Consider the following 109,568-nt stretch of genomic DNA (forward strand, 5'->3'; position numbering starts at 1 on the left):
AGCGTGGCGCCCTTCGGGGCGGCGGTGCTCAACCTGCGCGCCGGCGACAGCGCCTGCGACGAGGTCTGCGAGCGGGCCTACAAGGCGCTGACGGCGGCGGGCGTGGACCCGCTCTACGACGACCGGGACGACCGCCCGGGGGCGAAGTTCGCCGCGACCGATCTGGTGGGCATCCCGTGGCAGCTGATCGTGGGGCCGAAGGGCGTCGCGGACGGCGTCGTGGAGCTGAAGCGCCGGGCGACCGGCGAGCGGCAGACCCTGCCGCTGGACGCCGCGCTCCAGGCCATCACGGCGTGACCGACGCCCGCGGGGTCACCGGCGCGCGGGCAGCGCCCTTCGGGCCCTGGGAGCGGATGATCGCCGCGCGCTACCTGCGTGCGCGCCGCAGCCAGGGCGGCGTGTCCCTGATCTCCATCATCTCGTTCCTGGGCATCATGCTCGCCGTCGCGGGCCTGATCGCGATCATGTCGATCATGAACGGGTTCCGGTCCGAGCTGCTGAACCGCATCCTCGGGTTCCAGGGCCATCTGTTCGTGACCGGCGGCGTGCTCGACGGCCCCGAGCGCGACCGGGCGGTGGCGCGCATCGTCAAGGTGCCCGGCGTGGTCCAGGCCGCGCCGATCATCGAGGCCCAGGCCATCGCCATCGGCCCCAGCCAGATCACCGGAACCCTGGTGCGTGGCATCAGCCTGGCGGACCTGCAGGCGACGAAGCTGGTCTCGGGCCAGCTGACGGCCGGCTCGCTGCGCGAGTTCGGGAAGGGTGAGTACGGCGGCGACGTGATCGTGGTCGGCGCCCGGCTCGCTCAGTCGCTGGGCGTCGCGCCTGGCGACACCCTGACGCTCATTTCGCCGACCGGCGGGGCGACCGCGTTCGGCGGGACGCCGCTCCAGAAGCCCTACACGGTGGGGGCCACCTTCAGCGTCGGCATGAGCCAGTACGACCAGGCCTACATCTACATGCCGCTCGCCCAGGCTCAGCTGTTCTTCGGCCGCGAGGACACGGCGGACGCCATCGAGATCAAGGTGACCGACCCGGACCACGCGTCCCGCATGCGGGGGCCGATCACCAAGGCGGCGGGGCCGGCGGCCATCGTCAACGACTGGACGCAACGGGACGTGGCGTTCTGGGGCGCGCTGGCGGTCGAGCGGACGGCGATGCGCATCATCCTCGGCGTGGTGATCGCCATCGTGGCCCTGAACATCATCTCGGGCCTCGTCATGCTGGCGAAGAACAAGACCCGCGACGTGGCCATCCTGCGCACCGTGGGGGCGGGCCGCGGTTCGGTCCTGCGGATCTTCTTCATGATCGGCGCCAGCATCGGCGCGGCCGGCACGGTCGCGGGCGTCGCGCTGGGCGTGCTCTTCTCCCTGAACATCGGCCCGATCCAGTCGCTGGTGGAGTGGGCCACGGGCGCCCAGGTGTTCGCCTCGGACGTCTACTACTTGTCGCGCCTGCCCGCGAAGGTGGACTGGCTGGAGGTGTTCTGGATCTCGGTCTTCTCCCTGAGCATGGCGTGTCTCTGGAGCCTCATCCCCGCGTGGCGGGCGTCCAAGCTCGATCCCGTCGAGGCCCTTCGCTATGAATGACGTGGTCCTGTCGATCCGCGGCCTGGAGCGGACCTACGTCACCGGCGCGGGGTCCCTGCCGGTCCTGAAGGGCGTCGACCTCGATCTCCGGGCGGGCGAGATCGTGGGGCTGGTCGGGCCGTCAGGCTCGGGCAAGTCCAGCCTTCTCCACGCAGCGGGCCTGCTGGAGCGCCCGGACGCCGGGCGCATCGCCGTGCTGGGCGCGGACTGCTCGAACCTGAACGAGCGCGAGCGCACGCGCGTGCGGCTGGCCACCATCGGCTTCGTCTACCAGTTCCACCACCTGCTCCCCGAGTTCTCGGCCGAGGACAACGTGGCGATCCCGATGATGATCGCGGGCGCGCCCAAGCGGGTCGCGCGGGAGAGGGCCCGCGTGCTGCTCGCGGACCTCGGCCTCGGCGACCGCACCCATCACCAGCCCGCGCAGCTTTCCGGCGGCGAACAGCAGCGCGTGGCGGTCGCCCGGGCGCTCGCCAACGCGCCGCGCCTGCTGCTGGCGGACGAGCCGACCGGAAACCTGGACCCGACGACCTCGACGGCGGTCTTCGACAGCCTCTACGCCCTGGCCCGGAGCCAGGGCGTGGCCGCCCTGGTCGCCACGCACAACTTCGAGCTCGCCCGCCACATGGACCGGGTGTTCGCCCTGCGCGACGGGCATCTGGAACCCTGGTCGGCGGAATAGAAGCGCGGTCCGGCGCGTCTCCTCGCCAGCCGCGCTCGATGCGGCGAAGCGATGGAGGACATTCATGTCCGTTCTCAAGAGGCTGGCGCTCGCCGCCGTGGCCGGGCTTGCTCTGACGGCCTCGGCCCAGGCGCAGACGGCGACGTCCGGTTCCGGCTCGACCGCCGACGCCGGTGGTCGGGTCACGACCGTGCGGCCCACCGCCGTAAGCCCCGGGCGCCCGATGCCCGTGGACCGACGGGAAGTCAGGCCTGGTCGTGGCGACGGCGCAGACCGCGGCGGCGACCACTTCCGCGACCGGCTGCGAAATGCGTGCTTCAACGACCCGAACCCGCCAATCTCGCTGTGCCGGCGGGTGTTCGGCGACGAGGCCGGCGGCGGACGCGGCGGCTAGACCGCGGTAGGCGGGCGGCCCTCGATCAGCCCGCTCCCGGCCGGGCCGTCCGCCGATCTCTATTCCCGGGACGCGACGTAGCCGTGCCCGAACACGGGGTCGCGGCCGGGATCGCCCAGGTCGCGAGCGCGGTGCGCCAGCGACGCCGGCGTCACGCCCGGCCGAAGCAGCAGGCCCGTCACGACCGGGGCGGCCAGCGAGGTGCCGGTCCACTCGCCGCCCGCCGCCCGGATCTTCACGCCAGGCGCGGCGAAGTCCACATGTGACCCCTGGGTCGCCCGCCGCCAGATCCGAAGGCGCGAGTCCACGGCGGTCACCCCGAGCACCTCGGGCAGGGCTGCCGGGAACGGCGCCGTGGCGCGAGGACCCCCGTTGCCCGCGGCGGCCACGATCACGACGCCCCGCGCGGCGATCCGTCGGACCACGGCCGCGATCGCGGCGTTCGGCGGTCCCGCGAGGCTGATGTTGATCACCTGGACCCGATAGCTGGCCGTCCAGTCGAGCGCCTGGGCGATCGCCGTGGCGCTCGCGCCGGGCAGGGGGCCCGGCTCGGACACATCCGCCGCGAGCAGGACAAGCCCGTCCCGGCCCGCAGTGTCGGCCAGCACCGCCGCGACGGCCAGGGCGTGGTCGCTGGGCCGACCGACCCCGGGCCCGAACCTGCGGGCGCGAAGCGCGACTCCGGCAAGCGCTGGAGCGCCCTCGGGAAGCGCTGTGTCGATGACCGCGGCGAGCCGGCCGGCCGCGCCTGCGCCGGGATCGGCGTGGACCAGCGGGTGGACATGAGATGTCCGGACCGCCTGGAAGACGTAGACGAAGTTGAGGTCGACGGCGTCGTCCGGACGGGCCGCCTTCAACGCCAGGAAGGCGGCCTCGGTCTTCATGCCGGCGGGCGCGGCGAACGTGTGCAGCGTGAGCCCGGCCGCCGGCAGGACCTCGCGCCGAATCTCCTTCAGGCCAAGCTTCTGCGCCGCTTCCGCGGCGCCTGGCTGATCGGCGGCGACGACGATCTCCCCGCGGCGATGCCATCGGCCGGAGAGGTCGCGCTCGTAGGTCGCCGCGATGACTGCCCGTTCCTGCCGCAGGACCTCCCGGGTCTGCAGCGCTGCCGCCTCGGCCGCGGCCGCCGCTTCCCGGCGGACCGCCTGGCGGCGAAGCGTCTCGATAGAATCCGTCGCGCTCGGCCGCATCGGCGTCGGCGCCGGCAACGGGCGCATCGGCGCGGCCGGCCGTGAGGCAGGGCCTCGCTGGCCCGTCGCCGGCGCCGCCGCCAGAACGATCGCCGCGATCGCCGGTACCATCCGCCAGCGCATGCTTCGTCCCTCATGTCGGCCGGTGGGAATAACCACGCCCGCGAAGACGTCTGCGGGTCGAACTCTATTCCGGAGGTAACCTGTGGCCGACGGCCGAGCATGGAGCGAGTCGGGTGGGGCGTGACGACATCGACGCCCGGATCGCCGCGGTGATTCCGCGGCTGCATCGCTTCGCCTGGGCCCTGACGGGGTGCCAGGCCGACGCCGACGACCTGACGCAGGCCGCGTTGGAGCGCGCGCTGGCCAACAAGCCGAAACTGGCTGTGCAGCGGAGCGTGGAGGCATGGATCATCCGCGTGGCGCGCAACCTGTGGCTCGACCAGCTCCGGCGCCGCCGGGTGCGTGACGTCGCCGTGGATCCGTCTCTGCTCGCGAGCGCCACAGAAGATGCGGCGCATGTCCGTCTCGAGGCCGAGGAGGCGCTGCGGGCGCTCCGGGCGCTGCCGCCGGGACAGCGCGAGGTGGCGGCGCTGATCCTTGTGGAGGGCTACTCCTACCAGGAGGCGGCCGACGCGCTGCAGGCGCCGATCGGGACCGTCATGAGCCGGCTCTCCCGTGCGCGGGCGGCGCTGGCGAACCTGTTGCTGGGGCGTGGGGACGCACAAGTGCAAGGAGCGGCGCCGTGACCCTCGACGATGAAACCCTGATGGCCTTCGCCGACGGGGAGTTGCCGCCGGACCGCGCGGCGGCCGTGGAAGCCGCCCTCACCACGGAGCCCGATGCGGTCGCGCGGCTGCAGCGCATTCGCGCGGTGCGCCAGAGGCTCGCCGGCGCGCTGGACGCCATCGCGCCGCCCGTCGACGTCATGGACCGGGCCAAGGCTGCAGTTGCGGCCCGCCGTGGGCCGGGCGGTTGGCCGATGATGGCCGTAGCCGGCGTGGCGGGGCTCGCTGTGGGCGCGTTGCTGACGGCGCCGTTCATGGCCGGTCGGAGCGCGCTCGCCCCCGACTTGACTGCGGGCCCCGCGCTGAAGGCCGCGCTGAACGCGACACCCAGTGGGGCGGTCTCGAGGCGGGGCGGCCGGGCGATCGCGGTTCTCTACTCCGTCATCGGCGCGGACGGACGCCCCTGCCGCGGCTTCCGGATCAGGCGCGGCGAAACGGTGCTGGAGGGTGCGGCCTGCCGGTCCGCGGAGACGTGGCAGGTGCTCGTGCTGGCGCCGGCAGGTCCCGAGCCGGCCGGATTCGGTCAGGCGTCGGGTGGGGAACCGGCGGCCGTGGCCGCCGCCGTCGATGCGCTGCAGCCGGGGCCCCCGCTGGATGCCGCGGCCGAGGCTCGGCTGATCCGGAGAGGCTGGTCGGAATAGACCGGGCGGGCGCCGCGTCTTCCGGCCAGGATCAACTGTCCTGGAGGACGTCATGGCCCCCGTCGCGCTGGTCATGGCCGCGGCGCTCGCGGTCCCCGACCTCGACCTATCGGCCGGTCTGGAGTGGCAGGCGGGTGACTACGGTCTCGGCGAAACGACTACGGCGACCTTTGCGCCGGTGAACCTTTCTGCGGATTTCGGCGCGTGGGCGCTGGGACTGTCGACCGCCTGGGCCAGGATCGATGGACCGGCTGACGTCGCGTTGCTCGACCCCTCCGCCCTGCGGCGTCGCGGCCAGGCGGGCGCGGACGAGCCGCGCAGCGGCTTCACCGACGTCGCAATCTCGGCAGAGTACCGGCCGCCGCCCGCGGCCGCGGCGTGGTGGGCGCTCATCGGCGGGGCCACCCTTCCGACCGGCGATGGCGAGAAGGGCCTCTCCTCGGGATCGATGGACGTCTTCGTCATCGGCGAGGCGGGCTACGACGCCGAGCCCTTCGCCGTGGCGTTGTCCGTCGGCTACCGCATCACCGGCGAGCCGGGCTGGAAGGACCCCTTCAGCCTGGCGTTTTCCCTCCGTCGGCGCTTGGGGGCGGACGCGCTGGCCGGCGTAACGATGGACTACACTCAGCCGCTTGCGGACGGCTTCGGGCCGCAGGCCACTGTCTCGCTCTTCGCGGGGCGCGCGTTCGGCCCGCGCCTCCAGGCGGATGTGCGGGTCTGGAAGGGCCTCAGCCGCGAGAGCGGTGACTTTGGGGGCGGCCTGACGCTGCGCCATGCGCTCGGCGCGGCGGCGCCCTAGCGCGAGGGCCTGTGGCAGCCGGGCTTGACGTCTGGAACAAAAGGAGAATAAGAACGAACCCGGAACGCACCCACAGGTTCTCCACAGGCGCCACACAGGAAGGATGCGGATGATGGTTCGTCTGGCCCGGGAATCGCTGGCCTTTGCGTCGGTGGCGAGCTTTGTGTGGCTGGTCTGCTCGGTGGCCGGCCTGGTGAGCTGACCGCCATGCGAATGGGGGAGTTGGCCTTGGGGGAGAGCGGCGGCGCAGGGTTCGTCCACCTCCGGGTCCGGTCCGCCTATTCGCTCCTCGAGGGGGCCATCAAGGCCGACAAGATCGGCGCGCTCGCCAAGGCCGACGGCATGCCCGCGGTGGCGCTGTGCGACCGGGCCAACCTCTTCGGCGCCCTGGAGTTCTCGGTCGCCACGAAGGGCGAGGGGGTTCAGCCCATCATCGCCTGCGCGCTCCCGGTCCGCGGCGTGGGCGAGGCGCCGGCGGAGCGCTGGGCCAAGGCGCCGACGGTCGTCCTGATCGCCCAGAACGAGACCGGCTACCTGAACCTCTGCGAGCTTTCGTCCAAGGCGTACCTGGACATCGACGCCAGCGACGAGCCGCACGTGCCCTGGGCCGAGGTCCGGCGGCACGCGGAGGGCCTGATCCTCCTGTCGGGCGGCCCCGACGGCCCGGTGGACCACCTCTTCGCGTCGGGGAAGGTCAAGGAGGGACGCGCGGCGCTGAGCGAGATGCACGAGGCGTTCGGCGACCGCTTCTACGTCGAGCTCCAGCGGCACGGGACGCCGGCCGAGGCCGCCGCGGAGCCCGAGCTGGTGGCCTTCGCGTACGACGAGGACGCGCCGCTCGTCGCCACGAACGACGTCTACTTCAAGAACGCTCAGGCCTACGCGGCGCACGACGTGCTGCTCTGCATCGCCGACGGCAGCTTCGTCGGGCAGGACGAGCGCCGGCGCGTGACGCCCGAGCACGGGTTCAAGTCGGCGGCCGAGATGCGCACGCTCTTCGCCGACCTGCCCGAGGCCTGCGACAACACGGTGGATATCGCGCGCCGCTGCGCCTTCATGGTCAACAAGCGCGACCCGCTGCTGCCGCGGTTCACGGGCGGGGAGGTCTCCGAGGCCGATGAGCTGGCCCGGCAGGCGCGCGAGGGCCTGAAGCTCCGCATGGCGGCGGGCCGCGCCAACGTGCGGCCGCCCGAGGAGTACGAGGCCCGCCTGGAACGGGAGATCCAGGTGATCACCCAGATGGGCTTCCCGGGCTACTTCCTGATCGTTTCGGACTTCATCAAGTGGGCGAAGGCGCGCGGGATCCCCGTGGGGCCCGGCCGCGGCTCGGGCGCGGGTTCGCTGGTGGCCTATTCGCTGACGATCACCGACCTGGATCCCCTCCAGTACGGGCTGCTGTTCGAGCGCTTCCTGAACCCCGAGCGGGTGTCGATGCCGGACTTCGACATCGACTTCTGCCAGGAGCGGCGCGAGGAGGTGATCGCCTACGTCCAGCAGCGCTACGGGCGCGACAAGGTCGCCCAGATCATCACCTTCGGAACCTTGCAGGCGCGCGCCGTGCTGCGCGACGTGGGCCGGGTGCTGCAGCTGCCGCTGGGCCAGGTCGACCGCCTGGCCAAGATGGTGCCGGCGAACCCCGCCAATCCGGTCACGCTGGCGCAGGCCATCGAGATCGAGCCGCGGCTTCAGGAGGAGCGACGGCGCGACGAGGCCGTGGCCCGCCTGCTGGAGATAGCGCTGCAGCTCGAGGGGCTCTACCGGAACGCCTCGACGCACGCCGCCGGGGTGGTCATCGGCGACCGGCCGCTGACCCAGCTGACCCCGCTCTACCGCGACCCAAGGTCCGAACTGCCGGCCACGCAGTTCAACATGAAGTGGGTCGAGAGCGCCGGCCTCGTGAAGTTCGACTTCCTGGGGCTGAAGACGCTCACGGTGATCGACCGGGCGCTCAGGTACCTCGAGAAACGCGGCGCGGCCGTCGACATGGCGAAGCTGCCGCTCGACGACGAGAAGACCTACGAGCTGATGAGCAACGCCCAGACGGTGGGGGTCTTCCAGCTGGAAGGGCAGGGCATGCGCGACACCCTGCGCCAGCTGCGGCCCAACTGCATCGAGGACGTGACCGCCGTGGGCGCGCTCTATCGCCCCGGCCCCATGGACAACATCCCGGCCTTCATCGACTGCAAGTTCGGCCGGCGCGAGATCGACTTCCTCCACCCGACGCTCGAGGGGGTGCTGAAGGAGACCTACGGCATCATCGTCTACCAGGAACAGGTGATGCAGATCGCCCAGATCCTGGCCGGCTACAGCCTCGGCGAAGCCGATCTGCTGCGCCGCGCGATGGGCAAGAAGAAGAAGGAGGAGATGGAGGCGCAGCGTGCGCGCTTCATCTCGGGGGCCGAGGCCAAGGGCATCCCGGCGGCGCAGTCCGGGGCGATCTTCGACCTCGTGGACAAGTTCGCGGGCTACGGCTTCAACAAGTCGCACGCGGCCGCCTATGCGGTGGTCAGCTATCAGACGGCCTGGCTGAAGGCGAACGCGCCGGTCGAGTTCTTCGCGGCTTCGATGAGCCTCGACATCGCCAACACGGACAAGCTCTCGGTGTTCTACCAGGACGCCAAGCGCTTCGGCGTGAAGATCCGGCCGCCTTGCGTGAACACGTCGGCCGCCGACTACGAGGTCGAGGGCGGCGAGGTGCTGTACGCACTGGGCGCGATCCGCAACGTGGGTCTGCAGGCCATGGAGCACGTGGCCCAGGTGCGCCGCGAGGGCGGCCCGTTCCGCGACATCTTCGACTTCGTCGAGCGGGTCGATCCCAAGCAGGTGAACAAGCGCACGTTCGAGACGCTTGCCCGCGCCGGCGCCTTCGATGCGATCCATCCGAACCGGGCGCAGCTCGTGGAAGCCGCCGACACCCTGATCGGCTACGCGCAGAGCGTCGCCGCCGACCGGGAGTCGGCCCAGGCCTCGCTGTTCGGCGGCGATCAGGCCGAGGCCCAGCGGCCCAGGCTGTCGAAGGCCGAGCCCTGGACGCCGACGGAGCGCCTGGATCAGGAACTGGCGGCGGTCGGCTTCTACCTCTCGGGCCATCCGCTGGACGACATGGTGGAGGCCCTGCGCCGCAAGCGCACCGACCTGCTCACCGATGCGGTCGCAAAGGCCGTGGCCGGCGCCGAGGCCCTGCGCATGGCCGGCGTGGTCCGCCGCAAGCAGGAGCGGCCCTCGCGCAGCGGGGAGAAGTTCGCCTTCGTCACCTTCTCCGACCCCACCGGCGAGTACGAGGTGCTGTTCCCGCCCGAGAGCCTGCGCAAGTGCCGCGATCTGCTGGAGCCCGGCAAGGCCGTGTCCATCCGGGTGCGGGCCAAGGCCAGCGACGGCGAAGTCCGCTTCTTCGGCGACGATGTGGAGCCGGTGGAGAAGGCCGTGGAGAACGTGGTGGCGGGCCTGCGGGTGCACATCACCCCCCACAGCGCCGAGATCGAAGCGATCAAGAAGCGGCTGGGCGTCTCGAACGGTCGCGGCGGCGAAGTGGTCCTGACGGCGCGGCTGGAGGGAAACCGCGAGGTGGAGCTCCGGCTGCCGGGCCGCTTCACCCTGGACGGCGCCGTCCGCGGCGCCCTGAAGACGGCCCCCGGCGTGGTGTTCGTCGAGGATCTCTGAACCCGAGGCCGGCGAGCGGCTGCGACGACCTGCGGCTCGGCGCGGTCCGGGCGGCGTCGCCTCGCCGCAGGGTCATGGCGACCTGGGCCTGAGGGCAGGCGCGTTCATACTGTTGGGTCCGTTGCCCGCCCCAGCCGCGGCTGCTTCTCTTCAGACGACGGGGAGGCGTCATCCGATGAAGCGGCAATCTGCGATCATCCTCGCGGCGGCGTTGATCGCCGGCCCGGCGGCGGCCCAGGGAACGTTCTCGCCTGGCCAACGCCCGGGGGCGACGTTCGGCTCGCCGGGGTCGTACGAGACGTACAAGCCGAAGAGCTACCTGCCGCAACAGCCTGCGCCGTCGTCGACCTCGCCCAGGCGCTACGGCGCGCCTGAGTCGCCGCAGACGCCGGGTTTCGAACCGTACAGGCCCTTCAGCGGGCGCTCGGTCTACAGCACGCCCTATGGAGCGTCGCGCTCGGAGCCTTGCGAGATCAGCGTCTACGTGAACGCCTGCGGCCGTCGGTAACCGCCGCGCGGTCGGTCGGACAGCGTCAGGCCGCCCCGGCTTGCATTTCTGCCGGTTTCCAACTACATGCGCCGCTCCAATCCACACGCGGGTGTGCGGGCCAGGCGGGGAGACATCCCGTCCTGTCCGTTCCGGTCTCTCCCAGGAGAGGTTGCCCGCGGCGGTCCAACCGGAAGAAAGACGAGTTACAGACGATGGCTCTGCCTGAATTCTCCATGCGCCAGCTGCTCGAGGCCGGCGCCCACTTCGGCCACCAGACGCACCGCTGGAACCCGAAGATGGACAAGTACATCTTCGGTTCGCGCTCCAACATCCACATCATCGACCTGTCGCAGTCGATCCCGCTGCTGCACCAGGCGCTGGTGAAGGTGCGCGAAGTCGCCGCCGGCGGCGGCCGCATCCTGTTCGTGGGCACGAAGCGCCAGGCTTCGGAGCCGATCGCGACGGCGGCCAAGCGCTGCGCCCAGTACTACGTGAACCACCGCTGGCTGGGCGGCACGCTCACCAACTGGCGCACCGTGTCGGGTTCGATCGCGCGCCTGCGCGAGACCGACGCGCTGGTGTCGGGCGAGGGCCAGGGCCGTTCGAAGAAGGAACTGCTGCAGCTGACGCGCGAGCGCGACAAGCTCGAGCTGAGCCTGGGCGGCATCAAGGACATGGGCGGCATTCCCGACCTGATGTTCGTGATCGACACCAACAAGGAAGCGATCGCGATCCAGGAAGCCCGGAAGCTGAACATCCCGGTGATCGCCATCCTGGACACCAACTGCAATCCGGACGGCATCACCTATCCGATCCCGGGCAACGACGACGCGGCCCGCGCCATCCAGCTGTACTGCGACCTGATGGCCGACGCGATCCTGGACGGCCTGGCGGCCGGGCAGGCGGCGTCGGGCGTCGACCTGGGCGCTTCGGAAGCCCCGATCGAGCCTGCGCTCTCGCGCGCGGCCCCGAAGCCGGCGGCCGAGCCTGAGGTCGCCCCGGCCGAAGCGGCGGCGCTGGAAGCGGAGATGTCGGGCGAGCCCGATACCACCGCCGCGGCGGCCGAGACGGCTGAAGGCGGCGCCGGCGCGGCGAGCGAAGAACAAGCCGGCTGACGCGTTCGCGCGCCAGCCCCACCCGAATTGACGTGCGGCGGCCTCCACCTGGGGCCGCCGGTCCCTGAACTTATGAGGAGCTGACCATGGCGGAAATCACCGCTGCGCTGGTCAAGGACCTGCGCGAGAAATCCGGCGCCGGCATGATGGACTGCAAGAAGGCGCTGCAGGAGAACAACGGCGACATCGAAGCGTCGATGGACTGGCTGCGCACCAAGGGCCTGGCCAAGGCGGCCAAGAAGGCTGACCGCGCGGCCGCCGAGGGCCTGGTGGCGGGCAAGATCAGCGCCGACGGCAAGACCGGCGTGCTGGTCGAGTTCAACGCCGAGACCGACTTCGTGTCGAAGAACGACAAGTTCCAGGACGCGGCCCGCGACTTCGCGGACGTGGCCCTGACCGTCGACGGCGACGTGGACGCGATCCGCAACGCCAAGGCGGCCAACGGCGAAGTCGTGCAGGACACGATCACGAACCTGATCGCGACCATCGGCGAGAACATGCAGCTGCGCCGTTCGGCCAAGCTGTCGGTCTCGCAGGGGGCCGTCGCGCTCTACCTGCACAACGTGCAGGGCGACGGCGTCGCCCGCATGGGCGTGCTCGTGGCCATGGAAGGCGCCGGCGACGCTGCGAAGCTGCAGGACGTCGGCCGCAAGATCGCCATGCACGTGGCGGCCACGGCTCCGCTCGCCCTCTCGTCCGACGAACTCGACCCCGAGGTCGTGGCCAAGGAGCGTGAGATCCAGACCCAGACCGCGATGGAGTCGGGCAAGCCCCGCGAGATCGCCGAGAAGATGGTCGAGGGCCGGATCCGCAAGTGGCAGGAGGAGGTCGTCCTCCTGAAGCAACCCTTCGTCATGAACCCCGACCAGACGGTCGAGCAGCTCGTGGCGGAAACCGCGAAGGAAACCGGTTCGCCGGTGGCCCTGAAGGCCTTCGTGCGCTTCGCCCTCGGTGAGGGCGTGGAGAAGAAGGCAGATGATTTCGCGGCCGAGGTCGCGTCGATGAGCGCCGGCGCCTAACGGCGTCGGATCATCGAGACTCCCAGGGGCGCGGTGCGGTCGACGCGCCGCGCCCTTGCTGTATGTTCGCCCAGCTTTCCGAGGATTCTCCGCCGATGGCCTTTGCCAAGCCGCGCTACAAACGCATCCTCCTGAAGCTCTCCGGGGAGGCCGGCGTCGGCGGCGACAGCTTCGGGATCGACCCGAAGACGCTGGGCGCCGTGGCCGAGGAAATCGCCCAGGTGGCGCGCGCCGGCGTGGAGGTGTGCGTCGTGGTGGGCGGCGGGAACATCTTCCGCGGCGCGGCCCTGGCGGAGGCCGGCATGGAGCGGGCCAGCGCCGACTACATGGGCATGCTGGCCACCGTGATGAACGCCCTGGCGGTTCAGGCCGCGCTCGAGAAGATCGGCGTCTTCACCCGCGTCCAGTCGGCGATCCCGATGGAGGCGGTCTGCGAACCCTACATCCGGCGCCGCGCGCTGAGGCACCTGGAGAAGGGCCGTGTGGTGATCTTCGCCGCCGGCGTCGGCGCGCCGTTCTTCACCACCGACTCGGGCGCGGCGCTGCGCGCCGCCGAGATGGGCTGCGAGGCGCTGTTCAAGGGCACCAGCGTGGACGGCGTGTACACGGCCGATCCCAAGAAGGATCCCAAGGCCGAACGCTACCAGACCCTCAGCTACACCGACGTACTGGCCAAGGACCTCAAGGTCATGGACGCCTCGGCGGTGTCGCTGATGCGGGACAACAAGATTCCGATCGTGGTGTTCAACATCCGCGAACGCGGGAACCTGCTGAAAGTCCTCAACGGCGAAGGCGTCTTCACGACCATCGCCTAGCCGCTAAAGTCGGCCCCAAGACCCGAATACGGAGACGCCTAGATGGCCACCGCCGAAAAGCCTGTGCTTTCCAACTACAAGGCCCGCATGGACAAGGCTGTCGCGGCCCTCAAGGACGAGTTCGGGTCGCTTCGCACCGGCCGCGCGTCGGCGAGCCTGCTGGATCAGATCCACGTCGAGGCCTACGGCTCGAACGTGCCGCTCAACCAGGTCGGCGCGATCAGCGTGCCCGAGCCGCGGATGATCACCATCAACGTGTGGGACCGCGGCCTGGTCGTCTCGGTGGAGAAGGCGATCCGCGCCTCCGACCTGGGCCTCAACCCGGTGGTGGACGGCCAGACGCTGCGCCTGCCGATCCCGCCGCTCACGGAGGAGCGGCGCAAGGACCTCGCCAAGATCGCGGGCAAGTACGCCGAGCAGCAGCGCATCGCCGTCCGCAACGTGCGCCGCGACGCCAACGAGGACTGCCGGAAGGCCCAGAAGGACGGCGTCATCAGCCAGGACGAGGAGAAGCGCTTCGAGACCGAGGTCCAGAAGATCACCGACGAGGCGATCAAGCGCATCGACGAAGCCTTGAAAACAAAAGAACAGGAGATCATGCACGTCTGACCCGCGTGCAGGATAGCGTCCACCCCATGGCTGCCGCCGAGATCTCTTCGAACGCGGGCGTTCCCCAGGACGGGGCGCGGCCCCTGCACGTGGCGGTCGTCATGGACGGCAACGGCCGCTGGGCCAAGCAGCGCGGCCTGCCGCGGCCGCTCGGCCATCGCGCGGGCGTGGAGGCGCTTCGCCGCACCGTGTCGGCCGCCCCGAAGCTCGGCATCGGCTGGCTGACGGTCTTCGGCTTTTCCACCGAGAACTGGAGCCGACCCGCGGCCGAGGTCGCCGAACTGATGGCGTTGCCCAAGCGCTACTTCGAGAGCGATCTCGCCCGGCTCGAGCGCGAGGGCGTGAGGGTCCGCGTCATCGGGCGGCGCGAAGGCCTGTCGGACGAACTGGTGCGCCTGCTCGAGGACGCCCAGGCGCGGACCGCCCACAACACCGTCTTCAACCTCAACATCGCCTTCAACTACGGCAGCCAGACCGACATCGCCGACGCCGCGCGCCGGTTCGCGGAGGACGTCGCCGCGGGCCGCCGGCAACCCTCGGAGATGAACGAGGCGGTCTTCGCCGGCCTGCTGGCGACCGCCGACTCGCCGCCGCCGGACCTGATCGTGCGGCCGTCGGGCGAGCAGCGGCTCTCCAACTTCCTGCTCTGGGAAGCGGCCTACGCGGAACTCGTGTTCCAGGACGTGCTTTGGCCCGACTATGGGCAGGAGCATCTTGAGGCGGCGCTCGCGGAATTCGCGGCCCGGGATCGGCGCTATGGCGCAATCGCATCCGATGACGTCCTCGCCGCCGGCTAAGCGGTTCGACTGGTCGAACCTCGGCCTGCGCGCGGCGTCGGCCGTGGTGCTGGCGCCTGCCGTGGTCGCGGCCGTCTGGTTCGGCGGCTGGCCCTATCTGGTGATGATCGCCATCGGGGTCGCGCTGCTGGCCATCGAGTGGGGCGGTATGAGCGCGCCGGTGTCGCCCACCCGCGTGGCCGCGGTCGTGGCCGCGGCTGTTCTCATCAGTGTTTTCGTGGGTTACCGCGGGGACTTCGCGTGGGCCTGGGGCGCGATCCTGCTCACCGCCGCGGGCGCGGCCGTCGTGGCCCGGGGGGTCGCAGAGCGGCCGGCGGACGCCGCCTACGGGGTCCTCTACATCGCGCCCGCCGCCCTGTGCCTCGTCTGGCTGCGTCAGACCGATCAGGGACACTGGTGGGTGATGATGCTGTTCGCCGCCACCTGGGCCGCCGACATCGGGGCGTTCCTCGTGGGCAGCGCGCTCAAGGGGCCGAAGCTCTGGCCGCGCTTCTCGCCGAACAAGACGTGGTCCGGCTTCGTGGGCGGCCTGCTGGCGGCCACGGCGGTCGGCGCCATGATGGCGGCCTTGCCGGCCTTCCGTCTGAACCTGCTCGCGGCCGCCTTCGTGGGCCTCGCCGTGGGGCTGGCCACCATGGCCGGGGACCTCTGGGAGTCGGCGATCAAGCGGCGCTTCGGCGTGAAGGACTCGGGCGACCTCATCCCGGGCCACGGCGGCCTTTTGGATCGCGTCGACGGCCTGATGTTCGCCGTGGTGGTCATGGCGCTGGCCCGGCTCGCCAACCAGTGGGGGTGGCATTGAGCCTGCCGCGCAAGGTCAGCATCCTGGGATCCACAGGCTCGATCGGCCTCTCGACGCTGGACCTGTTCGAGCAGGCGCAGGTCGAGGTCGAGATGGTCGCCCTGGCCGCGGGCCGCAACGCCACGCGGCTGGCGGAGCAGGCGCTTCGCTGGCGGCCGCGCATCGCGGTCATCGAGGACGAGGGCGCGCTGCCCGAACTGCGCGAGCGGCTGAAGGGCTCCGGGATCGAGACCGCCGGCGGCGCCGCGGCCGTCCGGGACGCCGCCGCGGCCGACGCCCAGTGGGTGATGTCCGCCATCGTCGGGTTCGCCGGGCTCGCGCCCACGCTGGCCGCCGCGAAGGCCGGGGCGGTGATCGCGCTGGCCAACAAGGAGAGCCTGGTCTGCGCCGGGCCGTCCCTGCTGCGCACCGCGAAGCTGGCGGGCGGGGCCGTCGTTCCGGTGGATTCCGAGCACTCGGCGATCTTCCAGGTTCTGGACCCGGCCGTCGCGGCCCAGGTCTCGCGCCTGATCCTGACCTCGTCGGGCGGACCGTTCCGGAACGCGACCCGCGAGGAGATGGCCGCCGCGACGCCCGAACGGGCCATCGCCCACCCGAACTTCTCGATGGGCGCCAAGATCTCGGTCGACTCGGCCACAATGATGAACAAGGGGCTGGAGGTGATCGAGGCGGCGTACCTGTTCTCGATGCCGGCCGAACGCATCGAGGTCCTGGTGCATCCGGAACAGATCATCCACTCACTGGTGGAGTACGCGGACGGCTCGACCCTGGCGCAGCTCGGCCCGCCCGACATGCGCCCGCCGATCGCCTGCGCCTTCGCCTGGCCCGACCGTCTGCCGTGGCCGGCCCCCAAGCTGGACCTCGTCACGGCGGGCCCGCTGACCTTCCAGCATCCGGACCCGGACAAATTTCCGGCGCTTTCCATCGCCAAGCAGGCGCTGGCGACGGGCGGCCAGGCGCCGGCCGCGATGAATGCGGCCAACGAACGCGCGGTGTCGGCTTTCCTTGACCGACGCATCGCCTTTCTGGATATCCCGAACGTCGTTGCGGAAACGCTGGAGCGCATGGACCGAACCAACGACTTCTCCGCCCTGAACGACGCGGTGGAGAGCGCGCGCGAAACCGATGCGGCCGCCCGCCGCGTGGCGGATGAGGTCGTCCACGACCTCGCCGCGGCCTGAGGAGCCTTCATGCAGATCCTGCAGAGCGTCCTGCTGACCGTCGTTCCCTTCCTGCTGGTGCTGGGCGTGGTGGTGACGGTTCACGAGCTCGGGCACTACCTGGCCGCCAAGTGGCTGGGCACCAAGATCGACCGCTTCTCCATCGGCTTCGGATCGGCCATCGCGCACTGGAAGGACAAGGACGGCGTCGACTGGCGTATCGGCTGGCTGCCGATCGGGGGCTACGTCCGCTTCTCGGGTGACGACAACGCCGCCTCGATCCCCGACGCGGACGACCTCGCCTCGATGCGGCGCGAACTGGTCGAAGCCGGGCGCGGCGCCGAGATCGACCGATACTTCCACTTCAAGCCGATCTGGCAGCGCGCGGTGATCGTCGCTGCAGGTCCCACGGCGAACTTCCTGCTCGCCATCGCCATCTTCGCCACGATCCTGGCCAGCCTCGGCGACATGGTCCTGCCGTTCCGGGCCGAGACCATCGCCCCCGGCAGTCCGGCGGCGGCGGCGGGCTTCCGGCCGGGCGACCGCATCGTGGCCGTCAACGGCCGCGAGATGACGAGCTTCAGCCAGATCGTCCAGGCGATCGAGGTCCGCGGCGGCGTGCCGACCACCTTCGGCGTCATGCGCGGCGAGGAGCGGCTGGTGCTCACCGCGACGCCCCGTTGGCAGGTGAAGGAAGACCGGATCTCGGGCGAGCGCCGGGTCGGCGCCATCGGCATCACGCCGGCCCAGGGCGCCGACGACTACGTGCGCGTGCGCTACGGGCCGATCGAGGCGATCGGCGCGGGCGTGGCCAAGACCTGGGGGGTGCTCGAGACCACGGTCTACTATCTCGGACGCATGATCACCGGCCAGGTGAGCGCGGACGAACTGCGCGGCCCCCTGGGAATCGCCGACGTCACCAAGAAGGTCACCTCCGTGAGCGCGGAAGGGCACACCGACATCGGCGCGATGGTCGCGGCCGCCGCATTCGGTCTCGTCCAGCTGGTGGCGCTGATCTCCGTCAGCATCGGGTTCATGAACCTGCTGCCCGTGCCGGTGCTCGACGGGGGCCATCTCCTGTTCTACGCCTACGAGGCGATCGCGCGGCGCCCTCTTGCCGCCAAGGTTCAGGCTGCAGGATACCGTGTGGGTCTTGCACTGGTTCTCGGTTTGATGTTGTTCGCCACCTGGAACGACTTGCAGCGCCTGCGTGTGTTCAATCTGTTCGGCGGGCTATTCTCCTGAGCCCGATCGTCCCCTCAAACGGCTGATTCGATGCATCAAAACCGCGTACCTTGCGCCGCGCTCGCCACGAGCCTTGCCTTGCTCATGGGGACAGCGGCCGTCGTTGCGCCCGGCGTCGCCGCCGCGCAGCAGCAGCAGGGCGGCGTCGTCCAGCGGATCCTGGTGCAGGGCAACGAGCGGATCGAGCAGTCGACCGTCGTCTCCTACCTCCCGGTGCAGCCGGGTGAGATGGTCGATTCGGCGAAGATGGACCTGGCGCTGAAGGCGCTGTTCCGCACCGACCTGTTCGCCGACGTGAAGGTCGATTTCCAGAACGGCGACCTGATCGTCACCGTCGTCGAGAACCCGATCATCAACCGCGTGATCTTCGAAGGGAACAAGGGGCTCAAGGAAGACAAGCTCCGCGACGAGGTGACCGTCCGCCCGCGGGGGATCTTCACGCGCGCCAAGGCGCAGGGGGACGTCCAGCGGATCGTCGAACTCTATCGCCGCTCGGGCCGCATCTCGGCCACGGTCGAGCCGCAGATCATCGAGCTGCCGCAGAAGCGGGTCGACCTGATCTTCAAGATCGACGAAGGCCCGAAGAGCGGCATCCTCTCGGTCAACTTCCTGGGCAACAAGGCCTTCAGCGACAACGACCTGCGCGACGTGGTCGTGACCGAGGAGAGCCGCTGGTACAAGTTCTTCTCGAACAACGCGAACTACGATCCGGACCGGCTCGAGTACGACAAGGAGCAGCTGCGCAAGCACTACCGCAACCGCGGCTACTACGACTTCCGGGTGTCGTCGGCCGTCGCCGAGCTCGCGCCGGACAAGAACGGCTTCGTGGTGACCTACACGGTCGACGAAGGCCCCCGCTACCGGTTCGGCAAGCTGCAGGTGCAGACCACGCTGCAGAAGCTGGACAAGACCGTGCTCGAGGCCCTGGTGCCGATACGGTCGGGCACGACCTACCAGGACGAGGCGATCGAGCAAGCGACCGACGCGCTGACCTTCGCCGCCGGCGCCGCCGGCTTCGCCTTCGTGGACGTGCGTCCGCGCTACACCCCCGACCGCGCCAAGGGCGTCGTCGACGTCACCTTCGAGGTGAACGAGGGCCCGCGGGTCTACGTCGACCGCATTGACATCGTCGGCAACACCCAGACGCTGGACTACGTCATCCGGCGCGAGATGAGCGTGGTGGAGGGCGACGCCTACAACCGCGCCCTGGTCGACCGCTCGAAGCGGCAGATCCGCGCCCTGGGCTTCTTCAAGGAAGTGGACATCACCGAGGTCCCGGGCTCGGCCCCCGACCGCACGGCGATCCAGGTGAAGGTCGAGGAGCAGCCGACCGGCGAGCTCTCGTTCTCCGCGGGCTACTCGTCCGTGGACCAGCTCGTGCTGGACCTCGGCGTGACACAGCGCAACTTCCGCGGCCGCGGGCAGGACGTGCGGGCGCGCATTTCGGTGGGCTCCCTCCGCCAGCAGATCGACCTCGGCTTCACCGAGCCCCGGTTCCTGGGACGCGACCTGGCGGCGGGCGTGGACCTCTACGCCTACCGCCTCGATTACTCGGACTTCTCGGCCTACAAGACGTCGACCGTCGGCTTCACCCTGCGCGGCAACTTCCCGCTCAGCATCGATAGCCGCGGGGCCGTCCGCTACGTACTGCGGCAGGAAGACATCGACCTCGACGGCTTCTTCTGCGACCCGACGCAGGGACAGGTGCTCTCGACCGCGCTCTGCAGCCAGATCGGCAAGCGCCTGACCTCGCTGGTGGGCTATGGGGCCCGCCTCGATCGTCGCAACGACTACCTGAACCCGACGCGCGGCTTCTACATCGACTTCAACCAGGACCTCGCGGGCCTGGGCGGCGACGTGAACTACGTGCGCACCGACATCGAGGCGGCCTGGTTCCACGGCTTCACCAAGGACTTCATCTTCTCGGTGACCGGATCGGCGGGCTATGTGCTGGGCTGGGCCGGCGACGACGTGCGCATCAACGACCGCTACTACAAGGGCGGCCTGACGTTCCGCGGCTTCGAGACCGCCGGCATCGGCCCGCGGGACATCTCGCTCCAGAGGGCGGACGCGCTCGGCGGCAAGGCCTATGCGATCGGCACCTTCGAGCTGACCGTCCCCACCTTCCTGCCCGAGCAGTACGGGATCAAGGCGGCCCTGTTCACCGACGTCGGCACGCTGGGCAAGCTCGACAAGCGCGACAAGACCTACCAGCCGGGCGACCTCGACTGCCTGCAGCCGAGCATCCCCGATCCGGCGGACCCGACCAAGTTCATCAACAACCCCGCGGTGCCGGGCACGCGCAACGTCTGTATCCGCGACGACCTGTCGCTTCGCGCCTCCGCGGGCGTGAGCGTCTTCTGGAAGTCGCCCATGGGCCCGATCCGCTTCGACTTCAGCCGAATTTTGGCCAAGGAAGACTACGACAGGAAGGAACTCTTCCGGTTCTCCACTTCAACCAGGTTCTAGGAAATCATGACCTTCAAGACCTTCGCCGTGACGAGCGCCGCTGCGGCTCTCGCGATCACGGCATCCTCGGCTGCGGCCCAGCAACAGCCCGCCCGTCCGGCCACGCCGGCTCCGGCGGCTGCGGCCCCGCAGGTGACCCACGGCGCGGCGCCCGCCGGCCTCTGCGTCGTCTCGCCGGAAGGCGTGCTCGCCAACTCGACGGTCGGCAAGTACGTGCAGACGCGCATGCAGCAGCTGGCCGCCCAGGTGAACGCCGAGCTGCAGTCGGAAGGCACGGCCATCGACAACGAGGCCAAGCAGATCGACGCCCAGCGCGCCTCGATCGACCAGAACACCTTCGAGCAGCGCGCCGCCGCCGTGCAGGTGAAGGCCAACGCCTTCGCGCGCAAGCGCCAGCAGCGTGAGAACGAGCTGCAGCTCACCCAGCAGAAGGCCATCAACCGCGTGGGCGAGGAGATGGAGCCGCTGATCCGCCAGGCCTACCAGGCCAAGGGCTGCGGCATGCTCTTCAACCGCCAGGTGATCGTGCTGGCCAACCCGACGACCGACATCACCCCGCAGGTGGTGACCGCGCTGAACGGGAAGATCACCCAGTTCACCTTCGATCGCGAGCGGCTTGACCAGCAAGCGACCCCGGGCGCCGCGCGTCCAGCGGCCGCGCCGGCGCGATAGCAGACGCGCGGGTCGAACTGGCCTATAGCGGCGAAATGCCCGACCCGCGCTTCTTCGAGGACCTGGGACCCGTCCGGCTGGGCGAACTGGCCGCGCTTGCGGGGGCCGAGCTTGCCGATCCGGCCGACGGCGAGCGCATGATCGCGCGGGTGGCGGTGCTGTCCCACGCGGGGCCCGACACGATCACCTTCCTGTCCGATCGGCGCTATGCCGCGGAGCTGGCGCGCGCGCGTCCGGCCGCCTGCGTGCTGCCCAAGGGCGCGGAAGCGCTGGCGCCCGCCGGCTGCGCCGTGCTGACCGCGCCGAACCCGCAGGGCGCCTACGCCCTCGCGGCGGCCAGGCTGCACCGGGCCAGGGGCGGGGGCGCGCAGACGATCGCACCGGACGCCCTGGTCGAGCGCGACGTCGTGCTGGGTCCGGGGGTCGTGGTCGGGCCGGCGGCCCAGATCGGCCGCGGGACGCGCATCGGGGCCAACACCGTCATCGGCCCGGGGGTCGCCATCGGCCGCGACTGCGACATCGGTCCGAACGTCACCATCGGCTTCGCGCTCGTCGGCGACCGGGTGAAGATCCTCGCCGGGGCGACGATCGGCGAGCCCGGCTTCGGCGCGACGGCAGGCCCCAAGGGGCTGATCGACATCCCGCAGCTGGGGCGCGTCATCATCCAGGACGGCGTCTCGATCGGCGCCAACAGCACCATCGATCGGGGCGCCTACGACGACACGGTCATCGGCGAGAACACCAAGATCGACAACCTGGTTCAGATTGCTCACAACGTGCGCGTGGGTCGCAACTGCGTGATGGCGGCCCACACGGGAATCTCGGGCAGTGTCACCATCGGGGACGGAGCCCAGTTCGGCGGCCGCGCCGGTGTGGCCGACCACGTGGTCATCGGGACCGGCGCCCGCGTCGGCGCGGCGGCGGGCGTGATGAAGGACATTCCGGCCGGCGAAACCTGGGGCGGCATGCCGGCGCGCCCGATCCGGCACTGGCTGAAGGAGACGGCCTGGTTGGCCCGGATGGCCAGCCGAGGGGGGAGGGGACCACAATGACGCGCAAGGCGCCCGCGGGCAGCGACCCGACGAAGATCGACATCACCGAGGTGCTGGAGCGGATACCCCACCGGTTCCCGTTCCTGCTCGTCGACCGGTGCGAGGAGTACAAGCAGAACGAGAGCATCGTCGGCATCAAGTGCGTGACGGTGAACGAGCCCTTCTTCCAGGGCCACTTCCCCGACTATCCGGTGATGCCCGGCGTGCTGCTGATCGAGGCCATGGCGCAGACCGGCGCGGTGCTGATGTCCAAGTCGCTCGAGGTCGACACCGAGGGCAAGGCCATCTTCTTCATGAGCGCCGACAACTGCCGCTTCCGGGCGCCCGTCCGGCCGGGCGACGTCGTGCGGATGCACGTGCGCGTGGTCCGGCACCGGGGCGACGTCTTCAAGTTCGCCGGCGAGGCCAAGGTCGACGGCAGGGTCGCCGCCGAGGCCGAGTTCGCCGCCATGGTGGTGGAGACCTGACCGCTTGGCCGTAGAGATCCATCCGACCGCCATCGTCGCCGCAGGCGCCGAACTGGCCGACGGCGTCACCGTCGGCCCCTATTCGATCGTGGGCGAGCACGTCCGCGTGGGACCGCGCACCCAGATCCTGGCCCATGTGGTGATCGAGAACCGCACCACGATCGGCGCGGACTGCTCGGTCCGCAACTTCGCCAACCTCGGCGGGCCGCCGCACCACACGGGCTACAAGGGCGAGCCCACGGAACTGGTCATCGGTGACCGGAACCGCATCTGGGAACACGTCACGATGCACATCGGGGCGCCCGGCGGGGACGGCGTGACGCGCGTCGGCGACGACGGCTTCTTCATGGCCACCAGCCACATCGGCCACGACTGCGTGGTCGGCGACAATGTGGTGCTGGCGCACGGCGCGACGCTGGGCGGGCACACGATCGTGGGCGACTTCGTCACGGTGAGCGGGCTGGCGGCGGTGCACCAGTTCTGCCGCGTGGGACGCTACGCCTTCGTCGGCGGGCTTGCGGCGGTGACCAAGGACGTGATCCCGTACGGCATGGTGTGGGGCAACCACGCCCACCTCGAAGGCCTCAACCTCGTGGGGCTGAAGCGGCGCAACTTCGACCGCGACACCGTGAGCACCCTGCGCTCGGCCTACCGGCTGCTGTTCGCCGAGGAAGGGACCTTCCAGGAGCGGATCGACGACACCGCCGCCGCCTTCGGGCATTCGCCGCCGGTGATGGAGATCATCGACTTCATCCGCGCCGACGCGAACCGGCCGCTCTGCCTGCCGGAGCGGGAACTCTAGGTGCAGAAGCTCGGCCTCATCGCCGGCGGCGGAGGCCTGCCGGTGGAGATCGCCCAGCACTGCGAACGTTCCGGACGTCCGTTCTTCGTCGTCCGCCTGAAGGGCTTCGCCGGCGGGGACCTGGCGGACTACGCCGGGGCCGAGGTTGGGCTGGCCGAGCTGGGCAAGTGCCTGAAGGCCCTGAAGCGCGCGGGCTGTGAGTCGGTCTGCCTGGCGGGAAACGTGGCCCGGCCGGACTTCGCGAGCCTCGTGCCGGACCTGCGCGGCCTCATGCTGCTGCCGCGCGCGGTCGCCGCCGCGCGCAAGGGCGACGACGCGCTGCTGCGCCTCCTGGTGGGCGAGTTCGAGCGGGAAGGCTTCCGTGTCGAGGGCGCCCACGAGGTCATGGACGACCTGACCCTGCCGGCCGGCTACCTGGGCCGGGTGACGGCCGGCGAGGCCGACCTGGCCGATGCGCAACGCGCTGTCGAGGTGGCCCGGGCCGTCGGGCGGCTCGATGTCGGCCAGGCCGCCGTGGTGGCCCACGGGCTCGTGCTCGCCGTCGAGGCGCAGGAGGGAACCGACGCCATGCTCGCCCGCGTGGCGGACCTGCCGGCGCACCTCAGGGGCCGGCCGGGCGCCGGGGCGGGCGTCCTCGCCAAGGCGCCGAAGCCGATCCAGGAGACGCGGGTCGACCTGCCCACGATCGGGCTCGCCACCATTCACGGCGTCGCGCGCGCAGGCCTGGCGGGGATCGTGGGCGAGGCGGGCCGGCTGCTGGTCCTGGACCGCGAGCAGGTGATCGCGCTCGCCGACGACCTGGGCGTCTTCATCCTGGGCGTGGAGCCGGCGCAGGCGCCATGACCGCGCGGCCGCTCACGATCATGCTGGTGGCGGCCGAGGCGTCGGGCGACGACCGCGCCGCGGGGCTCATGCGGGCGCTGAAGCGCCGGCTGGACGGCGCGGTCCGGTTCGTGGGCGTGGGCGGGCAGAGGATGGCCGCCGAGGGGCTGGACAGTCCCTTCGACATCTCCGAACTGTCGATCTTCGGCCTGACGGAGGGCCTCCTGGCCTATCCGAGGGTGGTGCGTCGCGCCGACGAGACCGCCGCCCTGGCGGTGCGGGAGCGGCCGGATGTCGCGGTGCTGGTGGACTCCTGGGGCTTCACCCTGCGCGTGGCCCAGCGCCTGCGCCGCCAGCAGCCGGGACTCCCCCTCGTGAAGTACGTGGCTCCGCAGGTGTGGGCCTCGCGCCCTGGCCGGGCGAGGACCGCGGCGCAGTGGTTCGACCTCCTGCTGACCATCCACACGTTCGACGCGCCGGCCTTCGAGCGCGAGGGCCTGAGGACGGTGTTCGTGGGTGACTCGACCCTGGCCATCGCGTTTTCCGCCGCCGATCCGTCGCGGCTGCGGAACGCGATCGGCGCCGTGCCGGACGATCCGATCCTGCTGGTGCTCCCGGGCAGCCGTCCGTCCGAGATCGAGCGGGTGATGCCGGCGTTCGAGGACGCCGTGGCCCGGCTGCTGGCCGAGCGGCCCGACCTGCACGTCGTCGTCCCGGCCGCGCCGACGGTCGCGGACGCGGTGAAGGCCCGTGTCGCCCTCTGGCCTGGCCGCGCGCACGTGGTCGAGGGCGAGGCCGCCAAGCGGGACGCCATGAAGGCCGCGACGGTGGCGCTGGCCTGCTCGGGCACGGTCACGACGGAACTGGCGTTGGCGGGCTGCCCGATGGTGGTGGCCTATCGCCTGGCGCCGCTGACCTACGCCATCCTGAAGCGTCTCATCCGCACGAATTACGTCACCCTCTTCAACATCGCGGCGCAGGATTTCGTCGCCCCGGAAATGATCCAGGCGGACTGCAACGGCCCGGCCCTGGCGGCGGAGGTCGCGCGACGGCTCGACGATCCCGCCCTGCGCAGGATGCAGGTCGAGCGGCAGAATGCGGCGCTGCTGAAGATGGGGCGGGGCGGGCCGGACCCCAGCGACGCCGCCGCCGACGCGGTCCTGAGCCTGCTGGGCTGACCCGGACGAAGCTGACCCAGATGAAGCCGACCCAGACGAAAGGGGCCGGCCCCTTCCGGGACCGGCCCCCTCGCGATTCCGATGAGCTTGGGCTCAGCGCTTGTCGATCGGCGCGTAGCTGCGCTGCGGAGCGCCCGTGTAGATCTGCCGCGGACGGCCGATCTTCTGGGAGGGATCCTCGATCATCTCCTTCCACTGCGCGATCCAGCCCACAGTGCGGGCCAGGGCGAACAGCACGGTGAACATCTCGGGCGGGAAGCCCAGGGCGCGCAGCGTGATGCCGGAGTAGAAGTCGACGTTCGGGTAGAGCTTGCGCTGGATGAAGAACTCGTCGTTCAGCGCGATCTTCTCGAGCTCCATGGCGACCTGCAGCAGCGGGTCGTTCTCGGCGCCCACCTCCTTCAGGACCTGGTGGCAGGCTTGCTGCATCACCTTCGCGCGCGGGTCGTAGTTCTTGTAGACCCGGTGGCCGAAGCCCATGAGCAGGTAGCGCCGGTCCTTCACGCCCTGGACGAACTCGGGGATCCGGTCGACGGTCCCGATCTCCTTCAGCATGTTGAGCGCTTCTTCGTTCGCGCCGCCGTGCTTGGGGCCCCACAGCGAGGCGATGCCCGCGGCGATGCAGGCGAACGGGTTGGCGCCCGAGGACCCCGCGAGGCGGACGGTCGAGGTCGACGCGTTCTGCTCGTGGTCGGCGTGCAGGATGAAGATGCGGTCCATGGCCGCCGTCAGGACCGGATTGGGCTTCCAGTCCTCGGCCGGCACCGAGAAGCACATGCGCAGGAAGTTCTCCGCATAGGAGAGCTCGTTGCGCGGATACACGAACGGCTGGCCGCGCGAGTACTTGAAGGCGCGCGCCGCGATGGTCGGCATCTTGGCGATCAGCCGGTGCGCGGAGATCATCCGCTGCTCGGGATCGTTGATGTCGGTGCTGTCGTGGTAGAAGGCCGACATGGCGCCCACGGCGCCCGTCATGATGGCCATCGGGTGAGCGTCCCGACGGAAGCCGTTGAAGAAGCGGTCGAACTGCTCGTGGACCATGGTGTGGTACACGATGTTCTTCTCGAACTGGGCGAACTCGCCCGCGTTCGGAAGCTCGCCGTGGAGCAGCAGGTAGCAGACCTCGAGGAAGCTGGACTTCTCGGCCAGCTCGTCGATGGGATAGCCGCGGTGCAGCAGCACGCCCTTGTCGCCGTCGATGAAGGTGATCTTGCTCTCGCAAGAGGCGGTCGACGTGAAGCCCGGGTCATAGGTGAAGACGTCAGCGTCGCCGTAGAGCTTGCGGATGTCGATCACCGCGGGCCCGTCCGTGCCCCGCAGCACTGGCAACTCGACTGTCTTGCCGTCGATTTGGACCTTCGCCGTTTCGCCCATGAGACCCCCTTCGCGGCTGCGAGATGAAACACTCGTTCGAGGGCTTATACCTCTTTACGCGAGGAGCGAAAGCGCATCGTCGATGCGCCCTAGGCTCTCCTCGCGGCCGAGCGCGGTCATGGCCCCGGCAAGGTCCGGAGCCGGCGCGCCGCCGGACAGGACAGAGCGGAGCTGCGGGCCGAACTTGCCGAGCCCGATCCCCTGCGATTCCGCGAAGTTGCGCAGGCATCCTTCGAGCGTGGGGACGTCCCAGGCCGGCGATGCGGCGAGCGCGGCCCGCAATGCCTGAAAGCGCGCCGCCATCTCGGGCTCGGCGAGCTGGCTCCGGGTCTTCTCCGGCAGTTCGAGAGGCCGCGCCTTGAGGGCGAACACGACCGCGTCGGCGAGGTCGAGGGTGGTCTTGGCGCCGTCCCGCACGAACGGAATGGTCTGGGCGATCAGCGTGTCGTCCCCGGCCCGCAGTCGCACGTCCCGGCTCTCCAGGACCTTGCGCACGAGGCCGGCCAGGCGAACCGGGTCGGCCTGACGGATGTAGTGGTTGTTGAGGTGGTTCAGCTTGTCCCAGTCCAGGCGGGCGGGCGCGCTGACGACGTCCTTGATGTCGAACCACGCGGCGGCCTCGGCGTCCGAGAAGATCTCGTCGTCGCCATGCCCCCAGCCCAGCTTGGCCAGGTAGTTCCGCATGGCTTCCGGCAGGTAGCCCATGTCGTCGAACTCGCTCACGGCCTGCGAGCCGTGGCGCTTGGAGAGCTTCTTGCCGTCCGGGCCGTTGATCATCGGCAGGTGCGCCCAGGCCGGAACCTCCCAGCCGAGGCCCTGGTAGATCAGCGTCTGTCGCGCGGCGTTGTTGAGATGGTCGTCGCCCCGGATCACGTGCGTGATCCCCATGTCGTGGTCGTCCACCACGACGGCGAGGTTGTAGGTCGGCGTGCCGTCGGTGCGCAGGAGGATGAGGTCGTCCAGCGTGCGGTTCTCGAACCGGATCAGGCCCTTCACCTGATCGTCCACCACGGTCTCGCCGTCCTGCGGCGCCTTCAGGCGCACGACGAACGGGCGGTCGGGGGCGTCGTTGGGCGACAGGTCCCGCCAGGGGGAGCGGATCACGCGCCCTTCGGCCCGCGCCACCTCGCGCTCGGCCTCCAGCTCCTCGGGCGTCATGTAGTCGCGATAGGCGGCGCCGCGGGAGAGCATCTCGTCCACGACCGCCCGATGCCGGTCGGCGCGCGCGAACTGGAACACCGGGGTCTCGTCCGGCTCCAGCCCGAGCCACGTCAGGCCGTCGAAGATCACCTGGACGGCGGCGTCGGTGGAACGCTCGCGGTCCGTGTCCTCGATGCGCAGCAGGAACTTCCCGCCCGTGTGACGGGCATACAGCCAGTTGAAAAGCGCCACCCTGGCCGTGCCAATGTGCATCATGCCGGTAGGCGAAGGGGCGATCCTGGTGCGGACGGGACGGTCTGACATCGAACTCGAGGGGATAGGGGAGGGGCTGGCCTCGACGGCGGCGGCGCCTCTTAACACGCGCGTTCCGCGGCTTCCTAGCCTGGGACGCATCCGGGCCTGGGTCGCCACGCAGGTGGAGCAGCAGGCCGATCGGTGGACTCTGTGGGCGCCGGTGGCCTTCGGACTCGGCTGCAGCCTCTATTTCGCACTGATGCGCGAGCCGCAGGCGTGGGTCGCCTGGCTCCTGTTGCTCGTGTCGGCGCTGCTGCTGGGCGCGACGCGCTGGAGCTACTGGCGCGCCGCGACCATGGCGCTGGTCCTGAGCGCCGGCGTGGCGGGGGGCTTCGCCGTGGCCAAGCTGCGGGCGGAGGCCGTCAAGGCCCCTGTCGCCCAAGCTGGCGCTCGGCCCCAATGGGTGGACGCCTGGGTTGTCGATGTGGCCGCGCCGGGCGAGGGCGGACAGCGTCTCCTGCTGGCGCCGACGCGCGTCGGCGGCTGGGACGCCGAGGCGACGCCGATCCGCGTCCGGGTGACGCCGAAGCCCGGCGCGGCGTTGCCGGCGCCCGGGGAGTCGGTGCGGCTGCTGGCGATCCTCAATCCGCCTCCGCCGCCGGCAAGCCCGGGCGCCTACGACTTCGCCCGCGACGCCTACTTCGAGAGCGTCGGCGCGGTCGGCCTCGCGCTGCGCGCCCCCGAGGCCACGACGCCTCCGGCCGAGCCGCCCTGGCGGCTTGCCCTGGCGATGCGGGTCAACGCCGTGCGCTGGGATCTCACCCGCCGGATCGTGGAGGCGCTCGGGCCCGAGACCGGGGGGCTCGCCGCGGCGATGACGACGGGCCACGAGGCCTTCATTCCGAAGGAGCAGGTGGAGAACCTGCGGGCCGCCGGGCTTGCGCACATCGTCTCGATCAGCGGCCTGCACATGGCCATCGTCGGCGGCTTCGCCTTCGGGCTCGCGCGGCTGCTGATCGCCGCTTGGCCGTGGCTGGCGCTGCGCGTGCACGGCAAGAAGGCGGCCGCGCTGTTCGGCCTCGCGGCCGTCGCCGGATACCTGGTGCTCTCCGGAGCGCCGCCGCCCGCCGAACGGGCCGCCATCACCGCCGCGGTGGCGTTCGCGGCGATCCTGGCCGACCGTCAGGCGATCAGCCTCCACGCCCTGGCGCTGGCCGCCCTGGGCGTCCTGCTGCTCCAGCCGGAAGCGGTGACCGAGCCCGGCTTCCAGATGTCGTTCGCGGCCACCGCGGCCCTGGTGGCCCTGGCCGAGATCTGGCCGCGGCCGGTGAAGGAGATCCAGGCGCCCTGGGCGATCCGGGCGTTTCAGGCCGCGGTCACCTGGACCGCCGCGAGCATCGCCGTGAGCTTCGTCGCGGGACTGGCCACGGGCCCGTTCGCGATCCAGCACTTCAATCGGGTCTCGACATGGGGCCTCTTCGCCAATCTCGCCGTGGCGCCGATCTCCTCGTTCCTGATGATGCCCGGCCTGGCGCTGGGGGCGGCCCTGACGCCCCTGGGACTGGGTCAGGCGCCCCTGGAACTGGCCGGCTGGTCCATCGGGCTGATGAACCAGGTGGCCGCCTGGGCGGCCCGCGCCCCGGCGGCGGAGATCCTCGTCCCGAGCGCGCCGGCCTGGGTGCTGCCGGCCAGCTTCCTGGGCCTGCTGTTCACATGCCTGTGGCGGGGTTCGCTGCGATGGATCGGCGTTCCGCTGGCCATGGCGGTGCTCTGGGCCCCCCGACCCGCGGCGCCCGACGTCTGGGTCGCCGCGGACGGCGCCGCCGTCGCCGTGCGGGACGGGCGCCAGGCCGTCCTGCTCCGGCCCGACGCGAAGCTGTTCGGCGCCGAGTTCTGGGCGCGCCGGCGTGGACTGGCCGCCGTGATCAGCGAGGACGAGCGCGACCGCCGCTTCGCGTGCGATCGCTGGAGCTGCGCGCCCGCGGCGGGGGCGCCGATACGCCTGGCCGCCGCCTGGAACCTGCGCCGCCCGCTGAAGGCCGGCCGACTGGAGGCGCTCTGCGCCGCCGCCGACATCGTCGTCCTGCGCAACGATTTCCGGCCTCAGGACTGCGCCGCGCCGCTCGTGCTCACGGGCAGGGACTTCGCGAAGGGCGGGTCGGCCGAGATCTACCGGGAGCGGAACGGCTGGCGCGTGGCGTGGGCCCAGGACCTGCGCGGCCGGCGGCCCTGGACCTGGGGGTTCGACCCGCGATGATGTTCGCCAGGCCGCTTCGCGCCCGGATCCGGGCGGGGGAGATCACCTCCAGCGTCCGGCTGTGGCTCACGCCCCGCGTGAAGGTCGGCGGACGCTACCCGCTCCTGGACGGCTTCGTCGAGGTGACGCGGCTGCAGGAGGTTGACCTCGCCGACATCACCGACGCGATCGCGCGGGCCGGCGGCTTCGCGGACGTCGAGGACCTCATGAAAACCGCCCGCCACGGGCTTGGCGAGCGGGTCTTCATCGTCGATTTCGTGTTCGTGCCCGCCCGAGCGGGCAGGATAGCCTAGTGGTAGCGGCGGATCAGGCCGACCAGCTTGCCCTGCACCGACACCCGATCGGGGCCGAAGATGCGGGTCTCGTAGGCCGGGTTCGCCGCCTCGAGGGCCACCGAGGCGCCCTTCTTGCGCAGGCGCTTCAGGGTTGCTTCCTCGCCGTCGACCAGGGCCACGACGATGTCGCCCGAGACCGCCGTGTCGGTTCGGCGGATGACCACGAAGTCGCCGTCGAGGATGCCGGCGTTGATCATCGAGTCCCCGGCGATCTCGAGCACGAAGTGCTCGCCGGCCCCGAGGATGGTCTCGGGCACGGGAATGCGGTCCTTCTCCTGCTGGATCGCCTCGATCGGCGTGCCGGCCGCGATGCGGCCCAGGATGGGAAGTTCGCGGGTGTCGTTGGCGACGGCGGGCATGGCGCTGCCGGCGTCCACCAACTGCGGCTTGAAGGGCGCGCGTCCCTTGGGCGGCGCCGCCGCGGTGGCCTGCTGCGGGAGCTTGACCACCTCCAGGGCCCGGGCCCGGTGCGGCAGCCGCCGAAGGAAGCCGCGCTCCTCCAGCGCGGTAATCAGGCGATGGATGCCCGACTTCGACGCGAGATCGAGCGCCTCTTTCATCTCGTCAAAGGACGGGGAAACACCCGTTTCCTTGATGCGCTCATGGATGAACATGAGCAATTCGTGCTGCTTGCGGGTGAGCATCTCGGGCCCTCGTAGAACAAACCGCCAACTTCTGAGGATGTTCTCTAGGTGTTCCGCGTTAATGTCAAGTTACGCGGCGAGGCTCTGAAACTCTTCGGGAATTTGCGGCGTCAGGCGGGAATCAGCCGCCCAGCAACGCGCGAGTCGCCGCGGTGACGTCGGCCTGCCGCATCAGGCTCTCGCCCACCAGCATGGCCTTGGCGCCGGACCGCTCCAGGCGGGCGGCGTCGTCGGCGCCGAAGATCCCGCTCTCGGTGACCAGCAGAGCATCGGCGGGCGCAGCGGCGGCGAGGCGCTCGGTCACGGCGAGGTCGGTGACGAAGGTGCGTAGGTCGCGGTTGTTGACGCCGACGAGGTCGGCGCCCAGGGCGCCGGCGCGGGCCATCTCGGCCTCGTCGTGCACCTCGACCAGGGCGTCCATCCCGAGCCGCCGCGCCTCGGCCATCAGGTCGGCCGCGAGCGCGTCGTCCACCATGGCCAGGATGACGAGGATGGCGTCCGCGCCCAGCGCCCGGCTCTCGGCGACCTGCCACGGATCGACGAGGAACTCCTTGCGCAGGCAGGGCAGGGCCGTCGCCTCGCGGGCGACGGCGAGGTAGGCGTCCGCGCCCTGGAAGCTGGGGCCGTCGGTGAGGACGGACAGGCAGGCCGCGCCGCCGGCCTCGTAGGCGCGGGCGAGAGCCGGCGGGTCGAAGTCGGCGCGGATCAAGCCCTTGGAGGGCGAGGCCTTCTTGATCTCGGCGATCAGGGCGAGGCGTCCGGGCGCATGGCCGCGCTCGAGGGCGGCCCGGAAGCCGCGCGGGGGACCGGGCGCGCGGCCGGGGTCGGCGGGACCGGCGGCCTTCCGCGCGGCGACCTCCTCGCGCTTGTAGGCCGAGATCTTCTGCAGGATGTCGCCCATCAGCCGTCCAGCGAGCGCGGGGCGATGGCGACGAGCCTGTCCAGCGCGGTCTGGGCCCGGCCATCGTCGATGACCCGCCCCGCGAGCTCGACGCCCTCGCGCAGGGTTTCCACCTTCTCGCCCACGAGGAAGGCCGCTGCGGCGTTGAGCAGGACGATGTCGCGGTAGGGGCCCGGCTCGCCCTTGAGCAGCCGGCGCAGCGCCTCGGCGTTCTCGGCCGGCGTGCCGCCCGTCAGGTCGGCCAGAGCCGCGCGCTTCAGTCCCACGGCCTCCGGGGTGACGGTGAAGAGCCGCACCTGGCCCTCGCGGAACTCGGCCACGCTCGTCTCGCCGGTCGTGGTCATCTCGTCCATGCCGCCGCCGTGGACGACCCAAGCCCGTTCCGACCCCAGGGCGCCCAGCACCTGCGCCAGCGGCGCGACCCAGCGCTCGGCGAAGACGCCCACGACCTGCCGCTTCGCGCCGGCGGGGTTGGTGAGCGGACCCAGCAGGTTGAAGATGGTGCGGAAGCCGAGCTGCGCGCGGAGCGGCGAGACGTGCCGCATCGCGCCGTGGTGCGCCGGAGCGTACAGGAAGCAGATGTTGGCCTCGTCCAGCGCCTTCTGCTGGCGCTCCAGGCCGGCGTCGATGGCCACGCCGAGTTCGGAGAGCACGTCGGCGCCGCCGGATTTCGAGGTCAGGGCCCGGTTGCCGTGCTTGGCGACCTTCAGCCCGCCCCCGGCCGCCACGAACGCCACGGCGGTCGAGATGTTGAGGGTGTGCAGGCCGTCGCCGCCGGTCCCGCAGACGTCGATGACGGGGTAGGGCGGTTCGAGGTGGATGGCCGCCTTGCGCATGGCCCGCGCGCAGGCCGCGATCTCGCCCAGCGTCTCGCCCCGCATCCGCATGGCGGTCAGGGCCGCGCCGACCTGAGCCGGCGTCGGCTCGCCCCTCAGGCAGGCGGCGAAGAAGTCCTGCGCATCGTCCTCGGACAGGGTCGCGCCGTCGGCGAGGCGCATGAGCAGCGGCTTGAAGGCGTCGGACATGGGCGGAAGCTCAGACCTGCGCGATCCGCCTGACGCCGGCCAGGTCGAGGAAGTTGCCGAGCAGCTCGTGCCCGCATTCGGTCGCGATCGACTCGGGGTGGAACTGGACGCCGTGAATCGGGCGCGTGCGGTGCTGCACGCCCATGATCTCGCCGTCCTCGGTCCAGGCGGTCTTTTCCAGGACCTGCGGCAGAACGTCCTCCTGCACCGACAGCGAGTGGTAACGGGTGGCGGTGAAAGGGTTCTTCAACCCGGCGAACACACCCGTGCCGAGATGATGGATGAGGCTGGTCTTGCCATGCATGAGCGCGCGCGCCCGCACGACGGTCCCGCCGAAGGACTGGCCGATCGCCTGGTGGCCCAGGCACACGCCCAGGATCGGCAGGTTCTCCGGCGCCTGGGCGATCAGGTCGAGGCAGATGCCGGCCTCGTTCGGGGTGCACGGGCCGGGGCTCAACAGCACCGCTTCCGGCCGCAGGCCCAGCGCCTCGTCGACGGTGAGCGCGTCATTGCGGTGGACGAGCGTCTCCGCCCCCAGCTCGTTCAGGTAGTGAACGAGGTTGTAGGTGAAGCTGTCGTAGTTATCGACGACCAGGATCATGCAGGCTCCATAGGCTTTGCCGCGCCGACCGCCAAGCGGGATGCTCACGCCATGGGACTTCGCGATTCGGCCCTGGACCCCGACGAGCTCTCCAACGCCCGCAGCCTGCTGCAGCCGGCGGTGCGTCGCGACAGGGCGTGGCCGGCGCTGCTGGCGGCGCTCGCGCTGGCCGTCACCTCGGTGCTGTTTGCGAGCGCGATGGTGCTGGCCCCGCCGGTCACGACCAACCACGCCGCGCAGGGCGCGCCGGACTGAGCCGGTCGGCCTACCCACCCGCGGCAGAGATGGTAGGTGGAGGCGATTTGCGCCGGAGACCGCGATGGAAGGCCCCACGTCCCACTTCTACTTCTCGCAGCGTCTGAAGCTGCACTACGTGGACTGGGGCAATCCCGACGCGCCCCCGATGCTGCTGGTTCATGGCGGGCGGGACCATTGCCGCAACTGGGACTGGGTCGCCGAGCGACTCCGTGACCGTTACCACGTGATCGCGCCGGACCTGCGCGGCCACGGCGACAGCGCCTGGGCCATCGGCGGCGGCTACGACATGGCCGCCTACATCTACGACGTGGCCCAGATCGTTCACCAGAAGGGCATGGCGCCGGCCACCATCATCGCCCACTCGCTGGGCGCGGGGATCGCCCTGAACTACTGCGGCGCGTTCCCCGAGGCCGTCCGCAAGGTCGTCGCCATCGAGGGGCTGGGACCATCTCCCGCGGTGATGGCCGAACAGGGCAAGCGGCCGATCGAGGAACGCATCCGCGCGCAGGTGGCGGACCGCCGAGAGAACTCCGGCCGCGCGCCTCGGCGCTACGCCAGCCTCGATGACGCCGTCGCGCGGATGGCCAGCGAGAATCCCCATCTGAACGAAGCGCAGGCGCGTCACCTGACGGTCTACGGCGCGCATCAGAACGAGGACGGGACCTACTCCTGGAAGTTCGACAACCACGCCCGCTGGGGCGGCGGCGTCGGCGGCCTGTCGCACGCCGACCAGCACCGCCTCTGGAGCCGGATCACCGCGCCGGTGCTGCTGGTGCGCGGCGCCGAGTCCTGGGCTTCGGACCCCGTTGTGGACGGCAGGATCCGGCACTTCCGGAACGCGCGGCTCGTGAACTTCGAGGGTGCGGGGCACTGGGTCCACCACGACCGGCTGGACGCCTTCATGGAGACGGTCGAAGCGTTCCTGGCGGAATAGCCGCCGGCCTCAGACGAACCGCCAGCTCTCCTCGGCGGCATCCCGCAGGGCGCGGGCCTTGTGCAGGGTCTCGTCGTACTCGGCGTCGGGATCGCTGTCGGCGACGACGCCCCCGCCGGCCTGGACGTACATGACGCCGTCCTTGAAGAGGGCTGTGCGCAGCACGATGCAGGTGTCGACGCTGCCGTCGGCGCCGAAGTAGCCGACCGCGCCCGCATAGGCGATGCCGCGCTTCTCGATCTCCAGCTCGTCGATGATCTCCATGGCCCGAACCTTGGGCGCGCCCGAGAGCGTGCCGGCGGGCAGGGCCGCCATGACCACGTCGACGGGATCCAGCCCCTCGGGCGCATCGCCTTCGACGTTGGAGACCAGGTGCATGACGCGGGCGTAGCGCTCGACGAAGAAGCTGTCGGTGACGCGCACGCGGGGACCCTGGGCGCGCGGCTGGGGCTCGTTGGCGCCGGCCTGCTTCAGCATGGCGACGCGGCCCACGTCGTTGCGGCCCAGGTCGAGCAGCATCAGGTGCTCGGCGCGCTCCTTGGGATCGGCGATCAGCTCCTGTTCGAGGCGGCGATCCTCCTCGGGCGTCGCGCCGCGCGGGCGGGTGCCGGCGATCGGACGGATGGTGATCTTGCCGTCGCGCAGCCGCACCAGGATCTCGGGGCTGGAGCCCGCCACGTGGAAGGCGCCGAAGTCGAGGAAGAACAGGAACGGCGAGGGGTTGCTCCGCCGCAGCGAGCGATAGAGCGCGAACGGGTCGCGCGTGAAGGGCGCGCGGAAACGGTGGCTGGGCACCACCTGGAAGATGTCGCCGGCGCGGATGTACTCCTTCGCCTTCTCGACGATCCCGCGATAGGCCTCGCGGCTCACGGGGGTCGTGAACCTGTCCGGCTCAGGCGTCGCATCGCCACGCAGGCGCGGCGCCGACTTCCGGAAGTCGTCCGCGACCGCCTGGATCCTACGCTCCGCCGCGGCGTAGGCGTCCTTCGCCGAGGTCGCGCCGTCGGGTCGCACCGGCGTGACCACCAGGATCTCCTGCGCGATGGCGTCGAAGATCGCGACGATCGAGGGGCGCGCCATGACGCCGTCGGGAAGGCCCAGCGGGTCGGGATTCACGTGCGGCAGCCGCTCGACCAGGCGGATCGTGTCGTAGCCCAGCGCGCCGAAGACGCCGGCCGCCATGGGAGGCAGACCCGCGGGCATCTCGATGCGCGAGGCGGCCAGCAGATCGCGAAGGCTGTCCAGCGCGCCGCCATCCTGCGGCGTGAATCGGCCCGCCGCGATGTCGTCGCCTCGGGCGATCTCGGCACGGTCGCCCTGGCAGCGCCACACCAGGTCGGGGTTCATGGCGATGGCCGAGTAGCGCGCCCGGAACGCGCCGCCTTCCACCGACTCGAACAGGAAGGCGTACGGCTTGCCGTGGCCGATCTTGAGGTAGGCCGAAACCGGCGTCTCGAGATCGTCGATCAGCCGCGTCCAGACAACCTGGGGAGCGCCGCCGTCGTAGGTGGAACGAAAGGCCTCGAACGGCGGCTCGCAGATCACTTCTTGGGCTCCGCCTTGCCCTTCTCGGCCGGCGCGAAACCGGCCGCCGACCGCGCGAGTTCGGCGTTGGTCTTCACCTTCAGCTTCGTCCGGGCGTAGGCCTGGGCGCTGTCGGCCATCTCGCGGAAGATCGCCTGGGTCAGCTCGCCGCGGTTGGTTTCCGCAAGCCGCGCGGCCGTGGGGCCGGCGTCCATGCGCACGTTCGAGACCTGGCCCACGGCCAGGCCGTTCGGCGCGCGGGCGCTCCAGGCCTCGCCGGGCTTCGCCGCGAAGGCGCGGCCGATGACCTCGCGGCCAAGCTGCTGCTGCGTCTCGGCCGTCTGGCGCGTCAGGCCGGGCACGCGCTGCACGGACACGCCCGCGGCCGAGGCGACCGTTTCGATGCTCTCGCCCTTCTGGACCCGGGCCGAGAGCTCGGTGGCCTTGGCCTCCAGCGCGCGGATCACCTGCCGGCGCATGTACTCCTGGGCGAGCTGCGGCCGGATCTCCTCCAGCGGGCGCATGTGCGGCGCCACCACCTTCTCGACCTTGACGACGAAGTAGGCCCCTTCGCCGAGTTCGGTGATCTCGCTCTCGCCGCCGGCGGGCAGGGAGAAGGCCGTCTCGAGGATCTTGGGCGGGATGCCGCCGTACTGCCGGCCCTGATCGTCCACGCCCTGGGCGTTGATGGGGCCGATCGTCTGGGCCTGCACGCCGGCCTTGGCGGCTGCTTCGGCCACGCTGCCGCCGCTCTGGTGGGCGTCGTCGTAGGCCTGGGTCTGGGCGTAGACCTTCTCGGCGACCATGTCCTTGCGGATCTCGGCCTCGAGCATGGGGCGCGCCTCTTCGAGCGAGACCTCGCGGCCCGGCGAAACGGACACGACCTTCACGACGGCCAGACCCAGGTCGCCCTGGACGGGCGCGATCTGGCCGGCCTGCATGCGGAACGCCGCCTCGGCCACCTTGCGGTCGGCGATCGCGGTGCGGGGCTTCTCCTCGTAGGTCACGGCGTCGACGCCGAGCGCGCGCGCCACGGCGGCGGGGGCCTCGCCGCGCTGGAGGCGGGCGGCCGCCTGCTGCGCCGCGGCCTGGTCCTTCGCCGGGATCTGGACGACCGTCCGGGTCTCGGGCTGCGAGAGCGTGTCCTTGCGGAACTGGTAGCGCTTCTGCAGCTCGGCCGGATCGATGGGGCCCGATGCGGCGCTCGCGGCGACGGCCTGCGGCGTGAACGGCACGATCGTGAGAACGCGCGTCTCGGGCACGGTGAGCGCCTGCTTGTTCTCGTTCATGAACGCCCGGAGCTGGGCGTCGGTCGGCGCGGCCGGCTGCGGCACGGCCGAGGGCGTCAGGATGAAATAGGCGAGGTCGCGGCTCTCGAGCGCGTAGACAGAGGCGAGGGCGCCGTACGACCGCGGCACGGCCAGGCCGTTCTGGATCGCCCGGGCCCAGTGCATGGCGGCGATGTCGTCGCGGGCGCCCCGGTCGAACATCTCGGGCGTCAGGCCGTTCTGGGCGAGCTGGGTCTCGAACGTCTTCTTGTCGAACCGCCCGGTGATCGGGTCGAAGAAGGCGGGGATCTTCTCGACCTGCTCCAGGACCAGCTTGTCGGCGGGGCGAATGCCCGCTCGCCACAGGAGTTCCGCAAAGGCCTCGCGCGTGGCGACGCCCGTCAGGACGGTCGCGTCGAGCCGGTTCTCCTCGGCCATCTCCTGGGTGATGGTCTGGCCCGACTGCTGCTCCAGGCGCTTCTTGTAGTTGTCGTACTCGCGGCGGAATTCCTGCATCGACAGGCTGCGCGAGCCCGCCTTGATCACCTCGTTCGCGGGGATCATCGACACGCCGACGCTGTTCGCGCCCCAGCCGACGAAGCTGATGGCGAGGATGCCCATCAGGATCCTGGCGGGCCAGGACTTCGCGAATTCGCGGATGGAAGAGAGCATTCGGGCGGGGTCCTCAGGGAACAGGTAGCGCGCCGGTATAGGGGAGAGGCCGCAGGCGCGGCAAGCGCGTGACAGCCGCGCCCGCATGGCTTAACCGCCCGGCTTCGTGTCGCCACAGGGGGAACGATGTCCAAGCCCACGCCGCTGATCGCCGGAAACTGGAAGATGAACGGTCTCGCCGCCTCCCTGGACGAGGCGCGCGCCATCGCGGGCGGACTGGGCGCCACGCCCGCCCGGGTGGCGATCTGCCCGCCGGCCATCCTGATCCACCGCATGGCCCAGGCGCTGAGCGGCACGGCCGTGCTGGTCGGGGGACAGGATCACCATTGGGACGACAGCGGCGCCTTCACCGGCGACGTGTCGGCCGAGATGCTGGTCGACGCGGGCGCGGCGCTGGCGATCCTCGGCCACTCCGAGCGGCGGACGGGGTACCGGGAGACCGATGCCGTCGTCGCCGCGAAGGTCCAGGCGGCGCTGCGCGCGGGGCTGGAGCCTATCGTCTGCGTCGGGGAGACGCTGGAGCAGCGCAAGGCCGGCGACGCGCTGGCGGTCGTGACCGGGCAGGTGCGGGGCTCTCTCCCCGCCGAGCTGGCGGGCCGGCCCTTCTCGGTCGCCTACGAACCCGTCTGGGCCATCGGCACCGGCCTGACGCCCACGACTCCCGAGATCGAGGAGGTGCACCGCGCGATCCGTGAGACGCTGGTGGAGCTGTTCGGCGATTTCGGGCGGACCCCGCCGATCCTCTACGGCGGATCGGTGAAGCCCGGGAACGCCGCCGAGATCCTTCACGCCGACGAGGTGGGGGGCGCGCTGGTCGGCGGCGCCTCGCTCAAGGCCGAGGACTTCCTGGGGATCATCCGGGCGCTCTGACGGGCGGTTAGGCGCCGGGGCCCTTGAGCTCCACCACGTTGCCTTCCGGATCGCGGATGTAGAGCGACGGCCCGTCGCCGTCCGCGCCGTAGCGCTGGCCCTCGTCGACCACCTGGACGCCGTGCGCGGTCAGGTGGGCCCGGATCGCCTCGGCGTCGAACGGCCGGACCTGCAGCGCGAAGTGGTCGAGGTTGCGCGCCATGGGGCCTGGCGGGTCTCCGCCGGCGCGTCCCAGCGGACCGTCCACCGTCACCAGATCGATCATCTGGCGTCCGGCGCGCACGTGGGTCAGCCCCAGTTCCGGCCGGTCGCGATCGACCGTGAGGCCCAGGACGCCGGCGTAGAAGCCCAGCATGCGCTCCTTGTCGCGCACCCGCAGGACGATGTGGTCGAAGCCTTGAATCGCGATCGGGTTCGTCATGGCGCGAGAGATGGGGATGGCCGGCTCACAGCAGAAGGCCGAACACCCGGCAATCGCGCCGCTCGCCGTCCTTGAGGATGTGACCCCGGAGCAGGCCCTCCTTCACGAAGCCGAGCTTCTCGAGCAGCGCCTCGGAGCGGAGGTTCCCGAGGTGCGTGCGCGCGGCGAGCTTGCGGAGGCCCGCCGCCGCGGCGAAGGCCACCACGCTGCGCATGGCCTCCAGGGCGTATCCCTGGCCCCAGGCGTCGCGGCCGAGCATGAAGCCGACCTCGGCGCGACGGTTCCAGCCGTCGATCTCCGAGAGATCGCAGGATCCGAGGAAGACGCCGTCCGCGAGCGTGCGCATGGACCAGTAGATCGCGCGGCCCGCGGCCATGTCGGCGACCTGCGCCTGGACGATCGCCGCGACGATGTCCGGATCGTCGACCTCGGCGATGTCCCAGTAGGCCATCACCTCCGGGTCGCCCATGATCGGAAACAGGCGCCCGGCGTCCGCGGCGGCGAGCGGCGTCAGCCGCAGCCGTTCGGTCTCCAGGATCGGGAGACGGTCGGGATCGAGAATCATGCCTGCCCCTGCCGCCCTTTGATCGAGAGGTGCGACGCACTAGCTATGGCTTTACGGGGGGCGCGGTGATAGAGCGCGCCCTTCATTTCGGGCGGGATGTGTCCATCGGACCCCCCGCTGCAACGGAAGACCGAACGGATGCTGCTGAACCTCCTGCTCGTGATCGAGGTCATCGTCGCCCTCTTCCTCGTGGTCGTGGTGCTGCTGCAGCGCTCCGAGGGGGGTGGGCTGGTGAGCGGCGGCACGGGCTCGCTGATGTCGGTCCGCGGCACCGGCGACCTGCTCACGCGCACCACCTGGATCCTGGGCGCCATCTTCTTCGCGCTCGGGCTGCTGCTGACCATCGTGGCGGGGCGCGAACGGGGTTCGGCGTCGGTCGTCGACCGCCTGAAGGTCAACGCCATCAATCCGGCCGAGCTGAACAAGGCGCCGCCGCAGCCGCCCGCCGGCACGCCCGTGGCCCCGTCGCCCGCCGCGCCCGCGCCGCTGCAGGCGCCTGCGCCGACCATCAACAGCCCCTTCGGCCAGCTTCCGGGCGCCGCCCCCGCGCCGGCTCCGGCGCCGGCCCAGCCCGCGCAGAAGTAAGTCTGGGGATAGAGCGAATCGCACGGCGCACGCCCCGCGAATCGCGGCTAATCTGAACGCCCATGGCCCGGTACATCTTCATCACCGGCGGCGTGGTCTCCTCACTTGGCAAGGGTCTCGCGTCAGCCGCGCTCGGGGCGCTTTTGCAGGCGCGAGGCTACAACGTCCGCCTGCGCAAGCTCGACCCCTATCTCAACGTCGATCCGGGGACGATGAGCCCCTACCAGCACGGCGAGGTCTTCGTGACCGACGACGGCGCGGAGACGGATCTCGACCTCGGGCACTACGAGCGGTTCACCGGCGTCAACGCCACCAAGAACGACAACATCACCACCGGCCAGATCTACAAGAAGATCATCGAGAAGGAGCGCCGGGGCGACTACCTCGGCGCCACCGTCCAGGTGATCCCCCACGTGACCGGCGAGATCAAAGACTTCGTGCTCTCCGATCCGGGGGAGGGCGTGGACTTCGTGCTCGTGGAGGTGGGCGGCACGGTGGGCGACATCGAGGGCCTGCCGTTCTTCGAGGCGATCCGCCAGCTGGGCCAGGAGCTGCCGCGCGGCCACGCCTGCTTCATCCACCTGACGCTGCTGCCGTTCATCAAGACGGCCGGCGAGATGAAGACCAAGCCGACGCAGCACTCCGTGAAGGAGCTGCGCTCCATCGGGATCCAGCCGGACATCCTGCTCTGCCGCTGCGACATGCCGATCCCCGAGAGCGAGCGGAAGAAGCTGGCGCTGTTCTGCAACGTGCGCCCCAGCGCCGTGATCCAGGCGATGGACTCGGCCAACATCTATTCGGTCCCGCTGGACTATCACCGCGAAGGCCTGGACGCCGAGGTCCTGGATGTCTTCGGCCTGACGGACAAGGCGCCGGCCCCCGACCTGTCGCGCTGGGAGGACATCTCCCACCGCCTGAGCCATCCCGACGGCGAGGTGAACATCGCGATCGTCGGCAAGTACACGGCCCTGACCGACGCCTACAAATCGCTGGTGGAGGCCCTGGTGCACGGGGGGGTCGCCAACAACGTGCGCGTCCGGCTCGAATGGATCGAGGGCACGGCGTTCGAGCAGGATGAGGACCTGATCGGCGAGCGGCTGGCCAACGTCCACGGCGTGCTGGTGCCCGGCGCGTTCGGGGAGCGCGGCTCGGAGGGCATGATCCGTGCGGTCGGCTTCGCGCGCGAGCACGCCATCCCGTACTTCGGCATCTGCTTCGGCATGCAGATGGCGATGATCGAGGCGGCCCGGAACCTCGCGGGCATCGCCGCGGCGTCGTCCACCGAGTTCGGGCCGACGTCGGAGCCGATCGTCGGGCTGATGACCGAATGGGTGCGCGGCAACCAGCGCGAGGTCCGTTCGGAAGGCGGCGAGCTCGGCGGCACGATGCGCTGCGGCGCCTATGAGGCCGTCCTGAGCCTGGGCAGCCGGGTCGCGGACATCTACGGGTCCACGACGATCTCCGAGCGGCACCGTCACCGCTACGAGGTGAACATCGCCTACCGCGACGCCATCGAGAAGACCGGGCTGAAGTTCACCGGCCTCTCGCCCGACGGCGTGCTTCCCGAACTCTGCGAGCGGCAGGACCACCCATGGTTCGTGGGCGTCCAGTTCCACCCGGAGCTCAAGAGCCGCCCCTTCGATCCGCATCCGCTGTTCGCCAGCTTCATCGGCGCGGCGAAGGAACGCAGCCGCCTAGTCTAAGGCCCTGTCGCCCAGGCGCTCAGTCGCGCGCGGCCCGTGGCCCGGCTATGTTGGCGAGATGCTGACCCGCGAAGACGTCCGCGCCGCAGCGCTCTCGTTGCCGGAGGCCTACGAGTCCTCCCACTTCGATGTCACGGACTTTCGGGTGAACAAGAAGATCTTCTGCACCCTGCGCCCCGACGCGCCGCGGGCGGTCCTGAAGTTCTCGCCCGAGGACCAGCACAACCTCCTCGACGGCGACGCCCTGACCCGCATCGAGGGGAGCTGGGGACTGAAGGGCTGGACGTTTCTGGACTACCAGCGTCTGGACGCGGAACGCCTGCCCGGACTGATGCGGCTCGCCTGGGCGACCGTCGCGCCGAAGCGGCTGCTCAGATGAAGAACAGCAGCCAGAACGCCATCAGCACGAAGTTCGAGATGGCGAACGCCGTCAGCCGGTGGATGACATTGTTGTAGGTCAGGTGGATCGCGGAGTGGATCACGCGCAGGGCGACGTACGCCCACGCCACCGCCAGCGCGGTCTGATCCAGCCGGCCCGCGACGTAGTACATCAGCCCGCCCACGTAGAAGAGCACGGGCAGTTCGAGCAGGTTCATGTAGTTGCGGTTGGGGATCGAGACGTCGCCCGGAACGGCGCCCGATTCGCCGAACCGGAAGTCCTCGCCCGTCACGCGGCCGCCGGCGACGGCCCTGAAGCGGCGCGCGGGGATGAACCCGAGCACGATGAAGGTGAGAAGCGCCATCGCCCCCATGGGCGCGAAGATCAGTTCCTGCGGCATGACGGCCCCCGCCTGTCGTTGACGCGCGAGGCTAGCCCAGACCGCTTGATCGCGCGCGGGGTTTCATGCATAAGCCCGCGCTCACTTCGAGCGGCCCTGTCGCCCGAACCCAATTCCACGCCGCAGAGATTTTCCGATGGCTGTTCCTAAACGCAAAACCTCGCCGTCGCGGCGGAACATGCGCCGGTCGCACCACGCGCTCGGCCCCAACACCTTCCACGAAGACAAGGAGACGGGCGAGCTGAAGCGTCCGCACCACGTCGACCTGAAGACCGGCATGTACAAGGGCCGGCAGGTCCTGACGCCGAAGGAAGACTGACGCCGCCGAAGGCGCCTCTTCGATGATCACGCAGCGCCGGCCGCAGGGCCGGCGCTTTGCGTTTTGGCGAATTGTCATGCCGTCGCCACGCAGGCCGGCGATAAGCTCCCCGCCGGAGGGATTCCCATGAGCCTGTCTAGACGCCGCCTGATCGGATCCGCCGCGGGCGCAGCCTTCCTGGGCCTGTCGCGCCTGGCCCAGGCCGACGCGCTGGAGGGGGACGGCTACAGGAACGAAGTCTACGGCTACGGCCCGCTGAAGCCCGACCCCGCGCGCCTCTTCGAACTGCCCGAGGGGTTCGCCTACACCGTCGTGCAGCGGGCCGGCGACCCGATGAGCGACGGCCTGGTCGCGCCGCGCAACATGGACGGCATGGGCTGCTTCCGTCTCGACCGGAACCGGGTGGCGCTGGTGCGCAACCACGAGCTCAGTCCGCGGCATATGGACATCGGGGCGTTCGGCGAGGGGCACAGCCTGGCGGGCAAGGTCGAGGCCGGCCTGGCCTACGACCGCAACCAGGACGGCAAGATCCTGCCCGGCGGGACGACGACCCTGATCTACGACGTGAGCCGCCGCCGGCTGGAGTCCTCGTGGCTCAGCCTGGCCGGCACGAGCACGAACTGCGCCGGGGGAATCACGCCGTGGGGCTCGTGGCTCACCTGCGAGGAGATCGTGCGCTCGGCCGGCCCCAATCCGGACGGCCACACGATCGGAAAGTCGCACGGCTGGGTCTTCGAGGTTCCGGCGCGGCACAAGGGCCTCGTCCGGGCCGAGCCCATCACCGGCATGGGCCGCTTCAAGCACGAGGCCGTGGCCATCGATCCGCGCACCGGCGTCGCGTACCTGACCGAGGACGAGACCGACGGTCGCGGCCTGTTCTACCGCTTCCTGCCGAACGACCGCCGCGCGCCGCTGAAGGGCGGCCGACTCCAGGCGCTGGGCTTCAAGGACCGCGCCGACACCCGCAACTGGCGCGGCGACGCGCCCTGGGCGGTTGGCGACTGGCGCGACGCCGTGTGGATCGACCTCGACGGCGTGGACAACCCGGACGACGACCTGCGCCATCGAGGGCACGCGAAGGGCGCGGCATGGTTCGCCCGCGGGGAAGGGATCGTGTTCGGCGAAGGCGAGCTCTACTTCACCTGCACCAGCGGAGGCCCGAAAACCCTCGGGCAGGTCCTGCGCTACCGTCCGAGCCGCTTCGAGGGCGATCCGCGTGAGGCCGATGAGCCGGGAAGGCTCCAGCTGTTCGTCGAGCCCACCGATCCGCGCGTCATGAAGATGTGCGACAACCTCGTGCTGTCGCCGGCCGGCCACCTCGTGGTCTGCGAGGACAAGCTGCCCATGGACGGCGCGGACTATCTGCGCGGGATCACGCCGGACGGGAAGATCTACGCCCTCGGCCGCCTGGTGAACACGGCCGGGCCGCTCTCCGCGACGGAACTGGCGGGCGTCTGCTTCTCGCCCGACGGATCGACGCTGTTCGTCAACTCCTATTCGCCGGGGCTGACGTTCGCGATCACCGGCCCCTGGGACCGCTTCCGGGCGTGACTACTGGCTGCGGCCGCGCGCCTGCACCGCGGCGCGCCGCTGGGCGACCATCTCGGGCGTGACGGCGGCGTTGTGGGCGACCGAGCGGCTGTGCTCGAGCTCCAGCCCTGCGCCGAGGTCCAGGGCGTACCCGTCGTCGATCATCGCCTTGTAGGTCACCAGCATGTCGCCATCGATCGAGGCCATCTCGGCGGCGAGCTTCAGGGCGGTGGGCATCAGCTCGGCGGCCGGGACCACGCGGTTCACGAGGCCCCATTCGCAGGCGGTGCGCGCGTCCAGGAAGTTGCCGGTCAGGGACAGCTCCTTGGCGCGATAGGGGCCGATGACGCGGCTCAGCTTCTGGGAGAGGCCCCAGCCGGGCGTGATGCCGACGCGGGCGTGGGTGTCGGCGAAGCGGGCGTTCTCCGAGCAGATCAGGACGTCGCAGGCCAGGGCGACCTCGAAGCCGCCCGTGATGGCCACGCCGTTGATCGCGCCGATGATCGGCTTGGAACACGACAGCACGGCCCGGGCGGGGTTCTGGGCCGGGTCGGTGGCGTTCGCCGCGCCCATGCCCAGAGGGTCGGTGGAGAGCTCCTTCAGGTCCAGGCCGGCGGTGAAGGCGCGATCGCCCGCGCCGGTCAGCACGATGACCCTGACGTCCGGATCCCGGTCGAGACCCGTCATCGCCTCGGCCAGGGCCTCGCGCAGCGCCTTGGACAGCGCGTTCATGGCCTCGGGGCGGTTCAGGGTGACGACGGCGACGCCGTCCAGGGGCTTTTCGACGAGCAGCATGGGTTCCTCCGCGAGCCGCCCCGCATGCGCGACCGCAGCCCTTCCGGTCAAGCGATTGCGCGGAGGGGCTGCGGCGCGTCCAGCGCGTCCCGCACCGCGGCCAGGCGCGAGCGGCTGACCGGCAGCGGCGGCCCCTCGCTCAGGTGCAGCCGCCAGCGGCCGCCCTCCCGCTCCAGACGCTCCACGTGGGCGAGGTTGGCGATGACCGAGCGATGGACGCGCAGGAACGTGGAGGGAAGCTGCGTCTCCAGCCGCTCGAGGCGTGCGGCGTGCAGCAGCGAGCGTCCGCCGCGGAGCCGCAGTTCGGCGTAGTCGTCGGCGCCGACGATCGCGAGGATGTCCGGCAGCGGCACGAGTTCGACGCCCCGCGGAGAGGCGACCGTGAGCCGGTCCGGTCGGCTGGCCGCGCGCGTGAGGGCGGCCTCGCGGGCCGTATCGTCGCGGCCGAGGCGCAGGACCTCGACGATCAGCAGCGGCAGAACGAGCGTAGCCGCGAAGACGAAGAACGACAGATCCAGCAGCCAGATCGGCTGCAGCACGCCCAACGCCATGAAGGTCGCGAGCCAGGCCAGGGTCGGCCGCGCGCCCGCCACCTTCGTCACGACGCCTTCCGCCGCCGCCACGCCCGCGAGCCCCACGCCCGCCAGGAGCGCGACGCCCGCCTTCACGTCGAAGCCCGGGAGCAGCCAGGTGGCGGGAAGGGCGATGGCGGCCGCGGCCAGCAGCCATGGACGCCGCCGAGGGGCGAACCGCGATCCGGCCCAGGCCGCGAGCAGGGCGGCGAACGCCACGGTCAGGAGCCAGATCGCGGTGACGCGCCAGCTGTGGACCGGATACGGGTAGCGCCAGAGGTGCCGCAGCATCTCGACCGCGGCCTGCAGCGCGGCGACGCCGGAGAGGGCCGCGAGCGCCAGGCTGGAGCCCGTGCGGCGCATCGCGTGGATGGCCCCGAAGCCGAAGGCGGCGGCGGCGAGGGCGCCCGCGGCCACGAAGGTGACGGCGAGCAGGGGCAGGGGGGACGGCTGGCGCGCCGCCCCGACGCCCAGCCATCCGACAGGGTGGACGAACCGCAGGCCGCCGTGGAACGCCGACATGTGGACCACCAGCTCGTTCCCGGCGGGGCGCCACAGCGTCTCCGGGATCGGGACGTCGAAATGATAACGGCCGGGGATCTCCGCCTCGGCCACGGCGCCGGGCCGGCCGTTGGCCCCCAGCCGCACGCCGTTGAACCAGACCTCCGACGAGGCGACGCCGATCGCGAAGACCGCCTTCGGGTCCATGGAACGACGGGGCGGGACGGCGGCGCGCAGCCACAATTCCCGTCCCTGGGGATCGATGGGCCCCTCGACGGCGCGGCAATCGGCGAGACGCGGCGGGCCTTCCTGCCGCTCAGCCCGGCAGGATTCCCAGGCAAGGCCCTGCGCCCCGGCGGCGGCCGGCGCCAAGGCAAGCAGTCCGGCGACCAGAAGCGCGCGCCACATGCGGGCACCTTACGGCGCCGTTCGCCACCCGGCGCGTTCGTTCGCCGAGCCGTCGGCGCCATTCACCGAAGCGCTGCCGCGCACGACGCCGCTCCGCCGCAGCTTCGGCGGATGATTCCTGCCCGCCTGTCTCGCCGCTCCCTGTTCGCCGCCGCCGCCGGCCTCGCCGCGCCAGGCGTCCCGCTCGCGCAGAGCCACACCTCGCCCGGGCCTTTCCGGTTCAAGGGTTGGCGGGGCCAGGAGGTCGAGGCCGAGCGGGGCTTCTTCGAGGTCCCCGAGGACCGGCGCGATCCGACGTCGCGGCGCATCCGGCTGAGCTACGTGCGCTTTCCCTCCACCGCGGCGCGCCCGGGACCGCCGATCGTCTACCTCGCAGGCGGGCCGGGCGGGACCGCCACGGGGACCTTCGCGGGCCCCAGGTTCCCCATCGCCATGGCCCTGCGGGAGATCGCCGACGTCATCGCCTTCGACCAGCGCGGGACGGGGCTCTCCAATCACATCCCGCGGCGTCCCGCCTACGCGGGCCCGCCCCCGGTGCTGACCCGCGAGGGGCTCACGGCCCACATGCGCGCCGAGTTCGCGCGGGCCTGGGCCGAGTGGACGGCGGCCGGCGTGGCCATGCGGGGCTACAACACCAACGAGAGCGCCGACGACGTCGACGACCTGCGCCGTCACCTGCGCGCCGAACGGATCAACCTCTGGGGCATCAGCTACGGCTCGCACCTTGGGCTGGCGGTGCTGAAGCGTCACGGCGACCGGGTGGACCGCGTGGTGCTGGCGAGCCTCGAGGGGCAGGACCAGACGGTGAAGCGGCCGGCGCGGAGCGACCGCTACCTGGAGCGGGTGGACCGGCTCCTGGACGCCGCCCCGGAGGTTCGGCAGGCCGTGCCCGACCTTTCGGCGCTGATGCGGCGGGTGCACGCGCGCCTCGAGGCCGATCCCCAGCCGATAGCCGTCCCCCGTCAGGCGGGCCCGCTGGAGTTGCGGATCGGCGGCTTCGCCGTCCAGCTGCTGGCCGGAGGCCTCGTGGCGAACCCCGAGACCCTGGCGATGCTGCCGCGTCTCTATCTGGCGCTCGACGCCGGGCGGATCGACGCGTTGGCGCCCTTCGCGGGCCAGTTCGCCGGCGGGCTGTCCGTCAGCGGCATGCCCGAGGCCATGGACCTCGCGTCCGGGATCTCGCCGCGCAAGCTGGCGATGGTGCGCCGCGAGGCCGAAACGGCGGTGTTCGGCGACGCCCTGAACTTCCCGATGCCGCACCTCTCGGGCGCCGTCGGCGGCGTCGACCTGGGCGAGGCGTTCCGCCGGCCCATCCGAATCGACCATCCGAGCCTCCTGGTCGCCGGGTCGCTGGACGGACGGACCGTGCTGGAGGAGCAGGCCGAGGTGGCGGCGCAGTTCCGCAACCGGACCCAGGTGCTGGTGGAGAACGCCGGGCACAATGTCTTCGAGGCGCACCCGGAGGTGCAGGCGATGATCGTGCGGTTCTTCCGGGGCGAGCGCCTGTCGGACGCCCGCCTGGCCCTGCCGCCCCCCAAGTTCCGTATCACCTGAGATTGCCCCGGCGCGGCGGCTTGGGCTAAGGCTCGCCCCCACTTCAGGGAGCGCCCATGACCGAGATCGTCGACATCATCGCCCGTGAGATCCTGGACAGCCGGGGGAACCCGACGGTCGAGGTGGACGTGATCCTCGAGGACGGCTCCATGGGCCGGGCGGCCGTGCCGTCCGGCGCCTCCACCGGCGCGCACGAGGCGGTCGAGAAGCGCGACGGCGACAAGGGGCGCTACCTGGGCAAGGGCGTGACCCAGGCGGTCGACGCCGTGAACGGCGAGATCTACGACGCGCTGTCGGGCAGCGACGCCGAGGATCAGCGCCGGATCGACCGTCTACTGATCGAGCTGGACGGCACGCCGAACAAGAGCCGGCTCGGCGCCAACGCGATCCTGGGCGTGAGCCTGGCCAACGCCAAGGCGGCCGCGAGCTCGTCGGCGCTGCCGCTCTACAAGTACGTGGGCGGCGTCTCGGCGCGGGTCCTGCCGGTGCCCATGATGAACATCATCAACGGCGGCGCCCATGCGGACAATCCGATCGACATCCAGGAGTTCATGATCCTGCCCACCGGCGCGGAGACCTTCGCCGAGGGCCTGCGGACCGGCGCCGAGATCTTCCACGCGCTGAAGGCGCAGCTGAAGGCCGCGGGGCACAACACCAACGTGGGCGACGAAGGCGGCTTCGCGCCCAACCTGTCCAGCGCCGAGGCGGCGTTGGAGTTCATCATGAAGGCCGGCGAGAGCGCCGGCTACAAGGCGGGCAAGGACTTCCACCTGGGCCTCGACGTCGCCTCCACCGAGTTCTTCAAGGGCGGCAAGTACGTCATGGAGGGCGAGGGCAAGACGGTGGATCCGGCCGGCATGGTCGAGTACCTCGCGGCCCTGGTCGGCCAATTCCCAATCGTCACGATCGAGGACGGCTGCGCCGAGGACGATTTCGAAGGCTGGAAGCTGCTCACCGACCGCCTGGGCGGGCAGGTGCAGCTGGTCGGCGACGACCTGTTCGTGACCAACCCCGAGCGCCTCGGCATGGGCATCGGCAAGGGCCTGGCGAACTCCATCCTCGTGAAGGTCAACCAGATCGGCACGCTGTCCGAGACGCTCGACGCCGTCGATCTCGCGCACCGCAACAGCTACACGGCGGTGATGAGCCACCGCTCGGGCGAGACCGAGGACTCCACGATCGCCGACCTCGCGGTGGCCACCAACTGCGGGCAGATCAAGACGGGCTCGCTCGCGCGGTCCGACCGGACGGCCAAGTACAACCAGCTTCTCCGCATCGAGGAGGAACTGGGCGACCAGGCCGTCTACGCCGGCCGCGGGGCGCTGCGCCAGATCTAGGCGGCGAGCGGCCGACGCCGCCGGAGCGCCGAGCCGGCCGCGCCGAAGCCCAGGATCATGAGCGCCCAGGTCGCGGGCTCCGGGACGGCGCCGGTCGCATCCGCCACCTCGGTGATGGTCACGATTGTCGGGTCGAGAACCAGGAAGGTTTCCACATAGCGCCCTTCCAGCGTTCGCTCGTATGCGTAGACCCCGTCGCAGGCATGATTGCCTGTGCAGAGGTTGCCCGCGGGTGGCGTGTAGTCGGGACCGAAAAGGCCGAACCCCGGCGTCTCCTGAAGCACCACGGCTTCGCTGGTGTGATCGGCTCCCTGCAGCGAGAGGTCGCTCACGCGCTGCATGTCGAATCCGTTGGCGAACGCGGAGAGATCCGTTAGCCGATTGCCGCTGAGTTCGCGCGCAACGCCGTTCAAGCTGAAGACCGCCTTGCCAACCAACAGGGACGGTGGCGCGGGCTGGAGGTAATCGTACGCTTCGCCGCCGACAAAGTTGGTCTGGACGCCGCCATCGACGTAGACCGCGTTGGTGAGATCGAAGGTCGCGACGAAGCTGAAGGACGCACCGGCGAGGCTATCGAGGCCGAATAGCCGTGCGCCGTCGGTTCCGCCCGCCACCGTGCCGGAAGCTTCGATCTTGATGGTCTTCGCGCTCGCTTCCGCCAGGGGGAGGATGGCCGCTGCGCCGGCGATGGCGGCCGCAGTGCAGGATCGCAGCACACGAACGTGGGTCCTGCGCGCGGAGAACCCATCTGCTTTCTGCTTCAAGTCTTTGATTGACATCACTTAGCTCCGTGAGACTGTCGTTGATGTCATCGAGAACCCCGGCCCGTCCTATGCGGGAAGTTGCACCGGCGTGCAGCGGAGCGCAGGAAGGTGCGCCGCATCGGGTCTGCGACCGCACGCTTTGGTTAGCGCGCCGTTAGGGATTGTGGCGCACAAGGGCGAAACCCCCGCTGGGAATCGCCGTGCTCGCAAGTCTGCGTCCGTATCTGTCGACCGCCTTCCTGGCGCTCCTGATCGCCTACTTCGGGTTCCACGCCTTCACGGGCGAGGGCGGACTTCTCAAGTCGGACACCCGCGACGCCGCGCTCGCGGCCAAGACCCGCGAACTCCAGGCCCTGACGGCCCAGCGGCACGACCTCGAGGTCCGCGCGAAGCTGCTCCGCGACGAGAGCCTTTCCGCCGATCTGCTGGAGGAGAGGGCGCGGTCCCTTCTAGGCTTCGCAGACCCTAGGGACTATGTGATCCGTATGAAGTAAGGTTCGCTCCGGGGCGATCCTTCGACATCAAACGATCACGGGGTGACGCATGGCGCGCGCAGCGACGGCCGCAGCCGGTAAGCGCAAGGCCAACGGGGCGGACGCGACGTCCGTCACGAAGGACGAACTCCTCAAATACTACCGCGAGATGCTGCTCATACGGCGCTTCGAGGAGCGGGCGGGCCAGCTCTACGGCATGGGGCTCATCGGCGGGTTCTGCCACCTCTACATCGGCCAGGAGGCCATCGCGGTGGGCTGCGAAGCGGCCAAGCGGCCCGGCGACCAGTTCATCACCGGCTATCGCGACCACGGCCACATGCTGGTGGCGGGGATGGATCCGCGCGAGGTGATGGCCGAGCTCACCGGCCGGATCGGCGGGTCGTCCAAGGGCAAGGGCGGCTCGATGCACATGTTCTCGACCGAGGCCGCGTTCTACGGCGGCCACGGCATCGTGGGCGCGCAGGTGGCGCTGGGCACGGGCCTTGCGCTCGCCAACAGCTATCGCGAGGACGGCAAGGTCAGCTTCGCCTTCTTCGGCGACGGGGCGTCCAATCAGGGCCAGGTCTACGAGAGCTTCAACATGGCCGCGGTCTGGAAGCTGCCGGTCATCTACGTGATCGAGAACAACCAGTACGCCATGGGCACGGCCATCGACCGGTCGACGTCCGAGGTCGAGCTCTACAAGCGCGGCATCTCGTTCAACATCCCCGGCGAGCAGGTGGACGGCATGGACGTCACCGCCGTGAAGGCGGCGGCGCAGCGGGCCTGCGACCACTGCCGGTCGGGCAAGGGGCCGTACATCCTCGAGATGAAGACCTACCGCTACCGCGGCCACTCCATGAGCGACCCGGCCAAGTACCGCACCCGGGAGGAGGTGGACGAGGTCCGCAAGACCCGCGACCCGATCGACCATGTGGAGGAGATGCTGGAGAAGAACGGCTGGGCCGACGAGGCCACGCTGAAGGCCATCGACGCCGAGGTGAAGAAGATCGTCGCCGACGCCGCCGAGTTCGCCCGGACCAGCCCCGAGCCGGATCCGTCCGAGCTCTACACCCACGTCTACACGACCGTCGAACAGGGGGCCTGAGCCGTGACCGACATCCTGATGCCGGCGCTCTCGCCCACGATGGAAGAGGGCACGCTCGCCAAGTGGCACGTGAAGGTGGGCGACCAGGTCCGTTCGGGCGACGTGATCGCCGAGATCGAGACCGACAAGGCGACCATGGAGGTCGAGGCCGTCGACGAGGGCGTCGTCTCCGAGATCCTGGTGCCCGAGGGCACGGAGGAGGTGAAGGTCAACACCCCCATCGCCCGGCTGGGCGGCGAGGGCGGCGCGGCCAAGGCGGCGCCGGAGCCGACGCCGCAGACGCAGCCCGCGCCCATGCAGACGGCGGCAGGCGACCCCGAGAAGCAGCCGCCCGAGGCGGCGAAGCCGCGGCCGGAAGGCGAGGGCGCTACGCCCGTCACGCCGAAGCCCGCCCTGAAAGACCCCGAGCTGCCCGAGGGCGTGAACCTGGTGAAGGTCACCGTCCGCGACGCCCTGCGCGACGCCATGGCCGAGGAGATGCGCCGGGACGGCGACGTCTTCCTGATGGGCGAGGAAGTCGCCCAGTACCAGGGCGCCTACAAGGTCAGCCGCGGCCTGCTCGAGGAGTTCGGGCCCAAGCGGGTCATCGACACCCCGATCACCGAGCACGGCTTCGCGGGCCTCGGCGTCGGCGCCGCCATGGCGGGGCTGAAGCCGATCGTCGAGTTCATGACCTTCAACTTCGCCATGCAGGCGATCGACCACATCATCAACTCGGCGGCCAAGACGCTCTACATGTCGGGCGGCCAGATCAAGACGTCGATCGTCTTCCGCGGACCCAACGGCGCCGCCGCCCGCGTGGCGGCGCAGCACAGCCAGGACTACGCCGCCTGGTACGGCCATGTGCCGGGCCTGAAGGTGATCGCGCCCTACGACGCGGCCGACGCCAAGGGGCTGCTCAAGGCCGCGATCCGCGACCCGAACCCCGTGGTCTTCCTGGAGCATGAGATGCTCTACGGCCAGGAGTTCGACGTGCCCGAAGGGATCGACTGGGTCGTCCCGATCGGCAAGGCCAAGGTTCGGCGCGAGGGGAGCGGCGTCACGCTGGTGGCCTACTCCCGCATGGTGGGCTTCTGCCTGCAGGCGGCCGAGGAGCTGGCCAAGCACGGGATCGAGGCCGAGGTGGTCGACCTGCGCACGATCCGCCCCATGGACATCGAGACCGTCGTCGAGAGCGTGAAGAAGACCAATCGGCTGGTGACGGTCGAGGAAGGCTGGGGCCCCATGGGCGTCGGCGCCGAGGTCTGCGCCAAGGTCACCGAGCTCGCGTTCGACTATCTCGACGCCCCGCCGATGCGGGTGACCCAGGAAGATGTCCCGCTGCCCTACGCCGCCAACCTCGAGGCGCTCTCGATGCCCTCGGTCGACCGGATCGTGAAGGCGGCCAAGGCCGTGAGCTACAGGTCGTGAGCCAGAGCCCGTTCCAATGGCGGGCGGGCGGGTGCCACTGCGGCGGGGTCCGCTTCGAGGTGGCGTTGCCGGGTCGTGTCGAGGCGCAGAGCTGCAACTGCTCCATGTGCGCCAAGACCGGCTTCGTGCACATCATCGTGCCGGAGAGCCGCTTCCGGCTGACCAAGGGCGCCGACCGGCTGGCCGAGTACACGTTCAACACCCGCGTGGCGAAGCACCTGTTCTGCTCGGAGTGCGGGATCAAGAGCTTCTATCGCCCCAGGTCCAACCCGGACGGCTGGAGCGTGAACGCCCGCTGCCTCGACACGGTCGAGGGGCTGGAGATCGTCATCGAGGCCTTCGACGGCCAGAACTGGGAGGCCAACGCAGCCGGCCTCGCCCATCTCTCCAGGGAGCCCGCATGAGCCGTCTGCACGGTCAGTGCCACTGCGGCGCCGTGCGCGTCGCGATCGAGGGTGTAGCGGCGGCCGACCTGCCGCTCCGCGCCTGCCAGTGCGGCTTCTGCCGCCGGCACGGCGCCATCTCCACCAGCCATCCGGACGCGCAGATCACGTTCATCGGCGGCCGGCTGCACCACTACCGGTTCGGGCACCGCAAGTCGGACTACATGTTCTGCGCCGAGTGCGGCTGCTACGTGGGCGCGACGGTGATCATCGACGGCGAGCGCTACGCCATCCTGAACGTCACGGGCGTCGACCTCCAGGGCTTCGACGGCCGCACGCCGGAACCCCACGTCTTCGACGACGAGACGCCGGAGGAACGCGCGCAACGGCGCAAGGCGCGCTGGTCGCCGGCCGAACTGACCGAACTGCAACCGAGCGTCTGAGAGCCGAGAGACGACATGCCCATCGACGTCCTGATGCCCGCCCTTTCGCCCACGATGGAGGAGGGCACGCTCGCCAAGTGGCACGTCAAGAAGGGCGACAAGGTCAGCTCGGGCGACGTGATCGCCGAGATCGAGACCGACAAGGCCACCATGGAAGTCGAAGCGGTCGACGAGGGCGTGGTCGAGGACATCCTGGTCGCCGAGGGAACCGAGGGCGTGAAGGTCAACACGCCCATCGCCCGTCTTTCCGGCGAGGGTGAGCCCGCCGCGCCGGCGTCCGCGCCCGCCGCGGCGGCAAGCTCCGCCCCCGCGCCGGCGGCGCCGAAGGCGTCGGAGGGGGCGCAGGCCCCAGCCCCGACACCCGCGCCTGCGGCCGGCCCCAGCGCCCCCTCCCGGTCCCCCTCGCCCGCGAGCGGGGGAGGCGCTGAGGGCCGCATCTTCGCCTCGCCCCTGGCGCGCCGCCTGGCCGAGCAGAAGGGGGTCGACCTCGCCGCGGTGCAGGGCTCGGGCCCGCACGGGCGCATCGTGAAGGCCGACATCGACAAGGCCCAGCCGGGGGCGGCGAAGCCCGCGCCCGCCGCCGCCGAGGCGCCGCCGGCCGCCAAGCCTGCGCCGGCCGCCGCGCCGCGCGAGCACAAGACCCTGGAACAGATGGGCATCGCCCCCGGCAGCTACGACCTCGTTCCGCTGGACGGGATGCGCAAGACGGTCGCGCGGCGGATGACCGACAGCTTCCGCGACGTGCCGCACTTCCCGCTGACCGTGGACATCGAACTGGACGCGCTGCTGGCCGCCCGGGCGCGCATCAACCAGATCCTCGAGAAGGACGGGATCAAGGTCAGCGTGAACGACATGGTCATGAAGGCCGCCGCGGTGGCCCTGAAGCGCGTGCCCGAGGCCAACGCCAGCTACACGCCCGAAGGCATCGCCATGCACCATCACGCCGACATCGCCATGGCGGTGGCCGTGCCCGGCGGGCTGATCACCCCCATCATCCGCGCCGCCGAGACCAAGGGCGTGGGCCAGATCGCCACCGAGGCCAAGGACCTGGCCGAGCGGGCCCGGACCAAGAAGCTGAAGCCCGAGGAGTTCCAGGGCGGCACCTTCAGCGTCTCGAACCTCGGCATGTTCGGCATCAAGACCTTCGCCTCGATCATCAACGAGCCGCAGGGCGCCATCCTGTCGGTGGGCGCCGGCGAGAAGCGGCCCGTGGTGCGCGGCGATGAACTGGCCATCGCCACCGTCATGTCCGTCACACTGACCTGCGACCACCGCGTGGTGGACGGCGCGGTGGGCGCCCGCTGGCTCGCCGCCTTCAAGGCGCTGATCGAAGAGCCGCTGACCATGATCGCCTGAGGGGGCTGGCATGAGCACGATCTACGACTTCACGGCCGAGACCATCGACGGGCAGCCGGCGCCGCTGGCGAATTACCGCGGCAAGGTGATGCTGATCGTGAACACCGCCAGCCAGTGCGGCTTCACGCGCCAGTACGGCGGGCTGGAAGACCTGTACCGCAAGCACCGCAACCGCGGCTTCGTCGTGCTGGGCTTTCCCTGCAACCAGTTCGGCGCGCAGGAGCCGGGCGACGCCGATGAGATCAAGACCTTCTGCTCGCTGACCTACAACGTGGACTTCCCCCTGATGCGGAAGATCGACGTGAACGGCCCTTCCGCCCACCCCCTCTACGTCTGGCTGAAGGGGCAGAAGAAGGGGATCCTCGGCACCGAGGGCATCAAGTGGAACTTCACCAAGTTCCTGGTCGACCGGAACGGACAGGTGGTCGGACGCTTCGCGCCCACCGTTGAACCCAAGGCGCTGCACGGCGCGATCGAGAGGCTCCTCTGATGGCCGACGCCTTCGACGTCATCGTGATCGGTTCGGGGCCGGGAGGCTACGTGACCGCCATCCGGGCGAGCCAGCTCGGCATGAAGACCGCCATCGTCGAACGCGCCGAGCTGGGCGGCATCTGCCTGAACTGGGGCTGCATCCCCACCAAGGCGCTGCTGAAGTCCGGCGAGGTCTACGAGCAGCTCGACCACCTGAAGGACTACGGCCTCTCGGTGGAGAAGAAGGCGTTCGACTTCGACGCCGTCGTCCAGCGTTCGCGCAAGGTCGCCGCCCAGTTGAACTCGGGCGTGGGCTTCCTCATGAAGAAGCACAAGATCGAGGTGGTCCAGGGCGTCGCCAGGCTGGAGAAGGGCCAGGCCGCGCCGACCGTCGTCGTGGGCGACCGGCGGCTGACCGCCAAGCACGTGATCCTCGCCACCGGCGCCCGGGCGCGCACCATCCCCGCCATCGGCCTCGAGCCCGACGGCGAGCGCATCTGGACCTATCGCGAGGCCCTGGTCCCGAAGGCGGCGCCGAAAACCATGGTGGTCATCGGGTCCGGCGCCATCGGCATGGAATTCGCGAGCTTCTACAGGGCGCTCGGGTCGGAAGTTACAGTCGTCGAGATGATGCCTCGCATCCTGCCCGTCGAGGACGAGGAGGTCTCCAAGGCCGCCCACAAGAGCTTCGAGAAGCGCGGGATCAGGTTCCGCGTGCCGGCGTCGGTGAAGAAGCTCAGCAAGACGGCCAAGGGCGTGGCGCTGGAGATCGAGGCCGGCGGCAAGGCCGAGACCCTCGAGGCCGACGTCTGCATCGTGGCGGTCGGCATCGTCGGCAACGTCGAGGACCTGGGTCTCGAGGACCTGGGCGTGAAGGTCGAGAAGACCCACGTGGTCACCGACAGCCACGGCGCCACGGGCGTGCCGGGCCTCTACGCGATCGGCGACGTGGCCGGACCGCCCTGGCTCGCGCACAAGGCCAGCCACGAGGGCGTGCACTGCATCGAGCATATCGCGGGTCTCAAGCCCTCGAACCTGACCGCCCCGATCCCGGGCTGCACCTACACGACGCCGCAGATCGCCTCAGTCGGCGTCACGGAAGCCCAGGCCAGGGAGCAGGGACTGGAGCCGAAGGTGGGCCGCTTCCCGTTCCGCGTGAACGGCAAGGCCATCGCCGCCGGCGAGACGGACGGCTTCATCAAGACAGTGTTCGACGGCAGGACCGGCGCGCTCATCGGCGCGCACATGATCGGCCACGAGGTCACCGAGATGATCCAGGGCTTCGCCATCGCCATGACGCTGGAGGCCACGGAAGCCGAGCTGCACGCCACGGTGTTCCCGCACCCCACCATGAGCGAGGCCATGCACGAGGCGACCCTCGACGCCTATGGCAAGGTCCTGCACATCTGAAATCCCTCCCCGTGGGGAGGGACCGGCGGCGCAGCCGACAGGGCGGGGCCGTATTGATCCAGCTCGGCGCTTGGAGACGGAGTCGGGGACCGACCGCCACTTCCCAACCCTGGCTCGCGGAGGATCTAGGCCGCCCGCTGGAGCTCGGCGTCCACGATCCGCTGGATGGCCGGATAGTCGGTCTTGCCGGTGCCGAGCACCGGGATCTCCTGCACCTTGATGATCTTGCGCGGCACCGTGAGCTCGGGCGCTCCGATCTGCTGGGCGTAGGCCACCAGCGGCGCTGCGTCGGCGTCGCGGCGGTCGGTGACCAGGATCAGGCGCTCGCCCTTCTTGGGGTCGGGCAGGGCGATGACCGCGTGCCGGCAGTCGGGCCACACCGCCGACGCCAGGTCCTCGGCGGCGGTGAGGGACACCATCTCGCCGCCGATCTTGGCGAAGCGCTTCACGCGGCCGAGGATCTTGATCCACTGATCGTCGGTCATCGACACCACGTCCCCGGTGTCGTGCCAGCCGCCCGACGGCGCGTCCACGCCGCCCTGGGCGTTCAGGTAGCCGGCCATGACGTTCGGGCCGCGGACCAGCAGCTTGCCGCCGCCCGGGATGCCCTCCACCGGCTCCAGCCGCGTCTCCATGCCCGGCAGCAGCTTCCCGACGGTGCCCCGCCGGTTGTCGGCCGGCAGGTTCACCGCGATCACCGGCGAGGCCTCGGTGGCGCCATAGCCCTCCAGGATCGGGATGGGACCGAACTTCTCGGCGATGAGGTTGTGGGTCTCTTCCCGGACCTTCTCGGCGCCGCAGACCACGAAGGTGAGGCCGGCCAGCTCGTCGCGATCGGCCGAGCGGGCGTACTGGTTCAGGAAGGTGTCGGTGGCGAACAGCACCGCTGCCTTGGTGTCCTTCACCAGCGGCGGGATCTGCTTGATGTGCAGCGGCGAGGGATACTGGAACGCCTTCATCCCCTCGAGGATGGGCAGCAGCGCGCCGCCGGTCAGGCCGAAGCAGTGGAAGATCGGCAGCGGGTTGAAGAACACCCAGTTCGGGTCGAGCCGGATGTGCGCGGCCACCTGCTTGGCGTTGGAGACCAGGTTGGCCTGGCTCAGGACCACGCCCTTGGGCGTGCCGAAGCTGCCGGACGTGAAGAGGATCACCCCCGGGTCGCTGGGCCGCGTGGCGGCGCGGAACGACTTCGGCAGGGCCCCGGCGGCCGCGGCGAACAGCCGGTCCGACAGGCCCACCGTCTTCCGGACGTCCTCCAGGTAGACGACGTTGGTGAGCGTCTCGAGGGCGTCGATCAGGTCGTGGAGCTTGCCCTGCTCGACGAAGCGATGGGACGTCAGCACGGTCTTGACGCCCGCCAGTTCGCAGGCCGCCTTCAGGTTCCGGATGCCGGACGTGAAGTTGAGCATGGTCGGCACGCGGCCGAAGGCGTGCAGGGCGAAGAAGGTGACCACGCCGCCCGAGCTGGACGGCAGCATCACGCCCACGCGCTCGCCCTTGTCGGTGAACGCCGCGATCTTGCGGCCGAGCGCGAACGCGGCCCGGATCAGGTCGAGGTAGGAGAGGGGACTACGCTCCTGGTCCTCCAGGATCGGCTTCCTGGCCCCGTGCTTCCGTGCGGAAGCGACCAGGGCGTCAAAGATTGTGGACTGCGCAGCTGCGCTGTCGAACGCGCTCAAGGGCGATCGCTCCCAATATTGTCGTTGGCGGGAACCTACAGAGCGCCGTTCCGCCTGAAAAGCTTGGTTACCTGCCGTGATCGCGGGCCGGACCCAGAGACGCGCTTGATCCGGCGGCCCGGACGGACGATCTAGGGGCCATGGCCGTGGTCATCGACACCGTCTCCGGCAAGGCGCCGCGTCCGCGGCATCCGGAGAAGCAGAACCGTCCCGAGACGCCGATCCTGCGCAAGCCCGAGTGGCTGCGCGTCCGCGCGCCGGGGTCGGCCGGCTACAACGCCACCCGCGAGATCGTGAAGGGCCATGGCCTCATCACCGTCTGCGAGGAGGCGGCCTGCCCGAACATCGGCGAGTGCTGGTCGAAGAGCCACGCCACCATGATGATCATGGGCGAGGTGTGCACCCGGGCCTGCGCGTTCTGCAACGTGGCGACCGGCAAGCCGAATCCGCTGGATCCCACCGAGCCCGCCCGCGTGGCCGACGCGGTGGCCAAGATGGGCCTGCGCCACGTGGTCATCACCTCGGTCGACCGCGACGACCTGGCCGACGGCGGCGCGGCGCACTTCGCCGCGGTCGTGGGAGCGATCCGCGCGGCCTCGCCCGGCACGACCATCGAGATCCTCACCCCGGACTTCCTGCGCAAGCCGCTCGAGGCGGTGCATGCGGTGATCGACGCGCGGCCCGACGTCTTCAACCACAACCTCGAGACCGTGCCGCGGCTCTACCTGCCGATCCGCCCGGGCGCGCGCTACTACAACTCGCTACGCCTGCTGGAACGGGTCAAGGAGCGCGACCCCGAGCAGTTCACCAAGTCCGGCATCATGGTCGGCCTGGGCGAGGCGAAGGAGGAGGTGATGCAGGTGATGGACGACATGCGTTCCGCCGGCGTCGACTTCATCACCATCGGCCAGTACCTGCAGCCGACCCGAAAGCACGCGCCGATCGACCGGTTCGTGCACCCCGACGAGTTCAGGGCCTATGAGGAGATCGCCAGGGCCAAGGGCTTCCTTGTGGTCTCTTCCAGCCCGCTGACGCGCTCGTCGCACCACGCCGACGAGGACTTCGCCCGGCTGCAGGCGGCGCGCCGGGCGCGGGACGCGGCGTAGGTTGCAGCACCACGTCTCGCGCGTGCTGCCGTACACGCCCGACCAGCTCTTCCAGCTTGTCGGCGATGTGGACCGCTACCCCGAGTTCGTGCCCTGGATCACCGCCATGCGCACGTGGAACCGGCGGCAGGTCCGCGACGACGCCGACCAGCTGGACGCCGAGGCCGGCGTCGGCTTCTCGTTCCTGAAGGAGCGCTTCGCCACCCGTGTGCTCCGCGACGGGGCCGCCCGGCAGATCGACGTCAACCTGCTCTCGGGCCCGTTCCGCAGGCTGGTGAACCGCTGGCGCTTTCTGCCGGACGACGCCGGCACGCGGATCGAGTTCGACATCGACTTCCAGTTCAAGTCGCGTCTGCTGGACGGCCTCCTGGCCGCCAATTTCCACCACGCGGTGGAACGCCTGATGCGCTGCTTCGAGGATCGCGCGAAGGCGCTCTACGGCTAGGCGCGCCGCCGCCGCCCCACTCAGGACCCTTTCGGGATCGTCCTCCGGCGCGCCGCGCGGGTGGCGAGCATGACGACGAACCCTGCCGCCAGGACGCCGGCCAGCGCCGGAAGCTCCTTCGTCGCCCCGAACGCGACCACGGCCGCCATGGACAGGATCGCCGCGACGGCGGCGACGCGGGCGAAGGGCAGGCGGAAGGCGGCCGGCGGCGCCTGGGCGCGGCCCACCAGCCGGATCAGCGCGACGCAGGCCAGGATGTAGACCACGAGCCGCGCCGCCGTGGACATGGTCAGCGCGCTCAGCAGGTCGCTGACCATGCCGGCGCCGAAGCCGACGAGGCTCGAGACCACGATGGCCACGTGCGGCGTCCGCCAGCGCGGATGGATCCTGGCGAGCAGCGCAGGAACCTCCCCATGCTCGGCCAGCGCCAGCAGGTTGCGGGGCATGGAGACCACGATCACGAGGAGGGTGCCGAGGGTGACGGCCAGGGCGCCCGCCGAGACCACGGCGGCGCCGAGCGGCCCGTAGAGGGTCCGTCCGGCCTCGGCGAAGGGGCGATCGTTGGCGGCTGGGTCCGCGAGCACCCCCACGCAGGCCACGAAGGCGAGGGCGAAGACCGCCGTCACGAGGGCCAGGGCGAAGAGCAGGCTCGCCGGCACGTCGCGCCGCGGGTCCCGCGCCTCGCCGGCGACGAGCGCGGCGCGCTCGAAGCCCGAGTACCCGAAGATGAAGATCAGCATGGCCTGGATGAAGGGCGTGGCCGCGGGCGGCGGCGCGGCGGGCGCGAGGCGGTCCATCTGCGCGAACGGCAGGACGGCGGCCAGGAAGAGCGCGATGAAGGCCAGCTTGACGGCGATGACGAGGTTGCTCGCGCCGGCCGCCTGCCGGATGCCCACCAGGACGATCCCCGTGCAGACCAGCCCGACGGCGCCCAGGGCGAGGATCCGCCCCGCGCCCTCGCCCAATGCGGGCACGTAGCCGGCCAGGTAGCTGACGAAGAGGTTGCTGAGGGTCGCGGCGCCCAGCGCCTGGGCCACCCAGAGCATCCAGCCCGAGGCGAAGGCGATCCAGGGCGGCAGCGCGGCGCGAGCGTACAGGTAAGGCCCGCCGGTCCCGCTGAACCGGCTGCCGAGCTCGGCGAAGCACAAGATCACCGGCAGCACGGCCAGGGCGCTGGCCAGCAGCACCAGGAGGCCCCAGCCGTCGACGAGGCCGTAGACCTTGGCCGGGGCGGTCAGCATGCCCGCGCCCAGCATGACGTTCAGCAGGAACCCGATGATGTCGCGCCGACGCAGGGCGCGGACCAGCTGGCCTTCGGCGGCCGCCGGCTCGGCGGACGAGAGCGCGCCGTCTGCCTTCACGGCTACTTCGACGTCACACGGTCGCGCAGCATCTGCAGGGCGGCCTGCACGGCGCCCAGCTGGACGCCCTCGCGGGTCTCCTCCTCGAAGAAGTGCTCCTCGTGCACGAGCCGCTGGTTCGTTCGCGCCGTGGCGATGTGGACCGTGCCCACCGGCTTCAGCCGCGTCCCGCCGGCGGGACCCGCCACGCCGGTGATCGCCACCGAGATGTGGGCGTTGGACGCTTCCAGCGCGCCCTCGGCCATCATGCGCGCGACCGGCTCGGAAACCGCGCCCAGGTCGGCGATCAGGTCGCCGGGCACGCCCAGCAGCTCCTGCTTGGCCCGGTTCGAATAGGTGACGAACCCGCGTTCGAACACATCGGACGAGCCGGGGATGGAGCAGATGGCGCCCGCCACCAGGCCGCCGGTGCAGCTCTCGGCGGTGACGATCCGGAGCGAACGCTCGCGCGCCTCGTCGATGAGAAGCCGGGCCAGGGTGACGATCTCCAGGTTGAACATCGACATGCCTTGGTCCCCTTTACCGTGCGCCGCTCTGCACAGAGCATCGACAGGCCACTCCGTTCAAGGCGATTCGAGACCCATGACCACGCTCGCCGCCGCGCCTGCGGCCCGCCAACCGCCCGCGGCGCTCTTCGTGCTCACGGTGTTCACGAGCGCCGCGCTGGTGTTCCTGGTCCAGCCGATGGTCGCCAAGCTGGTGCTGCCGCTGCTGGGCGGAAGCCCGTCGGTCTGGAACACCTCGATGGCGTTCTTCCAGATCGCCCTCCTGGCCGGCTACTTCTACGCCCACCTCCTGCAGCGCATCCCGTCCGTACGGGCCCAGGCCATGACGCACGTCGCGGCCCTGCTGATCGCCGCCGTGGCGCTGCCCCTGCGGGTGAACGGGCTGGCGGGCCCGCCCTCGTCCGACCATCCCAACCTCTGGCTGCTGGCGGTCCTGGCGCTCTCGATCGGCGCCCCGTTTGCGATCCTGTCCGCCACCGCGCCGCTGGTGCAGGCCTGGCATGCGCGCACCCTCGGGAGCATCGAGGGCAAGGAGCCCTATGCGCTCTACGCCGCGTCCAACCTGGGCAGCCTGATCGCGCTCCTGGCCTATCCCGTCGTGGTCGAGCCCACGATGACGCTGGTGGGGCAGCGCATGGGATGGAGCGCAGGCTACGGCCTGTTCGTGGTGGTGATCGGGGTCCTGGCGGTCGCGGTCTCACGCGTCCGCGCCGAGGCGGCCGAGGCGGCGATCACGACCGAGCCGCCCCCCTCGTGGCGCACGCGCGCCATCTGGGTCGGGCTGGCGGCCATTCCGTCCAGCCTGATGCTGGGGGTGACCACCTACATCACCACCGACGTGGCCTCGGCGCCCTTCCTCTGGGTGCTGCCGCTGGCGCTCTACCTGACCACCTTCATCATCGCCTTCCAGGACAGGCCCGCCATCCCGCCGGAGGTGACCCTGACGCTGCAGGCCGCGGCCATCGCCGCCTGCGCGGCGATCCTGCCGTTCCGCTCGACGCTGTTCGCATTCCTGCTGTTCGTCCACCTGGCGGCCTTCTTCCTCACCGCGCTCATGTGCCACCAGCAGCTCGTGGCGCGCCGGCCGGATCCGGCGCACCTCACGGAGTTCTATCTCTGCCTCTCGCTCGGCGGCGTGGTCGGGGGCGCCTTCAACGCCTTCCTGGCGCCGGTCATCTTCAACGACGTGTGGGAGTATCCCATCGTCCTGGCGCTGGCCTGCCTGGCGCGGCCGTGGGGCGACCTGCAGCGGGTCCCCATCTGGACGTGGGCGATGCTGATCGTGGGCGTGGCCGCCGCGGCCCTGACCCCCGTGGCGGTCACCTTCGCCAGCCGCACGATGTCCACCGAGGAGATCGTCGGCCGCTTCGATCCGGCCGAACTCTTCGACATGGGCCTGAAGACACTGCTGGTCCTGGCGGTGCTGGCCGCCTTCCTGGTGCGCCGCCACGCGCTGTTCATCTTCGCGATCGTCGCGATCCTGAGCTATGCGGCCGAAACGGCGGCCGACCGGACCGACACGCGCAAGAGCTGGCGCAGCTTCTTCGGCGTCCTCAAGCAGTCCGAGACCTATGTGAGCACGGTGGGGCGCGTGAAGATGCTGGCCCACGGCACCACCCTGCACGGGGCGCAGTCGCAGGACCCCCGCTACATGTGCAAGCCGCTGGTCTACTACACGCCGAACACCCCCATCGGCCAGGTCTTCGCCCTCAAGCAGCAGGCCTCGCCGGGCCTCCGCATCGGCGCCGTCGGCCTGGGCACGGGCTCGGTCGCGGCCTACGTCCGCGAGCGCGACCACCTCACGTTCTTCGAGATCGATCCGCTGGTGGTGAAGGTCTCCACGACCGTCGAGAACTTCAGCTACACGACCCTCTGCGCCAAGAGCCTCGTCGACTATGTGATCGGCGACGCGCGCCTGACCGTGGCGAAGCAGCCCGCCGGCAGCTTCGACATCCTGCTCATCGACGCCTTCTCGTCGGACGCGGTGCCCGCCCACCTGCTGACGGTCGAGGCGGTGCGGGGCTACCTGTCGAAGCTGAGGCCGGACGGCGTCCTGATCCTGCACCTCTCGAACCGCAACCTCGACCTGATGAACCCCGCCCAGGCCGTGGCCCGCGCCGCCGGCGGCTACGCGCTCGCGCAGAACTACCGTGCGCCCGACAAGGACCCTCCGGGAACCTGGGACTCCTCGGAGGACGCGGTGATCGTGGCCCGCAGCCCCGAGGCGCTCGCCGCCTTCCAGGCCACGGGCAAGTGGGCGGACGGCAACCCGTTCAAGGCCCGGCCCTGGACCGACGACTACACGAACCTCGCGGGCGCCCTCTACGCCAACCTCAAGGGGCGCTGGACCTGGCTGCCGTGACCCGGCCTGACGTCGGCGTCGGGGCGACCTAGGCCGGCGTCTCAACGGTCGCCACGGCCTGGGCCAGGAGGCCCTCCTGGCGGCCGGTGAAGCCCATGCCCTCGGTCGTGGTCGCCTTGACGCTGACGCGCTCGACCGGGATCTCCAGGATCGCGGCGATCCGCGCGCGCATGGCGTCGCGATGAGGCCGGATCCTGGGCCGCTCGCAGACGAGGGTGACGTCCACGTTGACGATCCGGCCGCCCCGGGCGGCGACCCTGTCGGCGGCGTGCTTCAGGAACCGGTCGGACGAGGCCCCCTTCCACCGCTCATCCGTGGGCGGGAAGTGCTCGCCGATGTCGCCGTCCCCGACCGCTCCGAGGATCGCGTCCGTCAGCGCGTGCAGGCCGCAGTCGGCGTCCGAGTGGCCGATCAGGCCGTGGTCGTGCGGGATGAGGACGCCGCAGAGCCAGACCGCGTCGCCGGGGCCGAAGCGGTGGGCGTCGACGCCCTGGCCCATGCGCACGATGCGCTGGCCGCCGGCGAGTTGCTCGGCCATCAGGAAGTCCTCCGGGTAGGTGAGCTTCAGCAGCATCGGGTCGCCGGCCACCAGGGCGACCGCGCCGCCCGCCCGCTCCAGCACCGAGGCGTCGTCGGTCGGCTCCTCGCCCGCGGGCCAGGTCCGGTAGGCGGCCTTCAGCCTGTCGTGCCGGAACGCCTGGGGCGTCTGGGCGCGCCAGAGGCCGTCGCGCGAGACGGTCGCGGTGACCACGCCGTCGCCGCGCTTCAGCGTGTCGGGCACGGGCGTCGCGGGGATGGCGCCGTCGGCGCGCTCCAGAGCGGCCAGCAGCCGCTCGACGTGCGCGCGGGCGACGAAGGGTCGGGCCGCGTCGTGGATCAGGACCGCGTTGTCATCCGCCGCCGTCAGGGCGGCGAGGCCCGCCTGCACGGATGCGGCGCGCGTCGAACCGCCAGCCACGGCCGTCCACCCGGCGAGGCCCGCGAGCGCGCCCTCCACCTGCGCAAGCCGGTCCGCGGCCACCACCACGACCACCTGCTCGGCGCCCGCGCTCAGCAGCCCCTCGACCGACCAGCGCAGGATCGGTCGTCCGCCCAGGCGGCGCCAGGCCTTGGGATCGCCGGGCCCCGCGCGGAGACCTTCACCGGCTGCAACGACGACGGCGGAGAATTTCATCGCGTGGCTCATAGGGAAGCGGGGCGACTTATTCCAGCTTTCACGCTTTACGGCGCCGCAGCATTGTGCCTAGAAATGGGGCATATGTACGTGATTAGAAAATGAGCAAAGAACTCGAGGTCGGGGGCGTCAAGGTCGCGGGACGGGTCTGGATCGCCCCGATGACGGGGGTGTCTGACCTGCCGTTCCGCCGCGCCGCGACACGCCTCGGCGCCGCCTATGTCTCGACCGAGATGGTCGCATGCGCCGAGCTGGCCAGGGGCCGGCCCGACGTGGTTCGCCGCGCGGCGGTGGGGGAGGGGCTCCCGCTCACGGTCATCCAGCTGGTCGGCCGCGATCCCCAGGCGATCCGCGAGGGCGCGCGCATGGCGGCGGCCGCCGGCGCCGACATCGTGGACCTGAACTTCGGCTGCCCGGCCCGCGAGGTCACCGGCGGTCACGGCGGCTCGGCGCTCATGCGCGAGCCCGCCCTGGCGCTGGAGCTGATGGAGGCCGCCGTCACCGCGGTGGATGTCCCGGTGACGGTCAAGATGCGCCTGGGCTGGGACGACGCCTCGCGCAACGCGCCCGAGTTGGCCGCGGCGGCCGAACGGATCGGGGTCCGTGCGATCACCGTCCACGGGCGGACCCGCTGCCAGTTCTACAAGGGCCAGGCCGACTGGGCCGCCATCGCCGAGGTCAAGGCGGCGGTGTCGACCCCGGTGATCGCCAACGGCGACATCGTCGACGGCCGGACGGCCCGGGCCGCCCTGGCCGCGTCCGGCGCAGACGCCGTCATGATCGGGCGCGGCGTCTACGGGCGCCCGTGGATCGCCGCCGAGATCGAGGCCGAGCTGGACGGCCGCGCCTTCACGCCGCCCGACGCCGACGCGCGCCTCGCCATCGCCGTCGCCCACCTGCGGGACAGCATCGACTTCTACGGAGAACGGCTGGGCCTGCGGATCTTCCGCAAGCACCTGGCCGCCTACATCGAGAACGCCCCCTGGCCCGCGGACCCCGCGGCCCGGCGCGAGGCGCGCGCGGCGCTCTGCCGCCTGGAGGACGCCCGATCGGTCGAACGGGGGCTCGAAGCCCTCTGGATCGCACCCGACCGGAGACTGGCCGCATGACCGGCACGACACGCTTGCAGACCCGCGGCGTCGAGATGGACGCCCTGAAGGCGCAGGCCTTCGAACTTTCGCCCGACCCGGCCCTGGTGGTGAGCCGGGACGGCGCCCTGGTGGCCGTGAACGAGGCCGCGGAAGGCCTGTTCGGCCAGGGCCTCGGCCTGCTTGCCCGCGGCCGCTTCCGCGCGGCGTTGCCGCCGGGCTCGGCCCTGGTCTCGCTGCTCAACCGCGCCATCGAGGAGGACGGCCGCGTCCGCGAGCGCGGCGTCCAGATCAGCCTTTTCGGCCTGCCGCCCTTCGAGGCCGACGGCGCGGCGGCCCCGCTGGGCGACGGCTCGGTGCTGCTGACCCTGTCGGTGAAGGGCGGGCTCGGCAACGAGCGCAGCGCGCACGAGGCCGCCGGCCTCCGCTCCCTGGTCGGACTCGGCCGCATGCTGGCGCATGAGATCAAGAACCCGCTGGCGGGGATCCGGGGCGCGGCCCAGCTGCTGAAGAGCGGCGCCAAGGCCGAGGACGCGCCGCTGGCCCAGCTCATCGTGGACGAGACCGATCGCGTCCGCCGGCTGGTCGATCGCATGGAGGCCTTCTCGGACGACGCCCTGCCGTCGCTCAGCCCGATCAACATCCACCAGGTGCTCGACCGCGTCCGCGCCCTGGCCGCCAACGGCGTGGCGGACGGACTGGGGCTGAAGGAGATCTACGACCCGTCGCTGCCGCCCGTGCTGGGCGACGAGGACCAGCTGATCCAGGTCTTCCTGAACCTCGTGAAGAACGCCGCCGAGGCCGCCCACGCCCGCGGCGACGACCGGGGCGAGGTCTCGATCCACACCGCTTACCGGCACGGCGTCCGCGTCCGCTCGGCGAAGGGCCAGGCGCTTCGGGGCGCCCCGATCGAGGTCCGCATCCAGGACAACGGGCCGGGCATCCCCGAGCACATCCGCGAGAGCCTGTTCCAGCCGTTCGTGACGTCCAAGGCCAACGGCGCGGGCCTCGGCCTCGCGCTCGTCGCCAAGCTCGTGGCGGCGCACGGGGGCCTCATCGATTTCGAATCCGAACCCGGGCGCACCGTCTTCCGCGTGCTCCTGCCCATCGCTTCCGCCGACGACACCTACCTGGATGCGCCCGAATGAACGCGGCCTCGAAGAAGATCCTGATCGCCGACGACGACTCGTCGATCCGCCTGGTCCTGTCGCAGGCGTTCACGCGCCTGGGCTATCAGGTGCGCGCGACGGGCAACGCCACGACCCTGCTGAAATGGGTGAGCGACGGGGAGGGGGACCTCGTCGTCACCGACGTCGTCATGCCCGACGAGAACGTCTTCGACGTCCTGCCCCGCATCCGCAAGCAGCGGCCCAAGCTGCCGGTGATCGTGATGAGCGCGCAGAACAACCTCATCACCGCCGTCAACGCGGCGGAGGTCGGCGCTTTCGAGTACGTGCCGAAGCCGTTCGACCTCGACGACATGACCTCGGCCGCCAGGCGGGCGCTGGCGCGGCCCGCGGACGCTGAAGCGTCCAAGGCGCAGGCGCGTGCGGTCCGCGATGACCGGCTGCCGCTGATCGGGCGCTCGGGTCCGATGCAGGACGTGTACCGGACCATCGCCCGGCTCGTGGGCGCCGACCTGACGGTGCTGATCACCGGCGAGAGCGGCACGGGCAAGGAACTGGTCGCGCGCGCCCTCCACGACATGGGGCGGCGGCGCGACGGCAAGTTCGTCGTCATCAACCTGGCCGCCACCCCGCGCGAGCGCGTCGAGAGCGAGCTCTTCGGCAAGGAGGAGGGCGACTTCGGGAAGCTGGTGGAGGCTGACGGCGGGACGCTGTTCCTGGACGAGATCGGGGACATGCCGCTCGACGCTCAGACGCGCCTGCTCCGGGTCATCGACGGGTCGGAGCCGGCGTTGAACCCCAAGACCGGCCGCCGGCCGAACGTGCGCATCATCGCCGCCACGAACCGCGACCTGCGCGCCCTGATCCAGCAAGGCCTCTTCCGCGAGGACCTCTTCTTCCGCCTGAACGTCGCCCCTCTGCGCCTGCCGCCGCTGCGGGACCGCGCCGAGGACATCCCCGACCTCGCCCGAGCCTTCCTGCTGCGCGCCAACCGCGAGGGCCTGCCGGCCAAGACCATCGACGCCGGCGCGCTGGACCGCCTGAAGCGCCACAGCTGGCCCGGCAATGTCCGCGAACTGGAGAACCTCGTGCGCCGCATCTGCGCGCTCTACGGCGAGGACCTGATCACCGCGCGTATCATCGAGAAGGAACTCTCCGACCAGCAGCCCGTGATGCAGGGGCAGGAGGGTCCGGCCACCCTGTCGCAGCTCGTCGAGCAGAAGCTGGCCGGCTACTTCGCCGATCAGCCCGACGGGATACCGCCCGCCGGCCTGTACGACCGGGTTCTCGAGGAGGTGGAGCGGCCGCTCATCCAGCTCACGCTGGCCGCCACCCGGGGCAACCAGGTGCGCGCCGCCGAGATCCTCGGCCTCAACCGCAACACCCTGCGCAAGAAGATCCAGGATCTCGGCGTGGAGATGGCCCGGGGCCGCCGGTAGGGCCATCCCCGGCCGCCTGTCGCGGCGTTCAGGCTGCGCTGTGCGTCCGCGCAACATAGGTGTTGATTTTGGAGCACAGGTCCCTAGGCTCCGCACGCGATGGCGTTGCTTGCCCACCCCGCGTTCCGGCATCCGGCGCTGACCCGGATCCGAGCCGCGCTCCAGTCCCGGCTCGCGCTCGGCGTGGGCTATGGCCTGGCGGCTCTGCTGACGGGCGTGGCCATCTTCCTCGCCGCGTCGCCGCCCGAGAAGGGGCCGCTGGGCCCGGCCAGCGACGTGATCCTCACGGTCCTGTTCCTCAACCTCGTCCTGATCCTCTTCCTGCTGGTCTCGGTAGGCACGCGGATCTTCGAGCTGCTCGACGCCCGGTCCTCCGATGCGGGCGCGCGCCTGCATGTGCGGTTCGTGGGGCTGTTCGCGGCGGCGGCCCTCGTTCCGGCGGCGGTCGTGCTCATCTTCTACGGGCTCGTGGTCTCCAGCGGGGTCGAGAAGTGGTTCTCGCAGCGGGTGCAGACCGTGGTCGAGAACTCCGCGACCGTCTTCCAGTCCTACATCGACGAGCAGACCGGCTACATCCGCGACCATGTGATTCCCATGGCCGGCGACCTCAACCGCGAGGCGGCGGGGATCGCGGAGAAGCCCGACAGCGCCGGGAGCTACCTGGAGGCGCTGGCGTCGTTCCACGCCTTCCCGGCCGCCTACCTGGTGGACCGCCAGGGCCGGGTCCTCGCCCGGGCCGAGGCGTCGGGCGCTCCGCCGTACGTGCTGCCGTCCCAGGCCGCCTACGCCGCCGCCGACCAGAGCGAGATCTACATCCCGAACTTCGACGCGGGCGTGATGCGGGGGCTCTACAAGCTGACCGCGTTCAACGACGTCTACCTGTACGTGACCCGGCCGCTGAAGCCCGGGATCATGGGCTACATGCGGGAGTCCGAGTCCGAGCTCGCCTCGTACCGGGACGTGGCCAAGAACCGCGAGCGCATCCAGGCGATCTTCGTCCTGAGCTACGCCGAGACCGCCATGCTGGTGCTGGTCGGCGCGGTTTGGCTCGGGCTTGCCGCCGCCAACTCCATCACCGCGCCCATCAGCCGGCTCGTGCAGGCGGCGGGGCGGGTCGCCGGCGGCGACCTGTCGGCCCGTGTGGACGCCGAATCCGATCCCGCCGAGATCGCCGTGCTGTCGCGCGCCTTCAACAGCATGACCCACGACCTGCAGGCCCAGCAGGAGGCCCTGCGCCGGGCCGGCGAGGAAGCCGAGGAGCGGCGCCAGTTCATCGAGACGGTGCTGGCCGAGGTCAGCGCGGGCGTGATCGGCCTGGACCCGGACGGGCGCATCTCGGTCACCAACCGCCAGGCGTCCGTGCTGCTCGCGCTGCCGCGCGACCAGGGCCGCGGCCGCCGCCTGGCCGACGTGGTGCCCGAATTCGCCGAGCTTGCGGCGGCGGGCCGCTCCGGGGAGGCCGAGGAGGAGATCGACATCACCCGCGGCCGCGACCAGCGGCGGCTTCGCGTCCGGGCGAGCCAGTCCGAGGGCGGCCTCGTGTTCACCTTCGACGACGTCACGCGTCTGGTCGCCGCCCAGCGGAACGCCGCCTGGCGCGACGTGGCCCGGCGGATCGCCCACGAGATCAAGAATCCGCTGACGCCGATCCAGCTCTCGGCCGAGCGCCTGCGGCGCAAGTACCGCAAGGACATCGCGCCCGCCGAGCTGGAGACCTTCGATCGCTGCACCGACACCATCGTGCGCCAGGTCGGCGACATCGGCCGGATGGTGGACGAGTTCTCGTCCTTTGCGCGCATGCCCGCGCCCAAGTTCGCCCGGCTGGACGCCGCCGAGCTCCTTCGCGCGGCGGTGTTCGCGCAGCGCGTCGCCAGCCCCGACTTCGAGGTGGTGCTCGAGGAGCCGCTCCATGAGGCCGCGCTGCACGCCGACGGGCGCATGATCGGCCAGGCTCTCACCAACGTGCTGAAAAACGCGGCCGAGGCGGTCGAGGGGCGGCGGGCGAAGGAGCCCAAGCTCAAGGGCCGGATCGTCGCGCGGCTGGTCTCCGACGAGCACGGCGTGGCGTTCGAGGTCGAGGACAACGGCGTCGGCCTGCCGGCCAAGGACCGCGACCGGCTCACCGAGCCCTACGTCACGACCCGCGAGAAGGGCACTGGCCTGGGCCTCGCGATCGTGAAGCGGATCCTGGAGGACCACGGGGGCGAACTCGAGCTGGCCGACGCCCGTGCCGGGCAGGGGGCCCTGGCGGTGCTGCGTCTGCCGGCGGCGGCCGCCCAGCGCCTCGCGAGGCCGCCGGCGGCCGTATCTGCGGAATAGAGGTGAAAGATGGCGTCTGACGTTCTGGTGGTCGACGACGAGGCCGATATCCGCGAGCTGGTCGCGGGGATCCTCACGGATGAGGGGTACGACGTCCGCACGGCCAACGACTCCGAAAGCGCGCTTGCCGCCGTCCGGGCCCGCAAGCCTGCGCTGCTGATCCTCGACATCTGGATGTCGGGCGGCGGGATGGACGGCCTGGAGCTGCTGGACCTGGTCAAGACCCTCGACGGGGACCTGCCGGTCATCATGATCTCGGGGCACGGCAACATCGAGACCGCGGTCTCGGCCATCAAGCGGGGCGCCTACGAGTTCCTGGAGAAGCCCTTCAAGTCCGACCGGCTGATCCTGGTGGTCGAACGGGCGCTCGAGGCCGCGAACCTGCGGCGCGAGAACCGCAGGCTGCGCGCCCAGGCGATCACGCCCGAGGGTCTGCTGGGCCGCTCGATGGCCGCGCAGCAGCTGCGCCAGATGATCGCCAAGCTGGCGGGCGCCAACAGCCGGGTCCTCATCTCGGGCCCGCCGGGCTCGGGCAAGGAGACCGTGGCGCGGCTGATCCATGGCGGCAGCCACAGGGCCCGCAACGAGTTCGTGCCGATCTCGGCCGCCGGCATGACGCCCGAGCGCATGGACGTCGAGCTCTTCGGTGAGGAGGGCGCGGGCGGCCGCCCCGCCAAGATCGGCGTCTTCGAGCGCGCCCACGGCGGCACGCTCTACCTCGACGAGGTGGCGGACATGCCGCGCGAGACGCAGAGCCGCATCCTGCGCGTCCTGGTCGAGCAGCGCTTCCGCAGGGTGGGCGGCGACGCCGACGTGCAGGTCGACGTCCGGGTGATCTCGTCCACCTCGCGCGACCTGCGCGAGGAGATCTCCGCCGGGCGCTTCCGGGAGGACCTGTTCCATCGGCTGAACGTGGTGCCGGTGAACGTCCCGGGGCTCTCCGAGCGCCGCGAGGACATCCCCGAGCTCATCGAGGACTTCATCACCCGCATCTGCGACGCCTCGGGCCTGCCCAAGCGGCGGCTGTCGGACGACGCGCTGGCCATGCTGCAGGTCCGCGCCTGGCCGGGGAATCTTCGCCAGCTGCGCAACAACGTCGAACGGATGCTGATCCTGGCGTCCGGCGCCGTCGGCGATCCGATCACGGCGGACATGCTGCCGCCGGAGGCTTCCGTGAACGACCAGTCCGGGTCGCTGGGCGCCGAGCGGATCATCGCCCTGCCGCTGCGCGAGGCGCGCGAGGTCTTCGAGCGCGAATACCTCAACGCCCAGATGCTGCGGTTCTCGGGCAACATTTCGCGCACCGCCGCCTTCATCGGCATGGAGCGGTCGGCGCTGCATCGCAAGCTGAAGTCCCTGGGCCTGTCGGGCGCCCGGGCGCTGGAATCCGAGGAGCTCTAGGGGGCCATGAGCCGCATCGCCTACGTCAACGGCCGCTTCGTTCCGAAGAGCCAGGCCACCGTCCATATCGAGGATCGCGGCTACCAGCTGGCCGACGCCGTCTACGAGGTGTGGGCCCTGTTCGACGGCAAGTTGGCCGATCCCGAGGGCCACTTCGCGCGCCTCGAGCGCAGCCTCTCGGAGTTGCGCATCGACATGCCCATGAGCCGTAAGGCGCTGACCACGGTCCTGCGCGAGACCGTGCGCCGCAACCGGATCCGCGAGGGCCTGGTCTACCTGCAGGTCAGCCGCGGGGTCGCCCGCCGCGACCACGCCTTCCCGACCGTTCCGACGCCGCCTGCCGTGGTCGTCACCGTGAGCCGGGTGGACCGCGCGGCCACCGAGGCGCGGGCCGCCGCCGGGGTCGCCGTCGTGACCACCCCCGAAAACCGCTGGGGCCGCTGCGACATCAAGACCGTCGGCCTGCTGCCCAACGCCCTGGCCAAGCAGAAGGCCCGCGAGGCCGGGGCGGTCGAGGCCTGGTTCGTCGACGACCTGGGGCTCGTGACCGAGGGCGCATCCTCCAACGCGTGGATCCTCGACGGCGACGGCGTGCTGCGCACCCGCGACACCCAGGCCAACATCCTGCGGGGCGTCACCCGCCTGTCCCTCCTGGACGTCGCCCGCGAGGCGGGGCTGAAGGTCGACGAGCGGCCGTTCACGCCCGACGAGGCCGTGCAGGCGCGGGAGGCCTTCATCACGGGCGCCGGCACGCTGGTGCTGCCGGTCACCCGGATCGACGGCAAGCCGGTCGGCGACGGCAAGGTCGGGCCGGTGGCCTCGCGACTGCGGCAGCTCTATATCGAGCGGGCCAAGGCGACCGCGATCTAGGTTATGCGTTGACCTCTCTCGGGCGGATTTCCTGCAACCGCAGGAAAAGCACCGCCCGTGATTGCAAGCGCCGCCGTTTGGCGCTTAGCGTCACTCCCGTGTGTGGGCGGACGGCCGCCCGGCGACAACGAAAAGGCGGAAAGCCGTGAGCGACAAGAAACAGAACCTGCAGGACACCTTCCTCAACAGCGTGCGGAAGTCGAAGACGCCCCTCACCATCTTCCTGGTGAACGGCGTGAAATTGCAGGGCGTGGTGAGCTGGTTCGATAACTTCTGCGTTCTTCTGCGCAGGGACGGGCAATCCCAGCTCGTCTACAAGCACGCGATTTCCACCATCATGCCGGCGCAGCCCGTGCAGCTCTACGAGCCGGCAGACGACGAGGCCGATTGAGCCCGACAAAATTCGTTGACCGCGAGGCGCCCGTGCAGGGCGCCATCGTCGTCCATCCCGACCGGGAAGGGCGCGCCGGCGCGCGCCAGCCCGAGGCGCGGCTGGAGGAGGCCGCCGGCCTCGCGCTCGCGCTCGACCTCGAGGTCCGCGAGGCCGTCATTGCGACCCTGCGCAAGCTGACGCCTGCGACCCTGTTCGGCGGCGGCAAGGTGGAGGAGATCGCCGCGCGCGTCCGGGCGGCGGAGGCCGACGTGGTCGTCGTCGACGATGCGCTGACGCCTGTGCAGCAGCGCAACCTGGAGAAGGCCTGGCAGGTCAAGGTGATCGACCGCACCGGCCTCATCCTCGAGATCTTCGCCCGGCGGGCCCGCACCCGCGAGGGTCGGCTGCAGGTGGAACTCGCGCGCCTCACCTACGAGCGCTCGCGCCTGGTGCGCACCTGGACCCACCTCGAGCGCCAGCGCGGCGGCTTCGGGGTGATGGGCGGCCCCGGCGAGACCCAGATCGAGACCGACCGGCGGCTCATCGCCGAGAAGATCGGCAAGCTGAAGCGCGAGCTGGAGGAGGTGCGCCGCACGCGGACCCTCGCCCGCTCGGCCCGCCGGCGCATCCCGTTCCCGGCGGTGGCGCTGGTCGGCTACACCAACGCCGGCAAGTCCACGCTGTTCAACCGGCTGACCAAGGCCGAGGTGGTGGCGCAGGACATGCTGTTCGCCACGCTGGACCCCACCATCCGCGCGCTCAAGCTGCCCGACGGCCGGCCGGCCATGCTCTCCGACACCGTGGGCTTCATCTCCGACCTGCCGCATGAACTGGTCGAGGCCTTCCGCGCCACCCTGGAGGAGGTGCGCGAGGCCGACGTGGTGCTGCACGTGCGCGACATCGCGAGCGCCGAGACCCGCGAGCAGGCGGACGACGTGCGTGCGGTCCTCGGCCAGCTCGACGTCGACATGGACGAGCGCCGCATCCTCGAGGTCTGGAACAAGGCCGATCTCCTCGACGCCGAGGCCCGCGCCGAGGTGCTGCAGGACGCCCGCCGCGCGCGGCCGCCCGCCATCGTGGTGTCGGCCGTCACGGGGCAGGGGGTCGACGACCTGCTCGCGGCGATCGCCGGGCTGGTCGACGAAGCCCCGCCCGTCCAGGTGCTGACGCCGCCCGGCGACGGCGCCGCGGTGGCCTGGCTCTATCGGCATGGGCGCGTCATCGAGCGCCGGGAAGGGGAGGACGGCGCGGTCACCCTCACCGTGAGCCTGACGCCCCAGGCGCTCGGTCAGTTCGAGCAGCAGTTTCCGGCGGCCAAGGTCGACGCCGCAGAGGGCTAGGGCTTCGGGGCCTTCTCGGCGAGCGCCTTGAGGCGGTCGGGACAAGTCTGGCGGGCGCAGAGCTCGGCGGCCATCGCCGCCTGCATCTCGGGCATGATCGCCAGACTGGCGTCCGTGACGTTGCGCATCAGGACCGGCATCTTCGCGGCCATCGAGCGGCCGACAGGCGTCCGGTAGAACGCGAGTATTCCCTGCAGTTCCTCCTCGGTGAAGGTCTGCGCGTAGGCGTCGATGCTCACCGCCATGATCCGGGGCGTCACCCGCTGCAGGGCCGCCGACATCGCCTCGGCCATCTGCCCGGCCCTGGCCCTGGTCTCGGGACTCATCTCGGCGGTCGTGTGGGCCACCATCTGCTCGATCATGCTCTTCGTCATGGAATCGAGGTTCGCGGTCATGCCGGTCTCGTCCATGAGCTGCTGCGCCAACTGCCGCTTGCCGTCGGCCGTCTGCGCCAGCCCCGGAGCGGGCCCGAGGCACATGCCGACGAGCGCGAGCGCTCCCACGATTCCTGCAGCGTTCATGACATTCCCCACCCCCACCGATCCCAGCAAGGCACAGCTCGGCGGATTCAGGAAGAGCCGGCGCGCTCCCGGGCTTTCACCTCTTCCCAGAGCGCGTCCATCTCGCCGAGATCGGACTGGTCCGGCGTCCTTCCGCGCTTGGCAAGTTCTGCTTCGACGTATTTGAAACGACGAACGAACTTGGCGTTGGTGTATCGCACCGCGTCCTCGGGATCGACGTCGAGCGTGCGGGCGATGTTGGCCACGACGAACAGGACGTCGCCGATCTCGTTGCGGGCCTTCTCCAGGTCGCCGGCCTCGATCTCGGCCAGCAGTTCGCCGACCTCTTCGTGCAGCTTCGCCACGACGTCCTGCACGCTGGGCCAGACGAAGCCCACCTGCGCCGCGCGCTTCGAGAGCTTCACCGCCCGGGTGAGCCCCGGGAGCCCGACGGGGACGTCGTCCAGCAGGCTCTGGGCCTTTCCCTTGCCGGCGCGCTCGGCCGCCTTCAACGCCTCCCAGCCGGCCTTCTGGTGCTCCAGGCTGGCGTAGGTTTCCTCTGCGAAGACATGCGGATGGCGGCGGATCATCTTGTCGTTGATCGCCCGCACCACGTCGTCGAAGGCGAAGTCGCCGCGCTCCTCGGCCATGCGGGCGTGGAACACCACCTGCAGCAAGAGGTCGCCGAGCTCGTCCTTCAGGTCGGCGAGGTCGCCGCGCTCGATCGCGTCGGCGACCTCATAGGCTTCCTCCACCGTGTACGGCGCGATGGTGGCGAAGGTCTGCTCGAGGTCCCAGGGGCAGCCGTCTGCGGGGTCGCGGAGCCGGGCCATGATCGCAAGCAGGCGGTCGATCGGCTTCAGGTCGGCTGGCGGGGCAGGGCGTGTCATCGGGGTCCGGAAATGCAGAACGGCGCGCGGCGATCAGACCGCGCGCCGTCCGCTGGCGCAAGGATGTGCTGCCGGCTAGCGCTTGGCGAGTTCCTCGCCCCGGGCCAGCTTCCGGGCGAACCGATCGAACGTCCAGGTGGCGTCGCTCCAGGTCCAGTTGCCCACGGCCTGGCGGATGTCGCTTTCGTACCAGCGGTAGCTCACGGGCGTCGTGCGGCCGTCGGCGGCCACCACCTGGCCGTCGATGGTTGCGCCCCCGATGCCGAAGCTGTCGAGGGACAGTCCCGGCTTGTCGCCGAGCTGCTTGAACGTCGGGCGGTTGGGCTTCACGTCGGTGATGGTCAGCGAGATGCGCGCGCCATCGTAAGCGCCGGTCTTGGCCAGCGCCTTTTCCACCGAGGCGCGCAGGTCGCCGATCAGGATGTCGGCCTCCCGCATTCCGTAGGTCTTCTGGAACTTGGCCTGCATCTCGGGCGACAGGCCCACGTCGACGGAGGCGGGGGCGGCAAACGCCGTGGCGGCGCTGGCGAGAAGGGCGGCTGTGGAGAGAGCTAGGAGGCGCATTTGGGCTCCCGGGGTTCGTGTCCAGTAATTACGTAACATGTGGGTCGTCGGACGCATCTTCGCAAGTTCGTGAACGCGCGGGACGGTGACTCGCCTGAGAGGCGAATCCAGATAGCGTCGTCGGCGAATGGAAGCCCATGGAGCGAGCGCGATGCGCGAGGCCGTCTTCCAACCGTCGCGAACCCTTGGCGTCGCGGCGCGCCCCAGCCGCCCTTGGCCGGCCGGCTATGGGCTCGCCCTGGGCGGGGCGGCGTCTCTCGCCCTGTGGGCGGGGATCCTCTGGCTTCTGGCGCGCGTCGTCGGGTAGGCGGTCCAGGGCTGGAGGGGGCCCACGAAGTCCCCACCCGTTTCTCGCCTAAGGAAGATTATCAGAAATATGCTTATGGGGTCCGGGCCAGGCCCACGCCCCCCACCGGCGCTGTCTCGAAGCGCTCTCCGAAGCCCGCGATCAGAGGCCGCGCGGCCGTGATGGTCGCTTGCACCGCCGGGAGCCGAAGCGACGCGGCGTGGCTCGCGGCGCTGTCCCACACCTCGGTGATCCAGATCGCGTCGGGCGAGCCCGGATCCCTGGCGACGATGTAGCTCAGGCAGCCCGGCATCTCGCCCAGGCCGCTCATCAGCAGCGCCATGAGCTGATCCCGTTTCCCGGGCTGCGCCAGCATCTTGCCGATCAGGCCGTACATCGGGGCCGCGGCCGCGGCATCAGAACCGGCCAGCACCGCCGCGGCGGCCGAGCCGCCCAGGAACTCGCGTCTTTCGAACATCCGCCGAGGGTTACGTCCGGTGATCCCCATTGCAAGCCCCAGGGAAGCCGGGCTCTATCGCGTGAACGAAGCGGCCGTCAGAGCCGCTCTCGCATGGGAGGAAAGATGACGCAGTCCGCCGGCGATGCGGGCGCGCGCGGAGGCTACGGCCTCCTGGTGCTGCTCACCCTGATGAACGTCATCAACTTCGTGGACCGCCAGCTGTTGGCGAGCTTCTCGAACTTCATCGTGCCCGACCTGGGACTCACCAACACCGAGTTCGGGCTCCTGACCGGCCTGGTCTTCATCGTGTTCTACGCGGTGGCCGGCTTCTTCATGGGCGCGCTGGCCGACATGGTGAACCGACCGCGCCTGATCGCGATCGCGATGTTCGCCTGGAGCGCGCTGACGGCGGCGTCGGGCCTGGCGAAGAACTTCGTCTCCCTGGCCATTCCGCGGGTCTTCATCGGGATCGGCGAGTCCGCGCTCACGCCCACGTCCATGTCGCTGCTCGCCGACCGGTTTCCTCCGGAAAGACGCGGGTTTGCGTCGGGATTCTACTACATGGGCGTGCCGGTGGGCGTCGGCGTCAGCCTGCTCATCGCGGGCTTCCTCGGCCCGGCGATCGGCTGGCGGAACTGCTTCTTCCTGCTGGGCGCGATCGGGGTCCTGTTCTCGCTGGTGGTGCTGCAGGTGAAGGAGACGCGGCCGCCCGCGGCGCACGGGGTCGAGCGGCCGAAGTTCGGCGAACTCCTGAAGGTGTTCGTGGCGGCGCTGAAGGCGTCCCCGCCCCTGCAGCTCACCATCGCCGCCGGCGTCGCCATCCACTTCCTCCTGGGCGCGGCCACCTTCGACCAGCTCTGGCTGGTCCGCGAGCGGGGCTTTGAGAAGGCCGAGATCGCCATCATTACAGGGCTGATCTCGGTGTTCGCGGGCGTGGCCGGCAATCTCTTCGGCGGCATCGCCTGCGACCGCTTCGTCGCCGCCACGGGCCAGAGCCGCCCGATGTTCATGGTGTGGGTGCTGCTGGCGCTGCTGCCCATCAACCTGACCTATCGCCTGATCGATCCGCAGAACGCCATCTTCTGGCTCTGCCTGGTCGTGGGCTCCTTCCAGCTGGGCGTCTTCTACGGCCCGACCTTCTCGGCGGTGCAGGAGCTCTGCCCGCCCCAGGTCCGCTCCACGGTGGTGGCGTTCTACATCATGTCGCTGAACGTGGTCGGCCTGGGCATCGGCATCACCGGCAGCGGCATCATGGTCGACGTGCTGACCGCCCAGGGCAACACGCACCCCTACAGCTGGACCCTGTTCACCTTCACCGCCCTCTCGGCGCTGTCGATCCCCTGCTACTTCGCCGCGGCGAAGCTGTCGGGCCGCCGGCCCGCGCTGGCCGGCTAGACCCGGAGCTCGCCCGAGGCGACGCGCCGCAGGGTCTCGACGAAGAAGCCCGGCTCGAGCGCCTTCACGCGCGCCTCCAGCGACGCGGCCGTGTCGCCCGGAAGCACCGGGACGCTGCGCCGGGCCAGCTCGGGCCCATGATCGTAGATCTCGTCCACGCCGTGGACGACGATGGCGCTCTCGGGAACGCCGGCCGAGATCACCGCCTGGTGCACGCGGGCCCCGTACATCCCCTCCCCGCCGAACCGGGGCAGGGGTCCGGGGTGGATGTTGAGGATGCGCCCGGCGAACCGCCCGAGCGTCTGCGGGCCCAGCCGGCGCAGATAGCCGGAGAGCACGATCAGCTCGACCCCTGCGTCTGCGAGCGCCTCGGCCAGCCGTGCGTCGGCGCCCCCGGGGTCAGCCACCGTGGGAATGCACAGGAAGGGGACCCCCTTCTCCGCCGCCCAGGCGAAGGCCGCGCAGTCCTTCTTGTTGCTCACCAGCAGTCGCGCCTCGGCGTCGAGTTCGCCTGCGCCGATGGCGTCCACGATGGCCTCGGCGCTGGACCCGTTCCCCGAGGCCAGGAACCCCAACCTGAGCCGCCGCGCGCTCACGGCGTCGCCAGGTCATGGATGAAGCTGAGGCCGTCGTAGGCCGGCTCGACGCCCGGCGGCAGCTCTGCGACCAGCTGGGCGTAGTCCATGTCGATGTGCATGTTCGTCAGGATCGCGCGCCGCGGCCGCGCCCGTGCGATCCACTCCAGGGCGCGATCCAGATGGGCGTGGGTCGGGTGAGGACGGCGGCGGAGCGCGTCCACGATCCACACGTCCAGCCCCTCCAGCGCGGCGAAGGCGGCGTCGTCCAGGTCGACCACGTCGCTCGAATACGCCACGTCGCCGAACCGGTAGCCGACCGAGCGGACGCCGCCGTGATCCTGGTCGAAGGTGCGCACCGGGATCGCGCCCGACGGGCCGTCCACCTGCCAGGGCGCGCCGTGGTCCGGGATCAGCCGCCGCTCGCAGATGGCGGGATAGCCGCCCTCCCCCTCGAAGATGTAGCCGAACCGCCGCATCATGGTCCGGTCGGTGGCCGCATCCATCCAGCAGGGGATCCGCGCCTGCTGGCGCAGGAAGAAGGCGCGCACGTCGTCCAGCCCGTGGACCTGGTCGGCGTGGTCGTGGGTCAGGAGCACCGCGTCGCAGCGCGTCATGCCGGCCCGGGCGGTCTGGATCCGCAGTTCCGGCGAGGCGTCGACCAGCGCCGTCGTTTCGCGCCCCTCCCCCACCCGCTTGACCAGCAGCGAGCAGCGGGTGCGGAAGTTCTTCGGCTCGGCCGGGTCGCAGATTCCCCAGTCGCCGTCCGCCCGCGGAACGCCGCCCGAGGAGCCGCAGCCCAGGATGGTGATCTCCAGGCGGCCGGTCATGGGCGCGGGATCCGGTCGAAAAGGTCGAAGAAGGCGTCGGTCGTCCGCTGCTCGGCCGCCTCCAGGCTCCAGCCGCGCACCTCGGCCAGCTTCGCCAGCACATGGCCCACATAGGCCGGCTCGTTGCGGCGGCCGCGGTGCGGGACCGGGGCCAGATAGGGGCAATCCGTCTCCACGATGATCCGGTCCGCCGGCATGTCGCGGATCACCGCGCGCACATCCTCGGCGGCCTTGAACGTGGCGATCCCGGACACCGAGAACCAGGCGCCGAGGGCCGCGCAGCGGCGCGCGAGCTCCGCGCCCGAGGTGTAGCAGTGCATCAGCAGGCGGAACGGCCCGCGCGCGTACTCCGTCTCCAGGATCTCGCCCATGACCGCGTCGGCCTCGCGGGTGTGGACGACCAGCGGCAGGCCGGTCTCGCGCGCGGCCTCCACGTGGACGCGGAACACCCTGGCCTGGATGTCGCGAGGACTGAGGTCGTAGTGGAAGTCCAGGCCGCACTCCCCGATGCCGACCACGCGCGGATCGGCCGCCATGCGCACCAGCGTGGCGGCGGAAAGGTCGGGATCCTCCTTCGCCTCGTGCGGGTGCGTGCCCACCGTGCACCAGATGTCGGAATGGTCGGCGAGCGCGCGCACCGCGGGGAAGTTCGACACCCGGTCCGAGATGTTGACCATCAGCTGCACGCCGGCGGCGCGCGCCCGGGCGATCACCGCGTCGCGGTCCTCATCGAACTGCGGGGCGTGCAGGTTGACGTGGCTGTCTATCAGCATCGGCGGTTCGGGCCGTCTCCCTAGGTCCGGGCGGCCTGGCGCAGCTCGGCCAGCGCGGTGAACAGCGCGTCGGCGCGATCCAGGTTCAACCCGTCCACCTCGCGCGGCAGGCGCTGGAGCGTCTCCCACGCCGCGGCCCAGCGATCAAGGTCGCCGATCCCCTGAGCGGCGCGGTCCTTCGCCAGGGCATGCACGCGGTCCGCGAGACGGTCGAACAGCAGGGCGAACCGCGCCGGCCCCTCTCCGCCGCGGAACCCTTCGGCCAGCGACAGCGCCCGCGTCTCGTCGACGTTCGGCAGGTCCGCCAGCAGTTCGCGCGCCGCGTCGTCCATCGCCAGCGCCTCGGCGGCCGCCAGCTGCAGCGCGCGGCCGGGGGCGCCCTCGGCCATCCGCGACAGGCGCAGCGACTCCTCGACGTTCACCTGGGCGTGGGCGCGGACGAACGCCGCGGACTCCTCCAGCTCGAGCGTGCGGAAGGCGAGCCGGCGGCAACGCGAACGGATCGTGGGCAGGAGGCGTCCGGGCGCATGCGAGACCATCAGCAGCACGCCGCGCGGCGGCGGCTCTTCCAGGGTCTTCAGGATGGCGTTGGCGGCGTTGACGTTCAGGTCGTCGGCGGCGTCGATAATCGCCACCCGGTGCGGGGCCGCCGCCGGCGACTTCGAGAAGAACTCGGCCAGCTTGCGGGCGTCGTCCACCGGGATCAGCCGCCGGGCCTTGCCGTCGGGGCCCTCGCGCTCCAGCACCATCAGGTCCGGGTGGCTGCGCGCTGCCACCTGCCGGCAGACCGGGTGCTCGGGGTCCGAGGCCAGCAGGCCATGGTCCGGATCGGGGGCCGCGCCCAGCAGCCGGCGCGCCGCGCGGTAGGCGAAGGTCGCCTTGCCGACCCCCATGGGCCCGGTCAGCAGCCAGGCGTGATGCAGTCGTCCCCGGCTGCGCGCGTCCTCGAACGCGGCCTCGGCGGCCTCCTGGCCCTGCAGCGTGAACACCTCGCGCGGATGCGGAACGTCCAGCTCAGCCATCTGTCGACAGCCGTTCGCGGACGGCCGCCCCGACCGCGGCCTCGACCCCGTCCATGCTGGCCGCCGCGTCGATGACCACGCACCGGCCGGGCTCGCGGGCGGCGATCTCCAGGAAGGCCGCCCGCAGGCGCTCGTGGAAGGCCGCGCCCTTGGACTCGAAGCGCATTTCCGCCCCGGCGCGCGCCTGCGCCCGCTGCAGCCCGACCTCCACCGGCAGGTCGAACACGAGGGTCAGGTCCGGCGTCACGTCGGCGATGACGTGCTTCTCCAGGGCTTCGATGAGCGCCGGGTCCACGCCGCCGGCCGCGCCCTGATAGGCGCGCGTGGAGTCGGCGAACCGGTCGCAGATCACCCAGGCGCCCCGCTCCAGGGCCGGCTGGATCACCCGCTCCACGTGATCGCGCCGCGCCGCGTACATGAGCAGCGTCTCGGTCATTGGACTCCAGCGGTCGGCGTCGCCCCGAAGCACCAGGTCGCGGATGCTCTCCGCCCCGGGCGAGCCGCCCGGCTCGCGCGTCGTCAGGACCTCGCGCCCGGTCCGGCCCAGCCGCGCCGCCAGGCGGACGACCTGGGTGGACTTGCCGGCGCCCTCGCCGCCCTCGAAGGTGATGAACCGACCGCGCGCCATATGCCGGCCAAATTGGCCGGTTCGGGCGCTTTGTCCAGAAGCTCCGCGACGCTGAGGCCCGGCGCGCGCGGGCGGGGTCAGAAGGTGCGCACGACCCGCGCGTCCGCGAAGCCGAACTCGGCCACGCGGTCGCGCAGCGCATAGGCGCCGGCCTCGTCCGCGGGCGCGGGCAGGATCACCCGGTACAGCGTCATCCCGTCGGTCGTCTGGATCGGCTCGACCGCCGCCGCGCCCGCCGCGGACAGCCGGCTGGCGGCCAGCTCTGCGTTGGCCTGGCTCGAGAACGCGCCCGCCTGCACACGCAGGTTCGACGCGGTCGCCATCGCCGCGCGCAGCGGGGCCGCGCCCGGCGGCGGCGGGATCGGCGTGGACAGGATCTCGCTTCCCGTCACCGGCGCCAGGCCCTGGGTGGTGATGGGCGCCTGCGAGACCGGGGCGGCGGCGTAGGGCGCGGGGGCTCTCGGCGCGGCGCCGGCGAACTCCAGGGCCGGGTCCGTCCCGGCCCGCGCCGCATAGCGCGCCGGCGTCGCGGCGGCCGAGGGCATGCGGGTGGGCAGAGCGCCGCCATCGGCGACGCGGTAGCCGTCGGCGGGGCCCAGCAGCGGCGCAGGGCCGACATAGCGCACTCGCACCTTCGCCAGCCCCGCGCGGTCCATGCCCAGCTGCCTCGCGGCCTCGCGGCTGAGGTCGATGATGCGATTGTCGACGAAGGGCCCGCGATCGTTCACCCGCACCACGAGGCGCCGGCCGTTGTCCAGGTTGGTGACCTCCACCATCGACGGCAGCGGCAGGGTCGTGTGCGCCGCCGATACGGCGTTCATGTCGAAGACCTCGCCGTTCGCTGTGGCCTTCAGGTGGAACGCGTCGCCGTACCAGGACGCGACCCCCACCTGGTCGTAGTCCGGCTGCTCGCGCGGCACGTACCAGACCCCGCCCACCTGGTACGGCTTGCCGATCTTCCGCTCGCCGCCGCCGGCGCCCGGCGGCAGGTTCGCCTGCCGGCTCGGATACCGCGGCTCCAGCGTGGCGCAGGCGGCCAGCGAGGCCCCCGCCACCAACAGGATCGCGAGCCGCGCGGTGCGCGAAGGATTGGACGCCGACATGGATGCAGGTCTCCGACTCGGTCGGAATCCTCGCGGCCGAACCTTGCGGCGTGGTTAACCGTCCGTAGCGGTGGAGCCCCCGCGCCCTTCCCTGCTATAGCGCCCGCGCCGGACGGGTGGCCGAGTGGTTTAAGGCAGCGGTCTTGAAAACCGCCGTGGGTTCACGCCCACCGTGGGTTCGAATCCCACCCCGTCCGCCAGCAGCTGGACCCGCACGCGCGAGCCCGCCGTCGGGGGCGCGCTCAGTCGAAGGCGTGGGGGTTCATGGCGAGCGCGCGCGTGCGCTCGCGGGCGGCCAGGCGGGGCTCGCCTGCGGCCGCGTAGACCCGCGAGGCCACGGCGTGGACCGTGGCGGTCTCCCAGCCGCTTCGCAGGACGGGCTCCACGACGTGGCGGGCGTCCGTGGCGCGGCCCGCCGCGAGGAGGGCCTCGGCCAGCTGGGCCTTGGAGTCGCCGTTCGGGCGCGCCGCGTGGTTGCGTTCGGCGATCTCCAGGGCGCGGATCGCGTCGCCGGCGGCCAGATGGTGGTCCAGGGCGTGGCCATAGGCGGCCTCGGGCAGAAGCCTCAGCCGCCGCGCCCACTCGGCCCCCGCGCGCGCCCGCCATCCCAGGGCCGCCTGCCGGTCGCCGCGCTTCAGGGCCAGTTCGCCGAGCGCGTCCATGAACTCCGGATGTCCCGTCCGGCGCACGATGTCGGCGTAGAGCCGCTCGGCGGCGGCCGTCTCGCCCTTCAGCGCCAGGGTCTCGGCGATGTGCTCCTCGATGACATAGTGGCCGGGGAAGATCGCATCGGCGCGCCGGAAGGCGGCCAGCGCCCGGTCCCACTGGCCGCGCTCGAGGTCCAGCGCGCCCTTCTGCAGCTCGACCCCGGCCCGGAACTGCGGCGTGGGCGCCGGGTTGGCGTGCAGGGCGGCGTCGAAGAAGCGCTCGGCCTCGGCCGGTCGTCCGGTCTTCATGAAGTAGACCGCCCATCGGAACGCCGTCCCCGGGCCCGGCTCCACCGCTTCGGCCTGACGGTAGAACGAAGCCGCACCCTTCAGGTCGCCGCGGTAGAGGGCGATGTCGCCGCGCAGCAACAGCGCCTCCGCGCGCTCGACGGCGCCCGGCGGCGCGGCGTAGCGCCCGATCGCATCGAGCGCCGCCTCGGCGCGATCCAGCCGGTGCAGGCTGAAGTGCAGCGCCGCCTGGGTGAGGTGCGGTCCGGCCCCCGCGGGCGCGAGGGTGAAGGCGCGGTCCAGCGCGGCCTGCGCGGCCGCGTAGTCGTCGTACGAGCCGGTGAGCTGTGCGCGGGTGACGCGCCGCCGGGCGAGCGTCTCCAGGAAGATCCACTCCCCCGGCCGCTCGGCCGCCCGGGCCTCTGCGGCGGCGAGGTCGGCGTCGGCGCGCCCGAGGGCTGCGCCGAAGCTCGCGGGGGCCGATGGGACGGTCTGCCGGACGGCGGGCGGCGGTCGCGGCGAGAGGTCGTGCGCGGGGGCGGTCAGCCGCTGAATCGCGATCACGCTCGCCACCGACAGCACCGGGACAGCCAGCCAGAGCCAGCGCGGCGAGGCGGCGCTCGCCGTCATGGCCTAAGGGCCCGGCCGCGCGCAGATCGACAGGCCGGCCCTCTGGAAGTCGTCCTGCAGCGCATTGGCGAGCACGCCGAGGGTCGCCGTGATCTCGTTCACGTACTTCCGCGTCCCGTCGATCCCGGGATTGTCGTCATTGTAGGGGACCTTGGCGCTGCTTCCGATCAGCGCGGTCGCGATGGCCGGCATGCCCATGCGGTCCACCTGCACATAGGCCGAGACCGGATCGGTCCGGAAGATGAAGTTCGACCCTCCGGCCGGGGCCGGAGCCCCTCCATGCGGCGGCGCCAGGTAGGGGAAGTCGGCGCGGAACGGCACGTCGTTCGCCTGCGGGCCGAGGGGAAGCCGGGCGAGCACGCCGGAATCGTGCTTGGCCAGGTCGACGAAGATCCACGCCAGGGTGATGTCGATCACGGAGTCCGTCAGGCGGCGGCCGTTCGGAAAGCCCGCGGGCTGGGTGAAATCCACCTTGATCGTGTCGGGCACGACGATGTTGGCGACGCTGGGGCGGCCCGGCCCGATCGGCTGGTCGAGACAGTTCTGCACGTTCAGGGGTGCGCCCGGGGGCGCGGTGGACGGCCGATCGACGATATCGGCGCCGCTGCCGCCGCTGCACGCGGCAAGCGCCAGCGGAAGGGCCAGGATCGCGGTGCGGCGGGCAGCCGGGCGAGGCATCATTGCAGTTGCCCCCCGAAGCGGGCGCTGGTGGCCCAGATGTTGAGCTCGTTCCCGGTCTCGACCCGGCTGCGGGGGATCTGCAGCACCAGCGAGGTGTCGTTGGTCCCGCTGAAGAAGCTGCGCGAGGCGACGAACTGGAGGTTCCCGGTCGAGCGTGTCTCGCGGAACCCCTGCAGGTCGAAGAAGAAGGGGTCGTCGTAGAGCCCGGCCCGCGCCAGGATGCCGTTGCGCGACAGCGTCGTCTCCACGGGGCCGACCAGGGGCGGACCGCCGTCGGGAAGCCCCGAGATCTCGATGCCGGAGTTGCCGGAGCTGTCCTGGCCGAACCGGAAGCGGATCGAGATCTCCGGATCGGTCGGGAAGCCTGCGTTGGAGATGTTGATCGTATAGAGCACGTCGCGGTCGTAGGTGGGCCGTTGCTCCCGGGGCGCCGGTCCCGCGAAGGTCAGCGCGATCACCAGATTGTCGGCCGTGTGCCACACGTAGACGTCGGCGATGTCCGCCGCCCTGTCCGCCGTGGTGTCGAAGGCCGGATCCGTCCGCGTCGGCGGATCGAGGTGATCCGCGGCGACGGCGCGCCGCTCCGAAGTCGAGAGTGCGAGGACAGCGGCGGCCATAAGGCCGACGATCCCCGTCGCGCGATGCAACCCGCTCATGAGCCAACCCCCTGGGCGCGATCCTGGAGGATTTACGTTCGGCGAACAACGGCAGATGAGTCCGGCGCAGGGACGACGATAACCTTTCGGCATGAGCGCCGGGCGCGAGGCGCGGATACCCCATGAGCCGACCGACGGACGGTCGACCGCCGCAGCGGCGGGGCTCTGGGAGGAACGTCCACTTGCCCAAAACACCAAACCTGACGGCCCTCGCCGCTGCGGCGCTGATCGCGCTGGCCGGCGCGGGCGCGCCGACCCTGGCGGCCGCGGCCCCGGAGGTCTACCTGCCCGCCTTCAGCAAGGTGGCGATCGGCGGCTATGACCCGCTGAGCTACTTCGAAGGCGCCCCTCGGAAGGGGGATCCGAAGCTCGTCGCCACGTTCAAGGGCGCCGAGTACCGCTTCGCCAGCGCCGCCAACCTGGCCCGCTTCAGGACCAACCCGGCCGCCTATGTCCCGCAGTACGGCGGCTACTGCGCCTGGGCCGTGGCCGGCGGCTACACCGCCAAGAGCGACCCGCTCGCCTGGAAGGTCGTCGGCGGCAAGCTCTACCTGAACTACGACCAGAAGGTGCAGCAGCGCTGGGCGAAGGACATTCCCGGCAACATCGCCAAGGCCGACCGCAACTGGCCGGAGGTGCTGCGATGAGCCGCCGCCTCATCGGGCTGATCCCGCACGGCCTGGCGCTCTTCATGGCCGCCGTGTTCCTGGACAGCCTGCGCTTCAAGTTCACCGACCACCCCAAGACCCAGGTGATCTTCGGTCGTCTCAACGGCTGGACGACGGACCTCGGCCTGCCGGGCCTGTTCGCCCAGACCGGACTGTTCAGCCAGTACGTCATCGGCTCGATCGAGCTGATCGCCTCGACGCTGCTCGTCGCCGGGCTCCTGCCCCGGTTCCGCCATCTCCAGGCGGCGGGCGCGCTCGCGGGCCTCCTCGTGATGGCCGGCGCCGTGAGCTTCCACCTGTTCACGCCGCTGGGGGTCGATCCCAACCGCGACGGCGGCGGGCTGTTCGTCGCCGCGTGCATCAACCTGGGCGCTGCGGTGCTGCTGCTCGGCATCTTCCGGCGGGGCGAGTTCGGCGTCTTCCTCCGGCGCGTGGGAGCGGTGTTCGCGCCGACCCGGCCATGAGCGACGTCCTCTGGACATCCGACTTCACGCTCAGCGGCGGAGTCGTCCGGGTGAAGAAGACCGGGGCCATGATCCCGCTCGACCGCGCCCTCGCCTCGGAGGCGGCCACGTGGCTGGGCCTCTACCTCGCGGTGCGGGCCAAGGCGGCGGCCAACGCCCTCAAGGGCCCGGCGCCGAAGATCTGGTTCGCGCCCGACCGGCCGCGCCCCTGGTACCTGATCTGGGCGGCGGCGGCCTGGGAGGGCATCGGCATCGCCCGCTCGCCGGAGGAGGCCGCGGCCAGCTTCTACTTCGACGACTCCACGGTGGGTCGCGCACCGCCCCGCTGGCATTCGCGCGCCTTCAACTTCGGCTGCGCCGACGTGAGCAAGAGCCGCGTCGCCCAGGTGTTCGAGGACGTCTTCGGCTATCCCCTGGCGCTCGACCCGGAGGCCGGCGTCGGCCCGGCGGTCGAGAAGGGCGAGCTGAACGGCGCGCATGACGGTCGCCTGGTGGAACTGCCGTGCCGGCCCCGGCCCGGACGCACCTATCAGCGCCTGATCGACAACGTGCAGGACGGCCTGGCGGTGGACCTCCGCACGCCGTTCGTCGGCGGGCGGCCCGAGGTGGTGTTCATCAAGCGACGCCCGGTCGCGGACCGCTTCGCCAACCACAACGCCAGCGTCAGCCTGGCGCGGCCGCGGGACGTGTTCTCGCCGCTGGAGATCGCCCAGCTGTCGGCCTTCGCCCAGGCGATGCGCCTCGACTGGGGTGGCCTGGACGTCCTGCGCGATGGTCCGTCGGGCCGGCTCTACGTGGTCGACGTCAACAAGACCGACATGGGGCCGCCCATCGCCCTGCCCTTCCCCGACAAGATCGCCGCCGTGGCCCGCCTGGGCCGGGCGCTCCGACGCCTCATCACGGAGCCTGCGCCATGATCCCCTTCGTTCGCGACATGTCGTTCGAGTACGGCCGCGCCGACCAGGTGAGCCCCCTGATCCGTCGGGTGGTGGCCGAGAACCCCGGCCCGTTCACCTATACCGGCACCGGCGCTCACATCGTTGGGCGGGGCGAGGTGGCGGTCATCGACCCCGGGCCCGACGATCCGGCCCAGGTGGCCGCCATCCTGGCGGCGACCCGGGGCGAGACGATCACCCGCATCTTCGTCACCCACAGTCACCTCGACCATTCGCCGGCCGCGCGCCCGCTGGCCGAGGCCACCGGCGCGGTCATCTACGCCGGCGGCGCGCCCTGTCGCCCGTCGCGCGGCGCCGAGCGCCTCGAGGCCGGGGACGACGTCGCGTTCCGGCCGGACGAGGCCCTCGCCGACGGCCAGGTCTTCCGCGGTCCCGGCTGGTCGATCGAGGCGGTGGCGACACCGGGGCACACCTCGAACCACTACGCCTACGCCCTGCTGGAGGAGAACGTGCTCTTCCCCGGCGATTGCGTGATGGGCTGGTCCACCAGCGTCGTGAGCCCGCCCGACGGGGACATGGGCCTCTACATGCGAAGCCTGGAGCGCATCCGCGCCCGGCGGTACGCGCGGCTGCTGCCCGCGCACGGCCCGCCGGTCGAGGCGACAGGCCCCTTCCTGGACGCCTACATCGCACATCGCCGCCAGCGCGAGACCCAGGTGCTGCTCGCCCTGGAGACGCATGGCGCAGCCACCGTCCGCCAGCTCGTCGAACGGCTCTACGCAGACCACGACCGGCGTCTGCATCCCGCGGCCTGCCATTCGGTCCTGGCGCATCTGCTGGATCTGTTCCGGCGCGGGCTCGTCGACGCCGCCGGCCCGCCGGACATGGCCGCGCTTTGGCGGCCGAGCTTCATGCGCCACGCGGCCTGAGGTCCATGCGCTTTCGGCATTTCCGCCGGACCCCGCCCATCCCGATCCTTCGCAACACATCGTCCGAGGACCGCTCATGACCCTTACGGCCAGCGAGACCGCCGCCGCCCTCACCCGCCCGCTCACGGGCCGGGTGGCCATCGTCACCGGCTCCACCAGCGGCATCGGCCTGGGCATCGCCGAGAGCCTGGCCGAACAGGGCGCCGCGGTCGTGCTGAACGGCTTCGGCGACCCCGCCCAGATCGAGCAGACCCGCGAGACGCTGTCGGCCCTGTACGGGGTGGAGGCCGCCTATTCGCCGGCCGACCTGTCGATGCCGGAACAGATCGCCGAGATGATCGCCTTCGCGCACGACGCTCTCGGGCCCGTGGACATCCTGGTCAACAACGCGGGGATCCAGCACGTCGCCCCGGTCGCCGAGTTTCCCACCGCCAAGTGGGACGCGATCCTGGCGGTGAACCTCTCGTCCGCCTTCCACGCCATCAAGGCGGTGCTTCCCTCGATGGTGGAGCGCGGCTTCGGCCGGATCGTCAACATCGCCTCGGCCCACGGCCTGGTCGCCTCGCCGTTCAAGTCGGCCTATGTGGCCGCCAAGCATGGGGTGGTGGGGCTGACCAAGACCGTCGCGCTCGAGACCGCGCGCGCCGGCGTGACCTGCAACGCGATCTGCCCGGGCTACGTCTGGACGCCGCTCGTGGAACGGCAGATCGCCGACCAGGCGCGCGCCCACGGCATGACGCACGAGCAGGTCGTCACCGACGTCCTCCTGACCGCCCAGCCCAACCGCAGGTTCGCCACCGTCGAGGAGATCGGAGCCCTGACGGCCTTCCTGTGCGGCCGGCACGGCGCGTCCGTCACCGGCGCGGCGCTCACCGTCGACGGCGGCTGGACCGCGCACTGACATGTCCACGCCGCGCCAGAGGGTCGTGATCGTGGGCGCCGGGTTCGGCGGCCTGACCGCCGCCGCGAAGCTCGCCCGCACGGATGCGGACGTCACCCTGATCGACCGCCGCAACCATCACCTCTTCCAGCCCCTGCTCTACCAGGTGGCCACCGCCGGGCTCGCGCCCACCCAGATCGCGAGCCCGGTGCGGATGATCCTGCGCCGGCAGCCGAACGTGCATATCGAGCTGGACGAAGTGACCGGCGTCGACCTGGCCGGGCGCCAGCTGCGCCTCGGGGACCGCACGATCCCGTACGACCAGCTGATCGTCGCCACCGGCGCCACCCACGCCTATTTCGGCCGCGACGGCTGGGCCGAGCATGCGCCGGGGCTCAAGTCGCTGGAGGACGCGCTGGCGCTGCGATCCAGGGTGCTTCTGGCCCTGGAGTCCGCCGAGCTCGACATGGATCCCGCCGCGCGGGAGCGCCTGCTCACCTTCGTGGTGGTGGGCGGCGGCCCCACGGGCGTCGAACTCGCCGGCGCGATCGCCGAGCTCACCCGGCGCGCGCTGGCCTGCGACTTCCGCCGCATCCGGGGTCAGCGGGCGCGGATCTTGCTGATCGATTCCGGTCCTCGCGTGCTCTCGACGTTCTGCCCCTCGCTTTCCGCCTATGCCAAGGGAGCGCTCGAGAAGCTCGGCGTGGAGCTGATGCAGGGACGCCCGGTCGGTCACGTGGAGGCCCAGGCGGTCACCGTCGGCGATACCCGTATCGAGGCTGCGACCATCGTCTGGGCCGCCGGAGTCCAGGCCTCGCCGGCCGGGCGCTGGCTCGCCGCCGAGACCGATCGCGCCGGCCGTGTGATCGTGGACGCCGACCTGTCCCTCCCCCGCCATCCGGACGTCTTCGTCATCGGCGACGTCGCGAGGATGCCGGACGGCCGGGGCGGCGTCGCACCCGGCGTCGCGCCGGCGGCCAAGCAGGCCGGCGCCTACGTCGCGAAGCTGATCGACGCCCGCGCTCACGGCCGCGCCTCGCCGGGGCCGTTCCGCTACGCCAACTACGGCAGCCTCGCGACCATCGGGCGGAAGGCCGCCGTGGCCGACCTGGGGCCCGTCAAGCTCAGGGGCTTCCTCGCCTGGATCTTCTGGTGCGCCGCCCACGTCTGGTTCCTGATCGGCTTCAGAAACCGGGTCCAGGTCGTGCTGGACTGGCTGTGGTCGTACCTGACGTTCGAGCGCGGCGCGCGGCTGGTCTTCGAGGCCGTGACGCGCAGCCGTGAAATCCGTGTAGTCTCTCCGCCCGTGGAGGTGCGTACCGCCTCGTGATGGGCGTTCCTGGCCATCGGGGGATCCCGCCATGGAAATGCAGCAGGTCCGCTACTTCCTCGCGCTCGCGAGGACGTTGAACTTCACCCGCGCGGCCGAGCAGGCGAATGTCTCGCAGCCGGCGCTGACACGCGCCATCCAGCAGCTCGAGCACGAGCTGGGCGGGCCCCTGTTCCACCGCGAGCGGGCCAACACCCACCTCTCCGAGCTGGGGCGGATGATGCTGCCCTACCTGGAGCAGATCCAGGCCCAGACCGAGGCCGCCAAGCAGCAGGCGCGCGCGGCGAAGAAGCTCGAGAACGTCGCCCTGAAGATCGGCGTCATGTGCACCATCGGCCCCGCGCTGATCGCCGACCTGATCGTCAAGTTCCGCATGGCGCACCCGAACGTCGAGCTCGAAGTGACCGAGGAAGGCTCCACCGAGCTGATGGAGATGCTCTCCAAGGGCGATCTCCACCTGGCGCTCTTTGGCCTGCCCGAGGGCCCGGACGTGCGGTTCCACGGCCTGCCGCTCTTCCAGGAGAGGTTCGTGCTCGCGATTCCGCCGGACCACCCGCTGGCGGCGAAGAACGTCATCAGCTGCCGGGACACGCACGAGCAGCCCTATGTGAGCCGCGCCAACTGCGAGATCTTCGACGTCGCGCGCCGACAGCTGCGCGAGGCCGGCGTCCGCTGGAACAAGGTGTTCTCGTCCGAGCGCGACGACTGGGTGCAGGGGATGATCAAGGCCGGCCTCGGGATCGGCTTCTTCCCGGAGCTCTCGGTCACCGATCCCGGGCTGGTGACGCGCCGCCTGATCGACCCGGAGTTCGTGCGCACCATCATGCTGGTGACGGTGCGCGGCCGGCCGCACTCCCCAGCCGTCGGCGCCTTCGTGCAGGCGGCGCGGGCCTTCAAGTGGCCGACGGGGACCCTGGATCCCGTGCCTGCGCCTGCGGAAGACGCGGGTGACGAACTCCCCGTCGCCGGCTGACGGCGGCGGGGGCTACCCAGCCGCCGCCCCGACCGTCCCGGTCCCCGCCGTGGCGGGCTGCAGCGTCGCCGCCAGGGCGGCCGCAGCGACCAGGGCCACGGCGACCAGCCCGACCGCGCTGGGCCAGCCGGCCGAAGCGAACACCCGCCCCACGATCCAGGCGCCCGCGAGGCCGCCCAGATAGTAGCTGGCCAGGTAGATCCCGCTCGCTGCGGCGCGGTCGGTCCTTGCGGCGCGGCCGACGAAGCCCGTGGCCACGGCCTGGGCGAAGAAGGTCCCGGCCCCGACCAGCGTCAGGCCGGCGATGACCGGCGCGATCGCGCCTGCGAGCAACAGGGGCAGCCCGGCGACCGCGACGCCCAGCGACGCGAAGAACGTCGGGCGCGGCCCGAAGCGGCTAGCCACGGCCCCGGCCAAAGGCGTCGTGACCATGGCCGGCAGGAAGACGAGGTAGACCACGCCCAGAGCCATCGGACTCAGGCTTAGCGGCGGCGCCGCGAGCACGAAGTTCACGTAGGTGAAGACGCCCAGGAAGGCGAAAAGCACGCAGAAGCCGATGCCGAAGCTCGCCGCGAGGCAGCGGTTTGCGAAATGCGCCGCGAGGCGGGCCGCGATCCGGGCGCGCGGTTCGCCCGCCTGGACCGCCATCCCGGGCGTCCGACTGAGCGTGAGGAACACCAGGGCCGCGCCGGCCAGGTTGAGAAGGGCGAAGGCGTAGAAGTTCACGGCGACGCCGGCGGTCGCCGCCAGGGCCGACGACGTGAGCCGGCCGACGAGGTTCGAGGCCACGTTCCCGGTGATGTAGGCCGCCAACGCGCCGGCGGTCGTCTCGCCCGCGCCTTGTTCGGAGAGGTAGGCCATGGTCAGGGTGAAGGCGGCCGACATGAACACGCCCTGGACGATCCGCAGGGCGGTGAAGGTCGCGAGGTCGGGAGCGTAGGCCAGCAGCGCCGTCGGGATGGCGAGGAGCGCGAGGCTGATCCAGATCCCGCCCCGGCGGGGCAGCCGATGCGAGAACAGCGCGACCGCCAGGCCCGCGGCCGCCATGCCGGCGGTCGAGGCGTTGACGGCGACGCCCATGGCGGCGGGCGAGACGCCGTAGGTCTGCGCCAGGGTGGGCAGGATGGCCTGGGCCGCGAAGAGGTCGACCAGGGTCAGGAAGCCGATCAGGCCGACGACGAGCCGGCGGGCGAGGTCACGGGTCATGGGGTGCTCCGGAAATGGCAAAGGCAGCCGGCGGCTCGTGGAGCCGCCGGCTGCCCGTTCGCCGAGGCCGGCTGGGACTGGGGGGATAACCGGCTCGGGGGCCGCGGCGCGCCGGGCGGGGGTGGCGAGCGCCGCGGGGTTGCTCACATGTGGTCGCCGGCGGCGGCGGGCTCGGCGTCGTTCTTGATGTCGGCGGCGATCAGGACGGCGGGGACCTTGCCGTTGTTCTTCCACCAGTGGCTGACGCCCTTCACCTCGCGGGCCACGTCGCCGGGCTTGTGGTCGATGCCGACGGCGCAGGTGGAGCTGTACTCCGTGATCTCGCCCGCGACGGTCATGATCAGGGCCGGGCGGTCGGTGTGGCTGTGCCAGGGGACGACGCCGCCGGGCAGCACCACGAGTCGGCGCAGACGCAGGCGACGGTTGTCCAGGCCGCCGATCTGGTCGCCGAGGGCGACGAACGCCAGCTCGGTGTCGGTGACCTTGGCGGGCATGGTCTCGCCCGCGGTCCGGGCGTCGGCCCGCATCTGGTCGGCGGGGCAGGTTCCGGCCGATGCGCCCGTCGCGAACGCGAGGCTCGCCGCAGCCGCGGCCGTAAGGAGAAGCGTGGTCTTCATGGGTCCGTTCTCTAGGTGTTTTCCGATGTTCAGACCCTAGAGGGGAGGCTTTCACCCATGAATTCGCTTTAGGTTATGGTCACCATGCGCCGTGTCGTGTGCCGCGAATACTTCAGACTCTATCGCGTGCGCGCGTAATCACCGCGCCGATGCACGGAGCGCATCGCGCGGTTAGCCAACGGTCATTTCCGCTGGGGGTCGGCGGCTGAGACAACCGCGGCATGAACACCGCAGCCGACACCAAATCCACGAGCCGGTCGCCGATCGACAAGGCGAAGCTGGGTCAGATCGTCTTGGTCTTCCAGGGCGGCGGCGCGCTCGGCGCCTACCAGGCCGGCGTCTACCAGGCCCTGCAGGAAGCCGGCGTCGAGCCCGACTGGGTCATCGGCACCTCCATCGGCGCCATCAACGCGGCCCTGATCGCCGGCAACGCCCCGGGCGACCGCCTGGGCCGGCTGCTCGAGTTCTGGTCCCGCGTCACGCATTCGCGGGCGGTCCAGTTCGCCGGCATGATCCCGGGCCTCGGCGCGCTTGCCGCGAACGCCATGACCGTGAGCCGCGGCCTCGAGGCCTTCTTCCGGCCCAACCCCTGGGCCTTCCTCGGCATGCAGACGCCGCTGGGCTCGGAGCTCGCCGGCTACTACTCGACCGGCCCGCTCGAGAAGACCCTCGCCGATCTCATCGACCCCGATCTCCTGAATGCAGGGCGGCCCAGGCTCACCGTGGGCGCCGCCAACGTCCAGACCGGCCAGATGCGCTACTTCGACAGCCGGGACGACGTTCTGACCGTGCGCCACGTCATGGCCTCGGGCGCCCTGCCCCCCGCCTTCCCCGCGGTCCGCCTCGACGGCGAGCTCTACTGGGACGGGGGCATCCTTTCGAACACGCCGGTGGAGGCGGTCTTCGACGACCGGCCCCGGCGCTCGGGCGTGGTCTTCGCCGTCCACATGTGGGCGCCGAACGGCCCCGAGCCCGACAGCATCTGGAGCGTGCTGTCGCGGCAGAAGGACCTGCAGTACTCGAGCCGGGCGATCACCCACATCGCCCGCCAGAAGCAGATCCACAAGCTCCGCCACATCATCTCGGAGCTGGCCGACCGCCTGCCGCCCGACGTGCGCCAGACCCCGGAGGTGGCGGAGCTCGCCGCCTACGGCTGCGCCACCCAGATGCACGTGATCCGCCTGCTGGCCCCGCCGCTGGCGGGCGAGGACCACGCCAAGGACATCGACTTTTCGCCGCTCGGCATCCGCACGCGCTGGGAGGCGGGCTACGCCCACACCCGGCGCGTGCTCGAGCAATCCCCCTGGACCCAGGCCGTCGACCCCACGGAGGGCGTCATCCTCCACGAGGCCGAGGCCGGACGCATGACCGAAGGAACTCCCGCATGACCCGTATCGCCCGCCAATCCCTACTCGCGCTTGCCGCCGGCGTTTCGCTTGCCCTCACGGCCGGCGCCGCGGCCGCCGTCGCCGATCCGGCCGCCCCGCCACAGGTCGCCCAGGGCGTCGTCCGCACGCCCAGCGCCTACGGCTTCGACGAGACGGTCGGCCGCATCAAGGCCGACATCTCCGCCAAGGGGATCCGCTTCTTCACCGAGATCGACCAGTCGGCTCTCGCCAAGGGCGCGCAGATCGACCTGCGGCCCTCCAAGCTGCTGATCTTCGGCAATCCGCCGCTGGGCGCGCAGTTCCTGACGTCGAACCCGTACGCCGGCCTCGACTGGCCGGTGCGGATCCTCGTCACCCAGGACGCGGACGGGAAGGTGTGGGTCGCCTACACGGACTTCGCCTTCATCGCCGACCGCTACGCGATCGAGGACCGCGACGCGCAGATCCGGATGGCTGCCGAGGTGGCGGGTTCGATCGCGGGCAGCGTGGCGGGCCGCTAACCAGGCGCCCCTGGGCTAAGGCAGCGGCATCTCGCGGCTCTCGCGCGGCCGCGCCGGCGTCAGGGCCGGCGCTGGCTGGGCGGTCCGCACCTGCTCCAGCCAGAACACGCCGTCGTACGGCTCGCTGTTGCCGCGCGTGAAAAGAATGTCCTGGTCGCCGTCGCCGTCCAGGTCGCGGGCCACGAACATGTCGAACATGCCGCGGCGTCGCCTGGAGATGTCGTGCCGCGGCCAGGGCCCCGCGCCCGCCTTGGCCGCGCCCGGGTTCTGGAACCACGCCAGCCGGCCCATGGCGGCGTCGAGCGGCAGGTCGCCGTCGCGGTCCCGCGGCGGGGCGCTGTAGCCCCCGGTGAGCACGTCGTCGTCGCCGTCGCCGTCCAGATCGGCGACGAGCACGCCGGTCGCGCGATCCGGGCCCGTGTCGCCGATCACGTGCGCGGTCCAGACGCCGTCCAGGCGCTCGGGCTGCCGGATCCAGGCGAGCCCCTTGTTCGTCACCCCCACCATGTCCAGGCGACCGTCCCGGTCGACGTCGGCGTACCCGAGGTGGAAGCCGCCCGTCTGAGCGCCGTCGATCCGGACCGGGATCTCGCGGAAGGCGCCCCCGGCATTCTCGAAGACCACCAGGCGGGCGCCCACGCGAACGCCGGCCACGATGTCCTTGTCCCCGTCTCCGTCCAGGTCCACCGGCTGGGCGTTCTGGGGCACCGGATAGCGGCCTAGCACCTGCTCGACCCAGTTGGCGCCGATCAGCGGGTCTCCCCGAGGCCGCAGCACCGAGACCGGGGTCGTTCGCGTTTCGGCCGGCGAAGGGTTCTGCGCGCCCTTGTTGGCCGTGGTGACCTCGGGCCGCCCGTCGCCGTCCAGGTCGGCCAGGAACACGCGGATGTACGAGCCGTGGCCCTCGGTCTGCGGGATGATCAGCCGCCGCCACGCCGCGCCGCGCCGCGCCTCCCGGCCGGGGTTCTGGAAGTACGCCACGTGGGCCAGTTCCGACGCGACCACGATGTCCGGGAGACCGTCGCCGTTGACGTCGCCCACCGCGGCGTCTTCCGGCGCGGCCGCCTCGCGACCCCGCGCCAGCGTCACGTTCACCCAGCGCCGGGGATCTCCCGTGGCGAACGCGATGCGGACGAAGCCGTCGGGCCGGCCGTCGTAGCGGGTGTCGGACTCGTGCACCGAGACGATGTCCTCGCGCCCGTCCCCGTCGAGGTCGGCCAGGATCAGGCCGTCGCCGCCCGTCAGCGCGCCGTCCAGTTCCGCGCCGTCGTCGACGACATGCTCGCGCCAGGAGATGTACCGGCCGTCGGGGGCCAAGGCGCGGGTCGGCGCCCCGCCCACCCCCTGATCCGAAGGAGGCGCGAAGGCCGCGAGGCCGATCAGCGCCGCGGCTGCGAGCCCACGCGCCGCGCCTGCCCGGCCTGTCTGGTTCGTGAGCATGCGCGCCTCCCCGTCAGCCTGGCGGCAGCCTACCCCTGCCGAACCCGAAAGCGCGAGCGCCGCGAGGCGCAGGGTCTCAGGTGGTCCGCTCGACCTTCGGGGACAGGCGCGGCCGGGAATAGGCCTGACGCGTGATGCGGATCGACTCCGGCATGAAGAGGCCGAACGTGGGCCGGTAGTCGTAGGCCACCTCGGCCACCACCACGCTCTCGTTCGCCGCGAGGTAGCCGTTCGGGATTCCCGGATTGCCGGACCCGAGCCAGCCGCGGTTCTGGACCCAGTCGGTCGAGACGGTCCCCGAGCCGTTCGCGCTCACGCTTGCGACGCGCTGCTGCAGGCTCGTGGTCGGGAACGGATGGATCATGGAGGTCGAGGCGGTGAGGATGTCGTCCACCTGCGAGATGGTGACGACCCGGCTCTGGGCCGTGATGTCGGCCATGGTCGCGGCGATGTGCGAAACCTGCCGCTGGGCGATGTAGGCCTGCAGCCCCTCGCCGGCGGCGATGATCAGGACAAACAGCATCGGGAAGATCAGGGCGAACTCGATGGCCGCCGCGCCGCGGCGATCCTGGAGGCCGCGCACCAGCGTCCCGGCCGCGTCGCGGCGGACGCCGGGCCGTGCAACGGGAAGACGGGTCATTCGTAGGGCTCGTTCTTGAAGGCCGCGCGCGAGGCGATCGTCACCTCGAACGGACCGGAGCGATCGAAGGCGGTGGCGAGGAACGGCGTCATCAGCGGCCAGCGGTAGTTGGCCTTGATCAGGACGATGTCGCCCGGCCCGCCGGGGTCGAACTGGCCGGCCGGCTGGGCGGCGGACACCTGGTTGGCGTCGTAGAACTTCGGGAACTTCTGCACGCTGATCGTCAGCCGGCTCATGCACGAGCTCGAGTCGCCGCCCAGCTTGGTGCAGATCTGGCTTTTGAAGTCGTTCGCGGACGAGGCCATGTCGTCCCGCCCCGTCCGGATCCGGCGGGCGGTGTCGATGACCGCGTTGTCGAGGCCGGACGACATCATGCCCAGCATCCCGATCTCGATGAGCGACAGAAGCGCAAAGAAGAGGATCGGCGCCACGAAGGCGAACTCGATCGCCGTGGCGCCGCGCTCGTCGCGGGAGAAAGCAGAAGCGGGCGACAACCTCGGCATGTCCGGGAGGCTGCCACGTCGAGGCAAACGGCCGGTTACATCTCTAGGAAAACGGCGCTTAACCCTGGCCGATACATGGTGAATCGAAATTAAGACTTAGAGCTAAGGCGAAATTACCCAACCGGCGGCTATCGAACGGGCCCTGCTTCCATTCGCGGACACCTGCGATGACCCAGTCGATCCCTTCCCGCCTGCGCCGTTACGTCCTCGACCGCGGCGGCAACGTCGCGATGGTGGCGGCGCTCTCCATGGGACCCATCTGCATCGCCGGCCTGGGGGCCGTCGATCTCGCCCGCGGCACCAGCGCCAAGAGCCAGTTGCAGGACGCCCTGGATTCCGCCGCCCTGGCCGCCGCGCGGTCCAACGCGACGACCGACTCCGAGCTGCAGCTCATCGGGGACCGCTACCTCAACCAGAACCTGAAGCTCGGAAGCGACTTCGACCTGGCCCAGTCCACGTTCCGCTTCGGAGAGAACGGGCGCATCGTCGCCAGCGCCCGCCTGGCCGTGACCCCGTTCATCGCCGGCATGCTGTCCGACGGCGTGATGCATGTGGGGGCCTCCACCGAGGTGGTGCGCGCCGAGATGAAGGTCGAGATCGCGCTCGTCCTCGACAACACCGGGTCCATGAACGAGGGCAGCAAGCTCTCCGACCTCAAGAACGCCGCCAAGGACTTCGTCGACAAGATGGAGGAGCTTGCCGAGAAGTCGAGCGAGCCGGACGCCGTGCGCATCTCGCTGGTGCCGTTCTCGAACACGGTGCGCCTGGACTCGACGGCCCACCGCTACTCCACCTGGATCGACCAGAACGGCGCCTCGCCGATCAACAACGAGATCTTCACGACCTCGAGCGGGACCCAGTTCGCCAACCGCTTCACGCTGTTCTCGCAGCTGGGCACCAGCTGGCGGGGCTGTGTCGAGATGCGCAAGGCCCCGTACGACGTCCAGGACACGCCGCCCGACGTCGGCAACCCCGTCACCCTCTACACCCCCTTCTTCGCGGTGGACGAGCCGGACTCGAAGACCTCGGGTTACGGGGACGACTATCGGAACGACTACGTGCCCGACAACACCAGCAGTTCGAACTGGCGCGTTCGCCAGGGGATGGTGAACAAGTACACGGGCAGCCGTAAGGGCAGCATGACGACCGACTTCGGTCCGAACCGCGGCTGCGGGCTGAGCCGGCTCAAGCGCCTGACGACCGACTACAGTAGCCTGCGCTCGGCGATCAACAGCCTCAACGCCGACGGCAACACCAACATCCCGATCGGCTTGGCCTGGGGCTGGAACACCGTGGCGCCGGGCGCACCCTTCGCCGACGGCACCGCCTACAACACGCCGAACTACAAGAAGATCATCATCCTGATGACCGACGGCGAAAACACCATGGATCAGCGCGACACGCCGAACGACGGCTCGTACGCCGGCACGGCCTACATCTGGCAGGGGCGCGTGCTGAAGGCCAACGGCCAGCCGCTGCAGCAGGGCGCCTCGAGCGCCGACCGCACCGCCGCCCTGGATTCCCGCCTCGCGCTCCTGTGCAGCAACATCAAGGCCAAGGGCATCGAGCTCTACACCGTTCGCGTCGAGGTCGAGACCGGCGACTCGAGCCTGCTGCGCAACTGCGCCACGGCCAACGACTACTACTACAACGTCGAGGACTCCTCGAACCTCACGCCCGTCTTCCAGAGCATCGCCGGGCAGATCGCCGCCCTGCACCTGTCCCGCTAGGGCGCGTTCCTTCCCCGGAGCGCCGGCGACGGCGGCGGGGCGGCGGTCTCCAGCCCGCCGCCCCGCTTGCTTGCGGGGTCAGACCGGCTTCAGCGGCCTGTAGGGGTCCTCGGGCGGCTCGATCGCGATCGGGTCGCCGGCCCTCACCTCCCCGCCGGCCAGCACGACGGCCATCACGCCGGCCTTGCGGACCATGTCTCCCGCGGGCGTCCGGCCGACGCAGGCGGCCATCAGTCCGGGCTGCAGGCCGTCGAGCTGGAGGCAGGGATTGCGCAGGCCGGTCACCTCGACGACCGCCGCATCGCCCAGCCGCAGCCGGGCGCCCTGGGACAGGCCGAGCAGGTCCACGCCGCGGGTCGTGATGTTCTCGCCCATCAGGCCCGCCGTGACATGGAAGCCCAGGGCCGCGAGCTCGTCGTGCAGTTCCGCGTGGATCAGATGGACCTGCCGGAGGTTCGGCTGGTTCGGGTTCGCCCGAACGCGGCTGCGGTGCTTCACCGTCGCCCCGTAGTGCGCGTCGCCCTCGACGCCGAGCCCTGCGACCAGACGGATCATCAGCTGGTTGGGCTTGTCCACCCCGTGCGCGCGCTTGCGGCTCACCGCGATGACTCGGGCGTCGTTCGTCACCGGGCCGATCTAGACCTTCGCCGTCCGGCCCGCTAGGGCCCGTCCTCCGGGGCGAGCGAGAGCGGGGCGGCCACCTCCTCCAGCGACTTGCCCTCCGCGGCCACGCCCAGCCAGAGCTCCACCGCCGCCGCCAGCAGCATCAGGCCGCCGCCCAGCAGGTAGCCCAGGAAGATCTGCCCGCGCTCGCCGGTGTCGATGAGGGCTCCGAAGACGGCCGGCCCGGCCACGCCGCCCAGCAGTGTTCCGACCGCGTAGAAGAGCGAGATGGTGATGGCGCGCGTCTCCAGCGGGAAGAGCTCGCCCACGGTCAGGTAGGCGGCGCTGGCCCCGGCCGAGGCGAAGAAGAAGATGACCATCCAGGCCGCGGTCTGGGTCTGCGCCGTCAGCCAGCCCTGCGCGAACATCCAGCCCGTGCCGCACAGGAGGACGCCCGCCAGGCCGTAGGTCAGCGCGATCATCGGCCGCCGCCCCCAGGTGTCGAACAGCGGCCCCAGCAGCAGCGGCCCCAGCACGTTGCCCAGCGCGAACGGCAGGATGAACCACCCCACCGCCTCGGCCGGGATGTCGTAGAAGCGTGTCAGGATAAGCGCGTAGGTGAAGAAGATCGCGTTGTAGCAGAACGCCTGCGTGGCCATGAGCACGAGGCCCAGAGCGGTCCGCCGGGGATGGCGCCGCAGCAGCGTCCCCGCGATCTCGCGCCAGCTGGTCCGCGTCCGGCGGGCGAGCCGGATGGACGGCAGTCCGGTCTGGGGCCCCTGCCCGGCCCGCTGCTCGATCGCGCTCACCACCGCCTCCGCCGCCTCGGGCCTGCCGTGCGTGATCAGCCAGCGGGGGCTCTCCGGGATGAACCGGCGGATGAACACGATCACCAGCGCCAGCAGCCCGCCGATGATGAAGGCCAGACGCCAGCCCAGCCCCGGCTCGATGACGTCGGGGTCCAGCACCACCAGCGAGATCACGCCGCCGATCGCCGCCCCGATCCAGAAGCTGCCGTTGATCGCCAGGGCGACCCGTCCCCGGTGACGGGCGGGGATCAGCTCGTCGATCGCCGAATTGATCGCGCCGTACTCCCCGCCGATCCCGGCCCCGGTCAGGAACCGGAAGAGCAGGAAGGACCAGAGGTCCCAGGAGAACCCGGTCAGGATCGTCGCGCCGAGATAGACCCCGACCGTGATCGTGAAGAGCCTTCGCCGGCCGAAGCGGTCCGTCAGCCGGCCGAACACGACCGCGCCCAGCACCGCGCCCAGGATGTAGGCGCTGCCGGCGAGCCCGATCTCGGCCGCGCTGAGCTTCAGGCTGTCGGAGATGGCCGGCGACAGCGAGCCCACGATGGTCACCTCGAGCCCGTCGAGGATCCAGGTGACGCCCAGGGCGGTCACCACCAGCCAGTGGAATCGGCCGAACGGCAGCCGGTCGAGACGCGCCGGCACGTCGGTTGTGAACGTCATGCGATGGGCAACGCGCAGCGGCCGAGCTTGGGTCCCGCGGCGCCGGCGGTGTATGCCCGGCGCATGACGTCGTCCGAGATCCTGGTGGACGCCCGCGGCCATCGCTGCCCGGTGCCAACCCTGCGCCTGCGCCGCGCCCTGGAGGGCGCCGCGGCCGGGGCCCGCGTTCGCCTGCTGGCCGACGATCCGCTGGCCCGCATCGACGTGCCCCACTTCGCCGGGCAGGCGGGCGTCGAGCTCCTCGACGTCAGCGACGAGCAGGGCGCTCTGAGCTTCATCCTGCGCAAGCCCTTGACCTCCCCCTAGGTCAGGGTCCGACGCTGGCCCGACGCGTCGGGAGGGCGCCCGATGTCCCTGGTGATCGACTGCGACTCGCACGTCATGGAGCCGGCCGACCTTTGGCTCCGCTACCTCGAACCCCGCTTCCGCGACCGCGCCATCCGCATCGAGGAGCGCGACGGTTCAGAGCATCTCATCATCGGCGAAAAGGTGGTCCTGTCGGATCGGCTGGCGGGCCTGGGCGGCGCGCACATCCCGCGCGAGGAGCTGTTCGCCGGCAAGCACCGCTACGCGGACGGCTGCCTGCCTTCCAGCTACGATCCCGCGGCCCGGCTCCGGATGCTGGACGAGTGGGGCGTCGACCGCTGCGTCCTCTTCCCCACCATCGGGATCCTGCCGTTTCCCACCGACGACCTCGACCTCGCGAACGCCTACTGCCGCGCCTACAACACGTGGCAGGCCGAGTTCCACCAGGACGCCGGATCGCGCGTGGTGCCCATGGCCCTGCTGAACTGGCGCGATGTGGACGCCGCGGCGGCCGAGCTGAAGCGCTGCCTCAACCTCGGATTCGGCGGCGTCTTCGTGCCGCCGGAGACCGTTTCGGCCCACCGGCCGGGCCAGGCCCACTTCGACCCGATCTGGCGGCTGTGCGCGGAGGCGGGCGTGCCCGGCTGCCTGCACGTGATCGTCCGCTTCGAGGGCGCCGCCCGCCCCTTCGCCGACTGGCTGGCCACCATGCCGGGCCCCACCTTCGGCTTCGGGCTCGGCGCCACGGGGCAGCTGATCCCCGCGATCGCCTCCATGGTCCTGGACGGCCTCTTCGACCGGTTCCCGGCGCTCAAGGTGGTCTGCGTGGAGGCCGGCTGCGGGTTCGCCGCCTACCTGATGGACCGGCTCGACGAGAAGCACCAGTTCTTCCGCGCCGCCTCGACCCTGCGGCACAAGCCCAGCGACTACCTGCGGCGCAACGTCTGGTTCGTGGCCGAGCCCGAGGAGCGCACCATCGGCGCGATGCTGGAGCTGGTGGGCGAGGACCGGATCCTCTGGGGCAGCGACTTCCCCCACGTGGACTCCCGAATGGACGCCGCCGACCTCATCCGGGACGGCGTCCGTGGGCTGACGCCCGCGCGCCAGGCCGCCGTCCTCGGCGGCAACGCCGCGGCGATCTGGAAGGCTTGAAGCCTACTCGCGCAGGTGGCCCAGCTCGGAGGCCAGCGACAGCCGTTGCCGGTGCAGCGCGAGCTCGACCTCCGTGGCCAGGGCGCCGCCGAAGAAGATCGCGTTCACGTTCCAGCTCAGCCAGATCAGGAAGATGACCACGGTGGCGATCGAGCCGTACGTGGCGCCCAGCGCCGCGATCTGCTCCACGTAGATCCCCAGCCCCCACGACGCGAAGATGCAGAGCGCCGAGGCGACGCCGCCGCCCAGGAGCGAGGCGCGCCAGTCCACGGGATCGCGCGACATCGCCCACCGGTAGATCAGCGCCATGCCCAGCGCCATGCCCGCGCTGGCCCAGGTCCACTCGCTGTAGAGCCAGAGGACGCCGCGGAGCGGCCGCAGGTCGAAGCTCTCGCCCAGGATCCGGAACACGAAGAACGCCGCCGACAGCAGTCCCAGCGCTCCCAGGGCCGCGAAGAGGACGGCGAGCGCCAGCAGGTTGAAGCTGAGGAAGCCGCGCGGCCTGTGCTCGTCATGGATAAAGGAAAGGCCCGCCAGAAGGGCCTTGAACCCGCGGTGGCTGGCGTAGCCCCCGATGATCAGGGCGATCATGCTCTGGGTGGAGATGTTCTCGATCGGCGCGGTGGACAGCCGGATGAGCTCGCTCTGCAGGATCATCCGCGCCGCGTCCGGCATCACCCGCGACAGGGCCTCGCCCTGCGCGGCGACCTGGCTCGGATCGGACAGCAGGCTGTAGAGGCCCATCACGATGGCGATGGCCGGGAAGATCGCCAGCATGACGAAGAACGAGACGCCGCCCGTGTACAGCATCACGTCCCGGCCCCAGAGGCGCGAGAGCGCCTTGCCGAGCACGACGAGGGCCACCCGCGCGATGTGGACCGGGTCCCAGTCCCGCGCGCGGAAGCGGCGGATCATCTCGATGGGGGTCATTCGGCGCGGCGTGGCTCGACTCGGGGGCCCCGGCAAGCGGGAGCCCAATGATAACGGCGCGCCACCTGGGTTAGTAGGTGGCGCGCCGCCGATGGGCGTGTCGTTCCATCCGGACCGTCCGCCGCTTCGAGGGACGGGAGAGCGCGACGACCGATCCGGACGTCAATCTGCGGCCGGCTCGCTGAACCCGACCTGAACGGCGCCTTCAGCTAACGCTCGGGTCGATCCGCCGGCCCGCTCTCACGCCAGGGCGGCGATCTCCGCGTCCGAGAAGCCCCAGTCCTTCAGGGCGTCCTGGTTGTTCGCGCCGATGGCCGGCGGCGGGCCCTGGATCTTGCCGGGCGTGGCCGAGAAGCGCGGCGCGGGCGCCGGCTGCACCACGCCGGCCACTTCGACGAAGGTCTCGCGCGCAACGTTGTGCGGGTGCTTCGGCGCTTCGTCGAGGTCGAGCACCGGGCCGAAGCAGACGTCGGTCGCGCCCATGATCTCGCTCCATTCGTCGCGGGTCTTGGTCTTGATGACGTTGGCCAGCTTCTCGCGCAGGTCGGGCCACATCGAGCGGTCCATCTGCTTCTGGAAGTCCGGGTCGTTGATGCCCGTCTTCTCGAGCAGCAGCGCGTAGAACTGCGGCTCGATGGAGCCGATCGAGATCCACTTGCCGTCGCTGCACTGGTAGGTGTCGTAGAAGTGCGCCCCGCCATCCAGCAGGTTCTGGCGGCGCTCTTCCTTCCAGCCGCCCGCGGCCTTCATGCCGTAGAACATGGCCATGAGGCTGGCGGCGCCGTCGCTCATGGCCACGTCGACCACCTGGCCCTTGCCGGTCTCGCGCGCCTGGATGACGCCCGCCAGCAGCCCGAACGCGAGGTAGAGCGCGCCGCCCCCGAAGTCGCCGACGAGGTTCAGCGGCGGCACCGGCTTGTCCTTGGTGCCGATGGCGTGCAGCGCGCCCGTGATGGCGATGTAGTTCATGTCGTGTCCGGCGGCCTGGCTGTAGGGCCCGGTCTGGCCCCAGCCGGTCATGCGGCCGTAGACGATCTTGGGGTTGCGCTTCAGCACCACGTCCGGGCCCAGGCCCAGGCGTTCCATGACGCCCGGCCGGAAGCCTTCGAAGAGAACGTCAGCCTGGGCGATGAGCTTCAGGCAGGCCTCGATGGCGTCGGGCGACTTCAGGTCCAGCGCCACCGAGCGGCGCCCGCGGCCGGTGACGTCGGTGGGCGAACCGCGGCCCGGGCCCTTGCGGTCGATCCGCACCACGTCGGCCCCGAGGTCCGACAGCAGCATCCCGCAGAACGGCCCCGGCCCGATGCCGGCGAATTCCACGATCTTGAGGCCGGTGAGCGGACCCTGGCGCATGCGCTGTCTCCCTGTGGTTTTGCGGCGATCTAAGCCCGTTGCCGCTCGGTCAGCCAACTGCCTCGCGACCTAGCCGCCGCCGGGCAGAGACTGGCCGTCGTCGATGGTGATCACCGAACCCGTGATCGCGCTGGCCGCCGGCCCGACCAGCATCAGGAACGCGGCGTCCAGGTCGGTCGCGTCCATGAGCCGTCGCCGCGGGAAGCCCTTGAGCTGCTTCTGGCCGCCCTCGGTCGGCCACCAGAAGTCGTTGATGCCGGTCTCGATGTAGCCGGGGCACAGGGCGTTCACGGCCAGGCCCTTGCGCGCCCACTCCCGCGCCATCGACCGCGTGAGCATCGCCACGGCCGCCTTCGAGCCGCAGTAGGCGGAGAGCCCCGGCAGGACCGTGTGGCTGGCGATGGACGCGATGTTCAGGATCCGGCCCTCGACGCCGGCGGCGATCATGCGCCGCGCCGCCTCCCGGGCCGCGAAGAACATGCCGCGCACGTTGACCGCGAACGTCTGGTCGAACGCCTCGATCGAGATGTCGAGCGCCAGCCCCTCCCCGCCGACCCCGGCGTTGTTCACCAGGATGCCGATCGGGCCCAGCTCCTCGGTGATCCGGTCGAGCGCCGGGGCGATCGTCTCGGCCTCTGCGACGTCGAGCGGCAGGGCAAGGACCCGCGCGCCCTCGGCCCGCAGCTCCGCCGCCAGCGCCTCGATGCGTTCGACCCGCCGCGCCGTCACCGCGACGGCGGCCCCAGACCGGGCGAGGATCCGCGCGAAGTGCTCGCCAAGCCCGCCGCTGGCGCCGGTCACCACGGCCACCTGGCCGGTCAGATCCACACTCATGTCCCCTCCACGTGCGACAACTAACCCTTCTGCA

At 70.9% G+C, this 109,568-nt stretch carries 111 protein-coding genes and 1 tRNA gene; 70 read left to right on the top strand and 42 right to left on the bottom strand.

The features are described 5' to 3' along the window. The 4 genes from JNK30_RS02080 to JNK30_RS02095 all read left to right on the top strand — a co-directional run. Window positions 1-297, top strand: a 297-nt coding sequence (locus JNK30_RS02080; protein WP_293479692.1) for a His/Gly/Thr/Pro-type tRNA ligase C-terminal domain-containing protein, incomplete at its 5' end; no start/stop codon positions are given. 56 nt (window positions 298-353) lie between these two features. Then, entirely contained in the window at window positions 354-1,589 is a 1,236-nt protein-coding gene (locus JNK30_RS02085; RefSeq protein WP_293479892.1) for a lipoprotein-releasing ABC transporter permease subunit, read from the top strand. Beyond that, window positions 1,582-2,271, top strand: a complete 690-nt coding sequence (locus JNK30_RS02090; protein ID WP_293479694.1) for an ABC transporter ATP-binding protein — start codon at window positions 1,582-1,584, stop codon at window positions 2,269-2,271. Before JNK30_RS02085 ends, JNK30_RS02090 begins: the two co-directional genes overlap by 8 nt. A 64-nt stretch (window positions 2,272-2,335) precedes the next feature. Then, on the top strand, window positions 2,336-2,665 hold the full coding sequence (locus JNK30_RS02095) for a hypothetical protein (protein WP_293479696.1): 330 nt from the start codon (window positions 2,336-2,338) through the stop codon (window positions 2,663-2,665). Between the two features lie 59 nt (window positions 2,666-2,724). Here the strand turns inward: JNK30_RS02095 and JNK30_RS02100 are convergent, their stop codons facing one another. Next, window positions 2,725-3,855, bottom strand: coding sequence for a S8 family serine peptidase (locus tag JNK30_RS02100; protein WP_293479698.1), 1,131 nt, complete (start codon window positions 3,853-3,855; stop codon window positions 2,725-2,727). A 236-nt stretch (window positions 3,856-4,091) separates the two neighbouring features. Here JNK30_RS02100 and JNK30_RS02105 point away from each other — a divergent pair, with 236 nt between their 5' ends. From JNK30_RS02105 to lpxB, 21 genes are all read left to right on the top strand, one after another. Beyond that, entirely contained in the window at window positions 4,092-4,604 is a 513-nt protein-coding gene (locus tag JNK30_RS02105; RefSeq protein WP_293479700.1) for an RNA polymerase sigma factor, read from the top strand. Further along, on the top strand, window positions 4,601-5,284 hold the full coding sequence (locus JNK30_RS02110; RefSeq protein WP_293479702.1) for a hypothetical protein: 684 nt from the start codon (window positions 4,601-4,603) through the stop codon (window positions 5,282-5,284). The genes JNK30_RS02105 and JNK30_RS02110 overlap by 4 nt, the downstream gene beginning before the upstream one ends. Before the next feature lie 52 nt (window positions 5,285-5,336). Next, a complete protein-coding gene (locus JNK30_RS02115; protein ID WP_293479704.1) occupies window positions 5,337-6,083 on the top strand; it encodes a transporter in 747 nt (248 codons plus the stop codon). 109 nt (window positions 6,084-6,192) lie between these two features. Further along, window positions 6,193-6,285: a cell division inhibitor SidA gene (gene sidA, locus JNK30_RS02120; protein ID WP_293479706.1), complete on the top strand. Its 93-nt coding sequence runs from the start codon at window positions 6,193-6,195 to the stop codon at window positions 6,283-6,285. Between the two features lie 26 nt (window positions 6,286-6,311). Continuing rightward, window positions 6,312-9,743 carry a DNA polymerase III subunit alpha gene (dnaE, locus tag JNK30_RS02125; RefSeq protein WP_293479708.1) on the top strand — a complete coding sequence of 1,144 codons (3,432 nt, stop codon included), beginning with the start codon at window positions 6,312-6,314 and terminating at the stop codon, window positions 9,741-9,743. A 175-nt stretch (window positions 9,744-9,918) separates the two neighbouring features. Next, window positions 9,919-10,251, top strand: a complete 333-nt coding sequence (locus JNK30_RS02130; protein WP_293479710.1) for a hypothetical protein — start codon at window positions 9,919-9,921, stop codon at window positions 10,249-10,251. Window positions 10,252-10,445: 194 nt separating this feature from the next. After that, the gene (gene rpsB / locus JNK30_RS02135; protein ID WP_293479712.1) at window positions 10,446-11,348 is read left to right on the top strand and encodes a 30S ribosomal protein S2; all 903 of its coding nucleotides are present in this window, start codon (window positions 10,446-10,448) and stop codon (window positions 11,346-11,348) included. Window positions 11,349-11,434: 86 nt separating this feature from the next. Further along, window positions 11,435-12,367: a translation elongation factor Ts gene (gene tsf, locus JNK30_RS02140; RefSeq protein ID WP_293479714.1), complete on the top strand. Its 933-nt coding sequence runs from the start codon at window positions 11,435-11,437 to the stop codon at window positions 12,365-12,367. A 95-nt stretch (window positions 12,368-12,462) separates the two neighbouring features. Then, window positions 12,463-13,182, top strand: a complete 720-nt coding sequence (gene pyrH / locus JNK30_RS02145) for a UMP kinase (RefSeq protein ID WP_293479716.1) — start codon at window positions 12,463-12,465, stop codon at window positions 13,180-13,182. A 42-nt stretch (window positions 13,183-13,224) separates the two neighbouring features. Continuing rightward, window positions 13,225-13,791, top strand: coding sequence for a ribosome recycling factor (frr, locus tag JNK30_RS02150; RefSeq protein ID WP_293479718.1), 567 nt, complete (start codon window positions 13,225-13,227; stop codon window positions 13,789-13,791). Window positions 13,792-13,817: 26 nt separating this feature from the next. Then, the gene (gene uppS, locus JNK30_RS02155; RefSeq protein WP_293479720.1) at window positions 13,818-14,588 is read left to right on the top strand and encodes a polyprenyl diphosphate synthase; all 771 of its coding nucleotides are present in this window, start codon (window positions 13,818-13,820) and stop codon (window positions 14,586-14,588) included. Then, a complete protein-coding gene (locus JNK30_RS02160) occupies window positions 14,566-15,390 on the top strand; it encodes a CDP-archaeol synthase (protein ID WP_293479722.1) in 825 nt (274 codons plus the stop codon). Before uppS ends, JNK30_RS02160 begins: the two co-directional genes overlap by 23 nt. Next, the gene (gene dxr / locus JNK30_RS02165; protein WP_293479724.1) at window positions 15,375-16,571 is read left to right on the top strand and encodes a 1-deoxy-D-xylulose-5-phosphate reductoisomerase; all 1,197 of its coding nucleotides are present in this window, start codon (window positions 15,375-15,377) and stop codon (window positions 16,569-16,571) included. Before JNK30_RS02160 ends, dxr begins: the two co-directional genes overlap by 16 nt. A gap of 9 nt (window positions 16,572-16,580) precedes the next feature. Beyond that, window positions 16,581-17,795 (top strand): RIP metalloprotease RseP, encoded by a 1,215-nt coding sequence (gene rseP, locus JNK30_RS02170; RefSeq protein WP_293479726.1) that lies wholly within the window; start codon window positions 16,581-16,583, stop codon window positions 17,793-17,795. 84 nt (window positions 17,796-17,879) lie between these two features. Then, window positions 17,880-20,264 carry an outer membrane protein assembly factor BamA gene (gene bamA, locus JNK30_RS02175; RefSeq protein WP_293479894.1) on the top strand — a complete coding sequence of 795 codons (2,385 nt, stop codon included), beginning with the start codon at window positions 17,880-17,882 and terminating at the stop codon, window positions 20,262-20,264. Window positions 20,265-20,270: 6 nt separating this feature from the next. Continuing rightward, on the top strand, window positions 20,271-20,936 hold the full coding sequence (locus tag JNK30_RS02180) for an OmpH family outer membrane protein (RefSeq protein ID WP_293479728.1): 666 nt from the start codon (window positions 20,271-20,273) through the stop codon (window positions 20,934-20,936). Between the two features lie 35 nt (window positions 20,937-20,971). Then, the gene (gene lpxD / locus JNK30_RS02185; RefSeq protein ID WP_293479730.1) at window positions 20,972-21,988 is read left to right on the top strand and encodes a UDP-3-O-(3-hydroxymyristoyl)glucosamine N-acyltransferase; all 1,017 of its coding nucleotides are present in this window, start codon (window positions 20,972-20,974) and stop codon (window positions 21,986-21,988) included. Continuing rightward, window positions 21,985-22,455: a 3-hydroxyacyl-ACP dehydratase FabZ gene (gene fabZ, locus JNK30_RS02190; RefSeq protein ID WP_293479731.1), complete on the top strand. Its 471-nt coding sequence runs from the start codon at window positions 21,985-21,987 to the stop codon at window positions 22,453-22,455. Before lpxD ends, fabZ begins: the two co-directional genes overlap by 4 nt. Before the next feature lie 4 nt (window positions 22,456-22,459). Beyond that, on the top strand, window positions 22,460-23,257 hold the full coding sequence (lpxA, locus tag JNK30_RS02195) for an acyl-ACP--UDP-N-acetylglucosamine O-acyltransferase (protein ID WP_293479733.1): 798 nt from the start codon (window positions 22,460-22,462) through the stop codon (window positions 23,255-23,257). After that, window positions 23,258-24,100 carry an LpxI family protein gene (locus JNK30_RS02200; protein ID WP_293479734.1) on the top strand — a complete coding sequence of 281 codons (843 nt, stop codon included), beginning with the start codon at window positions 23,258-23,260 and terminating at the stop codon, window positions 24,098-24,100. It begins immediately after the preceding gene. Beyond that, complete coding sequence (gene lpxB / locus JNK30_RS02205) at window positions 24,097-25,257, top strand: lipid-A-disaccharide synthase (protein ID WP_293479736.1); 1,161 nt, start codon at window positions 24,097-24,099, stop codon at window positions 25,255-25,257. The genes JNK30_RS02200 and lpxB overlap by 4 nt, the downstream gene beginning before the upstream one ends. Window positions 25,258-25,350: 93 nt before the next feature. Here the strand turns inward: lpxB and gltA are convergent, their stop codons facing one another. Together gltA and gltX are read right to left on the bottom strand one after the other, a co-directional pair. After that, a complete protein-coding gene (gltA, locus tag JNK30_RS02210; RefSeq protein WP_293479738.1) occupies window positions 25,351-26,631 on the bottom strand; it encodes a citrate synthase in 1,281 nt (426 codons plus the stop codon). Window positions 26,632-26,685: 54 nt separating this feature from the next. Continuing rightward, entirely contained in the window at window positions 26,686-28,095 is a 1,410-nt protein-coding gene (gene gltX, locus JNK30_RS02215) for a glutamate--tRNA ligase (protein ID WP_293479740.1), read from the bottom strand. Between gltX and JNK30_RS02220 the strand changes: the two genes are divergently transcribed. After that, the gene (locus JNK30_RS02220; protein WP_293479742.1) at window positions 28,046-30,283 is read left to right on the top strand and encodes a ComEC/Rec2 family competence protein; all 2,238 of its coding nucleotides are present in this window, start codon (window positions 28,046-28,048) and stop codon (window positions 30,281-30,283) included. The two genes, gltX and JNK30_RS02220, sit on opposite strands and share 50 nt — an antisense overlap. Further along, entirely contained in the window at window positions 30,280-30,576 is a 297-nt protein-coding gene (locus JNK30_RS02225) for an ASCH domain-containing protein (RefSeq protein WP_293479744.1), read from the top strand. Before JNK30_RS02220 ends, JNK30_RS02225 begins: the two co-directional genes overlap by 4 nt. Here the strand turns inward: JNK30_RS02225 and lexA are convergent. From lexA to JNK30_RS02245, 4 genes are all read right to left on the bottom strand, one after another. Then, window positions 30,573-31,262 (bottom strand): transcriptional repressor LexA, encoded by a 690-nt coding sequence (lexA, locus tag JNK30_RS02230; RefSeq protein WP_293479746.1) that lies wholly within the window; start codon window positions 31,260-31,262, stop codon window positions 30,573-30,575. The genes JNK30_RS02225 and lexA overlap by 4 nt on opposite strands. 121 nt (window positions 31,263-31,383) lie before the next feature. After that, the gene (gene trpC, locus JNK30_RS02235; protein WP_293479748.1) at window positions 31,384-32,163 is read right to left on the bottom strand and encodes an indole-3-glycerol phosphate synthase TrpC; all 780 of its coding nucleotides are present in this window, start codon (window positions 32,161-32,163) and stop codon (window positions 31,384-31,386) included. After that, on the bottom strand, window positions 32,163-33,188 hold the full coding sequence (gene trpD / locus JNK30_RS02240) for an anthranilate phosphoribosyltransferase (protein ID WP_293479750.1): 1,026 nt from the start codon (window positions 33,186-33,188) through the stop codon (window positions 32,163-32,165). The genes trpC and trpD overlap by 1 nt, the downstream gene beginning before the upstream one ends. Before the next feature lie 10 nt (window positions 33,189-33,198). Then, entirely contained in the window at window positions 33,199-33,789 is a 591-nt protein-coding gene (locus JNK30_RS02245; protein WP_293479752.1) for an aminodeoxychorismate/anthranilate synthase component II, read from the bottom strand. A gap of 51 nt (window positions 33,790-33,840) precedes the next feature. On the opposite strand from JNK30_RS02245, the gene JNK30_RS02250 reads away from it, so the two are divergent. After that, window positions 33,841-34,044, top strand: coding sequence for a hypothetical protein (locus tag JNK30_RS02250; protein WP_293479754.1), 204 nt, complete (start codon window positions 33,841-33,843; stop codon window positions 34,042-34,044). Between the two features lie 64 nt (window positions 34,045-34,108). Beyond that, window positions 34,109-34,981: an alpha/beta hydrolase gene (locus JNK30_RS02255; RefSeq protein ID WP_293479755.1), complete on the top strand. Its 873-nt coding sequence runs from the start codon at window positions 34,109-34,111 to the stop codon at window positions 34,979-34,981. Between the two features lie 9 nt (window positions 34,982-34,990). On the opposite strand, the gene trpE is transcribed toward JNK30_RS02255, so the two are convergent. Continuing rightward, window positions 34,991-36,526 (bottom strand): anthranilate synthase component I, encoded by a 1,536-nt coding sequence (gene trpE, locus JNK30_RS02260; RefSeq protein WP_293479757.1) that lies wholly within the window; start codon window positions 36,524-36,526, stop codon window positions 34,991-34,993. Continuing rightward, window positions 36,523-38,445, bottom strand: coding sequence for a peptidylprolyl isomerase (locus JNK30_RS02265; protein ID WP_293479759.1), 1,923 nt, complete (start codon window positions 38,443-38,445; stop codon window positions 36,523-36,525). The genes trpE and JNK30_RS02265 overlap by 4 nt, the downstream gene beginning before the upstream one ends. Window positions 38,446-38,571: 126 nt before the next feature. Between JNK30_RS02265 and tpiA the strand changes: the two genes are divergently transcribed. After that, the gene (gene tpiA, locus JNK30_RS02270) at window positions 38,572-39,315 is read left to right on the top strand and encodes a triose-phosphate isomerase (RefSeq protein ID WP_293479760.1); all 744 of its coding nucleotides are present in this window, start codon (window positions 38,572-38,574) and stop codon (window positions 39,313-39,315) included. A gap of 7 nt (window positions 39,316-39,322) precedes the next feature. Here tpiA and JNK30_RS02275 read toward each other — a convergent pair whose 3' ends face one another. After that, the gene (locus tag JNK30_RS02275; protein ID WP_293479762.1) at window positions 39,323-39,736 is read right to left on the bottom strand and encodes a VOC family protein; all 414 of its coding nucleotides are present in this window, start codon (window positions 39,734-39,736) and stop codon (window positions 39,323-39,325) included. A gap of 25 nt (window positions 39,737-39,761) precedes the next feature. Beyond that, window positions 39,762-40,301 carry a GNAT family N-acetyltransferase gene (locus tag JNK30_RS02280; protein WP_293479764.1) on the bottom strand — a complete coding sequence of 180 codons (540 nt, stop codon included), beginning with the start codon at window positions 40,299-40,301 and terminating at the stop codon, window positions 39,762-39,764. 138 nt (window positions 40,302-40,439) lie between these two features. On the opposite strand from JNK30_RS02280, the gene secG reads away from it, so the two are divergent. The 3 genes from secG to JNK30_RS02295 all read left to right on the top strand — a co-directional run bounded on the left by secG (window position 40,440) and on the right by JNK30_RS02295 (window position 42,968). Further along, window positions 40,440-40,886 carry a preprotein translocase subunit SecG gene (gene secG, locus JNK30_RS02285; RefSeq protein ID WP_293479766.1) on the top strand — a complete coding sequence of 149 codons (447 nt, stop codon included), beginning with the start codon at window positions 40,440-40,442 and terminating at the stop codon, window positions 40,884-40,886. Between the two features lie 62 nt (window positions 40,887-40,948). After that, the gene (locus JNK30_RS02290; RefSeq protein WP_293479767.1) at window positions 40,949-42,589 is read left to right on the top strand and encodes a CTP synthase; all 1,641 of its coding nucleotides are present in this window, start codon (window positions 40,949-40,951) and stop codon (window positions 42,587-42,589) included. A gap of 58 nt (window positions 42,590-42,647) precedes the next feature. Continuing rightward, window positions 42,648-42,968, top strand: a complete 321-nt coding sequence (locus JNK30_RS02295; protein WP_293479768.1) for an MmcQ/YjbR family DNA-binding protein — start codon at window positions 42,648-42,650, stop codon at window positions 42,966-42,968. Here the strand turns inward: JNK30_RS02295 and JNK30_RS02300 are convergent. Continuing rightward, window positions 42,961-43,368, bottom strand: coding sequence for an MAPEG family protein (locus JNK30_RS02300; protein WP_293479769.1), 408 nt, complete (start codon window positions 43,366-43,368; stop codon window positions 42,961-42,963). The two genes, JNK30_RS02295 and JNK30_RS02300, sit on opposite strands and share 8 nt — an antisense overlap. Window positions 43,369-43,504: 136 nt before the next feature. On the opposite strand from JNK30_RS02300, the gene rpmF reads away from it, so the two are divergent. Together rpmF and JNK30_RS02310 are read left to right on the top strand one after the other, a co-directional pair. Next, entirely contained in the window at window positions 43,505-43,687 is a 183-nt protein-coding gene (gene rpmF, locus JNK30_RS02305; RefSeq protein ID WP_293359783.1) for a 50S ribosomal protein L32, read from the top strand. A gap of 126 nt (window positions 43,688-43,813) precedes the next feature. Next, window positions 43,814-45,238 (top strand): alkaline phosphatase PhoX, encoded by a 1,425-nt coding sequence (locus tag JNK30_RS02310; protein ID WP_293479771.1) that lies wholly within the window; start codon window positions 43,814-43,816, stop codon window positions 45,236-45,238. On the opposite strand, the gene JNK30_RS02315 is transcribed toward JNK30_RS02310, so the two are convergent. Both JNK30_RS02315 and JNK30_RS02320 read right to left on the bottom strand, forming a co-directional pair. After that, window positions 45,239-46,012, bottom strand: a complete 774-nt coding sequence (locus JNK30_RS02315) for an enoyl-CoA hydratase (protein WP_293479772.1) — start codon at window positions 46,010-46,012, stop codon at window positions 45,239-45,241. A 47-nt stretch (window positions 46,013-46,059) separates the two neighbouring features. Further along, window positions 46,060-47,292 carry a LytTR family DNA-binding domain-containing protein gene (locus JNK30_RS02320; protein ID WP_293479773.1) on the bottom strand — a complete coding sequence of 411 codons (1,233 nt, stop codon included), beginning with the start codon at window positions 47,290-47,292 and terminating at the stop codon, window positions 46,060-46,062. A gap of 312 nt (window positions 47,293-47,604) precedes the next feature. On the opposite strand from JNK30_RS02320, the gene JNK30_RS02325 reads away from it, so the two are divergent. Together JNK30_RS02325 and eno are read left to right on the top strand one after the other, a co-directional pair. After that, window positions 47,605-49,047: an alpha/beta fold hydrolase gene (locus JNK30_RS02325; protein WP_293479775.1), complete on the top strand. Its 1,443-nt coding sequence runs from the start codon at window positions 47,605-47,607 to the stop codon at window positions 49,045-49,047. 56 nt (window positions 49,048-49,103) lie between these two features. Continuing rightward, window positions 49,104-50,384 (top strand): phosphopyruvate hydratase, encoded by a 1,281-nt coding sequence (eno, locus tag JNK30_RS02330; protein WP_293479777.1) that lies wholly within the window; start codon window positions 49,104-49,106, stop codon window positions 50,382-50,384. Here the strand turns inward: eno and JNK30_RS02335 are convergent. Then, the gene (locus tag JNK30_RS02335) at window positions 50,381-51,163 is read right to left on the bottom strand and encodes a PEPxxWA-CTERM sorting domain-containing protein (protein ID WP_293479779.1); all 783 of its coding nucleotides are present in this window, start codon (window positions 51,161-51,163) and stop codon (window positions 50,381-50,383) included. The genes eno and JNK30_RS02335 overlap by 4 nt on opposite strands. Before the next feature lie 185 nt (window positions 51,164-51,348). Between JNK30_RS02335 and JNK30_RS02340 the strand changes: the two genes are divergently transcribed. The 8 genes from JNK30_RS02340 to lpdA are packed head-to-tail and all read left to right on the top strand — an operon-like array spanning window position 51,349 to window position 58,202. Further along, entirely contained in the window at window positions 51,349-51,642 is a 294-nt protein-coding gene (locus JNK30_RS02340) for a septum formation initiator family protein (RefSeq protein WP_293479780.1), read from the top strand. A gap of 49 nt (window positions 51,643-51,691) precedes the next feature. After that, complete coding sequence (pdhA, locus tag JNK30_RS02345) at window positions 51,692-52,729, top strand: pyruvate dehydrogenase (acetyl-transferring) E1 component subunit alpha (RefSeq protein ID WP_293479781.1); 1,038 nt, start codon at window positions 51,692-51,694, stop codon at window positions 52,727-52,729. Window positions 52,730-52,732: 3 nt separating this feature from the next. After that, on the top strand, window positions 52,733-54,139 hold the full coding sequence (locus JNK30_RS02350; protein ID WP_293479783.1) for a pyruvate dehydrogenase complex E1 component subunit beta: 1,407 nt from the start codon (window positions 52,733-52,735) through the stop codon (window positions 54,137-54,139). Next, window positions 54,136-54,543 carry a GFA family protein gene (locus tag JNK30_RS02355; RefSeq protein WP_293479785.1) on the top strand — a complete coding sequence of 136 codons (408 nt, stop codon included), beginning with the start codon at window positions 54,136-54,138 and terminating at the stop codon, window positions 54,541-54,543. Before JNK30_RS02350 ends, JNK30_RS02355 begins: the two co-directional genes overlap by 4 nt. Beyond that, entirely contained in the window at window positions 54,540-54,965 is a 426-nt protein-coding gene (locus JNK30_RS02360) for a GFA family protein (protein WP_293479787.1), read from the top strand. Before JNK30_RS02355 ends, JNK30_RS02360 begins: the two co-directional genes overlap by 4 nt. A 15-nt stretch (window positions 54,966-54,980) precedes the next feature. After that, window positions 54,981-56,321: a pyruvate dehydrogenase complex dihydrolipoamide acetyltransferase gene (locus JNK30_RS02365; RefSeq protein ID WP_293479789.1), complete on the top strand. Its 1,341-nt coding sequence runs from the start codon at window positions 54,981-54,983 to the stop codon at window positions 56,319-56,321. Between the two features lie 10 nt (window positions 56,322-56,331). Next, on the top strand, window positions 56,332-56,811 hold the full coding sequence (locus tag JNK30_RS02370; protein ID WP_293479791.1) for a glutathione peroxidase: 480 nt from the start codon (window positions 56,332-56,334) through the stop codon (window positions 56,809-56,811). After that, window positions 56,811-58,202 carry a dihydrolipoyl dehydrogenase gene (gene lpdA, locus JNK30_RS02375; protein WP_293479793.1) on the top strand — a complete coding sequence of 464 codons (1,392 nt, stop codon included), beginning with the start codon at window positions 56,811-56,813 and terminating at the stop codon, window positions 58,200-58,202. The genes JNK30_RS02370 and lpdA overlap by 1 nt, the downstream gene beginning before the upstream one ends. Before the next feature lie 125 nt (window positions 58,203-58,327). Here lpdA and JNK30_RS02380 read toward each other — a convergent pair whose 3' ends face one another. Further along, the gene (locus tag JNK30_RS02380) at window positions 58,328-59,881 is read right to left on the bottom strand and encodes an AMP-binding protein (protein WP_293479795.1); all 1,554 of its coding nucleotides are present in this window, start codon (window positions 59,879-59,881) and stop codon (window positions 58,328-58,330) included. 140 nt (window positions 59,882-60,021) lie between these two features. On the opposite strand from JNK30_RS02380, the gene lipA reads away from it, so the two are divergent. Beyond that, window positions 60,022-60,987 carry a lipoyl synthase gene (gene lipA / locus JNK30_RS02385; RefSeq protein WP_293479797.1) on the top strand — a complete coding sequence of 322 codons (966 nt, stop codon included), beginning with the start codon at window positions 60,022-60,024 and terminating at the stop codon, window positions 60,985-60,987. Between the two features lies 1 nt (window position 60,988). Beyond that, window positions 60,989-61,432: an SRPBCC family protein gene (locus JNK30_RS02390; RefSeq protein WP_293479799.1), complete on the top strand. Its 444-nt coding sequence runs from the start codon at window positions 60,989-60,991 to the stop codon at window positions 61,430-61,432. Window positions 61,433-61,452: 20 nt separating this feature from the next. Here JNK30_RS02390 and JNK30_RS02395 read toward each other — a convergent pair whose 3' ends face one another. Both JNK30_RS02395 and JNK30_RS02400 read right to left on the bottom strand, forming a co-directional pair. Beyond that, entirely contained in the window at window positions 61,453-62,793 is a 1,341-nt protein-coding gene (locus JNK30_RS02395) for an APC family permease (protein ID WP_293479801.1), read from the bottom strand. Window positions 62,794-62,795: 2 nt separating this feature from the next. Beyond that, window positions 62,796-63,293, bottom strand: a complete 498-nt coding sequence (locus JNK30_RS02400; protein ID WP_293479896.1) for a CinA family protein — start codon at window positions 63,291-63,293, stop codon at window positions 62,796-62,798. 82 nt (window positions 63,294-63,375) lie between these two features. Between JNK30_RS02400 and JNK30_RS02405 the strand changes: the two genes are divergently transcribed. Continuing rightward, complete coding sequence (locus JNK30_RS02405; RefSeq protein ID WP_293479803.1) at window positions 63,376-65,661, top strand: spermidine synthase; 2,286 nt, start codon at window positions 63,376-63,378, stop codon at window positions 65,659-65,661. Between the two features lie 28 nt (window positions 65,662-65,689). Here JNK30_RS02405 and JNK30_RS02410 read toward each other — a convergent pair whose 3' ends face one another. After that, window positions 65,690-66,835, bottom strand: a complete 1,146-nt coding sequence (locus JNK30_RS02410; protein ID WP_293479805.1) for a bifunctional 2-C-methyl-D-erythritol 4-phosphate cytidylyltransferase/2-C-methyl-D-erythritol 2,4-cyclodiphosphate synthase — start codon at window positions 66,833-66,835, stop codon at window positions 65,690-65,692. Window positions 66,836-66,936: 101 nt separating this feature from the next. On the opposite strand from JNK30_RS02410, the gene dusB reads away from it, so the two are divergent. From dusB to hflX, 8 genes are all read left to right on the top strand, one after another. Further along, window positions 66,937-67,944, top strand: a complete 1,008-nt coding sequence (dusB, locus tag JNK30_RS02415; RefSeq protein ID WP_293479807.1) for a tRNA dihydrouridine synthase DusB — start codon at window positions 66,937-66,939, stop codon at window positions 67,942-67,944. Between the two features lie 35 nt (window positions 67,945-67,979). Next, the gene (locus JNK30_RS02420) at window positions 67,980-69,071 is read left to right on the top strand and encodes an ATP-binding protein (protein WP_293479898.1); all 1,092 of its coding nucleotides are present in this window, start codon (window positions 67,980-67,982) and stop codon (window positions 69,069-69,071) included. Then, complete coding sequence (ntrC, locus tag JNK30_RS02425) at window positions 69,068-70,489, top strand: nitrogen regulation protein NR(I) (protein ID WP_293479809.1); 1,422 nt, start codon at window positions 69,068-69,070, stop codon at window positions 70,487-70,489. Before JNK30_RS02420 ends, ntrC begins: the two co-directional genes overlap by 4 nt. Before the next feature lie 99 nt (window positions 70,490-70,588). Next, window positions 70,589-72,808, top strand: coding sequence for a PAS domain-containing sensor histidine kinase (locus JNK30_RS02430; protein ID WP_293479811.1), 2,220 nt, complete (start codon window positions 70,589-70,591; stop codon window positions 72,806-72,808). 9 nt (window positions 72,809-72,817) lie between these two features. Further along, window positions 72,818-74,209, top strand: a complete 1,392-nt coding sequence (locus JNK30_RS02435; RefSeq protein ID WP_293479813.1) for a sigma-54 dependent transcriptional regulator — start codon at window positions 72,818-72,820, stop codon at window positions 74,207-74,209. A gap of 6 nt (window positions 74,210-74,215) precedes the next feature. Beyond that, window positions 74,216-75,079, top strand: coding sequence for a D-amino-acid transaminase (locus JNK30_RS02440; protein WP_293479815.1), 864 nt, complete (start codon window positions 74,216-74,218; stop codon window positions 75,077-75,079). 145 nt (window positions 75,080-75,224) lie between these two features. Then, window positions 75,225-75,470: an RNA chaperone Hfq gene (gene hfq, locus JNK30_RS02445; protein WP_111274395.1), complete on the top strand. Its 246-nt coding sequence runs from the start codon at window positions 75,225-75,227 to the stop codon at window positions 75,468-75,470. Continuing rightward, window positions 75,467-76,792, top strand: a complete 1,326-nt coding sequence (gene hflX, locus JNK30_RS02450) for a GTPase HflX (RefSeq protein ID WP_293479817.1) — start codon at window positions 75,467-75,469, stop codon at window positions 76,790-76,792. Before hfq ends, hflX begins: the two co-directional genes overlap by 4 nt. Here the strand turns inward: hflX and JNK30_RS02455 are convergent. The 4 genes from JNK30_RS02455 to JNK30_RS02470 all read right to left on the bottom strand — a co-directional run bounded on the left by JNK30_RS02455 (window position 76,789) and on the right by JNK30_RS02470 (window position 79,510). Continuing rightward, window positions 76,789-77,313 (bottom strand): DUF2059 domain-containing protein, encoded by a 525-nt coding sequence (locus JNK30_RS02455; protein ID WP_293479819.1) that lies wholly within the window; start codon window positions 77,311-77,313, stop codon window positions 76,789-76,791. The genes hflX and JNK30_RS02455 overlap by 4 nt on opposite strands. Before the next feature lie 47 nt (window positions 77,314-77,360). After that, entirely contained in the window at window positions 77,361-78,182 is an 822-nt protein-coding gene (mazG, locus tag JNK30_RS02460) for a nucleoside triphosphate pyrophosphohydrolase (RefSeq protein ID WP_293479820.1), read from the bottom strand. A 75-nt stretch (window positions 78,183-78,257) separates the two neighbouring features. Beyond that, the gene (locus JNK30_RS02465) at window positions 78,258-78,746 is read right to left on the bottom strand and encodes a hypothetical protein (RefSeq protein WP_293479822.1); all 489 of its coding nucleotides are present in this window, start codon (window positions 78,744-78,746) and stop codon (window positions 78,258-78,260) included. A gap of 380 nt (window positions 78,747-79,126) precedes the next feature. Then, a complete protein-coding gene (locus tag JNK30_RS02470) occupies window positions 79,127-79,510 on the bottom strand; it encodes a putative quinol monooxygenase (RefSeq protein WP_293479824.1) in 384 nt (127 codons plus the stop codon). Window positions 79,511-79,615: 105 nt separating this feature from the next. Here JNK30_RS02470 and JNK30_RS02475 point away from each other — a divergent pair, with 105 nt between their 5' ends. Continuing rightward, window positions 79,616-80,887 (top strand): MFS transporter, encoded by a 1,272-nt coding sequence (locus tag JNK30_RS02475; RefSeq protein WP_293479826.1) that lies wholly within the window; start codon window positions 79,616-79,618, stop codon window positions 80,885-80,887. On the opposite strand, the gene JNK30_RS02480 is transcribed toward JNK30_RS02475, so the two are convergent. The 6 genes from JNK30_RS02480 to JNK30_RS02505 form a co-directional block, all read right to left on the bottom strand. Further along, window positions 80,884-81,483 (bottom strand): phosphoribosylglycinamide formyltransferase, encoded by a 600-nt coding sequence (locus JNK30_RS02480; RefSeq protein ID WP_293479827.1) that lies wholly within the window; start codon window positions 81,481-81,483, stop codon window positions 80,884-80,886. The two genes, JNK30_RS02475 and JNK30_RS02480, sit on opposite strands and share 4 nt — an antisense overlap. Then, on the bottom strand, window positions 81,480-82,292 hold the full coding sequence (locus JNK30_RS02485) for an MBL fold metallo-hydrolase (RefSeq protein ID WP_293479828.1): 813 nt from the start codon (window positions 82,290-82,292) through the stop codon (window positions 81,480-81,482). The genes JNK30_RS02480 and JNK30_RS02485 overlap by 4 nt, the downstream gene beginning before the upstream one ends. Next, window positions 82,289-83,065, bottom strand: coding sequence for a TatD family hydrolase (locus tag JNK30_RS02490; RefSeq protein WP_293479830.1), 777 nt, complete (start codon window positions 83,063-83,065; stop codon window positions 82,289-82,291). The genes JNK30_RS02485 and JNK30_RS02490 overlap by 4 nt, the downstream gene beginning before the upstream one ends. 20 nt (window positions 83,066-83,085) lie before the next feature. Further along, on the bottom strand, window positions 83,086-84,087 hold the full coding sequence (locus JNK30_RS02495; RefSeq protein WP_293479832.1) for a DNA polymerase III subunit delta': 1,002 nt from the start codon (window positions 84,085-84,087) through the stop codon (window positions 83,086-83,088). Next, window positions 84,080-84,715, bottom strand: a complete 636-nt coding sequence (gene tmk / locus JNK30_RS02500; protein ID WP_293479834.1) for a dTMP kinase — start codon at window positions 84,713-84,715, stop codon at window positions 84,080-84,082. The genes JNK30_RS02495 and tmk overlap by 8 nt, the downstream gene beginning before the upstream one ends. 77 nt (window positions 84,716-84,792) lie before the next feature. Continuing rightward, window positions 84,793-85,818, bottom strand: coding sequence for a septal ring lytic transglycosylase RlpA family protein (locus JNK30_RS02505; protein ID WP_293479836.1), 1,026 nt, complete (start codon window positions 85,816-85,818; stop codon window positions 84,793-84,795). 110 nt (window positions 85,819-85,928) lie between these two features. On the opposite strand from JNK30_RS02505, the gene JNK30_RS02510 reads away from it, so the two are divergent. Beyond that, window positions 85,929-86,018 (top strand) — tRNA-Ser (locus tag JNK30_RS02510). 42 nt (window positions 86,019-86,060) lie between these two features. Here the strand turns inward: JNK30_RS02510 and JNK30_RS02515 are convergent. From JNK30_RS02515 to JNK30_RS02525, 3 genes are read right to left on the bottom strand one after another with little or no spacing between them, the layout of a single operon-like run. Beyond that, entirely contained in the window at window positions 86,061-87,383 is a 1,323-nt protein-coding gene (locus JNK30_RS02515) for a hypothetical protein (protein WP_293479838.1), read from the bottom strand. A 3-nt stretch (window positions 87,384-87,386) separates the two neighbouring features. Continuing rightward, window positions 87,387-88,064 (bottom strand): DUF4331 family protein, encoded by a 678-nt coding sequence (locus tag JNK30_RS02520; RefSeq protein WP_293479840.1) that lies wholly within the window; start codon window positions 88,062-88,064, stop codon window positions 87,387-87,389. Continuing rightward, a complete protein-coding gene (locus tag JNK30_RS02525; protein ID WP_293479842.1) occupies window positions 88,061-88,720 on the bottom strand; it encodes a DUF4331 family protein in 660 nt (219 codons plus the stop codon). Before JNK30_RS02525 ends, JNK30_RS02520 begins: the two co-directional genes overlap by 4 nt. Before the next feature lie 182 nt (window positions 88,721-88,902). Here JNK30_RS02525 and JNK30_RS02530 point away from each other — a divergent pair, with 182 nt between their 5' ends. The 7 genes from JNK30_RS02530 (at window position 88,903) to JNK30_RS02560 (ending at window position 94,860) form a co-directional block, all read left to right on the top strand. Further along, window positions 88,903-89,367 (top strand): YHS domain-containing (seleno)protein, encoded by a 465-nt coding sequence (locus JNK30_RS02530; protein WP_293479844.1) that lies wholly within the window; start codon window positions 88,903-88,905, stop codon window positions 89,365-89,367. Next, window positions 89,364-89,852, top strand: a complete 489-nt coding sequence (locus JNK30_RS02535) for a hypothetical protein (RefSeq protein WP_293479846.1) — start codon at window positions 89,364-89,366, stop codon at window positions 89,850-89,852. Before JNK30_RS02530 ends, JNK30_RS02535 begins: the two co-directional genes overlap by 4 nt. Beyond that, window positions 89,849-90,769, top strand: a complete 921-nt coding sequence (locus JNK30_RS02540) for a hypothetical protein (protein ID WP_293479848.1) — start codon at window positions 89,849-89,851, stop codon at window positions 90,767-90,769. The genes JNK30_RS02535 and JNK30_RS02540 overlap by 4 nt, the downstream gene beginning before the upstream one ends. Then, on the top strand, window positions 90,766-91,677 hold the full coding sequence (locus JNK30_RS02545) for an MBL fold metallo-hydrolase (RefSeq protein WP_293479850.1): 912 nt from the start codon (window positions 90,766-90,768) through the stop codon (window positions 91,675-91,677). The genes JNK30_RS02540 and JNK30_RS02545 overlap by 4 nt, the downstream gene beginning before the upstream one ends. Before the next feature lie 76 nt (window positions 91,678-91,753). Beyond that, window positions 91,754-92,578: a 3-hydroxybutyrate dehydrogenase gene (locus JNK30_RS02550; RefSeq protein WP_293479852.1), complete on the top strand. Its 825-nt coding sequence runs from the start codon at window positions 91,754-91,756 to the stop codon at window positions 92,576-92,578. A gap of 1 nt (window position 92,579) precedes the next feature. After that, window positions 92,580-93,887 (top strand): NAD(P)/FAD-dependent oxidoreductase, encoded by a 1,308-nt coding sequence (locus JNK30_RS02555; protein ID WP_293479854.1) that lies wholly within the window; start codon window positions 92,580-92,582, stop codon window positions 93,885-93,887. Between the two features lie 31 nt (window positions 93,888-93,918). After that, a complete protein-coding gene (locus JNK30_RS02560; RefSeq protein ID WP_293479856.1) occupies window positions 93,919-94,860 on the top strand; it encodes a LysR family transcriptional regulator in 942 nt (313 codons plus the stop codon). Between the two features lie 12 nt (window positions 94,861-94,872). Here the strand turns inward: JNK30_RS02560 and JNK30_RS02565 are convergent, their stop codons facing one another. Then, on the bottom strand, window positions 94,873-96,066 hold the full coding sequence (locus JNK30_RS02565; protein ID WP_293479858.1) for an MFS transporter: 1,194 nt from the start codon (window positions 96,064-96,066) through the stop codon (window positions 94,873-94,875). 143 nt (window positions 96,067-96,209) lie between these two features. Further along, the gene (locus JNK30_RS02570) at window positions 96,210-96,683 is read right to left on the bottom strand and encodes a cupin domain-containing protein (protein WP_293479860.1); all 474 of its coding nucleotides are present in this window, start codon (window positions 96,681-96,683) and stop codon (window positions 96,210-96,212) included. Between the two features lie 221 nt (window positions 96,684-96,904). Between JNK30_RS02570 and JNK30_RS02575 the strand changes: the two genes are divergently transcribed. Beyond that, window positions 96,905-98,071 (top strand): patatin-like phospholipase family protein, encoded by a 1,167-nt coding sequence (locus JNK30_RS02575; protein WP_293479862.1) that lies wholly within the window; start codon window positions 96,905-96,907, stop codon window positions 98,069-98,071. Then, the gene (locus JNK30_RS02580; RefSeq protein ID WP_293479864.1) at window positions 98,068-98,571 is read left to right on the top strand and encodes a DUF302 domain-containing protein; all 504 of its coding nucleotides are present in this window, start codon (window positions 98,068-98,070) and stop codon (window positions 98,569-98,571) included. The genes JNK30_RS02575 and JNK30_RS02580 overlap by 4 nt, the downstream gene beginning before the upstream one ends. 15 nt (window positions 98,572-98,586) lie before the next feature. On the opposite strand, the gene JNK30_RS02585 is transcribed toward JNK30_RS02580, so the two are convergent. From JNK30_RS02585 to JNK30_RS02595, 3 genes are all read right to left on the bottom strand, one after another. Continuing rightward, window positions 98,587-100,011 carry a VCBS repeat-containing protein gene (locus JNK30_RS02585; RefSeq protein ID WP_293479866.1) on the bottom strand — a complete coding sequence of 475 codons (1,425 nt, stop codon included), beginning with the start codon at window positions 100,009-100,011 and terminating at the stop codon, window positions 98,587-98,589. Window positions 100,012-100,087: 76 nt separating this feature from the next. After that, a complete protein-coding gene (locus JNK30_RS02590) occupies window positions 100,088-100,651 on the bottom strand; it encodes a TadE/TadG family type IV pilus assembly protein (RefSeq protein WP_293479867.1) in 564 nt (187 codons plus the stop codon). Beyond that, a complete protein-coding gene (locus JNK30_RS02595; protein ID WP_293479869.1) occupies window positions 100,648-101,145 on the bottom strand; it encodes a TadE/TadG family type IV pilus assembly protein in 498 nt (165 codons plus the stop codon). The genes JNK30_RS02590 and JNK30_RS02595 overlap by 4 nt, the downstream gene beginning before the upstream one ends. Window positions 101,146-101,321: 176 nt before the next feature. Between JNK30_RS02595 and JNK30_RS02600 the strand changes: the two genes are divergently transcribed. Then, complete coding sequence (locus JNK30_RS02600) at window positions 101,322-102,884, top strand: vWA domain-containing protein (RefSeq protein ID WP_293479871.1); 1,563 nt, start codon at window positions 101,322-101,324, stop codon at window positions 102,882-102,884. 78 nt (window positions 102,885-102,962) lie between these two features. On the opposite strand, the gene JNK30_RS02605 is transcribed toward JNK30_RS02600, so the two are convergent. Then, entirely contained in the window at window positions 102,963-103,511 is a 549-nt protein-coding gene (locus JNK30_RS02605; protein ID WP_293479873.1) for an MOSC domain-containing protein, read from the bottom strand. A 32-nt stretch (window positions 103,512-103,543) separates the two neighbouring features. After that, on the bottom strand, window positions 103,544-104,959 hold the full coding sequence (locus JNK30_RS02610) for an MFS transporter (protein ID WP_293479874.1): 1,416 nt from the start codon (window positions 104,957-104,959) through the stop codon (window positions 103,544-103,546). 63 nt (window positions 104,960-105,022) lie between these two features. Here JNK30_RS02610 and JNK30_RS02615 point away from each other — a divergent pair, with 63 nt between their 5' ends. Continuing rightward, on the top strand, window positions 105,023-105,265 hold the full coding sequence (locus JNK30_RS02615) for a sulfurtransferase TusA family protein (RefSeq protein WP_293479875.1): 243 nt from the start codon (window positions 105,023-105,025) through the stop codon (window positions 105,263-105,265). A 42-nt stretch (window positions 105,266-105,307) separates the two neighbouring features. Beyond that, the gene (locus JNK30_RS02620) at window positions 105,308-106,417 is read left to right on the top strand and encodes an amidohydrolase family protein (protein WP_293479877.1); all 1,110 of its coding nucleotides are present in this window, start codon (window positions 105,308-105,310) and stop codon (window positions 106,415-106,417) included. A 3-nt stretch (window positions 106,418-106,420) separates the two neighbouring features. Here the strand turns inward: JNK30_RS02620 and JNK30_RS02625 are convergent, their stop codons facing one another. From JNK30_RS02625 to JNK30_RS02635, 3 genes are all read right to left on the bottom strand, one after another. Continuing rightward, window positions 106,421-107,347 carry a YihY/virulence factor BrkB family protein gene (locus JNK30_RS02625; RefSeq protein ID WP_293479878.1) on the bottom strand — a complete coding sequence of 309 codons (927 nt, stop codon included), beginning with the start codon at window positions 107,345-107,347 and terminating at the stop codon, window positions 106,421-106,423. 240 nt (window positions 107,348-107,587) lie between these two features. Then, the gene (locus JNK30_RS02630; RefSeq protein WP_293479880.1) at window positions 107,588-108,700 is read right to left on the bottom strand and encodes a CaiB/BaiF CoA-transferase family protein; all 1,113 of its coding nucleotides are present in this window, start codon (window positions 108,698-108,700) and stop codon (window positions 107,588-107,590) included. 69 nt (window positions 108,701-108,769) lie between these two features. Beyond that, window positions 108,770-109,534, bottom strand: coding sequence for an SDR family NAD(P)-dependent oxidoreductase (locus JNK30_RS02635; protein WP_293479882.1), 765 nt, complete (start codon window positions 109,532-109,534; stop codon window positions 108,770-108,772). Between the last annotated feature and the right edge of the window lie 34 nt (window positions 109,535-109,568).

Source organism: Phenylobacterium sp., from assembly GCF_016793225.1.
Lineage (GTDB): Bacteria > Pseudomonadota > Alphaproteobacteria > Caulobacterales > Caulobacteraceae > Phenylobacterium.

What these genes read in the sequence shown, in the direction of transcription:
- JNK30_RS02085 (WP_293479892.1), top strand. Translation starts at nt 354, where the DNA reads ATGATCGCCGCGCGCTACCTGCGTGCGCGCCGCAGCCAGGGCGGCGTG.
- JNK30_RS02090 (WP_293479694.1), top strand. Translation starts at nt 1,582, where the DNA reads ATGAATGACGTGGTCCTGTCGATCCGCGGCCTGGAGCGGACCTACGTC.
- JNK30_RS02095 (WP_293479696.1), top strand. Translation starts at nt 2,336, where the DNA reads ATGTCCGTTCTCAAGAGGCTGGCGCTCGCCGCCGTGGCCGGGCTTGCT.
- JNK30_RS02100 (WP_293479698.1), bottom strand. Translation starts at nt 3,855, where the DNA reads ATGCGGCCGAGCGCGACGGATTCTATCGAGACGCTTCGCCGCCAGGCG.
- JNK30_RS02115 (WP_293479704.1), top strand. Translation starts at nt 5,337, where the DNA reads ATGGCCCCCGTCGCGCTGGTCATGGCCGCGGCGCTCGCGGTCCCCGAC.
- sidA (WP_293479706.1), top strand. Translation starts at nt 6,193, where the DNA reads ATGATGGTTCGTCTGGCCCGGGAATCGCTGGCCTTTGCGTCGGTGGCG.
- JNK30_RS02130 (WP_293479710.1), top strand. Translation starts at nt 9,919, where the DNA reads ATGAAGCGGCAATCTGCGATCATCCTCGCGGCGGCGTTGATCGCCGGC.
- rpsB (WP_293479712.1), top strand. Translation starts at nt 10,446, where the DNA reads ATGGCTCTGCCTGAATTCTCCATGCGCCAGCTGCTCGAGGCCGGCGCC.
- tsf (WP_293479714.1), top strand. Translation starts at nt 11,435, where the DNA reads ATGGCGGAAATCACCGCTGCGCTGGTCAAGGACCTGCGCGAGAAATCC.
- pyrH (WP_293479716.1), top strand. Translation starts at nt 12,463, where the DNA reads ATGGCCTTTGCCAAGCCGCGCTACAAACGCATCCTCCTGAAGCTCTCC.
- frr (WP_293479718.1), top strand. Translation starts at nt 13,225, where the DNA reads ATGGCCACCGCCGAAAAGCCTGTGCTTTCCAACTACAAGGCCCGCATG.
- uppS (WP_293479720.1), top strand. Translation starts at nt 13,818, where the DNA reads ATGGCTGCCGCCGAGATCTCTTCGAACGCGGGCGTTCCCCAGGACGGG.
- JNK30_RS02160 (WP_293479722.1), top strand. Translation starts at nt 14,566, where the DNA reads ATGACGTCCTCGCCGCCGGCTAAGCGGTTCGACTGGTCGAACCTCGGC.
- rseP (WP_293479726.1), top strand. Translation starts at nt 16,581, where the DNA reads ATGCAGATCCTGCAGAGCGTCCTGCTGACCGTCGTTCCCTTCCTGCTG.
- bamA (WP_293479894.1), top strand. Translation starts at nt 17,880, where the DNA reads ATGGGGACAGCGGCCGTCGTTGCGCCCGGCGTCGCCGCCGCGCAGCAG.
- JNK30_RS02180 (WP_293479728.1), top strand. Translation starts at nt 20,271, where the DNA reads ATGACCTTCAAGACCTTCGCCGTGACGAGCGCCGCTGCGGCTCTCGCG.
- lpxD (WP_293479730.1), top strand. Translation starts at nt 20,972, where the DNA reads ATGCCCGACCCGCGCTTCTTCGAGGACCTGGGACCCGTCCGGCTGGGC.
- fabZ (WP_293479731.1), top strand. Translation starts at nt 21,985, where the DNA reads ATGACGCGCAAGGCGCCCGCGGGCAGCGACCCGACGAAGATCGACATC.
- lpxB (WP_293479736.1), top strand. Translation starts at nt 24,097, where the DNA reads ATGACCGCGCGGCCGCTCACGATCATGCTGGTGGCGGCCGAGGCGTCG.
- gltA (WP_293479738.1), bottom strand. Translation starts at nt 26,631, where the DNA reads ATGGGCGAAACGGCGAAGGTCCAAATCGACGGCAAGACAGTCGAGTTG.
- JNK30_RS02220 (WP_293479742.1), top strand. Translation starts at nt 28,046, where the DNA reads ATGCCGGTAGGCGAAGGGGCGATCCTGGTGCGGACGGGACGGTCTGAC.
- gltX (WP_293479740.1), bottom strand. Translation starts at nt 28,095, where the DNA reads ATGTCAGACCGTCCCGTCCGCACCAGGATCGCCCCTTCGCCTACCGGC.
- JNK30_RS02225 (WP_293479744.1), top strand. Translation starts at nt 30,280, where the DNA reads ATGATGTTCGCCAGGCCGCTTCGCGCCCGGATCCGGGCGGGGGAGATC.
- lexA (WP_293479746.1), bottom strand. Translation starts at nt 31,262, where the DNA reads ATGCTCACCCGCAAGCAGCACGAATTGCTCATGTTCATCCATGAGCGC.
- trpC (WP_293479748.1), bottom strand. Translation starts at nt 32,163, where the DNA reads ATGGGCGACATCCTGCAGAAGATCTCGGCCTACAAGCGCGAGGAGGTC.
- trpD (WP_293479750.1), bottom strand. Translation starts at nt 33,188, where the DNA reads ATGTCCGACGCCTTCAAGCCGCTGCTCATGCGCCTCGCCGACGGCGCG.
- JNK30_RS02245 (WP_293479752.1), bottom strand. Translation starts at nt 33,789, where the DNA reads ATGATCCTGGTCGTCGATAACTACGACAGCTTCACCTACAACCTCGTT.
- JNK30_RS02250 (WP_293479754.1), top strand. Translation starts at nt 33,841, where the DNA reads ATGGGACTTCGCGATTCGGCCCTGGACCCCGACGAGCTCTCCAACGCC.
- JNK30_RS02255 (WP_293479755.1), top strand. Translation starts at nt 34,109, where the DNA reads ATGGAAGGCCCCACGTCCCACTTCTACTTCTCGCAGCGTCTGAAGCTG.
- JNK30_RS02265 (WP_293479759.1), bottom strand. Translation starts at nt 38,445, where the DNA reads ATGCTCTCTTCCATCCGCGAATTCGCGAAGTCCTGGCCCGCCAGGATC.
- tpiA (WP_293479760.1), top strand. Translation starts at nt 38,572, where the DNA reads ATGTCCAAGCCCACGCCGCTGATCGCCGGAAACTGGAAGATGAACGGT.
- JNK30_RS02275 (WP_293479762.1), bottom strand. Translation starts at nt 39,736, where the DNA reads ATGACGAACCCGATCGCGATTCAAGGCTTCGACCACATCGTCCTGCGG.
- JNK30_RS02280 (WP_293479764.1), bottom strand. Translation starts at nt 40,301, where the DNA reads ATGATTCTCGATCCCGACCGTCTCCCGATCCTGGAGACCGAACGGCTG.
- secG (WP_293479766.1), top strand. Translation starts at nt 40,440, where the DNA reads ATGCTGCTGAACCTCCTGCTCGTGATCGAGGTCATCGTCGCCCTCTTC.
- JNK30_RS02290 (WP_293479767.1), top strand. Translation starts at nt 40,949, where the DNA reads ATGGCCCGGTACATCTTCATCACCGGCGGCGTGGTCTCCTCACTTGGC.
- JNK30_RS02295 (WP_293479768.1), top strand. Translation starts at nt 42,648, where the DNA reads ATGCTGACCCGCGAAGACGTCCGCGCCGCAGCGCTCTCGTTGCCGGAG.
- JNK30_RS02300 (WP_293479769.1), bottom strand. Translation starts at nt 43,368, where the DNA reads ATGCCGCAGGAACTGATCTTCGCGCCCATGGGGGCGATGGCGCTTCTC.
- rpmF (WP_293359783.1), top strand. Translation starts at nt 43,505, where the DNA reads ATGGCTGTTCCTAAACGCAAAACCTCGCCGTCGCGGCGGAACATGCGC.
- JNK30_RS02310 (WP_293479771.1), top strand. Translation starts at nt 43,814, where the DNA reads ATGAGCCTGTCTAGACGCCGCCTGATCGGATCCGCCGCGGGCGCAGCC.
- JNK30_RS02315 (WP_293479772.1), bottom strand. Translation starts at nt 46,012, where the DNA reads ATGCTGCTCGTCGAAAAGCCCCTGGACGGCGTCGCCGTCGTCACCCTG.
- JNK30_RS02320 (WP_293479773.1), bottom strand. Translation starts at nt 47,292, where the DNA reads ATGGACCCGAAGGCGGTCTTCGCGATCGGCGTCGCCTCGTCGGAGGTC.
- JNK30_RS02325 (WP_293479775.1), top strand. Translation starts at nt 47,605, where the DNA reads ATGATTCCTGCCCGCCTGTCTCGCCGCTCCCTGTTCGCCGCCGCCGCC.
- eno (WP_293479777.1), top strand. Translation starts at nt 49,104, where the DNA reads ATGACCGAGATCGTCGACATCATCGCCCGTGAGATCCTGGACAGCCGG.
- JNK30_RS02335 (WP_293479779.1), bottom strand. Translation starts at nt 51,163, where the DNA reads ATGTCAATCAAAGACTTGAAGCAGAAAGCAGATGGGTTCTCCGCGCGC.
- pdhA (WP_293479781.1), top strand. Translation starts at nt 51,692, where the DNA reads ATGGCGCGCGCAGCGACGGCCGCAGCCGGTAAGCGCAAGGCCAACGGG.
- JNK30_RS02360 (WP_293479787.1), top strand. Translation starts at nt 54,540, where the DNA reads ATGAGCCGTCTGCACGGTCAGTGCCACTGCGGCGCCGTGCGCGTCGCG.
- JNK30_RS02365 (WP_293479789.1), top strand. Translation starts at nt 54,981, where the DNA reads ATGCCCATCGACGTCCTGATGCCCGCCCTTTCGCCCACGATGGAGGAG.
- JNK30_RS02370 (WP_293479791.1), top strand. Translation starts at nt 56,332, where the DNA reads ATGAGCACGATCTACGACTTCACGGCCGAGACCATCGACGGGCAGCCG.
- lpdA (WP_293479793.1), top strand. Translation starts at nt 56,811, where the DNA reads ATGGCCGACGCCTTCGACGTCATCGTGATCGGTTCGGGGCCGGGAGGC.
- lipA (WP_293479797.1), top strand. Translation starts at nt 60,022, where the DNA reads ATGGCCGTGGTCATCGACACCGTCTCCGGCAAGGCGCCGCGTCCGCGG.
- JNK30_RS02400 (WP_293479896.1), bottom strand. Translation starts at nt 63,293, where the DNA reads ATGTTCAACCTGGAGATCGTCACCCTGGCCCGGCTTCTCATCGACGAG.
- JNK30_RS02405 (WP_293479803.1), top strand. Translation starts at nt 63,376, where the DNA reads ATGACCACGCTCGCCGCCGCGCCTGCGGCCCGCCAACCGCCCGCGGCG.
- JNK30_RS02410 (WP_293479805.1), bottom strand. Translation starts at nt 66,835, where the DNA reads ATGAAATTCTCCGCCGTCGTCGTTGCAGCCGGTGAAGGTCTCCGCGCG.
- dusB (WP_293479807.1), top strand. Translation starts at nt 66,937, where the DNA reads ATGAGCAAAGAACTCGAGGTCGGGGGCGTCAAGGTCGCGGGACGGGTC.
- JNK30_RS02420 (WP_293479898.1), top strand. Translation starts at nt 67,980, where the DNA reads ATGGACGCCCTGAAGGCGCAGGCCTTCGAACTTTCGCCCGACCCGGCC.
- ntrC (WP_293479809.1), top strand. Translation starts at nt 69,068, where the DNA reads ATGAACGCGGCCTCGAAGAAGATCCTGATCGCCGACGACGACTCGTCG.
- JNK30_RS02430 (WP_293479811.1), top strand. Translation starts at nt 70,589, where the DNA reads ATGGCGTTGCTTGCCCACCCCGCGTTCCGGCATCCGGCGCTGACCCGG.
- JNK30_RS02435 (WP_293479813.1), top strand. Translation starts at nt 72,818, where the DNA reads ATGGCGTCTGACGTTCTGGTGGTCGACGACGAGGCCGATATCCGCGAG.
- JNK30_RS02440 (WP_293479815.1), top strand. Translation starts at nt 74,216, where the DNA reads ATGAGCCGCATCGCCTACGTCAACGGCCGCTTCGTTCCGAAGAGCCAG.
- JNK30_RS02455 (WP_293479819.1), bottom strand. Translation starts at nt 77,313, where the DNA reads ATGAACGCTGCAGGAATCGTGGGAGCGCTCGCGCTCGTCGGCATGTGC.
- mazG (WP_293479820.1), bottom strand. Translation starts at nt 78,182, where the DNA reads ATGACACGCCCTGCCCCGCCAGCCGACCTGAAGCCGATCGACCGCCTG.
- JNK30_RS02465 (WP_293479822.1), bottom strand. Translation starts at nt 78,746, where the DNA reads ATGCGCCTCCTAGCTCTCTCCACAGCCGCCCTTCTCGCCAGCGCCGCC.
- JNK30_RS02470 (WP_293479824.1), bottom strand. Translation starts at nt 79,510, where the DNA reads ATGTTCGAAAGACGCGAGTTCCTGGGCGGCTCGGCCGCCGCGGCGGTG.
- JNK30_RS02475 (WP_293479826.1), top strand. Translation starts at nt 79,616, where the DNA reads ATGACGCAGTCCGCCGGCGATGCGGGCGCGCGCGGAGGCTACGGCCTC.
- JNK30_RS02485 (WP_293479828.1), bottom strand. Translation starts at nt 82,292, where the DNA reads ATGACCGGCCGCCTGGAGATCACCATCCTGGGCTGCGGCTCCTCGGGC.
- JNK30_RS02490 (WP_293479830.1), bottom strand. Translation starts at nt 83,065, where the DNA reads ATGCTGATAGACAGCCACGTCAACCTGCACGCCCCGCAGTTCGATGAG.
- JNK30_RS02495 (WP_293479832.1), bottom strand. Translation starts at nt 84,087, where the DNA reads ATGGCTGAGCTGGACGTTCCGCATCCGCGCGAGGTGTTCACGCTGCAG.
- tmk (WP_293479834.1), bottom strand. Translation starts at nt 84,715, where the DNA reads ATGGCGCGCGGTCGGTTCATCACCTTCGAGGGCGGCGAGGGCGCCGGC.
- JNK30_RS02505 (WP_293479836.1), bottom strand. Translation starts at nt 85,818, where the DNA reads ATGTCGGCGTCCAATCCTTCGCGCACCGCGCGGCTCGCGATCCTGTTG.
- JNK30_RS02515 (WP_293479838.1), bottom strand. Translation starts at nt 87,383, where the DNA reads ATGACGGCGAGCGCCGCCTCGCCGCGCTGGCTCTGGCTGGCTGTCCCG.
- JNK30_RS02520 (WP_293479840.1), bottom strand. Translation starts at nt 88,064, where the DNA reads ATGATGCCTCGCCCGGCTGCCCGCCGCACCGCGATCCTGGCCCTTCCG.
- JNK30_RS02525 (WP_293479842.1), bottom strand. Translation starts at nt 88,720, where the DNA reads ATGAGCGGGTTGCATCGCGCGACGGGGATCGTCGGCCTTATGGCCGCC.
- JNK30_RS02535 (WP_293479846.1), top strand. Translation starts at nt 89,364, where the DNA reads ATGAGCCGCCGCCTCATCGGGCTGATCCCGCACGGCCTGGCGCTCTTC.
- JNK30_RS02540 (WP_293479848.1), top strand. Translation starts at nt 89,849, where the DNA reads ATGAGCGACGTCCTCTGGACATCCGACTTCACGCTCAGCGGCGGAGTC.
- JNK30_RS02545 (WP_293479850.1), top strand. Translation starts at nt 90,766, where the DNA reads ATGATCCCCTTCGTTCGCGACATGTCGTTCGAGTACGGCCGCGCCGAC.
- JNK30_RS02550 (WP_293479852.1), top strand. Translation starts at nt 91,754, where the DNA reads ATGACCCTTACGGCCAGCGAGACCGCCGCCGCCCTCACCCGCCCGCTC.
- JNK30_RS02555 (WP_293479854.1), top strand. Translation starts at nt 92,580, where the DNA reads ATGTCCACGCCGCGCCAGAGGGTCGTGATCGTGGGCGCCGGGTTCGGC.
- JNK30_RS02560 (WP_293479856.1), top strand. Translation starts at nt 93,919, where the DNA reads ATGGAAATGCAGCAGGTCCGCTACTTCCTCGCGCTCGCGAGGACGTTG.
- JNK30_RS02565 (WP_293479858.1), bottom strand. Translation starts at nt 96,066, where the DNA reads ATGACCCGTGACCTCGCCCGCCGGCTCGTCGTCGGCCTGATCGGCTTC.
- JNK30_RS02570 (WP_293479860.1), bottom strand. Translation starts at nt 96,683, where the DNA reads ATGAAGACCACGCTTCTCCTTACGGCCGCGGCTGCGGCGAGCCTCGCG.
- JNK30_RS02575 (WP_293479862.1), top strand. Translation starts at nt 96,905, where the DNA reads ATGAACACCGCAGCCGACACCAAATCCACGAGCCGGTCGCCGATCGAC.
- JNK30_RS02580 (WP_293479864.1), top strand. Translation starts at nt 98,068, where the DNA reads ATGACCCGTATCGCCCGCCAATCCCTACTCGCGCTTGCCGCCGGCGTT.
- JNK30_RS02585 (WP_293479866.1), bottom strand. Translation starts at nt 100,011, where the DNA reads ATGCTCACGAACCAGACAGGCCGGGCAGGCGCGGCGCGTGGGCTCGCA.
- JNK30_RS02590 (WP_293479867.1), bottom strand. Translation starts at nt 100,651, where the DNA reads ATGACCCGTCTTCCCGTTGCACGGCCCGGCGTCCGCCGCGACGCGGCC.
- JNK30_RS02600 (WP_293479871.1), top strand. Translation starts at nt 101,322, where the DNA reads ATGACCCAGTCGATCCCTTCCCGCCTGCGCCGTTACGTCCTCGACCGC.
- JNK30_RS02610 (WP_293479874.1), bottom strand. Translation starts at nt 104,959, where the DNA reads ATGACGTTCACAACCGACGTGCCGGCGCGTCTCGACCGGCTGCCGTTC.
- JNK30_RS02615 (WP_293479875.1), top strand. Translation starts at nt 105,023, where the DNA reads ATGACGTCGTCCGAGATCCTGGTGGACGCCCGCGGCCATCGCTGCCCG.
- JNK30_RS02620 (WP_293479877.1), top strand. Translation starts at nt 105,308, where the DNA reads ATGTCCCTGGTGATCGACTGCGACTCGCACGTCATGGAGCCGGCCGAC.
- JNK30_RS02625 (WP_293479878.1), bottom strand. Translation starts at nt 107,347, where the DNA reads ATGACCCCCATCGAGATGATCCGCCGCTTCCGCGCGCGGGACTGGGAC.
- JNK30_RS02630 (WP_293479880.1), bottom strand. Translation starts at nt 108,700, where the DNA reads ATGCGCCAGGGTCCGCTCACCGGCCTCAAGATCGTGGAATTCGCCGGC.
- JNK30_RS02635 (WP_293479882.1), bottom strand. Translation starts at nt 109,534, where the DNA reads ATGAGTGTGGATCTGACCGGCCAGGTGGCCGTGGTGACCGGCGCCAGC.